Source organism: Streptomyces sp. HmicA12 (assembly GCF_000373565.1).
Classification (GTDB): domain Bacteria; phylum Actinomycetota; class Actinomycetes; order Streptomycetales; family Streptomycetaceae; genus Streptomyces.
Window position 1 is genome coordinate 140,177 of the sequence record NZ_KB891802.1, and the last position, 111,986, is coordinate 252,162.

103 protein-coding genes and 2 pseudogenes (1 of these 105 cut by a window edge) are annotated in these 111,986 nt (G+C 70.6%); 50 read left to right on the forward strand and 55 right to left on the reverse strand.

Translation table 11 applies throughout. From position 1 onward, the window contains the following. Window positions 1-1,580 carry the 5' portion of a family 43 glycosylhydrolase gene (locus B072_RS49765; RefSeq protein ID WP_018530086.1) on the reverse strand. Its footprint begins 1,279 nt before the window's first position, so the window shows 1,580 of its 2,859 coding nt (coding positions 1-1,580); the start codon lies at window positions 1,578-1,580; its stop codon lies beyond the left edge, outside the window. Window positions 1,581-1,916: 336 nt separating this feature from the next. On the opposite strand from B072_RS49765, the gene B072_RS0111480 reads away from it, so the two are divergent. After that, the gene (locus B072_RS0111480; RefSeq protein WP_026245707.1) at window positions 1,917-2,402 is read left to right on the forward strand and encodes a carboxymuconolactone decarboxylase family protein; all 486 of its coding nucleotides are present in this window, start codon (window positions 1,917-1,919) and stop codon (window positions 2,400-2,402) included. A 15-nt stretch (window positions 2,403-2,417) separates the two neighbouring features. Here the strand turns inward: B072_RS0111480 and B072_RS0111485 are convergent, their stop codons facing one another. Next, the gene (locus B072_RS0111485) at window positions 2,418-3,011 is read right to left on the reverse strand and encodes a DUF4291 domain-containing protein (RefSeq protein WP_018530088.1); all 594 of its coding nucleotides are present in this window, start codon (window positions 3,009-3,011) and stop codon (window positions 2,418-2,420) included. Between the two features lie 217 nt (window positions 3,012-3,228). Between B072_RS0111485 and B072_RS0111490 the strand changes: the two genes are divergently transcribed. The 3 genes and pseudogenes from B072_RS0111490 (at window position 3,229) to B072_RS0111500 (ending at window position 6,213) form a co-directional block, all read left to right on the forward strand. Continuing rightward, window positions 3,229-5,289: a restriction endonuclease gene (locus tag B072_RS0111490; RefSeq protein ID WP_026245708.1), complete on the forward strand. Its 2,061-nt coding sequence runs from the start codon at window positions 3,229-3,231 to the stop codon at window positions 5,287-5,289. A gap of 179 nt (window positions 5,290-5,468) precedes the next feature. Continuing rightward, window positions 5,469-6,032 (forward strand): annotated as a pseudogene (locus B072_RS42985) (DUF5753 domain-containing protein); the annotation flags it as partial. Beyond that, window positions 6,004-6,213: a DUF397 domain-containing protein gene (locus tag B072_RS0111500; protein ID WP_026245709.1), complete on the forward strand. Its 210-nt coding sequence runs from the start codon at window positions 6,004-6,006 to the stop codon at window positions 6,211-6,213. The pseudogene B072_RS42985 and the gene B072_RS0111500, both read left to right, overlap by 29 nt. A 39-nt stretch (window positions 6,214-6,252) precedes the next feature. On the opposite strand, the gene B072_RS0111505 is transcribed toward B072_RS0111500, so the two are convergent. Continuing rightward, window positions 6,253-6,681 (reverse strand): DUF4267 domain-containing protein, encoded by a 429-nt coding sequence (locus B072_RS0111505; protein ID WP_018530092.1) that lies wholly within the window; start codon window positions 6,679-6,681, stop codon window positions 6,253-6,255. Window positions 6,682-6,777: 96 nt separating this feature from the next. Continuing rightward, on the reverse strand, window positions 6,778-7,224 hold the full coding sequence (locus tag B072_RS0111510) for a DUF1772 domain-containing protein (RefSeq protein WP_018530093.1): 447 nt from the start codon (window positions 7,222-7,224) through the stop codon (window positions 6,778-6,780). Between the two features lie 91 nt (window positions 7,225-7,315). On the opposite strand from B072_RS0111510, the gene B072_RS0111515 reads away from it, so the two are divergent. Next, a complete protein-coding gene (locus tag B072_RS0111515; protein ID WP_018530094.1) occupies window positions 7,316-7,894 on the forward strand; it encodes a TetR/AcrR family transcriptional regulator in 579 nt (192 codons plus the stop codon). A 92-nt stretch (window positions 7,895-7,986) separates the two neighbouring features. Here B072_RS0111515 and msrA read toward each other — a convergent pair whose 3' ends face one another. Both msrA and B072_RS0111525 read right to left on the reverse strand, forming a co-directional pair. Then, window positions 7,987-8,700 carry a peptide-methionine (S)-S-oxide reductase MsrA gene (gene msrA, locus B072_RS0111520; protein ID WP_018530095.1) on the reverse strand — a complete coding sequence of 238 codons (714 nt, stop codon included), beginning with the start codon at window positions 8,698-8,700 and terminating at the stop codon, window positions 7,987-7,989. Window positions 8,701-8,785: 85 nt separating this feature from the next. Next, window positions 8,786-9,877, reverse strand: coding sequence for a hypothetical protein (locus B072_RS0111525; protein ID WP_026245710.1), 1,092 nt, complete (start codon window positions 9,875-9,877; stop codon window positions 8,786-8,788). A 55-nt stretch (window positions 9,878-9,932) separates the two neighbouring features. On the opposite strand from B072_RS0111525, the gene B072_RS0111530 reads away from it, so the two are divergent. Further along, entirely contained in the window at window positions 9,933-11,102 is a 1,170-nt protein-coding gene (locus B072_RS0111530; protein ID WP_018530097.1) for a cystathionine gamma-synthase, read from the forward strand. Between the two features lie 4 nt (window positions 11,103-11,106). On the opposite strand, the gene B072_RS49090 is transcribed toward B072_RS0111530, so the two are convergent. From B072_RS49090 to B072_RS0111545, 3 genes are all read right to left on the reverse strand, one after another. Beyond that, window positions 11,107-11,361, reverse strand: coding sequence for a hypothetical protein (locus B072_RS49090; protein ID WP_026245711.1), 255 nt, complete (start codon window positions 11,359-11,361; stop codon window positions 11,107-11,109). Next, on the reverse strand, window positions 11,358-11,849 hold the full coding sequence (locus tag B072_RS0111540) for a sigma factor-like helix-turn-helix DNA-binding protein (RefSeq protein ID WP_018530099.1): 492 nt from the start codon (window positions 11,847-11,849) through the stop codon (window positions 11,358-11,360). Before B072_RS0111540 ends, B072_RS49090 begins: the two co-directional genes overlap by 4 nt. A gap of 89 nt (window positions 11,850-11,938) precedes the next feature. After that, on the reverse strand, window positions 11,939-12,427 hold the full coding sequence (locus tag B072_RS0111545; RefSeq protein ID WP_018530100.1) for a MarR family winged helix-turn-helix transcriptional regulator: 489 nt from the start codon (window positions 12,425-12,427) through the stop codon (window positions 11,939-11,941). 209 nt (window positions 12,428-12,636) lie between these two features. Here B072_RS0111545 and ilvA point away from each other — a divergent pair, with 209 nt between their 5' ends. The 3 genes from ilvA to B072_RS0111560 all read left to right on the forward strand — a co-directional run bounded on the left by ilvA (window position 12,637) and on the right by B072_RS0111560 (window position 15,881). Next, window positions 12,637-13,896: a threonine ammonia-lyase gene (ilvA, locus tag B072_RS0111550; protein ID WP_026245712.1), complete on the forward strand. Its 1,260-nt coding sequence runs from the start codon at window positions 12,637-12,639 to the stop codon at window positions 13,894-13,896. Window positions 13,897-14,049: 153 nt separating this feature from the next. Next, entirely contained in the window at window positions 14,050-15,021 is a 972-nt protein-coding gene (locus B072_RS0111555) for a daunorubicin resistance protein DrrA family ABC transporter ATP-binding protein (RefSeq protein WP_018530102.1), read from the forward strand. Beyond that, window positions 15,018-15,881 (forward strand): ABC transporter permease, encoded by an 864-nt coding sequence (locus B072_RS0111560; protein ID WP_018530103.1) that lies wholly within the window; start codon window positions 15,018-15,020, stop codon window positions 15,879-15,881. Before B072_RS0111555 ends, B072_RS0111560 begins: the two co-directional genes overlap by 4 nt. 61 nt (window positions 15,882-15,942) lie before the next feature. Here B072_RS0111560 and greA read toward each other — a convergent pair whose 3' ends face one another. Further along, complete coding sequence (gene greA / locus B072_RS0111565) at window positions 15,943-16,440, reverse strand: transcription elongation factor GreA (RefSeq protein WP_018530104.1); 498 nt, start codon at window positions 16,438-16,440, stop codon at window positions 15,943-15,945. A gap of 157 nt (window positions 16,441-16,597) precedes the next feature. After that, a complete protein-coding gene (locus tag B072_RS0111570) occupies window positions 16,598-17,005 on the reverse strand; it encodes a DUF4307 domain-containing protein (RefSeq protein WP_018530105.1) in 408 nt (135 codons plus the stop codon). Window positions 17,006-17,135: 130 nt separating this feature from the next. Here B072_RS0111570 and mca point away from each other — a divergent pair, with 130 nt between their 5' ends. The 3 genes from mca (at window position 17,136) to B072_RS0111585 (ending at window position 18,939) form a co-directional block, all read left to right on the forward strand. Next, on the forward strand, window positions 17,136-18,017 hold the full coding sequence (gene mca, locus B072_RS0111575; RefSeq protein ID WP_026245713.1) for a mycothiol conjugate amidase Mca: 882 nt from the start codon (window positions 17,136-17,138) through the stop codon (window positions 18,015-18,017). Next, window positions 18,010-18,249 (forward strand): hypothetical protein, encoded by a 240-nt coding sequence (locus B072_RS0111580; RefSeq protein WP_078506390.1) that lies wholly within the window; start codon window positions 18,010-18,012, stop codon window positions 18,247-18,249. Before mca ends, B072_RS0111580 begins: the two co-directional genes overlap by 8 nt. Before the next feature lie 108 nt (window positions 18,250-18,357). After that, window positions 18,358-18,939, forward strand: a complete 582-nt coding sequence (locus B072_RS0111585) for a dihydrofolate reductase family protein (protein ID WP_026245714.1) — start codon at window positions 18,358-18,360, stop codon at window positions 18,937-18,939. Here the strand turns inward: B072_RS0111585 and B072_RS0111590 are convergent, their stop codons facing one another. Beyond that, window positions 18,940-22,152 carry a tetratricopeptide repeat protein gene (locus B072_RS0111590; RefSeq protein ID WP_018530109.1) on the reverse strand — a complete coding sequence of 1,071 codons (3,213 nt, stop codon included), beginning with the start codon at window positions 22,150-22,152 and terminating at the stop codon, window positions 18,940-18,942. Between the two features lie 118 nt (window positions 22,153-22,270). On the opposite strand from B072_RS0111590, the gene B072_RS0111595 reads away from it, so the two are divergent. Beyond that, a complete protein-coding gene (locus tag B072_RS0111595; RefSeq protein WP_018530110.1) occupies window positions 22,271-24,301 on the forward strand; it encodes a thioredoxin domain-containing protein in 2,031 nt (676 codons plus the stop codon). A gap of 92 nt (window positions 24,302-24,393) precedes the next feature. Further along, window positions 24,394-24,705 (forward strand): hypothetical protein, encoded by a 312-nt coding sequence (locus B072_RS0111600; protein ID WP_018530111.1) that lies wholly within the window; start codon window positions 24,394-24,396, stop codon window positions 24,703-24,705. On the opposite strand, the gene B072_RS0111605 is transcribed toward B072_RS0111600, so the two are convergent. The 3 genes from B072_RS0111605 to trhA form a co-directional block, all read right to left on the reverse strand. After that, window positions 24,702-25,313, reverse strand: a complete 612-nt coding sequence (locus B072_RS0111605) for a TetR family transcriptional regulator (protein ID WP_018530112.1) — start codon at window positions 25,311-25,313, stop codon at window positions 24,702-24,704. The two genes, B072_RS0111600 and B072_RS0111605, sit on opposite strands and share 4 nt — an antisense overlap. An 11-nt stretch (window positions 25,314-25,324) precedes the next feature. Beyond that, complete coding sequence (locus B072_RS0111610) at window positions 25,325-26,893, reverse strand: DHA2 family efflux MFS transporter permease subunit (RefSeq protein WP_026245716.1); 1,569 nt, start codon at window positions 26,891-26,893, stop codon at window positions 25,325-25,327. Window positions 26,894-27,006: 113 nt separating this feature from the next. Continuing rightward, on the reverse strand, window positions 27,007-27,696 hold the full coding sequence (trhA, locus tag B072_RS0111615; RefSeq protein WP_018530114.1) for a PAQR family membrane homeostasis protein TrhA: 690 nt from the start codon (window positions 27,694-27,696) through the stop codon (window positions 27,007-27,009). Window positions 27,697-27,996: 300 nt separating this feature from the next. Between trhA and B072_RS0111620 the strand changes: the two genes are divergently transcribed. Further along, the gene (locus B072_RS0111620) at window positions 27,997-29,841 is read left to right on the forward strand and encodes a phosphoenolpyruvate carboxykinase (GTP) (RefSeq protein WP_018530115.1); all 1,845 of its coding nucleotides are present in this window, start codon (window positions 27,997-27,999) and stop codon (window positions 29,839-29,841) included. Between the two features lie 59 nt (window positions 29,842-29,900). On the opposite strand, the gene B072_RS0111625 is transcribed toward B072_RS0111620, so the two are convergent. The 4 genes from B072_RS0111625 to B072_RS0111645 all read right to left on the reverse strand — a co-directional run bounded on the left by B072_RS0111625 (window position 29,901) and on the right by B072_RS0111645 (window position 33,597). Further along, on the reverse strand, window positions 29,901-30,299 hold the full coding sequence (locus B072_RS0111625) for a hypothetical protein (protein WP_026245717.1): 399 nt from the start codon (window positions 30,297-30,299) through the stop codon (window positions 29,901-29,903). Window positions 30,300-30,399: 100 nt separating this feature from the next. Beyond that, the gene (locus B072_RS0111630) at window positions 30,400-31,611 is read right to left on the reverse strand and encodes a pyridoxal phosphate-dependent aminotransferase (RefSeq protein WP_018530117.1); all 1,212 of its coding nucleotides are present in this window, start codon (window positions 31,609-31,611) and stop codon (window positions 30,400-30,402) included. A gap of 232 nt (window positions 31,612-31,843) precedes the next feature. Continuing rightward, window positions 31,844-32,452 carry a GNAT family N-acetyltransferase gene (locus tag B072_RS0111640; protein WP_018530119.1) on the reverse strand — a complete coding sequence of 203 codons (609 nt, stop codon included), beginning with the start codon at window positions 32,450-32,452 and terminating at the stop codon, window positions 31,844-31,846. Further along, window positions 32,449-33,597: a ThiF family adenylyltransferase gene (locus tag B072_RS0111645; protein WP_018530120.1), complete on the reverse strand. Its 1,149-nt coding sequence runs from the start codon at window positions 33,595-33,597 to the stop codon at window positions 32,449-32,451. The genes B072_RS0111640 and B072_RS0111645 overlap by 4 nt, the downstream gene beginning before the upstream one ends. 157 nt (window positions 33,598-33,754) lie before the next feature. Here B072_RS0111645 and B072_RS0111650 point away from each other — a divergent pair, with 157 nt between their 5' ends. Further along, complete coding sequence (locus B072_RS0111650) at window positions 33,755-34,375, forward strand: alpha-ketoglutarate-dependent dioxygenase AlkB (protein WP_018530121.1); 621 nt, start codon at window positions 33,755-33,757, stop codon at window positions 34,373-34,375. A gap of 75 nt (window positions 34,376-34,450) precedes the next feature. Then, window positions 34,451-35,128, forward strand: a complete 678-nt coding sequence (locus B072_RS48100) for a hypothetical protein (RefSeq protein ID WP_018530122.1) — start codon at window positions 34,451-34,453, stop codon at window positions 35,126-35,128. Between the two features lie 203 nt (window positions 35,129-35,331). Here the strand turns inward: B072_RS48100 and B072_RS0111660 are convergent, their stop codons facing one another. Together B072_RS0111660 and B072_RS0111665 are read right to left on the reverse strand one after the other, a co-directional pair. Beyond that, window positions 35,332-36,951: an N-acyl-D-amino-acid deacylase family protein gene (locus B072_RS0111660; RefSeq protein WP_026245718.1), complete on the reverse strand. Its 1,620-nt coding sequence runs from the start codon at window positions 36,949-36,951 to the stop codon at window positions 35,332-35,334. A gap of 207 nt (window positions 36,952-37,158) precedes the next feature. Further along, window positions 37,159-38,436 (reverse strand): amino acid deaminase, encoded by a 1,278-nt coding sequence (locus B072_RS0111665; RefSeq protein WP_018530124.1) that lies wholly within the window; start codon window positions 38,434-38,436, stop codon window positions 37,159-37,161. Between the two features lie 130 nt (window positions 38,437-38,566). On the opposite strand from B072_RS0111665, the gene B072_RS0111670 reads away from it, so the two are divergent. From B072_RS0111670 to B072_RS0111685, 4 genes are all read left to right on the forward strand, one after another. Continuing rightward, window positions 38,567-39,613: a sugar kinase gene (locus B072_RS0111670; protein WP_026245719.1), complete on the forward strand. Its 1,047-nt coding sequence runs from the start codon at window positions 38,567-38,569 to the stop codon at window positions 39,611-39,613. Beyond that, window positions 39,610-40,362: an IclR family transcriptional regulator gene (locus B072_RS0111675; RefSeq protein WP_018530126.1), complete on the forward strand. Its 753-nt coding sequence runs from the start codon at window positions 39,610-39,612 to the stop codon at window positions 40,360-40,362. Before B072_RS0111670 ends, B072_RS0111675 begins: the two co-directional genes overlap by 4 nt. 26 nt (window positions 40,363-40,388) lie before the next feature. After that, complete coding sequence (locus tag B072_RS0111680; RefSeq protein ID WP_018530127.1) at window positions 40,389-40,799, forward strand: RidA family protein; 411 nt, start codon at window positions 40,389-40,391, stop codon at window positions 40,797-40,799. 130 nt (window positions 40,800-40,929) lie between these two features. Beyond that, window positions 40,930-42,414, forward strand: a complete 1,485-nt coding sequence (locus tag B072_RS0111685; protein ID WP_018530128.1) for a GntP family permease — start codon at window positions 40,930-40,932, stop codon at window positions 42,412-42,414. 32 nt (window positions 42,415-42,446) lie between these two features. On the opposite strand, the gene B072_RS0111690 is transcribed toward B072_RS0111685, so the two are convergent. Further along, window positions 42,447-42,767 (reverse strand): hypothetical protein, encoded by a 321-nt coding sequence (locus B072_RS0111690; RefSeq protein ID WP_018530129.1) that lies wholly within the window; start codon window positions 42,765-42,767, stop codon window positions 42,447-42,449. Beyond that, window positions 42,764-42,928: a hypothetical protein gene (locus B072_RS48105; RefSeq protein WP_018530130.1), complete on the reverse strand. Its 165-nt coding sequence runs from the start codon at window positions 42,926-42,928 to the stop codon at window positions 42,764-42,766. Before B072_RS48105 ends, B072_RS0111690 begins: the two co-directional genes overlap by 4 nt. A gap of 177 nt (window positions 42,929-43,105) precedes the next feature. Between B072_RS48105 and B072_RS0111700 the strand changes: the two genes are divergently transcribed. Together B072_RS0111700 and B072_RS0111705 are read left to right on the forward strand one after the other, a co-directional pair. Continuing rightward, complete coding sequence (locus B072_RS0111700) at window positions 43,106-43,705, forward strand: hypothetical protein (RefSeq protein ID WP_026245720.1); 600 nt, start codon at window positions 43,106-43,108, stop codon at window positions 43,703-43,705. Window positions 43,706-43,778: 73 nt separating this feature from the next. Then, the gene (locus B072_RS0111705; protein WP_026245721.1) at window positions 43,779-45,107 is read left to right on the forward strand and encodes an Nramp family divalent metal transporter; all 1,329 of its coding nucleotides are present in this window, start codon (window positions 43,779-43,781) and stop codon (window positions 45,105-45,107) included. 40 nt (window positions 45,108-45,147) lie between these two features. Here B072_RS0111705 and B072_RS45500 read toward each other — a convergent pair whose 3' ends face one another. From B072_RS45500 to B072_RS0111720, 3 genes are all read right to left on the reverse strand, one after another. Next, window positions 45,148-46,290, reverse strand: coding sequence for a hypothetical protein (locus B072_RS45500; protein ID WP_158689183.1), 1,143 nt, complete (start codon window positions 46,288-46,290; stop codon window positions 45,148-45,150). 111 nt (window positions 46,291-46,401) lie between these two features. After that, on the reverse strand, window positions 46,402-46,905 hold the full coding sequence (locus tag B072_RS0111715; protein ID WP_018530134.1) for a hypothetical protein: 504 nt from the start codon (window positions 46,903-46,905) through the stop codon (window positions 46,402-46,404). Between the two features lie 94 nt (window positions 46,906-46,999). Further along, on the reverse strand, window positions 47,000-48,016 hold the full coding sequence (locus B072_RS0111720) for a chitinase (protein ID WP_018530135.1): 1,017 nt from the start codon (window positions 48,014-48,016) through the stop codon (window positions 47,000-47,002). A 287-nt stretch (window positions 48,017-48,303) separates the two neighbouring features. Between B072_RS0111720 and B072_RS42995 the strand changes: the two genes are divergently transcribed. The 11 genes from B072_RS42995 (at window position 48,304) to B072_RS0111775 (ending at window position 57,883) form a co-directional block, all read left to right on the forward strand. Then, on the forward strand, window positions 48,304-49,254 hold the full coding sequence (locus B072_RS42995) for a hypothetical protein (RefSeq protein ID WP_106432857.1): 951 nt from the start codon (window positions 48,304-48,306) through the stop codon (window positions 49,252-49,254). A 77-nt stretch (window positions 49,255-49,331) separates the two neighbouring features. Beyond that, a complete protein-coding gene (gene cpaB / locus B072_RS0111730) occupies window positions 49,332-50,054 on the forward strand; it encodes a Flp pilus assembly protein CpaB (protein WP_018530137.1) in 723 nt (240 codons plus the stop codon). A gap of 220 nt (window positions 50,055-50,274) precedes the next feature. Continuing rightward, window positions 50,275-51,867, forward strand: coding sequence for an AAA family ATPase (locus B072_RS0111735; RefSeq protein ID WP_018530138.1), 1,593 nt, complete (start codon window positions 50,275-50,277; stop codon window positions 51,865-51,867). Window positions 51,868-51,983: 116 nt separating this feature from the next. Beyond that, the gene (locus B072_RS43000) at window positions 51,984-52,313 is read left to right on the forward strand and encodes a TadE/TadG family type IV pilus assembly protein (protein ID WP_018530139.1); all 330 of its coding nucleotides are present in this window, start codon (window positions 51,984-51,986) and stop codon (window positions 52,311-52,313) included. 2 nt (window positions 52,314-52,315) lie between these two features. After that, window positions 52,316-53,674, forward strand: a complete 1,359-nt coding sequence (locus B072_RS0111745) for a CpaF family protein (protein ID WP_018530140.1) — start codon at window positions 52,316-52,318, stop codon at window positions 53,672-53,674. A 28-nt stretch (window positions 53,675-53,702) separates the two neighbouring features. Beyond that, window positions 53,703-54,653, forward strand: a complete 951-nt coding sequence (locus tag B072_RS0111750; protein ID WP_018530141.1) for a type II secretion system F family protein — start codon at window positions 53,703-53,705, stop codon at window positions 54,651-54,653. Between the two features lie 7 nt (window positions 54,654-54,660). Next, window positions 54,661-55,563 carry a DUF5936 domain-containing protein gene (locus tag B072_RS0111755; protein ID WP_018530142.1) on the forward strand — a complete coding sequence of 301 codons (903 nt, stop codon included), beginning with the start codon at window positions 54,661-54,663 and terminating at the stop codon, window positions 55,561-55,563. 286 nt (window positions 55,564-55,849) lie between these two features. Then, window positions 55,850-56,050: a hypothetical protein gene (locus B072_RS0111760; protein WP_051127161.1), complete on the forward strand. Its 201-nt coding sequence runs from the start codon at window positions 55,850-55,852 to the stop codon at window positions 56,048-56,050. A 35-nt stretch (window positions 56,051-56,085) separates the two neighbouring features. Then, window positions 56,086-56,658, forward strand: coding sequence for a pilus assembly protein TadG-related protein (locus B072_RS0111765; protein WP_018530144.1), 573 nt, complete (start codon window positions 56,086-56,088; stop codon window positions 56,656-56,658). 21 nt (window positions 56,659-56,679) lie between these two features. Next, a complete protein-coding gene (locus B072_RS0111770; protein ID WP_018530145.1) occupies window positions 56,680-57,267 on the forward strand; it encodes a hypothetical protein in 588 nt (195 codons plus the stop codon). A gap of 1 nt (window position 57,268) precedes the next feature. After that, window positions 57,269-57,883, forward strand: a complete 615-nt coding sequence (locus B072_RS0111775) for an OmpA family protein (protein ID WP_018530146.1) — start codon at window positions 57,269-57,271, stop codon at window positions 57,881-57,883. A gap of 21 nt (window positions 57,884-57,904) precedes the next feature. Here B072_RS0111775 and B072_RS43005 read toward each other — a convergent pair. The 4 genes and pseudogenes from B072_RS43005 to B072_RS0111795 form a co-directional block, all read right to left on the reverse strand. Continuing rightward, a pseudogene (locus B072_RS43005) lies at window positions 57,905-58,204 on the reverse strand (DUF1707 SHOCT-like domain-containing protein); the annotation flags it as partial. Between the two features lie 3 nt (window positions 58,205-58,207). Further along, entirely contained in the window at window positions 58,208-59,962 is a 1,755-nt protein-coding gene (locus tag B072_RS0111785; RefSeq protein ID WP_018530148.1) for a serine/threonine-protein kinase, read from the reverse strand. Window positions 59,963-60,134: 172 nt separating this feature from the next. After that, complete coding sequence (locus B072_RS0111790; protein WP_026245725.1) at window positions 60,135-61,451, reverse strand: cytochrome P450; 1,317 nt, start codon at window positions 61,449-61,451, stop codon at window positions 60,135-60,137. A gap of 187 nt (window positions 61,452-61,638) precedes the next feature. Beyond that, complete coding sequence (locus tag B072_RS0111795) at window positions 61,639-62,163, reverse strand: DinB family protein (RefSeq protein WP_018530150.1); 525 nt, start codon at window positions 62,161-62,163, stop codon at window positions 61,639-61,641. Window positions 62,164-62,277: 114 nt separating this feature from the next. Between B072_RS0111795 and B072_RS0111800 the strand changes: the two genes are divergently transcribed. After that, a complete protein-coding gene (locus tag B072_RS0111800) occupies window positions 62,278-63,039 on the forward strand; it encodes a class I SAM-dependent methyltransferase (protein WP_018530151.1) in 762 nt (253 codons plus the stop codon). Between the two features lie 614 nt (window positions 63,040-63,653). On the opposite strand, the gene mgrA is transcribed toward B072_RS0111800, so the two are convergent. After that, window positions 63,654-64,691 (reverse strand): L-glyceraldehyde 3-phosphate reductase, encoded by a 1,038-nt coding sequence (gene mgrA, locus B072_RS0111805; RefSeq protein WP_026245727.1) that lies wholly within the window; start codon window positions 64,689-64,691, stop codon window positions 63,654-63,656. A 109-nt stretch (window positions 64,692-64,800) separates the two neighbouring features. On the opposite strand from mgrA, the gene B072_RS0111810 reads away from it, so the two are divergent. The 4 genes from B072_RS0111810 to B072_RS43010 all read left to right on the forward strand — a co-directional run bounded on the left by B072_RS0111810 (window position 64,801) and on the right by B072_RS43010 (window position 69,896). Continuing rightward, the gene (locus B072_RS0111810; RefSeq protein ID WP_018530153.1) at window positions 64,801-65,574 is read left to right on the forward strand and encodes an isoprenyl transferase; all 774 of its coding nucleotides are present in this window, start codon (window positions 64,801-64,803) and stop codon (window positions 65,572-65,574) included. A 346-nt stretch (window positions 65,575-65,920) separates the two neighbouring features. Continuing rightward, window positions 65,921-67,246, forward strand: coding sequence for a PhoH family protein (locus B072_RS0111815; RefSeq protein ID WP_018530154.1), 1,326 nt, complete (start codon window positions 65,921-65,923; stop codon window positions 67,244-67,246). A 401-nt stretch (window positions 67,247-67,647) separates the two neighbouring features. After that, window positions 67,648-68,373 carry a lytic transglycosylase domain-containing protein gene (locus B072_RS0111820; protein ID WP_078506397.1) on the forward strand — a complete coding sequence of 242 codons (726 nt, stop codon included), beginning with the start codon at window positions 67,648-67,650 and terminating at the stop codon, window positions 68,371-68,373. A gap of 149 nt (window positions 68,374-68,522) precedes the next feature. Further along, a complete protein-coding gene (locus B072_RS43010) occupies window positions 68,523-69,896 on the forward strand; it encodes an AI-2E family transporter (protein ID WP_018530156.1) in 1,374 nt (457 codons plus the stop codon). Between the two features lie 104 nt (window positions 69,897-70,000). On the opposite strand, the gene B072_RS0111830 is transcribed toward B072_RS43010, so the two are convergent. Beyond that, window positions 70,001-70,531, reverse strand: a complete 531-nt coding sequence (locus B072_RS0111830) for an alkyl hydroperoxide reductase (protein ID WP_018530157.1) — start codon at window positions 70,529-70,531, stop codon at window positions 70,001-70,003. A 15-nt stretch (window positions 70,532-70,546) separates the two neighbouring features. Next, window positions 70,547-71,101 carry a peroxiredoxin gene (locus tag B072_RS0111835; protein ID WP_018089323.1) on the reverse strand — a complete coding sequence of 185 codons (555 nt, stop codon included), beginning with the start codon at window positions 71,099-71,101 and terminating at the stop codon, window positions 70,547-70,549. Between the two features lie 135 nt (window positions 71,102-71,236). Here B072_RS0111835 and B072_RS0111840 point away from each other — a divergent pair, with 135 nt between their 5' ends. Beyond that, complete coding sequence (locus B072_RS0111840) at window positions 71,237-72,199, forward strand: LysR substrate-binding domain-containing protein (protein WP_018530158.1); 963 nt, start codon at window positions 71,237-71,239, stop codon at window positions 72,197-72,199. Window positions 72,200-72,226: 27 nt separating this feature from the next. Here the strand turns inward: B072_RS0111840 and B072_RS0111845 are convergent, their stop codons facing one another. The 5 genes from B072_RS0111845 to B072_RS0111865 all read right to left on the reverse strand — a co-directional run bounded on the left by B072_RS0111845 (window position 72,227) and on the right by B072_RS0111865 (window position 77,115). After that, window positions 72,227-74,596 carry an FtsX-like permease family protein gene (locus B072_RS0111845; protein WP_018530159.1) on the reverse strand — a complete coding sequence of 790 codons (2,370 nt, stop codon included), beginning with the start codon at window positions 74,594-74,596 and terminating at the stop codon, window positions 72,227-72,229. Then, entirely contained in the window at window positions 74,593-75,288 is a 696-nt protein-coding gene (locus B072_RS0111850; RefSeq protein WP_018530160.1) for an ABC transporter ATP-binding protein, read from the reverse strand. The genes B072_RS0111845 and B072_RS0111850 overlap by 4 nt, the downstream gene beginning before the upstream one ends. Next, window positions 75,285-75,812, reverse strand: a complete 528-nt coding sequence (locus B072_RS0111855; protein WP_018530161.1) for a PadR family transcriptional regulator — start codon at window positions 75,810-75,812, stop codon at window positions 75,285-75,287. Before B072_RS0111855 ends, B072_RS0111850 begins: the two co-directional genes overlap by 4 nt. Before the next feature lie 143 nt (window positions 75,813-75,955). Beyond that, on the reverse strand, window positions 75,956-76,189 hold the full coding sequence (locus tag B072_RS0111860) for a hypothetical protein (RefSeq protein ID WP_018530162.1): 234 nt from the start codon (window positions 76,187-76,189) through the stop codon (window positions 75,956-75,958). Next, on the reverse strand, window positions 76,186-77,115 hold the full coding sequence (locus B072_RS0111865) for an SPFH domain-containing protein (protein WP_018530163.1): 930 nt from the start codon (window positions 77,113-77,115) through the stop codon (window positions 76,186-76,188). Before B072_RS0111865 ends, B072_RS0111860 begins: the two co-directional genes overlap by 4 nt. A gap of 319 nt (window positions 77,116-77,434) precedes the next feature. On the opposite strand from B072_RS0111865, the gene B072_RS43015 reads away from it, so the two are divergent. Next, entirely contained in the window at window positions 77,435-79,765 is a 2,331-nt protein-coding gene (locus B072_RS43015; protein ID WP_018530164.1) for a transglycosylase domain-containing protein, read from the forward strand. Window positions 79,766-79,860: 95 nt separating this feature from the next. Here B072_RS43015 and B072_RS0111875 read toward each other — a convergent pair whose 3' ends face one another. From B072_RS0111875 to B072_RS0111895, 5 genes are all read right to left on the reverse strand, one after another. Next, window positions 79,861-81,861, reverse strand: a complete 2,001-nt coding sequence (locus tag B072_RS0111875; protein ID WP_078506393.1) for a SpoIIE family protein phosphatase — start codon at window positions 81,859-81,861, stop codon at window positions 79,861-79,863. Between the two features lie 50 nt (window positions 81,862-81,911). After that, entirely contained in the window at window positions 81,912-82,118 is a 207-nt protein-coding gene (locus B072_RS0111880; RefSeq protein WP_018530166.1) for a hypothetical protein, read from the reverse strand. Window positions 82,119-82,377: 259 nt separating this feature from the next. Beyond that, window positions 82,378-83,061 carry a DUF402 domain-containing protein gene (locus B072_RS0111885; RefSeq protein ID WP_018530167.1) on the reverse strand — a complete coding sequence of 228 codons (684 nt, stop codon included), beginning with the start codon at window positions 83,059-83,061 and terminating at the stop codon, window positions 82,378-82,380. Window positions 83,062-83,134: 73 nt separating this feature from the next. Next, window positions 83,135-84,520 (reverse strand): class II fumarate hydratase, encoded by a 1,386-nt coding sequence (locus tag B072_RS0111890; protein ID WP_018530168.1) that lies wholly within the window; start codon window positions 84,518-84,520, stop codon window positions 83,135-83,137. A gap of 91 nt (window positions 84,521-84,611) precedes the next feature. Then, window positions 84,612-86,282, reverse strand: coding sequence for a fumarate hydratase (locus tag B072_RS0111895; RefSeq protein ID WP_026245729.1), 1,671 nt, complete (start codon window positions 86,280-86,282; stop codon window positions 84,612-84,614). 155 nt (window positions 86,283-86,437) lie between these two features. Between B072_RS0111895 and B072_RS0111900 the strand changes: the two genes are divergently transcribed. Beyond that, window positions 86,438-87,109 (forward strand): DUF1707 SHOCT-like domain-containing protein, encoded by a 672-nt coding sequence (locus B072_RS0111900; protein WP_018530170.1) that lies wholly within the window; start codon window positions 86,438-86,440, stop codon window positions 87,107-87,109. A gap of 172 nt (window positions 87,110-87,281) precedes the next feature. Beyond that, complete coding sequence (locus tag B072_RS0111905; protein ID WP_018530171.1) at window positions 87,282-87,650, forward strand: WhiB family transcriptional regulator; 369 nt, start codon at window positions 87,282-87,284, stop codon at window positions 87,648-87,650. A 69-nt stretch (window positions 87,651-87,719) separates the two neighbouring features. Here B072_RS0111905 and glpX read toward each other — a convergent pair whose 3' ends face one another. Then, the gene (gene glpX, locus B072_RS0111910; RefSeq protein WP_018530172.1) at window positions 87,720-88,760 is read right to left on the reverse strand and encodes a class II fructose-bisphosphatase; all 1,041 of its coding nucleotides are present in this window, start codon (window positions 88,758-88,760) and stop codon (window positions 87,720-87,722) included. 188 nt (window positions 88,761-88,948) lie between these two features. Between glpX and B072_RS0111915 the strand changes: the two genes are divergently transcribed. Continuing rightward, window positions 88,949-89,494: a DUF4245 domain-containing protein gene (locus tag B072_RS0111915; protein ID WP_051127156.1), complete on the forward strand. Its 546-nt coding sequence runs from the start codon at window positions 88,949-88,951 to the stop codon at window positions 89,492-89,494. An 87-nt stretch (window positions 89,495-89,581) separates the two neighbouring features. Here B072_RS0111915 and B072_RS0111920 read toward each other — a convergent pair whose 3' ends face one another. The 3 genes from B072_RS0111920 to xseA all read right to left on the reverse strand — a co-directional run bounded on the left by B072_RS0111920 (window position 89,582) and on the right by xseA (window position 91,835). Next, window positions 89,582-90,172 carry a malonic semialdehyde reductase gene (locus B072_RS0111920; RefSeq protein WP_018530174.1) on the reverse strand — a complete coding sequence of 197 codons (591 nt, stop codon included), beginning with the start codon at window positions 90,170-90,172 and terminating at the stop codon, window positions 89,582-89,584. 137 nt (window positions 90,173-90,309) lie between these two features. Continuing rightward, window positions 90,310-90,564, reverse strand: a complete 255-nt coding sequence (locus tag B072_RS0111925; protein WP_018530175.1) for an exodeoxyribonuclease VII small subunit — start codon at window positions 90,562-90,564, stop codon at window positions 90,310-90,312. A gap of 11 nt (window positions 90,565-90,575) precedes the next feature. Beyond that, window positions 90,576-91,835, reverse strand: coding sequence for an exodeoxyribonuclease VII large subunit (gene xseA / locus B072_RS43020; protein ID WP_043243820.1), 1,260 nt, complete (start codon window positions 91,833-91,835; stop codon window positions 90,576-90,578). 125 nt (window positions 91,836-91,960) lie between these two features. Here xseA and B072_RS43025 point away from each other — a divergent pair, with 125 nt between their 5' ends. Continuing rightward, the gene (locus tag B072_RS43025) at window positions 91,961-93,433 is read left to right on the forward strand and encodes a choice-of-anchor A family protein (protein ID WP_018530177.1); all 1,473 of its coding nucleotides are present in this window, start codon (window positions 91,961-91,963) and stop codon (window positions 93,431-93,433) included. A gap of 55 nt (window positions 93,434-93,488) precedes the next feature. On the opposite strand, the gene B072_RS0111940 is transcribed toward B072_RS43025, so the two are convergent. Then, window positions 93,489-94,883: an APC family permease gene (locus B072_RS0111940; RefSeq protein WP_078506394.1), complete on the reverse strand. Its 1,395-nt coding sequence runs from the start codon at window positions 94,881-94,883 to the stop codon at window positions 93,489-93,491. Between the two features lie 111 nt (window positions 94,884-94,994). On the opposite strand from B072_RS0111940, the gene B072_RS0111945 reads away from it, so the two are divergent. Next, on the forward strand, window positions 94,995-96,005 hold the full coding sequence (locus B072_RS0111945) for a 4-hydroxy-3-methylbut-2-enyl diphosphate reductase (RefSeq protein ID WP_199791031.1): 1,011 nt from the start codon (window positions 94,995-94,997) through the stop codon (window positions 96,003-96,005). Between the two features lie 30 nt (window positions 96,006-96,035). Continuing rightward, window positions 96,036-96,782, forward strand: coding sequence for a polyphosphate--glucose phosphotransferase (gene ppgK / locus B072_RS0111950; RefSeq protein ID WP_018530180.1), 747 nt, complete (start codon window positions 96,036-96,038; stop codon window positions 96,780-96,782). Window positions 96,783-96,794: 12 nt separating this feature from the next. Here the strand turns inward: ppgK and B072_RS0111955 are convergent, their stop codons facing one another. Beyond that, window positions 96,795-97,424 (reverse strand): DUF6542 domain-containing protein, encoded by a 630-nt coding sequence (locus B072_RS0111955; RefSeq protein WP_018530181.1) that lies wholly within the window; start codon window positions 97,422-97,424, stop codon window positions 96,795-96,797. 167 nt (window positions 97,425-97,591) lie between these two features. Here B072_RS0111955 and ychF point away from each other — a divergent pair, with 167 nt between their 5' ends. From ychF to B072_RS0111970, 3 genes are all read left to right on the forward strand, one after another. After that, window positions 97,592-98,680 carry a redox-regulated ATPase YchF gene (gene ychF, locus B072_RS0111960; RefSeq protein ID WP_018530182.1) on the forward strand — a complete coding sequence of 363 codons (1,089 nt, stop codon included), beginning with the start codon at window positions 97,592-97,594 and terminating at the stop codon, window positions 98,678-98,680. Between the two features lie 281 nt (window positions 98,681-98,961). Next, window positions 98,962-99,246 carry a hypothetical protein gene (locus B072_RS0111965; protein WP_026245732.1) on the forward strand — a complete coding sequence of 95 codons (285 nt, stop codon included), beginning with the start codon at window positions 98,962-98,964 and terminating at the stop codon, window positions 99,244-99,246. Beyond that, window positions 99,228-99,641: a hypothetical protein gene (locus tag B072_RS0111970; RefSeq protein WP_018530184.1), complete on the forward strand. Its 414-nt coding sequence runs from the start codon at window positions 99,228-99,230 to the stop codon at window positions 99,639-99,641. The genes B072_RS0111965 and B072_RS0111970 overlap by 19 nt, the downstream gene beginning before the upstream one ends. Window positions 99,642-99,657: 16 nt before the next feature. On the opposite strand, the gene B072_RS49095 is transcribed toward B072_RS0111970, so the two are convergent. From B072_RS49095 to B072_RS0112005, 6 genes are all read right to left on the reverse strand, one after another. Then, window positions 99,658-101,049, reverse strand: a complete 1,392-nt coding sequence (locus tag B072_RS49095; RefSeq protein WP_234018839.1) for a hypothetical protein — start codon at window positions 101,047-101,049, stop codon at window positions 99,658-99,660. A gap of 139 nt (window positions 101,050-101,188) precedes the next feature. Further along, window positions 101,189-101,449, reverse strand: a complete 261-nt coding sequence (locus B072_RS0111985) for a DUF6119 family protein (protein ID WP_237499896.1) — start codon at window positions 101,447-101,449, stop codon at window positions 101,189-101,191. A gap of 358 nt (window positions 101,450-101,807) precedes the next feature. Beyond that, window positions 101,808-103,982: a DEAD/DEAH box helicase gene (locus tag B072_RS0111990; protein ID WP_018530188.1), complete on the reverse strand. Its 2,175-nt coding sequence runs from the start codon at window positions 103,980-103,982 to the stop codon at window positions 101,808-101,810. Continuing rightward, on the reverse strand, window positions 103,979-105,310 hold the full coding sequence (gene brxD, locus B072_RS0111995) for a BREX system ATP-binding protein BrxD (protein WP_018530189.1): 1,332 nt from the start codon (window positions 105,308-105,310) through the stop codon (window positions 103,979-103,981). Before brxD ends, B072_RS0111990 begins: the two co-directional genes overlap by 4 nt. Further along, window positions 105,307-108,039: a BREX-2 system phosphatase PglZ gene (gene pglZ, locus B072_RS0112000; RefSeq protein ID WP_018530190.1), complete on the reverse strand. Its 2,733-nt coding sequence runs from the start codon at window positions 108,037-108,039 to the stop codon at window positions 105,307-105,309. The genes brxD and pglZ overlap by 4 nt, the downstream gene beginning before the upstream one ends. Next, the gene (locus B072_RS0112005) at window positions 108,036-111,962 is read right to left on the reverse strand and encodes a hypothetical protein (RefSeq protein WP_018530191.1); all 3,927 of its coding nucleotides are present in this window, start codon (window positions 111,960-111,962) and stop codon (window positions 108,036-108,038) included. Before B072_RS0112005 ends, pglZ begins: the two co-directional genes overlap by 4 nt. Window positions 111,963-111,986 lie beyond the last annotated feature (24 nt).

Sequence of the window (111,986 nt, forward strand, 5' to 3'; positions counted from 1 at the left end):
GAGGGCATGAGGCTGATCGCGGTGTTGCGCGCGACGACCCGGCCGTCGAGGTGGAGCAGGGCGGTGCCGCCGTCGACGGTGTACGTGACGTTGACCCAACGCCCCCGTGAGAGGCCGGAGTTGGCCTTCGCCTCCTGCTCCTTGCTCCAGTTGCCGTCGGTGAGCGCGGCGCGGAAGCCGCTCTCGGCGCTGCCTCCGGTCGCGAAGAGATACCCGTTCCCCTTCCCGTCGGAGCCGGTGTTCCCGAACCCGTACAGGAAGTAGGGCGTCCGCTGGTCCTCGTCCACCCACACGTCGGCGGCCACGGTCACCGCGTCCACCCCGGCCAGCATGTTCTCGGGCAGCTTCACGTGCCCGCTCGCCCCGCCGAGCACCAGCGCCCCGTCCGACCAGCTCGTGTCCCCGCTGAGGGTGCCGTGGTAGCCGTGCCCCGAGATGTCCTTCGCGTTCCCGTCCAGCGGCCAGTGCGCGACGAGGCCGTCCTCGTTCGCGAGCACGGGCGCGACGCCCCACTTCGCGGCGATCCGGTCGTACTCGGCACCGGTCACCGGGAGGACGGTGCCGTGGCGCGGCGCAGAGGGCAGCCGGTACTCGGCGGACTTGGTCCACTTCCCGCCCGCCAGGTCGGTGGACTCGAACGGCATGTACCCGGTGGCGGTGTAGTCGTCGATGAACAGGTACCACTTCTCCTCGGTGTTGGACTTGAAGACCAGCGGCCCCTCGCCCTGCGCCATGGAGCCCATGCCGATGCCCTCGGCCACCGTCCGCCACGAAGTGGCGAGCAGGTCGTCCGACCGCTCCTGGAGGATGAACTTCCCGTACGGCGACTGCGACGCGGACCGCTCGTCCTTGGTGAAGCGGTGGTACGTCCCGTCGTGCGCGATGACGGTGGAGTCGATGACGGAGTACCCGGGGTCGTTCCACACCTTGGCCGCGCTGAACGTCACGAAGTCGTCGGTCGTCGCGTACAGCATCCGGTTGTACGTGTTCGCGCTGTGCTCCGTATCGCTCTCCTCGTACAGTTTCGACGCCCAGAAGACGACGTACGAGCCGAGCTCCTCGCTCCAATACGCCTCTGGCGCCCAGGTGTTGCCGGCGGTCTCCGGGGACACCTGCACGGACCGCGGCTCCGACCACTCCACCAGGTCCGTCGACTCCCACACGATGATCGACCGGCTGCCGTGCCGCTGGACGTAGTCCCAGCTCGCCCCGCCGTAGATCCGCAGATCGGTGGCGATGAGAAAGAACCTGTCCCCGTCGGGCGACCGGATGACGAAGGGATCGCGCACGCCCTTGTCGCCGAGGGCGGAGGTGAGCACGGGCTGCCCGCCGTTCAACTCCCGCCAGTGCAAAGGGTCGTTGCCCTTGCTGAGGGCGAGATGAATCTGCTCGCCGTCGGCGGTGCCCTCACCGGTGAAGTAGACGAAGAGGTACCCCTCGTACGCGGCGTCGTCCTTGCTGCGGCCACGGGCGAGCGCGGCCGGCGCGGGGAGGCCGGCTGCCGCGAGGGCGACCGCGCCGGTGACGAGGAGGTGGCGCCGGGAGAGCTGGGAGTGTCGTCCGTTGCGAGTGGGAGGCATGCGTCTCAGTCCTCGGGGGTCACGGGTCACTGGGGTCGCGGGGGCGGCTGCGGTGGCCAGTGAAGAAGTCCGTGACGGGAGTGGTCAAGATCTTTGACGCAGATCGGTACGAGAAATCGAAGGCTGTCCGGCATTCCGAACGGCAATTCCGCAAGAGAAGGAGAAAGCGGGACAGTCGCCGCTGATGCCGACACCGGTGCCCGCCGTTCTGTGACACCCGCGCGCGGTGCCGTTCACCACAGTGCGGAGCCGTCACGGAGGCCGGGCGGCCGGGGTCTTGTGTACGTCAGCGCAACAGCGCACGACACCACCCGGTGCACGAGTGAGGACGACACCATGGAACCCCGTTTCAACCTCTTCGACAGCCCGACCGCCGCCAAGGTCGCCAAGCGCTTCTTCAACGCCTCTCTGGCGCTCGCGGACTCCACCCTCCCCAAGTCCCTTCAGGAACTGGTGCAGTTGAGGGTCGGCCAGCTCAACGGCTGCGGCTTCTGCGTCGACGCGCACACCAAGGAGGCGGCTCTCGCGGGTGAGAGCACGGTCCGCGTCAACCTCGTGTCCGCCTGGCGGCACAGCAGCGTGTACACCGAGGCCGAGCGGGCGGCGCTCGCGCTCGCCGAGGAGGGGACCCTGCTCGGCGACCGGGGCGTGAGCGACGAGACCTGGGCGGCGGTGCGCAAGCACTTCGACGACGACCAGGTCGGCACTCTGGTCTGCCTGGTCTCCCTGATCAACGCGGCGACCCGGATGAACGTGATCGTGCACAACCAGGGCGGCTCGTACGAGCCCGGCCAGTTCACCGCGCTGACCTCGTCGAACTGAGCGAGGCCCTACCGGCTACGCCACGAGGTGCCCAAGCTCCAGCCCTTCGGTGGGATAGGGCCGCTCGGCAGGAACCAGCCGAGCGGCCTTCTCCAACTCCCCCGCGGCGACGGCTCCTTGAACCTCGCGGGCGAGCGGCGTGACGTCCTCGACGGACACCGTCCACTCGTCCGCGTACCGGCGCACCGCCTCCCCGGAGAGCCCGAGCTGCAACGACCGGTGCGGCAGCGCCCGCAGACGCAGATCCCGCTCCGGGTCCCACTGCACACGGGCCGGTGAACGCTTCAACTCCCGCTGCCAGGAAGCCTGGTCGGCGTGCAGCCCGCGCGTGTGACTCGACAGGCACGCGTTCCGCAGCGCCCACTCGAACCCCTCCCGCGCGATCTCCAATCCGAGTACCACCTCCTGCCCCGGCTTCGCGCCCCAGCCGCAGCGGTACATCATCCACAGGAAGGAGGGCTTGATCCACGTCATGCGGTCCCGCTTCCAGGCATCCGGAAAACGCCCGTCACGCGCGGCGGGCAGGCCGAGCTCGGGGGAGTAGGCCTGATAGACGGTGACGGTGGACTCCGTGTACCGGGCTCGGATCTGGTGCTTCGGGGTGGTCATGACGTACAGGGTGGTGCGGCGGCGCGGACTTGGGCCAGCGGTTTTCCGTGGCCGGCAGCTCATTTCGTTCATGCGGAGCCATGGCCCACAGGAGATGCCTCTGGCAAGTTGATATGGGGGAGGCGTCCGGTGGCTGAAGTCGTTCCCTCGCTCCTGGTTGTGGGGACAACCAGAAGCGTTCTGGCGGTGTCGGCGTCACGGGGAGGGCATGCAGCGCATGAGTCGTCGTTCTACTGGCTTTGTCGGCGTCTGGGCCGAAATGCAGCGTCAGCAACAACTCCAGGCGGAGGCTGACGCCAGGCGGCGCAGCCAGGAGGCCCGGCAGGCCGAGGCCTATCGACGACGCGCCGCCCAAGGCCAGCGCGAGTACAGACAGTCGGAGGCGCGGCGACGCACCGAGGCGTTGGACGCACAGGTCGACGCGTTACGGGCGCTGCTGGGCACCGGGTGCCGGGGGCCGGTGTTCCGGGCCGCTTCATTGAGGCGTGCCGAGGAAGTGCAGCCGTTCTCACCAGGGTCACTGGCGCAACCCTTGCCCATGCCGCAGCAGCATCAGTACCAGGCGCACGGAGGCTGGACCTCACACCGACGTGCGCAGGCGCAGGCCGAGGCTCAGGCGCGGTTCGAGCGGGACTGGCGGGACGCGCAGGCCGCCGAGACCCAACGGCAGCAGCAACTCGCCGCGTACCAGCGGGAGTACACGCAGTGGGCCGAGGGGCAGCTGGCGGAAGTGCGCAGGCACAACGCAGGCGTCGCGGCAGCGATCGACGGGGTCCGGAGGCGAGAGCCTGATGCTGTCGTGGAGTACTTCTCCGCCGCGCTCTACGCCTCGAAGGCATGGCCGGACGGCTTTCCCCGTCAGATATCAGCCGCCTATGACTCCGCGGCGCACCAGTTGGTCCTGGACTGGGAACTGCCGCGGTACGACGTCGTCCCTGAGACGAAGTCCGTGCGCTATGTGGCCTCGCTGGACCAGGACAAGGAGACAGCTCGTCCGGTGACCCAACGGCGTGGCCTGTACCGGGAAGTCCTCGCGCAATGCGCGCTGCTCGTGCTGCATGAACTGTTCGCCGCCGATGAGTTCGTCGTGCTCGACTCCGTGGTGCTGAACGGATTCGTGGACGAGCCCGATCCCGCGACGGGGCGGCGTGGTGAGATTTTCCTGACGACGGTGATGGCGTCGCGATCCACCTTCGGCGAGCTGCACTTGGCGCAGGTCGAAGCGGTCAGCTGCCTGACCGACGCGTTACGGGGACAGCTCGCCTCACGGCCGGACCAGCTTGTGGCGGTAAGACCGGTACGGCGACCGCTCGACGTCGGCAATCGCGTCGTATCTCACGGCAGCGACGAGGAGCCGGACCTCTTCGAGATGGATCCGATCCGCTTCGAGTCACTCGTGGCGGAACTCTTCCGCGCCATGGGAATGCAGGCGGTCACCACCCAGCGTTCGAACGACGGCGGGGTGGATGTCGACGCACTGGACCCGACCCCCATCCGCGGCGGCAAGATCGTGGTGCAGGTGAAGCGCTACCGCGGCACCGTCCCACCGACCGCGGTACGTGACCTGTACGGGACCGTTCAGGACGCGGGTGCCAACAAAGGGGTGCTGGTCACCACCTCGGGGTTCGGGCCCGGTTCGCACGCCTTCGCCAACGGCAAGCCGTTGGAGCTGATCTCGGGGCCCGAACTCGTCGACCTGCTGCACCGGAACGGACTCTCCGGACGTCTTGGGGAACGCGGCCGCGCGAGTACCCCGGCGCCACAGCCGTCCGACGACGCATACCGGCTGCCCGACGACTACAACGTGCTGGGCATGTCCTGGGACGGTGATGCCGCGCTCGATGTGTGCGCACTCGTCTGCCGCGGTGACCAGGTCCTGAGCGACGACCACTTCGTCTTCTTCAACAACCACCGCACGCCCGACGACTCGGTGCACATGCTTCCGGCCTCGCCACCGGACAAGGCGGGGCTCCGCGTTTCCTTCGACTCGTTGCCGGATGCCGCGGACCGCTTGGTACTTGTCGCCGCCATCGACCCGGAGCTCAATCCCGATGCCGACCTGTCCGGCTTCACCGGCGCGGAGATCCGCCTGCTCGATCCCACGATGACCGAACTCGGACGCCTCGACGTCTCGGACGGCCGACCGCGTGAGACGGCTCTGGTACTGGGCTCATTCCGGCGCAGGCCGAACGGTGACTGGGATTTCGTTCTCGGCGGCAAGGGGTACGAGGGCGGCCTGGAACAACTGGTCCGGGACTACGGAATCGACGTGGAGTAGTCCCTACTACGGTGTCCGGATGACAGCTATCGAGGTCTTGGCACGCACACGGATCAGCAGTGGGGACCCCGTCGCGCGGTGGGTCTGCCATCCAAGGCTTCCCTTGGTCGCCGGCCTGGACGCGGAGTGTCCGGTGGTCCACGTCTGGGCCTGCGACGCGGGACAGTTGCGCGCGCTCGCGGCATGCGGAGACCATCGAGTTGTGGTCGCCGAGCACTTTCCCAGGTCTGCTCCAACTGGCTCCGTACGCGCGGGTGCTGGTCAGGGCGGCCCATCCCATGGCCGCCGATGACTGGATCGAGGAGAAGGCCACTGCCCGCCTCTCCCGCGCGCGCCTCTTCGGCGACAGCCACGACACCCCGGAGTACTGGGCGATCCTGCCCGAATCGCTGCTGACGGACCCGGTGGTCCCGGCGCCCGAGATGGCCGAACAACTCGACCACATAGCGGAGTTGGCCGACCGCCACCGGATCGTTCCGCAGATCGTGTTGCGGAAGAGTGCGCCGTATCCCCTCATGGCGGCGTCCCTCATGGTCATGGCTTTCCCCGATGCGCCGCCGCTGGTCTACACGGAGGCCTCATACAGCGGCACCACCATCGACGATCCGGCTCTCGTGAAGCAGTACCGCAAGGCATACGATCGGCTCAGGGCCGTCGCGCAGGCGCCGGACGCGTCCCTGGCCATGATCAAGGCAGTCGCAGAGGGATACCGAAATGGCAAGCAGCCGGACCGACTTGAGTGACGCGCTCTGGTTCAAGAGCGGCTACAGCAACGGCGACGGCGGGGAATGCGTCGAGGTCGCCGACAATCTCCCCGGCATCGTCCCGGTCCGCGACTCCAAGAACCCGGGTGGGCCCACGCTGGTCGTCCGTGCCGCCGCGTGGGCCCCGTTCATCGGTTCGCTCAAGGGCGACAAGGGGTAGCCCGGCCGTGTGGCCGGGCCCCCTCGGGGCGCGTAGCCGTCAAGCGGGCCGCACCGCGGGCGTCACGGCGGGGACCTTGCGCGCCTTGCCCGTCTCGCGGAGCGTCAGCACGCCGGTGATCGCTATCAGCGCCGAGGTCAGGCCGTGGATGCCGAACGCGGCGGCGAGCGAGCCGTGGTGGGTCAGGACGTTGATCATGTCGCCGAACGGGGCGACGGCCTCCATCAGCAGGGCCAGGCCCAGGGCGCGGCGGTGGCCGGTGAGCAGCAGGATGGCGATGACCAGGCCCATCGCGAATTCGCGGATGCCCTTCATGACGAGGAAGCCGCCGCCGTCGCCGGCGGGCCAGCTCGGCAGGCCGACGCCCGGCGTGGCCGTCTCGGGGGCCAGGATGAAGGTCAGCCCGAGGTAGAGGACGAACAGGGTGATGGCGGTGGCCAGGATGGTGTTGACGTTCTTCAGCGACATGGTGCTTCTCCTTCGACGTTCGGACCGGGCGGGGCGGGGCTGGGTGGGGCAGGGTGGGGCAGGGGTCGGCGGTCGGCGTGACCGGGGCCCGTGGGCTCAGGCGAGGGCGATGACCAGCAGGGCGAAGGCGGCGATGATGACGGCGACGCGGACGTAGTGGTAGCGGTCCCAGCGCTTCATCTGGTCCTTCCAGTCGGCGGGCCGGTTCTCGGTGGTCCACGTCTTGCCCTGGTTGTTGATCGGGACGAGCAGCAGGATCGACATGACCACGCTGAGGATCAGCAGCGCGCCGGAGGTGATGACGAGTCCGGTGCCGCCGTGGTGCCGTCCGGCGAAGGCCCAGACCACGACGAGGACGAGCGAGCCGATGTACCAGAACGGCATGACACGGCCGAGCATCCGGCCGCCATGGCTTCGGGCGCTCTGGTTGCTGTCGTCGGGAAGGGCGCTGAAGATCGGGTTCATCACGAAGGCGACGGAGAACTCCACTCCCACCATCAGGCCGACGAGCACGGTGGTGACGATCTCAAGTGCGTTGAGCATGACTGACTCCCCCAGGATCTAGCGCTGCTAGCCGATGAGGCAACGCTAGTACTGCTGCCGCTACATTGTCTAGCGGTGCTAGGATCGAATCATGTCGGTACAGGAACGCAAGCAGCGCGAACGGGCGGGCCGAGAGCGCCTCATCGTGGCGACGGCCCGCGAACTAGCCGAGCAGCAGGGATGGGACGCGGTCACCACCCGCAGGCTCGCCGAGCGCATCGAGTACAGCCAGCCGGTTCTCTACAGCCACTTCCGCGGCAAACGGGAGATCATCGGCGCCGTCGCTCTGCAGGGCGCCACGGAGATGGCCGCGGCGGTGCGGGCCGCGACCTCCGCTGCGGACGGCACGCGCGCCCGGGTCACCGCGCTGGCCCGCGCCTATCTCGACTTCGCCGCGCGCCATCCGGCGGTCTACGACGCCTTGTTCCAGCTCGACGGCGGTCTGGCGTACGCGCAGGAGGACACCCCGGAGCCGTTGAAGGACGCCTTCGCCGCGCTGTTGGAGTGCCTTGGTGAGGTGGCCGGGGACGGCGTCGACCCGGGGCTGTTCACCGAGGTGTTCTGGGCGTCCCTGCACGGCGTGGCGACCCTGACCCGGGCGGGACGGCTACCGGTGGAGGAGGGCGTGTCACGGGTCGAGCTGCTGGTGGACCGGCTCGCCGTCATCTGACACGCCGTGATCCGACACGCCGTGATCCGACACGCCGTCCTCGGCGGGGCCGGTGTCACGGCAGTGTCAGACACAGCGAGAGACTCCCGGTGCTACGGGTTCGGCACCTCGGGCGCCGGCGCGATCCCCGTCGGGCAGGACACGCCCCAGTTCGTCTCGAACGGGTCGCCCAGCTTCACGCCCGTGCCGCCGATGCCGCAGTACCCGTCGGGGTTCTTGTCGAGGTACTGCTGGTGGTACGGCTCCGCCGGGTAGAAGGTGCGCCCCTCCGCCGGGAGGATCTCCGTGGTGATCTTGCCGTGCCCGGCCCCCGTGAGGACCTGCTGGTACGCCTCGCGCGACGCCTCCGCGGAGGCCGCCTGCTCGGGGGTGTGCGGGTAGAGCGCCGAGCGGTACTGGGTGCCCACGTCGTTGCCCTGGCGGAAGCCCTGGGTCGGGTTGTGGTTCTCCCAGAAGACCTTCAGGAGCTGCTCGTACGAGACGACGGACGGGTCGAAGACGACGCGCACCGCCTCCGTGTGACCGGTCAGGCCCGAGCAGACCTCCTCGTACGCCGGGTTCTCGGTGAAGCCGCCCTGGTAGCCGACGAGCGTCGTCCACACGCCCGGCGTCTGCCAGAACTTGCGCTCGGCACCCCAGAAACAGCCCAGACCGAAGTCGGCCACGGCCAGGTGCTCGGGGTACGGGCCGACCAGCGGGTTGCCGAGCACCGTGTGGCGCTCCGGCACCGGGAACTCGGGCTCGGAACGGCCGCGCAGGGCCTGGTCGGGGGTGGGCAGAACCGGGGTTCGGCCGAAGAGTGCCATGGGTGGTGCCTCCGGGGCGTCGATGTCAGTACGTCCAACGCCCGGGAGGCCGTTCAGATTCCTCGGGCCGGAGCCGCGGCCGGGGTCAGGCGGACAGCGTCGCCGGACTCCCCCCGTTCGCCTCGTACCCGGCCACCGCGAGCGCCCGGTACACGGCGTACGACGCCGCCGGGTCCGCCTCGGCCGTCCACGGGACGGCGCCCACGTGCCCGTCCACGTGCACCAGCTGCTGCATGGCCTCGGACCAGCGCTCCGCGCGCACCAGGAAGAACACCAGCAGGTGGCGTACGTGGGCGAGCATCGGGTCGTCGGGCCGGGCCGCGGACACCGCGAACAGGGCGCCGTGCAGCGCCTTGCTGACGACCTCGCTCTCGTAGAACCCGCGCACGAAGTTCACGTCGGGCAGGTGCTCGTACAGCGCGAAGAGGGGGAGTGCGGCGAGCAGGGAGCCGCGCGGGGCGCGCGCCGCCGCGGCCTCCGCGAACGCGAACGCCTGCTCGCGCGACCCGTGCCACTTCTCGCACCAGTAGCGCAGGCCCGCGAGGTGCGCGCCCATGTGGCCGGGCGCGGTGTCCAGGATCTTCAGCCAGACCTGCTCGAACTCCGCCTGCGAGTAGCCGAGGCCCCGGGCCACCGCGAGATGCGTGATGTGCGGGACCGGGTCACCGGGCGCGAGCAGCGATGCCTGGTCGCAGGCGCCGCGCGCCTCCTCCAGGATGATCCGCTGCTCGTCCTCGGTGCCGCCGCTGCGCCAGGCCTGCTGCACCAGGAACTCGGCGAAGACCTGCGCCCCGCCCGCGTCCTTGGGCTGCTGGGAGCGCCACGCGTGGAGCCAGCCGGCACCGATGCGCGGCGTCTGCTGGAGTTCGAGGGCGGCGGCACCGGCGATCGCCTGCACCCGCTCCCACCGGGCCTCGGTCTCCTTGCCGGTTCCGGCGAGCAATTGCGAAGCGGCGGTGAAATCCTGATTGCGCTGCACGACCGCCATGACGTCGAGCAGGTCCTGGTCGGGGCCCGGGAGCCGGACGTCCAGCTCCTCCTGCCGAAGGAATCCGTAATCGGCCGGATCCGCGGCGTCCGGCGACCCCGGCGCCACCTGGCGGATGCCGCCACGACGGCGCAGCATCACCACCCAGGCGATCATCAGTACGGCCATGAGCCCCCAGAGAATTCCCATGCTTCAAAGCTAACCGAGCGGAGATGAGGCCCGCGCAAGCTCTACGCTCGGGCCCATGACCGACACGCACGGCAACCAGCACGCCCCCCGAGGCTTCGAGACCACCGCCATCCATGCCGGAAACACGCCCGACCCCGTCACCGGCGCCGTGGTCCCCCCGATCTACCAGGTCTCCACGTACAAGCAGGACGGCGTCGGCGGCCTGCGCGGCGGCTACGAGTACAGCCGCAGCGCCAACCCGACCCGTACCGCGCTGGAGGAGAACCTCGCCGCACTGGAGGGCGGCCGCCGCGGCCTCGCCTTCGCGTCGGGCCTGGCCGCCGAGGACTGCCTGCTGCGCACCCTGCTCGCCCCCGGCGACCACGTGGTCATCCCGAACGACGCGTACGGCGGCACGTTCCGCCTGTTCGCGAAGGTCGTCTCGCGCTGGGGCGTGGAGTGGTCGGTAGCCGATACGAGTGATGTCGACGCCGTACGCGCCGCGCTCACCCCGAAGACGAAGGCGATCTGGGTCGAGACCCCGTCCAACCCGCTGCTCGGCATCACCGACATCGCCGCCGTCGCCCAGGTCGCCCGCGAGGCCGGCGCCAGGCTCGTCGTCGACAACACCTTCGCGAGCCCCTACCTCCAGCAGCCGCTCGCGCTCGGCGCCGACGTCGTCGTGCACTCGATGACGAAGTACATGGGCGGCCACTCGGACGTGGTCGGCGGCGCGCTGATCGTGAACGACGACGCGCTCGGTGACGACCTCGCCTACCACCAGAACGCGATGGGCGCGGTCGCCGGACCCTTCGACGCCTGGCTGGTCCTGCGCGGCATCAAGACGCTCCCGGTCCGCATGGACCGGCACAGCGAGAACGCCACGCGCGTCGCGGAGATGCTCACCCGCCACCCCCGCGTCACCAAGGTCCTCTACCCCGGCCTGCCCGAGCACCCGGGCCACGAGACCGCCGCCAAGCAGATGAAGGCGTTCGGCGGCATGGTGAGCTTCCAGGTCGACGGCGGCGAGGAAGCGGCCGTCGAGGTCTGCAACAGGACGAAGCTGTTCACCCTCGGAGAGTCCCTCGGCGGCGTCGAGTCCCTCATCGAGCACCCGGGCCGCATGACGCACGCCTCGGTGGCGGGCTCGGCGCTGGAGGTCCCCGCCGACCTCGTCCGCCTCTCGGTCGGCATCGAGTCGGTGGACGACCTCCTGGCCGACCTCCAGCAGGCCCTCGGCGCCTGAGAGTTCACCAGCCGGTCAGCGGTGGAGTCGTCTTCGACGGCGGCTCCACCCACGGCCGCGCCATCGTCGCCCACACGACGAACGCCACCACCGTCGCGGCCAGCAGCAGCCAGAGCAGCCGCCGTGCCGCCCGCCGCCTGCGCAGCGCACGGCCGCCCCTGCGCATCGCCTCGGCGCACAGCTCGGCGGGGACCACCGGCGGCGGCGCGGAGTCGAGCACGGCGCGTACCGATGCTTCTTTACGCTCGTCGAGGCTCATGCCGACGCCGTCCCGTGCAGCGGCGGGGCGGGCGCGGGCCCGCGCGGCGGATGCAGGACGAGGCCCATCGCGCGCGCGTGCACGGCACGGACCCGCTCCATGGGAAGGCCGAGCAGCGCCGCGACCTGCTCCTCGCCGACCCCCTCGAAGAGCCGCAGTACGAGGATGAGGCGCTCCTGCGCGGAAAGATGCCGCAGCACACCGCCGTCACGGCGGGGCCGCGGCCAGGACAACCGGCTGCCCCGGGCGAAGCGGACGGCCAGGTCCTTGCGCGCGATGTCGTAGGGATCCTCCCCCCGAAGACGGTCCCAGGAGGCGTACGTCCGGGCGAGGGAGGCCGTGAGGAGCCGCCGCGCGCGGGGATTGTCGTCCGGGGCCTCGGCGGTCAGCAGCGTCGCGGCATGCAGCAGCCGTCCGGCCGCGCCCGCGACGAACGCCTCGAACTCGCGGGTGCGGCGGACATCCTTGGACGCCTGCCGTTCGCGCACCCTTCATATGAGGCCTGCCGCGGCCCCCTGGTCAAGAGGCGGGAGCCGCGGCCGTCCGGACGACGGGGAGCTGTGCCGGGTCGGGCGGGTCAGGAATCCGCGGGCGGCGCGGCCTGGCCCGACTGGCGTGCCGAGAGGGCGGAGTTGAAGCGCGTGAGGAGCGCGCAGAACTGCTCGCGCTCCTGCGGACCCCAGTCCTCCGTCAACTGCGCCATCAACTCCCGCCTCGACGAACGTACTTCGTCGAGGCGGGCGAGACCCCGCGGGGACAGCTGGAGCACCACGGCCCGGCCGTCCTCGGGATGCGAGGTGCGCTTGACGAGACCCGTGTCGACGAGCGGGGCGACCTGGCGGGTCACCGTCGAGGAGTCGATCCCCATGCTCGCCGCAAGCGCTTTCACGCCCATCGGGCCTTCTTTGTCGAGGCGGTTGAGCAGCAGGTACGCGGCTCGGTCCATCGAGTTGCGCACCTGCCCGACCCCGCCGAGCCGGGTCTGTTCGGCGCGACGAGCGAAGACCGCCACCTCGTGTTGCAGCGTGTCGAGGAGGCCGGTGTCGCCGGCGGTCGTCATGTCCATCGTTTCCTGTGGTGTGGGCATGGCCGGGGGCTCACTTCATGCGTGGGTGGTGGATTGCACGGGACTTGCACTGAATGAACTTGCACGGAATTACGAGATTGGCCCACAGGGTACGCGGCGAAAGCGCTGGCCGTACCGGCCGTGCGCAATCCGGTCTCGGAGCGTGAACATCCCGAGTCACGTACGGCGTGAGCTGCGAGACTTCAGTCATGAGCTACAGCCCGTCTGACTCCTTGCCTTTCCCGGCCGCCGTCACTCTGGACGACGTACGCGGTGCCCGGAAGATGCTGTCCGGGGTGGCACGGATGACAACGATGGCGCACAGCCACCACCTGTCCCAGCTCGTCGGATCCCCGGTCCACCTCAAGTGCGAGAACCTTCAGCGCACCGGTTCGTTCAAGCTGCGCGGCGCGTACGTGCGGATCGCCGGGCTGCTGCCGGAGGAGCGGGCCGCCGGGGTCGTCGCCGCGAGCGCGGGCAACCACGCGCAGGGCGTGGCCCTCGCCTCCTCGCTCCTCGGCGTGCGCTCCACGGTGTTCATGCCCGTCGGCGCGCCCCTGCCGAAGGTCGCCGCGACCCGGGACTACGGCGCCGAGGTCCGCCTGCACGGTCAGGTCGTGGACGAGACGCTCGCCGCCGCCCAGGAGCACGCCGAGCGGACCGGCGCCGTCTTCATCCACCCCTTCGACCACCCGGACGTCGTCGCCGGTCAGGGCACGCTCGGCCTGGAGATCCTGGAGCAGTGCCCGGAGGTGCGCACGATCCTCGTCGGCGTCGGCGGCGGTGGTCTGGCCGCCGGGATCGCCGTCGCCGTCAAGGCGGTGCGCCCCGACGTCAAGGTCATCGGCGTCCAGGCGGCGGGCGCGGCCGCGTACCCGCCCTCGCTGGCCGCCGGGCGCCCGGTGGCGATCGACACCCCGGCGACGATGGCCGACGGCATCAAGGTGGGGCGCCCCGGTGACGTCCCGTTCCGGCTGATCGCGGACCTGGTCGACGAGGTCCGCACGGTGACGGAGGACCAGCTCGCCAGTGCCCTGCTGCTCTGCCTGGAGCGCGCCAAGATGGTCGTGGAACCGGCAGGCGCGAGCCCCGTCGCCGCGCTCCTCGGCGACCCCACGGGCTTCGAGGGCCCGATCGTGGCGCTGCTCTCCGGCGGCAACGTCGACCCGCTGCTGATGCAGCGCGTCCTCACCCACGGCATGGCCGCGGCGGGCCGCTATCTGTCGCTGCGGCTGCGCCTCACCGACCGCCCCGGCGCCCTCGCCACGCTCCTCGGGGTGTTGTCGGTGGCCGACGCCAACGTCCTCGACGTGGGCCACGTACGGACCGATCCGCGGCTCGGGCTCACGGAGGCGGAGGTGGAGCTGCACCTGGAGACCAAGGGGCCGGCGCACTGCGCCCAGCTCGGCGCCGCGCTGCGCGACGCGGGCTACACGGTCATCGACCAGAAGGCGTCGGGGGCCGCGTAGGCCAGGAGACGTAAATCCGTTGCAGAGACGCGATGCATCGCGATAGCGTACGGGTCCTTCACCCTTTCGCCGGGCGCGTATGAACCGGCAAATCTAGACTTTCTCCACATGTAGGCCGCTTTAGGTAATTCGCCCAACCAACTGGGGGACCACATGCCAGGCGCCATCTACGCCGAAGGTCTGGTGAAGACCTTCGGCGATGTCAGGGCTCTGGACGGCGTAGATCTCGACGTACCGGAAGGCACCGTCCTGGGCCTGCTCGGGCCGAACGGAGCGGGCAAGACGACGGCGGTGCGCTGCCTGACGACCCTGCTGACGCCGGACAGCGGCAAGGCGGTCGTCGCGGGCATCGACGTACTGAAGCATCCGAACGAGGTACGGCGCTCCATCGGCCTGTCCGGGCAGTTCGCCGCCGTCGACGAGTACCTGACCGGCCGCGAGAACCTGCAGATGGTCGGCCAGCTCTACCAGATGAGGGCCAAGGAGGCGAAGGCCCGCGCGGGCGAGCTCCTCGACCGGTTCCACCTCGCGGACGCCGCCGACCGCCCCTCCAAGACGTACTCCGGGGGCATGCGCCGCCGCCTCGACCTCGCGGCCGCGCTCGTCGTCTCCCCGCCCGTGATGTTCATGGACGAGCCGACCACCGGCCTCGACCCGGTCAACCGGCAGCAGCTGTGGGAGGTCATCCAGGAGCTGGTGGCGGGCGGCACGACGCTGCTCCTCACCACCCAGTACCTGGAGGAGGCCGACCACCTGGCCCACGACATCTGCGTCGTCGACCACGGCCGCGTCATCGCCCGCGGCACCTCCGACCAGCTCAAGGCGCAGACCGGCGGCGAGCGCGTCGAGGTCGTCGTGCACGAGCGCGAGCACATCGAGGCGGCCGCCGAGGTGCTGCGCGGCTACGGCAAGGGCGAGGTCGCCACCGAGCAGCACACCCGCAAGCTGACCGTCCCGGTCACCGGCGGCGCGAAGCTCCTCGCGGAGGTCATCCGCGACCTGGACGCGCGGGGCATCGAGATCGACGACATCGGGCTGCGCCGCCCGACCCTCGACGACGTGTTCATCTCGCTGACGGGACACGTGGCCGAGGAGACCGACGCGACCGAGGAGGCCGCGAAATGAGCATCGTCACCGACGCCCCGAAGCTCGCCCCGCGCCCCGCGGGCGGCGTCGGCCAGTCCGTCCGGGACTCGCTGGTCGTCGCGAAGCGGAACCTGATCCGGATGACGCGGATCCCCGAGATGATCCTCTTCGGGATCATCCAGCCGGTGATGTTCGTGGTGCTGTTCACGTACGTCTTCGGCGGCTCGATCGCCATTCCGGGCGCCGGCGTCAGCGCCAGTGCCTACAAGGAATTCCTGATGGCCGGCATCTTCGCGCAGACGGTCACCTTCGCCACGGCGGGTGCGGGTGCGGGCATCGCGGACGACATGGCGAAAGGGCTGATCGACCGGTTCCGGTCGCTGCCGATGGCGCGCGGCGCGGTGCTGACCGGGCGCACGCTGGCGGACCTCGTGCAGACCGCCGTGACCCTCGCCGTGCTGGCCGTCGTCGCCCTGCTCGTCGGCTGGCGCACGCACACGAACATCGGTGAGGTGCTCGGCGGATTCGGTCTGCTCCTGCTCCTCGGCTACGCGTTCACCTGGATCGGCGCGCTGATCGGCCTGTCGGTGCGCACTCCGGAGGCGGCGACCTCGGGCGGCCTGATCTGGCTGTTCCCGCTGACCTTCATCTCGAACGCGTTCGTGCCGGTCAACGGCATGCCGAAGTTCCTCCAGTACGTGGCCGAGTGGAACCCGTTCAGTGCCACGGTGGCGGCGGCGCGCGAGCTGTTCGGCAACACGATCGACGGCGTCCCGCAGTCGGTGACGGGTGCCTGGCCGATGGAGCACCCGGTCTGGGCGTCCCTGATCTGGTCCGTCCTGATCATCGTCGTCTTCCGCACCCTCGCGGTGCGCAAGTACCGGAAGGCTGCTGTCTGACGACGCGAGAGGGGCCCCGCGACGATCGTCGCGGGGCCCCTCTCGCGTGTTCTGCGTGCGGTCAGCCGTTGTACGGCTCCGCGCGGAGGATCTTGACCGAGGCCATCTTGCCGTTCGGCAGCTCGTACTCGGCGTCCTCGCCGACCTTCTTGCCGTTCACGCCCGAGCCGAGCGGCGACTGCGGCGAGTACGTCTCGATGTCGGAGCTCGCGTACTCGCGGGAGGCGAGCAGGAACTCGAGGGTGTCGTCCTCGTCGCCGTCGAAGGCGATCGTGACGACCATGCCGGGCGCGACGACGCCGGACGCGGCCGGGGCCTCACCGACCTTGGCCTTCTCCAGGAGCTGAGTCAGCTGGCGGATGCGGAGCTCCTGCTTGCCCTGCTCCTCCTTGGCCGCGTGGTACCCGCCGTTCTCGCGCAGGTCGCCCTCCTCGCGCGCCGCAGCGATCTTCTGCGTGACTTCCTCGCGCGCGGGACCAGACAGGTACGCCAGCTCGTCCCTGAGCTTGGTGTACGCCTCCTGCGTCAGCCAGGTGACGTCTTCGCTGGTCTGGGTCACAGGTCGCTCCTCGTAGGTACTGGGAATACAAAGCATCGCCCTACCCAGAAGGATGTTCCCTCTCGGGTGGGCGAAACCACGAGCCTAACAATTCCCGTGCCCCAGGGGGAGGACATAAGGCATCAGTTTTACGTCAACGCAGGTCAGCCACGGCGTATTAGTCGGCGTGGCAGCCGACCAGCTCGGCGGTCGTGCCCTTGCCCCCGGCCGTACGCAGCGTGACGACCTTGTCGATCCGGCCCTGCTGCTGAGCGAAGTGGAAGTCGGCCCGGCCGACCTCGGCGCCCTCCGCGGTCTGCGAGCGGATCGTGCAGTACCCGGTGGCGTCGGTGTCCTTGCGGATCTCCAGGTGGACCCGGACGTGGTCGTCGTACGTCTTGAAGGCGATGACCTCGCCGCTGAAGGTGTTCTCGCCGACGTAGTACCAGCCGAACCAGGCCATCATCGCGGCGAACAGCGTGCCGAGGACGATCGCGGCGACCTTGAGCTTGCGGTCGGCGCGGGCGTCGGCGGAGCGGGACGAGCCGTAGCGTCCCTCGGGCCGCTGCTGCTGCACGGCGCTCATCAGCCAGTTCCTCTCAAAACGCCCGCCAACATGTGGGCACCGGAATTTTCCGCCCCCCGGTTCGGTCACTATAGAAGCCGCCCATCGCACCGAAACACACCGGGCGCCCCATCTCACCGAGGATCTTGTCTTGACTGAGCAGCTGCGACTGATGGCCGTTCACGCACACCCCGACGACGAATCGTCCAAGGGCGCGGCCACCATGGCCAAGTACGTGTCCGAGGGGGTGGACGTGCACGTCGTGACCTGCACGGGAGGCGAGCGCGGCTCGATCCTCAACCCGAAGCTCCAGGGAGACAAGTACATCGAGGAGAACATCCACGAGGTACGTCGCAAGGAGATGGAGGAGGCCCGCGAGATCCTGGGCGTCAAGCAGGACTGGCTGGGATTCGTCGACTCGGGCCTGCCCGAGGGCGACCCGCTGCCGCCGCTGCCCGAGGGCTGCTTCGCCCTCGAGGACGTCGACGTCGCGGCCGGGCGGCTGGTGCAGCAGATCCGCTCGTTCCGTCCGCAGGTCATCACGACGTACGACGAGAACGGCGGCTACCCGCACCCCGACCACATCATGACCCACAAGATCACGATGGTGGCCTTCGACGGAGCGAACGACCCGGTCAAGTACCCCGAGGACGAGTTCGGCCCGGTCTTCCAGCCGTCGAAGCTCTACTACAACCAGGGCTTCAACAAGCCGCGCACCCTCGCCCTGCACCAGGCGATGCTGGACCGCGGCCTGGAGTCGCCGTACGCGGACTGGCTCAAGCGCTGGGACGAGTTCAACCGGGTGGAGCGCACGCTCACCACGCACGTGCCGTGCGCCGAGTTCTATGAGATCCGCGACAAGGCGCTCATCGCGCACGCCACGCAGATCGACCCCGACGGCGGCTGGTTCCGCGTCCCGATGGAGATCCAGAAGGAGGTCTGGCCGACCGAGGAGTACGAGCTCGCGAAGTCGCTCGTCGATACCTCCCTCCCCGAGGACGACCTCTTCGCGGGCGTCCGTCACAATGCCTGATGTGACTGCGAATCTGGCATTGACCCATCTCGTCCCTCTGGCCGCCGAGGTGGACGAGGACAAGGTGACCCCGGGCGTGCTCGGCTTCATCGTCTTCGCCGTGATGGCCCTGGCCGTGTGGGGTCTGATGAAGTCGATGAACAAGCACATGCGGAAGGTCGACTTCAAGGACAAGTCGTCCGATCAGGCGGCCTCCGAGCCGGCCGGCGACGACGCCCGCACCTCGGCCTGACACCTCCGTTTCCGCACGCGGGGACCGGGTCACGGCCGACGGGTCGGCCGGGGCTGAGCACGGCCCCGGCCCGCGATGAGTTCTCGCGGCGCGGGGAGTCGTACAGGTATGAGCCCTGTACTGATGCACGCAGTCGTTTCCGTGGACGGATTCATCGCTGATGCCGACGACCAGGTCGGCGCCCTCTTCGACTGGTACGGCAACGGCGAGGTGCCGCTCGTCGAGGGGGCCGGCTTCCGGGTCTCCAAGGCGTCCGCCGAGTACACCCGGCCGATGTGGGAGAGCCTCGGCGTGACCGTCATGGGGCGCCGCCTCTTCGACCTCACCGACGGCTGGGACGCGAAGCCGCCCGCCGGTGAGCACGTCGTCGTGGTCTCGCACCGGCCGCGGCCCGCGGACTGGCACCCCGAGGCGTCCCACTACCACTTCGTCGGTGACGTGACCGAGGCGATCACCACGGCGAAGGAGCTCGCGGGCGAGCGGTCCGTGGCCGTCACCGCGGGCGACATCGGCGGCCAGGCGTTCGCCCTCGGCCTGATCGACGTGGTGGCGATGGACGTCGCCCCGGTCGTCCTCGGCTCCGGCAAGCGCTTCTTCGGCGCCACCGAGGGCGAGCGGCTCCTGGACGACCCGCATGTGATCGTCCAGGGCGACCGGGTGCTGCACCTGCAGTACCGGGTGCGGCGCTAGCTACCCCTGCTCCGCGCCGACCACCACCCCCATCACGTCCCGTGCGTGCCGGTTCGGGACCATGCCGAGGCGCCAGGCCTGCCAGCCCGACTCCAGGTCCGTGCCGCGCTCCAGGAGCAGCTGGTAGGCCTCCACGTAGTCGTCGAGTTTGCCGTCGCGCGTGGGGTGGCCGGCGCGGGCGAGCTGGGACAGCTCCTCCTGGGCGACGGCCGTGCCGATCTCCGAGCCGCCCGGTGACGCGTAGGGGAGGAGGGTGCAGCGCAGGAAGACCGCCCAGTCCTCGCCGCGCCGGTCGCCGTACGAGGAGAAGAGCGCCGCCGCCTCCTCGCACAGGGACAGCGCCTGCTGGAGGCGGGCGTTGCCCGCGTCGACGACCGCGAGCTCCAGGCACGTCCAGGCCTCGCCGTGCGCGACGCCGATGCGCTGGAAGTCGGCGCGGGCGTCGACGAGGAGCTGGCGGGCGAAGCCGGAGTTGCGCAGCGACCCGGTCTGCAGGGCCCGCTGGTCACGGGTGACGCGCGCCGAGTGGTGGCGGGCGCAGCCCAGCCCGTAGACGTCCCGCATCCGGGAGAACATGGTGCGGGAGCGCTCCAGCTCGCGGACGGCCTGGTCGAGGTTGCCGGTCTCCTCCAGGGCCTGGCCCAGGTAGTAGTACGTCCAGGCCTCGCCGCGCGCGTCCTCGTTGTCCCGGTGCCGGGACGCGGCCTGGTGCAGGCCGTCGACGGCCAGCGAGGCGTCGCCGTCGATCAGGCGGGCGCGGGCCAGCTGGGTCAGCGCCCAGGCCTCGCCGCGGGCGTCGCGCGTACGCCCGTACAGATCGAGCGCCGACCTCAACTCCTCGTCCGCGCGCGGGACATCGCCCATCCGCAGGCGCAGCTGGCCCAGCTGGAAGTGGGCCCAGGCCTCGCCGTGCAGGGACTCGTTCTCGCGGTGCAGGGCGAGGGCGTCGGTGAGGAGGGCGAGGGATTCACGGACGTGGGCGCGGTCGCGTTCGACGGCCGCGAGCGCGTGCAGGGTCCAGCCGCGGTCGCCGTTGGTCTCGGGCGTCGTCTGGAGGGCCAGCGCCTCCCGCAACTTCGCTGTGGCCTCGGTGAGTTGGCCCTGGTGGTGCAGGGTGATGCCCAGCGAACACAGGGCACGGGCCTCGCCCGCCTGGTGGTGTGCCTCGCGGTACAGGTCGACCACGGACGACAGCGTCGTACGCGCCTTGTCGAGCTCGCCGAGCTGGCGGGCCGCGATGCCGGTGCGCCACTGGACCGAGCGCACGAGCAGGCCCTGGTCGATGGCCTGTGTCAACTCGCTGATCTCACCCAAACGGTAGAGGTCGCCGCGCAGCAGGCAGTAGTCGCACAGGGCGCCGAGCAGGCCGAGCACCGCGTCCTGGTTGACCCCCTCCGCGTGCCGCAGCGCCGCCGTGATGAAGCTCGACTCGTCGTCCAGCCAGCGCAGGGCGGCGTCCAGCGACGTGAAGCCGTGCGGGCCCATCTGGCCCGCGCGGGTGGACATGTTGCCGTCGACCAGGCGGATGACGGAGTCGGCGAGTTCGGCGTAGCTCTTGATCAGGCGTTCCTGCGCCGCCGTGCGCTCCCGCGGCTCCTCCTCGTCGGCGAGCCGGGCCTGCGCGAAGGAGCGGACGAGGTCGTGCAGACGGTAACGACTGCCGCGGACGTGGTCGACGAGACCCGCGCGGGCCAGGGCGGTCAGATGCCGGGTGGCCTCCGTGTCGTCGGTGGCCAGCAGGGCGGCCGCCGCGGCCGCGCCGAGCGAGGCCCGGCCCGCGAGCGCGAGACGGCGCAGCAGGCGCCGGGCCGCGTCGGACTGGTCGCTGTAGCGCAGCCACAGGACGCGCTCGACCGGGTCGACGGGCCCGTACGCGCTCAGGTCGGTGGCCAGCTGGCGGGGTGTGCGCGGTCCGATGGCGGACCCCGCGATGCGCAGCGCCAGCGGCAGGCCGCCGCACAACTCCCTTACGGCGTCGGTCGATTCGGCGTCGTAGGGACCGCCGGTGTCCTCGGCCGCCTCGCGCAGCAGCTCCTCCGCGCCCGCCGCGTCGAGCGCCTCGACGGGCAGGTGGTGCACCCAGGCGGGGATGTCCTCGCCGAGCTCCAGCGGCTCCCGCGAGGTCACGATCACGAGGCTGTCGGAGCGCTCGGGGACGAGGGTGCGCACCTGCCGCGCGTCGTCGGCGTCGTCGAGCACGATCGTGACGGGAAGCCCGGTCAGGTGCTGGTGGTACAGCTCGCTGAGCCGTTTGACCTGCTGTTCCTGCGTGGAGCGCTCACGGAAGAGCAGTTGCTCGCGCGGTGCGCCCAGCCGGTTCAGCAGATGCAGCAGCGCGTCCCGCGTCGACAGCGTGGGCGCGTCCGCCCGGTCCCCGCGCAGGTCCACCACGCACGCCCCGCGGAACTGGTCCCGCACCGCGTGCGCCGCCCGTACGGCGAGTGTCGTGCGGCCCGCGCCCGGCGCCCCGTGCAGCACGACGACCGTCGGCTTCGTCTCCGTACTGGCCCGCGCCGCGTGCACCCACTGCGCGATCCGCGCCATGGCGGCCCGCCGCCCCGCGAACGGGCCCTGCGGCTCCGGCAGTTGGCCGAACGACTGCTCCAGGACGCTGCGGCGGCGCGCGGCCGCGCTCTTGTCGGTCCTGCGCATCCCGGGCACGGCCTTCTTCACCCCGGCCGGACCGGTGGACGCGGCGAGTACCCGCTGCTGGTCGAGGAAGGGCCGGATGCCCCGCACCTCCAGCGCGGTCAGCCACTGGAGCCGCAGCTGCTCGGGCCCGCCCGGCTGGTTCCTCGCGCCCGCGCTGCGGCTGGCGGCCGGCACGTGCGCCGCCGTCACCTTGACGACCGTGGCGGCCGCGCCGAGAACCGCGACACTCGCCCCGACACCCACGGCGATCCCGGTCCCGGTGCCGAGGATCAGGTCGGCCACGCAGGCGGTGATGGCGCCGACTCCGGCTATCTGCAGGGGAGTTGACCCGCCCTCCTTGGCGAACCGCTCCTTGAACGTCATCTGCCCGGCCTCGGCCTCGTCCAGGGCCCGGGTGTACGCGGTGTATTCCTCGGCGGCGCTCTGGGCCATGGAGTCCAGAGCGGCCCGTGCCCGGGCGAGCAGCACCCCGCCGTCGGTCCGTCCGCCGGAGCGCCGCACCTCCTCCTCCACGGCCCGGGCCAACAGCCGCTCGGCCTCCGCCCGATGGCTGTCTCGCATCTTCGGTCCCCCTCCGTAGCAGCAGTTCCGGGTCAAGTGTCCTGCGTATGGGGTGTCAGCGCGAGAGTCCCTGCGATCAAAGACCGGACCATGACGGGCATGGGCGAGTATGGGAGGCATGCCGAACCGACTGGCCCATGAGACGTCCCCCTACCTCCTCCAGCACGCCGACAACCCGGTGGACTGGTGGCCCTGGTCGGCCGAGGCCTTCGAGGAGGCGCGGCGGCGGGGGGTGCCGGTGCTGCTCAGCGTCGGGTACGCGAGCTGTCACTGGTGCCACGTCATGGCCCACGAATCCTTCGAGGACGCCGCCACCGCCGCCGTCGTGAACGACCACTTCGTCGCCGTCAAGGTCGACCGCGAGGAGCGCCCCGACGTCGACGCCGTCTACATGGAGGCCGTGCAGGCCGCGACCGGCCAGGGCGGCTGGCCCATGACGGTGTTCCTGACCCCGGACGCCGAGCCGTTCTACTTCGGCACGTACTTCCCGCCGGAGCCGCGTCACGGCATGCCCTCCTTCACCCAGGTCCTGGAGGGCGTACGGGACGCCTGGACCGGGCGGCGCGACGAGGTCGCCGAGGTCGCGGGGAAGATCACCGCCGATCTCGCGGCGCGCGAACTGCCGTACGGCGACACGCAGGCGCCCGGCGAGGAGGAGCTCGGGCAGGCGCTGCTCGGGCTCGTGCGCGAGTACGACGCGACGTACGGCGGATTCGGCGGCGCGCCCAAGTTCCCGCCGTCCATGGTCATCGAGTTCCTGCTGCGCCACCACGCCCGCACCGGCGCGGAGGGCGCGCTGCAGATGGCCGTCGACACGTGCGAGCGGATGGCCCGCGGCGGCCTCTACGACCAGCTCGGCGGCGGCTTCGCCCGGTACTCCGTGGACCGCGAATTCACGGTTCCGCACTTCGAGAAGATGCTTTACGACAACGCGCTGCTGTGCCGCGCGTACGCCCACCTGTGGCGCTCCACCGGCAGCGAGCTCGCCCGGCGCGTCGCCCTGGAGACCGCCGACTTCATGGTCCGCGAACTGCGCACGAACGAGGGCGGGTTCGCCTCGGCCCTGGACGCGGACAGCGAGGACCCGGTGAGCGGGAAGCACGTCGAGGGCGCCTACTACGTGTGGACGCCCGAGCAGCTGACCGCCGTGCTCGGGGAGGAGGACGGCGCGCTCGCCGCGCGTTACTTCGGGGTCACGGGGGAGGGCACCTTCGAGGAGGGCTCCTCCGTGCTCCAACTGCCGCAGAACGACGAGGTGTTCGATGCCGCGCGCATCGAGGGCATCCGCAAGCGCCTCGTCGCGGCCCGCGCCGAGCGGCCCGCGCCCGGCCGGGACGACAAGGTCGTCGCCGCCTGGAACGGGCTCGCGATCGCCGCGCTCGCCGAGACCGGCGCCTACTTCGGACGGCAGGACCTCGTGGACGCCGCCGTGTGCGCGGGCGATCTGCTGGTGCGCCTGCACATGGACCCGCTGGCGCGCGTCTCCCGCACCAGCAAGGACGGTCACGTCGGCGCCAACGCGGGCGTCCTCGAGGACTACGCCGACGTCGCCGAGGGGTTCCTCGCGCTCGCCTCCGTGACCGGCGAGGGCGTCTGGCTGGAGTTCGCCGGGTTCCTGCTCGACCACGTGCTCGACCGGTTCGTGGATCAGGGGAGCGGGGCGCTCTACGACACCGCCGTCGACGCCGAGCAGCTGATCAGGAGGCCGCAGGACCCGACCGACAACGCCGCGCCGTCCGGCTGGACCGCGGCGGCGGGCGCCCTGCTGTCGTACGCCGCGCACACCGGTTCCGAGCCCCACCGGGCAGCGGCGGAGCGGGCGTTGGGCGTGGTGAAGGCGCTCGGCCCGCGCGTGCCGCGGTTCATCGGCAACGGCCTCGCGGTCGCCGAGGCGCTGCTCGACGGGCCCCGTGAGGTCGCCGTCGTCGGCGAGGTGGGCGGGCGGATGCACCACACCGCGCTCACCGGGACCGCGCCCGGCGCCGTCGTCGCGGCCGGACCGCAGGGCGGTGGCGAACTCCCGCTGCTGGCCGACCGGTTGATGGTGGACGGCCGCGAAACCGCGTACGTGTGCCGGCACTTCGTGTGCGACGCACCCGTGACGGACGCCGACCGGCTGAACGGGATCCTGGGCGAGACGCGGGCCTGACGGCGCGGGGGACACGGCCCGGCCGCCACTCGCACGGGGTGATCCGGGTCCCGGGCCGTTTCCTCGACGGCGGTCGCTGAGATACGTAGGACATGATCCGCTACCTCGCGACCGCCGCGCTCGCCTGCGCCCCGCTCCTCGTCAGCAGCTTCCCGGCGGCCGCCGTCGACACGGTGCACCGGGGCCGCACAGGCTGCTTCTCCTGGTCCTGGAAGGACGGCGGCGTCCTCACGACGACCGTCTACTACCGCAACAGCTGCAGCACCGCGCACACCCTGCGCATCCGCTGGTCCTCGGAGGCGTCCGGCACCGAGGACATCAGGGTGAAGGGCGGCGCCAAGGGCTCGGCCTGGAGCTTCTACTCCCTCAAGCCACTGGGGTTCGAGGATCTGGGGCGCGTCTAGAGCCCGTGCTGCACGGTGTCCAGGGCGCGCATCACCAGGTCGCGCAGGTCGTCCTCCTGGTCGTGCTCGGCCCAGTACATCGTGGCCTGCATCATGGCGCTGACCAGGCTCATGGCGTGGACGCGGACCTCCAGACCGTCCGGGTCGCGGCCGGTGCGGTCGGCGATGACCCGGCACATCAACTGGCCGGTGACCGACATCGACTCCATCATCCGGGAGCGCACCGCGGGCGTCTCGACCTGGAGGCGCAGGCGCAACCTGGTGACCTCGGGGGACGTGTCCGCGAAGGCGAGATCCAGGCTGCGTTCGACGACGTGCCGCACGGAGTCGACGATCGGCTCGTCGGCGGGCCGCGCCCGCAGTTCCCGCTCCAGGATCGGGTCGAACTCGTCGGTGAGGACGATGTCCTCCTTGGTCGGGAAGTAGCGGAAGACCGTGGACGGCGACACCTCGGCGGCCTCGGCGATCTGCTCGACCGTGGTCGCGTCGTACCCCTGCTCCATGATCAGGCGGTACGTCGCCTCGCGGATCGCCGTCCTGGTCTTGATCTTCTTGCGCTCGCGGAGCCCGACCTTGGGCTCCGCGGCGCTCTGCGCTGAGGCGGCCATGGTGCTCATTGTCAGGCATCCGCGCTGATCGGGGCCACCTCCGGGTCGAGGACAGGGGCGGCTTTCACCGATCCGGGCATCAGGGCCGCGGCGAGCAGGGCCGCGGCGAGCGCGACGATCCCGATGACGACCAGGGCGACGTCCATGCCGTGCACGTACGCGGAGTTCGCCGACGCCGCGAGCGCCCGGTCGCCCAGCTGCCCGGCCACCACATGGGCGCCGATCACCGAGTCGCGGGCCGCGTCCGCCGCCGGGCCCGGCAGGCCCGCGGTGCTGAGCCGGTCCGTGTACGCGCCGACGACGAGGGCGCCGAGCAGGGCGACCCCGAGCGCGCTGCCCGTCTGGCGCACGGTGCTCAGCAGTCCGGAGCCGCGGCCGGCCTGGTCCTTGGCGAGCGCGCCGAGGGCACCGCCCATCGCGGGGATCATCGCGAACGCGACGCCGATCCCGGCGATCGACAGCCACAGCGCCGTGAACCCGTACCCCGAGTCGACGGTGGTGCGCGCCCCGAGGAACGCGGCGAAGGCGAGCACCACGAGCGCCACGACGATCACCGATCGCGCCCCGAACTTCACGACCAGCGGCTGTGCCAGCTTCGCCGCGACCAGCATGCCGCCCATCATCGGGATCATCCGGACGCCGGTGCCGAGCGGGTCGGTGCCGAGCGGGTCGGTGCCGAGCACGGCCTGCAGGTACTGCGGCAGCAGGAACATCAGGCCCGACAGCACGAACATGCCGAGCGTCGCCGCGAGGGTGTTGCTGAGGAAGGTGCGGTTGCCCAGGAGCGTGAGGTCGAGCATGGGGCGCTCGCCGCGCCGCTCGCGCAGCACGAGCGCGCCGATCAGGGCGACGGCCGCGGCGAATCCGCCGATGACGACGGTGTCGCTCCAGCCCTTCGCGGGGCCCTCGATGATCGCGTAGATGAGGCTGCCGAGGCCGAGCGCGGTGAGCACCGTGGAGACGACGTCGACCTTGGGCGAGGCCGGGTCCCGGCTCTCGGGGAGCAGGAGCAGGCAGGCGACGATGCCGATGGCGACCATCGGCACGTTCAGGACGAAGACCGAGCCCCACCAGAAGTGGTTCAGCAGCCAGCCGCCGATGATCGGGCCGAGCGGCATGCCGAGCGCGGAGGCCGCCGAGATCATGCCGATGGCCTTGGTCTGCTCCTCGCGCGGGAACAGCGAGGGCAGTACGGAGATGGCGAGCGGCATCACGAACGCCCCGCCGACCCCCATCAGGGCGCGGGCGGCGATCACCCGGTTCACGTCGCCGGCGAAGGCGCCCACGACGGACGCGGCGAGGAAGACGCCGAGCCCGGCGATGAGCATCCGGCGCCGTCCGAACCGGTCGCCGAGCAGTCCGGCCGGGAGCATCAGGGCGGCGAACACCACGATGTACGCGTCCGCCATCCACTGCTGCTGACCGGTGGTGGCGCCGAGGTCCTCGGCGATCGTCGGCAGCGCCACGTTGAGGATCGTCATGTCGAAACCGAGCACCAGCATGCTCGCGACCAGGGCCCCGAGGGCCCACCAGCGCCGGGGATCCGGGCGCGACTCCACTTGCCGAGTGACAGTGACCATGAAATGAGAGTAGCTGTCAGTTGCTAGTGCCTGTCAATGGCGAGTGTCTTTCGGGATCGCGAAAAGGCCGCGGCTGGTGAGCCGCGGCCTTGGGGTGGGTGGCGTGTGGCGGGTCAGCCGTGCTGGTACGCCACCAGCGAGATGCCGACGTAGTGCACGACGAACGCCGCGAGCGTGAGCGAGTGGAAGACCTCGTGGAAGCCGAACCAGCGCGGCGACGGGTTCGGGCGCTTGATGCCGTAGATCACGCCGCCCGCGCTGTAGAGCAGCCCGCCCACGACCACCAGGACGAGCACCGCGACGCCGCCGGTCCGCAGGAAGTCGGGCAGGAAGAAGACCGCCGCCCAGCCCATCGCGATGTAGCAGGGGGTGTAGAGCCAGCGCGGGGCGCCGACCCAGAAGACCCGGAAGATGATGCCCGCCGCGGCCGCCGCCCAGATCCCCCACAGCAGCGCGTCACCCTTGGCGCCGGGCATCAGCAGCATCGCCAGCGGCGTGTACGTGCCCGCGATGATCAGGAAGATGTTGGCGTGATCGAGCCGGCGCAGCACGCCGTCCGCGCGCGGCCCCCAGTTGCCCCGGTGGTAGAGCGCGCTCACCCCGAACAGCAGGCAGGCCGTCAGGACGAAGATCCCGCAGGCGACCCGGCCGCGCGTGGAGTCCGCGAGGGCGGTCAGCACCAGGCCGGAGATGAGCACGGCGGGGAACATGCCGGCGTGCAGCCAGCCGCGCAGTCTCGGCTTCAGTGGGGACGAGTCCACGAGTACGGCGGAGGTTTCGGACTGCTCTGCGGCGACGCTCATGCCCGGCATCGTACCTACGGGACCGTAAGTGGCCGATAGGGCCAACCCCCGGATCCGGCCTGGGGGGAACCCGAATTCATCGATCCTTAAGCCTCTGTCGGCCATCCGGTCGGAGTGGTGATGCTCACGTCGCTCACCTGTGAGGCCCCCTGGACAGATGGGCGAAACGGTCGGATGATCAAATGAGTGCGGTCGGCACCGGATGAGCGCTCACTGAGAGACACAGTGGACGGGAGGCGCAGCGTCCGGGTCGCAGCCCCCACGGGGCAACCAACTCAACACCCTCATTTAGGAGCGATCGTGGCGCGCGACATCGCGGCTCCCGCCCTGGGCACCCTCCCGACCAACCACCAGGAACTGATCTCGTGGGTCAACGAGATCGCCGATCTGACGCAGCCGGACAGCGTGGTCTGGTGCGACGGCTCCGAAGCCGAGTACGAGCGGCTCGCGGACGAACTCGTCGCCAAGGGAACGTTCAAGAAGCTCGACCCGATCAAGCGCCCCAACTCCTACTACGCCGCTTCCGACCCGACCGATGTCGCGCGGGTCGAGGACCGGACGTTCATCTGCTCCGAGAAGGAGGCGGACGCGGGCCCGACGAACCACTGGAAGGCCCCCGCCGAGATGCGGGAGATCTTCCAGGGGGAGAAGGGCGTCTTCCGCGGTTCGATGCGCGGTCGCACGATGTACGTCGTCCCGTTCTGCATGGGCCCGCTCGGCTCGCCGCTCTCCGCGATCGGTGTCGAGATCACCGACTCGGCCTACGTCGCCGTCTCCATGCGCACCATGACCCGGATGGGTCAGCCGGTCCTGGACGAACTCGGCGAGGACGGCTTCTTCGTCAAGGCCGTGCACACCCTGGGCGCTCCGCTGGCGCCGGACGAGGCGGACGTGCCGTGGCCGTGCAACTCCACGAAGTACATCTCGCACTTCCCCGAGAGCCGCGAGATCTGGTCCTACGGCTCCGGGTACGGCGGCAACGCCCTGCTGGGCAAGAAGTGCTACGCGCTGCGCATCGCCTCGGTGATGGCGCGGGACGAGGGCTGGCTGGCCGAGCACATGCTCATCCTCAAGCTGACCCCGCCGCAGGGCGAGTCGAAGTACGTCGCCGCGGCCTTCCCCTCCGCGTGCGGCAAGACCAACCTGGCGATGCTGGAGCCCACGATCTCCGGCTGGACCGTCGAGACGATCGGTGACGACATCGCCTGGATGCGGTTCGGCGAGGACGGCCGCCTCTACGCGATCAACCCCGAGGCCGGCTTCTTCGGCGTCGCGCCCGGCACCGGCGAGCACACCAACGCCAACGCGATGAAGACCCTGTGGGGCAACTCGGTCTTCACCAACGTCGCGCTCACCGACGACAACGACATCTGGTGGGAGGGCATGACGGAGGAGACTCCGGCCCACCTGACGGACTGGAAGGGCAACTCCTGGACACCGGAGTCAGGTGTCCCGGCCGCGCACCCCAACGCCCGCTTCACCACCCCCGCCGCGCAGTGCCCGATCATCGCGCCCGAGTGGGAGGACCCGAAGGGCGTGCCGATCTCGGCGATCCTCTTCGGCGGCCGCCGTGCCTCGGCCGTCCCGCTGGTCACCGAGTCGTTCGACTGGAACCACGGCGTCTTCCTCGGCGCGAACGTGGCCTCCGAGAAGACCGCCGCCGCCGAGGGCAAGGTCGGCGAGCTGCGCCGCGACCCGTTCGCGATGCTGCCGTTCTGCGGCTACAACATGGGCGACTACATGGCCCACTGGGTGAAGGTCGGGGAGGTCGCCGCGCGCAAGGAAGGGGGCGCGTCCAAGCTCCCGAAGATCTACTACGTCAACTGGTTCCGCAAGGACGCGAACGGGCGCTTCGTGTGGCCCGGGTTCGGTGAGAACTCCCGCGTCCTGAAGTGGATCGTGGACCGCCTCGACGGCCGGGCGGAAGGTGTCGAGACCCCGATCGGCATTCTTCCGGCCAAGGGCTCCCTGGACACCGACGGCCTCCAACTGGCCGACGCCGACCTGGAGTTCCTGCTCACCGTCGACAAGGAGGTCTGGCGCGAGGAGGCTGCGCTGGTACCCGAGCACCTCAACACCTTCGGCGATCACACGCCGAAGGAGCTGTGGGACGAGTACCGCAAACTGGTGGACCGCCTCGGCTAGCCCGGACCTGATCAAGCCCCCGCACAACGGCGTGCGGGGGCTTGGTCGTGCCCGCGCCCCTAAGCCGCGACGAGCGTATGCGCCTCCATGCGCTGCGCCGCCAGGATCGCGGCGGCGGTGTCCGCGCGGGACGCGGCGACCACCAGGGCGCGGCCGGCGAGGGCGTGTGCCCGCTGGTGCAGGCCGGCGATGTGCGGCTCGTGGATGGCGGCGGCCACCGCGGACCGCACCGGGGGATGACCGCCCCGGAGGCGGGCGACCTGCGTGGCCAGTGCCTCCGCCGCCTCGTCCAGCTCCATGCTCGGCGAGAGCTGCCGCAGCTCGTCGGTCACCGCGAGCAGGGCGGACAGGTGCCCGGCGAGCTGGATGTCCAGCTCCTCCTCGCGGGAGCGGTGCGGGAAGTCGCTGGGGTCGGCCGCCAACGTGTGGACCGACTTGGTGCGGATCGGCTCGTACATGGAGGCCTCCAGGCAGCGGGGGGTGCGTGGCTTGGCCTTCATCGTACCTTGGAAACTGTCTAAGTTAGAACTTGTCCAAAGTAGCGACCCGGTCCGCGTGTCACGGCTGGCTGTAGCCGTCCAGGAAGTTCCCGATGCGGGTCACCGCCTCCGTGAGCTGCTGGGCCGAGGGCAGCGTGACGACGCGGAAGTGGTCGGGCTCGGGCCAGTTGAAACCGGTGCCGTGGACGACCATGATCTTCTCCGCGCGCAGCAGGTCGAGCACCATCTGCCGGTCGTCCTTGACCTTGAAGACCTTGGGGTCCAGGCGCGGGAAGAGGTAGAGCGCACCCTTGGGCTTGACGCACGTGACGCCCGGGATCTGGGTGAGCAGGTCGTACGCCACGTCCCGCTGTTCCTTCAGGCGGCCGCCCGGCAGCACCAGATCCTTGATCGTCTGGCGGCCGCTCAGCGCCGCGACGACGCCGTGCTGGCCCGGCATGTTCGCGCACAGGCGCATGTTCGCGAGGATCGTGAGGCCCTCGATGTACGACTGCGCGTGCGCGCGCGGGCCCGAGATCGCCATCCAGCCGACGCGGTAACCGGCGACGCGGTACGCCTTCGACATGCCGTTGAAGGTGAGCGTCATCAGGTCGGGGGCGATGGCCGCCGTCGGGGTGTGTGTCGCGTCGTCGTAGAGGATCTTGTCGTAGATCTCGTCGGAGCAGACGAGGAGGTTGTGGCGGCGCGCGATGTCGGTGAGGCCGCGCAGCATCTCGTCGCTGTATACGGCCCCGGTGGGGTTGTTGGGGTTGATGATGACGATCGCCTTGGTGCGGTCGGTCACCTTGCGCTCGACGTCGGCCAGGTCCGGCATCCAGTCGGCCTGTTCGTCGCAGCGGTAGTGGACGGCGGTGCCGCCGGAGAGGGAGACCGCCGCGGTCCACAGCGGGTAGTCCGGGGCCGGGACGAGGACCTCGTCGCCGTCGTCGAGGAGCCCCTGCATCGCCATCACGATGAGCTCGGAGACGCCGTTGCCGATGAAGACGTGCTCGACGTCGGTCTCCACGCCGAGGGTCTGGTAGTGCATCATCACCGCGCGCCGGGCGGAGAGCAGGCCCTTGGCGTCGCCGTAGCCGTGGGCGTCGCCGAGGTTGCGGAGCATGTCCTCGAGGATCTCGGGCGGGCAGTCGAAGCCGAACGCCGCCGGGTTGCCGGTGTTGAGCTTGAGGATGCGGTGGCCTGCCGCTTCCAGCCGCATCGCCTCCTCGAGAACCGGGCCCCGGATCTCGTAGCAGACGTTGGAGAGCTTGGTCGACTGGATGAGCTGCATGGTCCGACTTTACGGCGGTGTTTCGCGCGGCCGCGCTTTCTTTACGGCCTCCTGGGCGGCCCGTGACCGGCCCGGTTTCGGATGCGGTGGCACCGGGTGCCGGACGTCTTCGGAATGCGGGGTGGGGCGGTCGGCGGGGCTTTGATGAGGTTGGTCGCGGACGCGGGTGAGATGGGCCACGTGACGGGCCACGTCACCGCCCCCGCACGGGAGATGACGTGGCCCGGGCCTCTCAGGCGTGGGTGAGCGGGGTGGCCGCGCCGTCGAGGATGGCCCGCTCGGCGGGGGTCGCCTGCGCGATCCACTCGGGGGCGAGCGCCGCGTACGTCGTGACGTCGTGCCAGGTCCCCTGGGTGTGGAACAGCTGGCGCAGCGTGGCCTCGGGGCGCAGCCCGGCCGCGAGCATGATGTCCCGCATCCGCGTGTGGTCGGCGCGGTGGCCGGCCCAGATCCGGTGCAGGCCGAGCCGGCCGAAGCCGTGGGCCATGAGCAGCCGGCCCGCCTCGTGGCCGTGGCCGCGCAACGGGGCGTCCGGCAGCAGGACGAGGCTGGTGAGCATGGCGTTGCGGCCGTACTCCTCCAGGAGCAGGCCCATGGTGCCGACCATGGTGTCGTCGCCCGGCGCGCACACGGCCAGGGTGTGCTTGCGGCGGGGATGGGAGTGCGGCTGGGTCAGGGCCTGCACGAAGGCGTCCTGGGCCTGGCGGGGGTCCATGCGGTCGACGCCGAGATAGCGGGTCAGGGCCCGGTGCGTGTGGATGCGTTCGAACGGGCCGAGGTCGGTGGGACGCAGCTCGCGCAGCCAGAGCCGGTGGCCGTGGAGTTCGGGGAGATGGTTCACGGGGTCGCTCCGACGGTCGCGGGGGTCTTGGCGTGGCCGACGAGTTCCTCCAGGTCGACGTAGTAGCGCCCCGACGCCACCGGGTGTCCGAGCAGGACGCGCCGGGCGGTGTCGGTGACCAGGGCGCCGCCGAGCACCACACCACTGGCCAGCTGCGGCCAGCTGGCGAGGGTGGTGCCGATCCGCCGCAGGGCGTCGGTCATGGCGGGGCTCAGGTTCGCCTCGTCGCAGATGTCGAGGAGGTACGCCGTCGTGGCGGCCGGGCCGAGGGCGCGCACCTCGCCCGCGGTGAGGCCGCCGCCGCGGCCGTGGAAGAGCGGGCGGCCGGGTTCCAGGTCGAAGCGCTCGACGTCGAGCATGCCGCGGTCGTTGGCGTCCATGAGGACGGGGACGCGGCGGACGCGGGCGTGCTCGCGCACGGCCGTCTTCACCCAGGGGGTGTCGCACTCCTCCACCACCAGGTCGAGCGCGGCACCGTCCGAGCCGTCTGCGCCGAAGAACGCGTCGAGGGTGTCCTCGGTCAGCCCTTCGGACCAGAGCTCGATGTCGAGATAGGGGTCGGTCTCGTACATCTGACGGGCGCACAGGACGGTCTTGGCGACGCCGAGGTCGTGCACGCCGGCCCGCAGCCGGTTGAGGTTGCTCAGGCCGATGTGGTCGAAGTCGGCGAGCCGGAACGATCCTCCGACGCCTTCCATGGCGCAGGTGAGAGCGGCGCTGTTGCCCACGGACAGGCCGACCACGCCGATCCGGCGGCCGAGCAGGAGCTCCTGCTCGACGCACGTGATCTTGTCGCGGTTGCGGTCGGTGCGCACCCGGCGGAACTCCCGTTCCGGCAGGACGTGGACGAGCCGGCGCGACCACGGGTACCAGACCCAGCTCCCGTACTGCTGGAGCTCGGTCCCGGCCAGCAGGTCGGCGACGGCGGCGGCGTGCGCGGGGCCGTCGGGCGCGGCGCCGGGGTCCAGGCAGCGCACGAGTTCGGCGAGCTGGTCCTCGATGCGGTCGTGGAGCTCCCGTACGGAACCGGAGGCCAGCAGGGAGTCGAAGCGTGCCCGGTCGCGGGGATCGGTGAGGCGCAGCAGGACGGGGCGCCAGGGAGCCGGTGGGGTCGGGCCCGCCGAACCGTGTGCGCGCTCACTCACGGTGACGGAAGAAACGGAATCAATCACAAGGCGTGAAATTAGCAGCGTGAGATGGGTTTCAGGGCCATAAGCGGAATGAAGCGGCACGGGAAAACGTGAGCGAGACACCCCCGACGTGTTTCGTGCACATGTTCGAATCGCGTACTACGGTGGAGCCATGCTTCAGGGATCGCTCTTCGACCAGGCCGAGGAGATCGGGCTCGGCCCGCTCACCGGTGTGCGGCGGACCGTGCTCGGGGACGGCGCCTGGATCGACGTACTGCCGGGCTGGCTGCGCGGCGCCGACGAGCTGTACGAGCGGCTGGCCGGGTCCGTGCCGTGGCAGGCCGAGCGGCGGCAGATGTACGAGCGGGTCGTCGACGTGCCGCGGCTGCTCAAGTTCTACGGGGCCGGGCAGGAGCTGCCGCATCCGGTGCTCGGTGCGGCGCGGGACGCGCTGTCCGCCCACTACTCGGGGGAGCTGGGGGAGCCGTTCACCACCGCGGGGCTCTGCTTCTACCGCGACGGACGGGACAGCGTCGCCTGGCACGGGGACCGGATCGGGCGCGGGGCGCGCGAGGACACGATGGTGGCCATCGTGTCCGTGGGGGCGCCGCGGGATCTGGTGCTGCGGCTGCTGGGCGGGGGCGGCCCGAGCGTGCGGCGGGCGCTCGGGCACGGCGACCTCATCGTGATGGGCGGGTCCTGCCAGCGGACCTGGGAACACGCGATCCCGAAGTCGACGCGGGCGGCCGGGCCCCGGATCAGTGTGCAGTTCCGGCCGCGGGGGGTGCGCTGAGCGGCGGTTGGCTGATTTGTATCGGTATCGCCGTTGGCTGTCGCGCGGGTCCCGCAGTCCTTAGAATGCGCGCCCATGTCCTGGCAGCACCCCCACGAAGGCGACGACCTCGCGGTCCCCGAGGTCGTGTACGACCCGCAGCGGTCCGCCCGCGCGTACGACGGCTATGCCGACCCGGCCGCGGCTCATGGCTGGAACGAAGCGGTCACGCCGGATCCCCGCGCCTACCCCGACGCGTACGACACGGCCCGGCTCGATCCCGTCCCCGCCGATCCCGACCCCGACCCCGCCCCCGGGCCCGGTGACGGTGCCGTGTTCGTCGACGGGTCGGGGCGCAGACTGCGGCTGATGCGGTGGGGCGGGCTCGCGCTCGGCGCGGCCTGCGTCGTCTTCCTCGGTGCCGTCGTCACCGGCCTGTTCGGGTCGAGCCCGTCGGGCGGGTCGCTGCCCGGGAAGGATGAGCGGAGCGGGCACGAGCAGCCGCGCGCCGAGCACTCCGCGGCGCCCTCCGCCGACCCCGGCGCCCGCACCGCGGACCCCGGCGCGAGCCCGGCCGCCGCGGAGCGCGACGAGCCGGCCGACTCGTCCGGCGGGAGCGCGAGCCCGACCGCCTCCGCGCCACGGACCACGACCGCGGCGACGCCGACGGCCACGGCGGCGGGCCGCACCGCGCCCGCCCGGGGCAACTCCGCCGACAAGCCCGGCCGCGGCAACGGCACACCGGGGTCGGGGGCGACCAAGGGGGCGAACTGACGCCACCGCCCCGCCCGAGCGCCTGTCCGGCGGATCTCGTCGCGGGCGCGGTCTGTGGTGCGCGCATCTGCGGCGTTGTCGTCGGTTGCCGACGCTCCGCGTTGACGCCCTCCTCCGCCTTGCAGCCGCACGCACCACAGACCGCTCACCAGCACAGGAATGCGCGGGCCACCCGGAATGCGACCTGATCCGCCGGGCAGGCCCTAGCCGACGGCGCCGGGCGTGCGTCGTACGGACCTGCCCGCCAGGACGTCCGTGCGGCGGCCGTCCTCGATCACGAACTTCCCGTCGATCAGGACGTGCGGGATGCCGACCGGCAGTGTGCGGGGTGACGCGAACGTCGAGCCCGCCGCGACCGTCTCCGGATCGAAGAGGACCAGGTCGGCGCGGTAGCCCTCGCGGACGAGCCCGCGGTCGGGCAGCCGCAGCCGGGCCGCGGGGCGCGAGGTGAGGTGCGCGACCGTCTCCTCCAGGGACATGACGCCCAGGTCACGGGCGTAGTGGCCGAGGTAGTGCGGGAACGTGCCGTACGCGCGCGGGTGCGGCTTCGTGCCCTGGAGGATGCCGTCGCTGCCGCCGGTGTGCACCGGATGCCGCATGATCGCGCGGACGTTCTCCTCGTGGCCGACGTGCTGGAGGATCGTCGTGCCGAGGCTGTCGTCCAGGAGCAGACGGCGGGCGGTGGCCCAGGTGGACTCGGCGCGTTCGGCGGCGGACTCGGCGACCGTCTTGCCGACGTGGTCGGCGAGTTCGGGGTTCACCGTCCCCGAGATCTCGATCCTGTCCCACTCGATCGGTACGCCGTGACAGCCGTCGGAGCCGACCTCCTCGACGTCCTTGCGGATGCGCTCGGACGTCGCGTCGTCGCGCAGCCGCGCGAGGGTGGCGTCCGGGCCGCCCTCGTTGGCCCAGCTCGGCAGCATCGCCACGAGCGTCGTGGCGCCGGGGGTGTAGGGGTACGTGTCCAGGCTGATGTCGGCGCCGGACGCGATCGCCTCGTCGAGGAGGGCGAGCAGGTCCACGCCCTTGCCCTTGTTCACGCCGAAGTTCATGGTGGCGTGGGCCAGGTGGAGGGCGCAGTCCGCGGTGCGCGTCAGCTCCACCATCTCGCGGTACGCGTCGAGCGCGCCGGCCCCGTAACTGCGGTGGTGGGGGCAGTAGTAGCCGTCGTACGCGGCCACGGTGCGGCAGAGTTCGGTGAGTTCGGCGTCCTTGGCGTACATGCCGGGGGTGTAGGTGAGGCCGGACGACATGCCGACGGCGCCCTGCTCCATGCCCTCGGCGACGAGGCGCCGCATGTGGTCGAGCTCGGCGTCGGTCGCGTCGCGGTCGTCCCAGCCGACCGCGTACATGCGGACCGTGCCCTGGGGGATGAGGTAGGCGGCGTTCACGGCGATGCCGCGGTCGAGGCGGTCCAGGTACTCGCCGACGGTGCGCCAGTCGAAGTCCACGGAGGTGTCGTCGGGGCCGCCGCCGTTCCAGCCGGTGATGGTGCGGCGGACCTGGTCCAGGGTGCGGTCGTCGACCGGGGCGTAGGACAGGCCGTCCTGGCCGAGGACCTCCAGGGTGACGCCCTGGGCGGCCTTCGCGCTGTGGTCCGGGTCGCGGAGCAGCGCGAGGTCGCTGTGCGCGTGCATGTCGATGAAGCCGGGGCTCAGGGCGAGGCCGTCGGCGTCCACGGTGCGGGGCCCTGCCGGGCGGGGGCCGGCGTCGTGCTCCCGGTGGATCTCGGCGATCCGGCCCTCGGTGAGCTTCACGTCAGCGCGGTAGGAGGCTCCGCCGGTGCCGTCGATCACTCGGGTGTTCTTGATGACCAGGTCCAGGGCCATGGGGGAGCCTCTCGTCTGCCGGGTTGCTGATGGGTGGGTGGGTGCGGGTCCGGTGGGGGCTGGTCGCGCAGTTCCCCGCGCCCCTCACGCACTCGCGTCTGCCGGGTCGCTGTCGCGTGGGCGGGTGCGGGCCGGTGGTCCTGCTTCGCGCAGTTCCCCGCACCCCTGAAGGGCCGCGGATCCGCGGCCGAACGAACCCGCCTAGAAGAACGTCCGCACGTAGTCCACGACCGTTCCGTCCGCCTCCACCACCGGAATCAGCTGCCACTTGTCGAACGACGTGCACGGGTGGGACAGGCCCATCCCGAGCCAGTCGCCCACCTCGAGACCGGCGCCCGCTTCCAGGCGGAGCCACCCGTGCTGGTCGGAGAGGCCCGTCACCGAGACCCCGGCCGCGTCACGGATCACGCCCGTAGCGGCGTCCCGCACGACCTGGGCCTCCGGAAGGTCCAGGTCGTACGCGGCGTCGCGCTTGCCCGCGTTCGTGAACGCCTGGTCCGGCGCCGGACGCGAGACGACCTGCGCCCACAGCCGGAACGCCGGGTGCAGCGCGCCCTCCTCGGGGACCCGGTTGAAGGGGGTGAGGTGCCGGTAGTGACCGTCGTCGTGCGAGACGTACGCGCCGGAGCGCAGCAACTTCAGGACGGGAAGCGTCAGTTCGGGGACGTCCGCGAACACGTCCGCCACCGCGTCGAACCACGCGCTGCCGCCCGCGCTGACCACGATCTCGTCCAGGCCCGCGAACCGGCCCGCCGTGTCGAAGTCCACCGCGAGCGCCACGAGCCGGCGCAGCCACGCCCGTACCCGCTCGCCGTCCGCCTCGGGCACCTCGCCCTCGTACCCGGCGACACCGACCAGACGCAGCCGGTCCGCCGTCGCCACCGCGTCCGCGACCGCCGCGCACTCCGCTTCCGTGCGGGTGCCGGTCCGCGCGCCCACACCGGCGCCGAGCTCCACGACGACGTCGACCGGGCGGGTCGCCCCCGCCGCCGACAGAGCGGCCTGCATCAGCTCCACGCCGCGTACGGAATCCACGTAGCAGACGAAGCGGAACGAGGGGTCCGAGGAGAGCTCGCCCGCGAGCCAGCGCAGCGCCGCCGCGTCGACGAGTTCGTTCGCCAGGAAGATCCGCTCGATCCCGAACTCCCGTGCCACGCGCACCTGGTGGGGCACGGCGAGGGTGATGCCCCACGCCCCGTGCTCGATCTGCCGCTGGAAGAGCCGCGGCGCCATCGACGTCTTGCCGTGCGGGGCGAAGGCCAGGCCGTGCCGGGTGGCGTACGTCTCCATGAGCGCGAGGTTGTGCTCCAGGCGCTCGGCGGAGAGGGCGAGGACGGGAGTGGTGAAGCCGTCCGTGAAGAGGTTCAGGCGGCGGGCCGCGAGGTCGGCCACTGTCGCGCCCTCGGCCTCGGGCGGCAGGCCCTTGAAGCGGAAGTCCACCCGTTCCTGCGCGAGCTCGTCCAAGCGGTTGGCGGTCATGGAGCCTCCTCCAGGGGGACTGTTGCAATATCTGCAACGGTCATTGCGTATGTCGCTCACTGCTGTCTAACATCCGAGCCGACGCCGGGTCAACGGAGCCGTTGGCCGTCAGCCCCGAGGAGGACGCCCGATGAATGGCACGCCCGAAGGAACACCCGTGGATGTCGTCGCGCTCGGCGAGTCCATGGTCACGTTCCTGCCCGGCGTACCGGGGCGCCTCGCCGACGTGCCCTCCTTCGACCGCGGGATCGGCGGCGCCGAGTCCAACGTGGCGTGCGTGCTGGCCGCCGGCGGACACCGCGCCCGCTGGGTCAGCCGGGTCGGCGCCGACGGCTTCGGCGACCACCTGGTCGAGGCCATCGGCGCGTACGGCGTCGACGTCACGGCCGTACGCCGCGACCCCACCCGCCCCACCGGCATCTACTTCCGCACGGCCGGGGACCGTTCCTCCGACGCGCACGAGGTCGCCTACTACCGCGCCGGGTCCGCGGCCTCCGCGATGTCCGTCGCCACCCTGGACCTCGACGCGCTGCGCGACGGGCGCGTGCTGCACCTGTCCGGGATCACGGCCGCGCTCTCCGCCGACTGCCTCGACCTGCTGCACGCGCTGACCGACGGCTCGACGCCCGGCACCGTCTCCTTCGACGTCAACCACCGGCCGGGCCTGTGGCGCACCCCCGCCGACGCGCGGGTCCTGCTCGACCTCGCCCGCCGCGCCGACCTCGTCTTCGTCGGCGAGGACGAGGCCGAGGACGCCTGGGGCGTCACCGGCGGGCCCGACGCGATCCGCGCCGCGCTGCCCGAGCCTGCCGTCCTCGTCGTCAAGCGCGGCGCCGACGGCGCCGTCGCGTACGACGAGCACGGACGCCACGAAGAACCCGCCCCGCGCGTCGACGTCGTCGCGGCCGTCGGTGCCGGTGACGCCTTCGCCGCCGGCTTCCTCTCCGCCACCCTGCGCGGCCTGCCCGCCGCCGACCGGCTCCGCCACGGGCACCTGTGGGCGGCCGCCGCCCTCACCGTCCCCGGCGACCTCGCCGCACCCCCGAGCCGCGCCCACGCCGACCGCCTGGTCGCCCTGGACGCCGCCGCGTGGGGGAGACTGCACCTCGGCCCCGGCTGGACCGAAGCGACCGGCTCAGCCGTCCATGAGGCCGCCGAGGAGGTACGTACGCCATGAGCCAGACCGTCGACCGCGCGCTCAGCATCCTGCCGCTGCTCGCCGAGGGCCCCGCCGACCTGGGTCAGGTCGCCGAGCGGCTCGGCGTGCACAAGTCCACGGCGCTGCGCCTGCTGCGCACGCTGCACGAGCACGGCCTGGTGTACCGCCAGACCGACCAGCGCTACCGGCTCGGGGCCCGGCTCTTCGCCCTCGCCCAGGAGGCGGTGGAGAACCTCGACGTCCGGGAGATCGCCCACCCCCACCTGACCGCGCTCAACGAGAAGTGCGGGCACACGATCCACCTCGCCGTGTACGAGGAGCACGAGGTCCTCTACATCGACAAGGTCGAGAGCCGCTACCCGGTCCGCATGTACTCGCGCATCGGCAAGCCCGTCGCCATCACGGTCGCCGCCGTCGCGAAACTCCTCCTCGCCGACCTCACCGAACCCGAGCGCCGCGCCGTCGCGGAGAAGCTCGACTACCCCATGTACACGCCCCGTTCCACCCCCAACGCCCCCGCATTCCTGAGGGAGTTGGAGAAGGTGCGCGAACAGGGGTGGGCCACCGACCTCGGTGGCCACGAGGAGTCCATCAACTGCGTCGGGGCGCCCATCCGCGGCGCCGACGGCCGCGTCGTCGCCGCCATGTCGGTCTCCGCGCCGAACGTGGTCGTCACCGCGGAGGAACTCCTCACCCTGCTCCCGCTCGTGCGCCGCACGGCGGAGGCCATCAGCCGGGACTACTCCGGTAACCCCCCAATGAAGTAACCCCCGATGAAGGAAGCCAGTTCACGATGACCGAGAAGATCGCCCTCACCCCGGCCACCCACACCACCCCGCCCGCGAAGTTCTCGCACGGCGTCAAGAAGGGCAACCTCCTTCAGGTCGCCGGCCAGGTCGGCTTCCTCCCGGCAGTCGAGGGCCAGGCCCCGACCCCGGCGGGTCCGACGCTGCGCGAGCAGACCCTCCAGACGTTCGCCAACGTCAAGGCGATCCTCGAAGAGGGCGGCGCCACCTGGGACGACGTCATGATGATGCGCGTCTACCTGACGGACGTCGACCACTTCGCCGAGATGAACAAGATCTACAACGAGTACTTCGAGGAGCAGGGCCTGAAGGCCCCGGCCTCCGCCCGCACGACCGTCTACGTCGGTCTGCCCAAGGGCCTGCTCATCGAGATCGACGCGCTCGCCGTCCTCGGCTGAGTCCGCGCCCCCACCTGAACAACCCGCAAGCCGTACGTCGTCACGGCACGGCCCACCAGCGCCTCCGGCGCGGTGCGCCGTGCCGCGATCCCCCCTGCCCTGAAAGCCCCATGCACTTACGAGGTCAACGATGTCCCCGTTCGCTCCGCTCGCGGCCGCCGCCCCAGCCGAAACGCCTCCCCACACCGGCGGCATCCTCACGATCATCGACGGCACGGCCGGTCTGCTGACCGTCGCCGCCCTCGGCATCGTGCTGCTGCTCTTCCTGATCATCAAGGCCCGCATACAGCCCTTCGTGGCGCTCCTCGCGGTCTCCATAGCCGTCGGCCTCGGCGCGGGACTCTCGGTCACCGAACTCTTCGGCACCGTCCAGAAGTCCGACGCCGTCTCCACCATCGAGTCCGGCATGGGCGGCACGCTCGGCCACGTCGCGATCATCATCGGACTCGGCACCATGCTCGGCGCGGTGCTCGAGGTCTCCGGCGGCGCCGAGGTCCTGGCCTCCCGCCTGCTCAACCTCTTCGGCGAGAAGCGCGCCCCGCTCGCGATGGGCCTGACCGGCCTGATCTTCGGTATCCCGGTCTTCTTCGACGTCGGCATCTTCGTCCTCGCGCCGATCGTCTACGCGGCCGCCAAGCGCGGCGGCAAGTCGATCATCCTCTACTGCATGCCGCTGCTCGCCGGCCTGTCGATGACGCACGCCTTCCTGCCGCCGCACCCGGGCCCCGTCGCCGCCGCCGGACTCCTCAAGGTCGACCTCGGCTGGGTCATCCTCATGGGCATCGTCTGCGGCATCCCGGCCGTGCTCGCCGCCTGGGGCTGGGCCGCCTGGATCGGCAAGCGGATCTTCGTGCCCGTACCGCAGGACATGGTCGAGGCCGCCGAGGAGGCCAAGGCCGCGCTCGCCGAGGAGCAGCGCGCCTCCGGTGTCACCCCGACCGAGAAGCCGGTCTCGCTGGGCGTCGTCTTCACCATCATCGGTACGCCGCTGATCCTGATCCTCCTCGCGACGTTCTCCTCGATCGCCTTCGACCCCTCGACGGGCCGCTCGGTCATCGAGTTCTTCGGTCACCCCTTCGTGGCGCTGACGATCGCCCTGCTCATGGCGTACTACCTGCTCGGCATCCGCCGCGGCTGGTCGCGCAAGTCCCTGGAGACGGTGTCGACGGCGTCCCTGAAGCCGGTCGGCAACATCCTGCTGGTGGTCGGCGCGGGCGGCGTCTTCGGAGCCGTCCTCAAGGCGAGCGGCATCGCGCAGGCCCTCGCCGACACGTTCAACAACGTGGGCCTGCCGATCATCGTCCTCGCCTACCTGATCTCCCTCGTCCTGCGCGTCGCCCAGGGCTCGGCGACGGTCGCGATCGTGACGACGGCGGGCATCGTGGCCCCGCTCCTCTCCGAGGGCCACCACTCCCAGGCCTTCGTGGCGCTGGTCATCATGGCGATCTCGGCGGGCTCCATCTTCGCCTCGCACGTCAACGACGGCGGCTTCTGGATGGTCGCCAAGTACTTCGGCATCTCGGAGCGCGACACCCTGCGCACCTGGACCGTCCTGGAGTCGGTCCTGTCGCTGGCCGGGTTCGCGGTCGCGGCCGTGGTCAGTCTGTTCGTCTGACGGCGGTGAGGGCGGCGGCCGGACCGGCGCCCTCACCCCGAACAGCCCGTACCCCCGGCCGGATCCGGCGCGTACACCCAGTACAGCGCGAGGAGTTGGACGGCGAGCAGCAGAACGCCGCCGCACACGAGCACCACCCGCCCGCCGCTGAGGCGCCGCATGCCGCGCACGGCGACCACCAGCGCGGCCGCACTGCACAGCGGCCCCGCCCACGCGGTGACGTACATCCGCGCCGAGGGGCCCAGGTACGCGCAGTCGCGGAACGTGTCCGCGTCGAAGGAGAACCGGGCGGCCGGCAGCCCGGCCGACACGGCGACCAGGACAGCGGCGGCGGTCGCACGGGACGTCGTCATCGCGACAGACGTCCGCGCGGATAAGGTGCCGCCCCGAAGACGAGCAGCGCGAACGCGGCCAGGCGCCGCAGCCCCGGCTGCTCGGCGAAGCCGCTGCGCCGAAGGGCGTGGACCGCGTACCAGTTGGCGGCGATGCCGGTCGCAGGACCCCCGTCGGTCAAGGAGCTCTCCTCGGGTTCGCCGTGCGGTGGGACGCGTACGCGTCCGTTCATGGTGCCGTGTTCTGCCCGGGGACGGGCGAGTACCGCGGCGTCGGACGGCCTGGGCTGATCCGGCCTCTCCTTTCGATCGGCGCCCGGCCTCCACGGGACACAGCGACGTCCGCCATACTTCGGCCCGTGGAGCAGCGTATGGAGAACGAGAAGGTCACGCCCGTCGCCGGCGCCGGTTTCGATCCGGCGTTCGTCCCCGGCCTGACGTCTCCCGCCAAGGAGACGGTTGTCGAGGACGCCCAGGCCACGGTCACGGAAACAGACGAGACCGCGGGGGAGGTGACGACGCGGGACGAGGCCGGTGCGAAGAAGCCGTCGCTCGACAAGAAGGCGCCCGAGCCGAAGGACGCCGAACCCGAAGCCGACGACGAAGCCGACGACGAAGAGGCGGCCGACTCCAAGGCGCCCAAGGCATCCAAGGCGTCCAAGGCGCCCAAGGGCTCCGACGGCGTCGAGGACGTCACCCTCGAGGCCAAGGACCGGCGCGGCTCGATCACCGTCGACGCGACCGGCGTCCGCTTCACGCTCGACGACCAGGAAGCCGACTTCACCTGGGACGAGATCAGCGCGGTCGAGTTCGGCACGGCCCGCAAGCGCCTCACGGTGACGGTGCACACGCCGAACAGCCGCTGGTACCCGAACGACGTCGAGGCGCCCGACAAGTCGCGCCTCAACGAGTGGACGGAGACCCTCGACAAGGCGCTGGACGCGTACTTCGAGGACTGAGGGGCGGTACGGGCGGCACCAGTTCCTGACGTACCTCTTGCCAGCCGGGCCGCTTTACGCACCCTTGGTGTTCATGGCGGACACCACTGGCACCTCAGGAACCGGTACCCCCACCACCTCCGACTCCCACCCGCGCAAGTCGAGCTGGAAGTACATCGGCCCCGGCATCGTGGTCGCCGCGACGGGCGTCGGCGCGGGCGACCTCGTCGCGACGCTCGTCGCGGGCAGCAACTTCGGCTACACCCTGCTGTGGGCCGCGGTCATCGGCTGCGTCGTCAAGATCAGCCTGGCCGAGGCGGCGGGCCGCTGGCACCTGGCCACCGGCCGCACCCTCTTCGACGGCTGGGCGAGCCTCGGCCGCTGGACGACGTACTTCTTCGTCGTCTACGTGGTGATCTGGGGCTTCGTCTACGGCGCGGCGGCGATGTCGTCGAGCGCGCTGCCGCTCCAGGCGCTCTTCCCCGACGTGTTCCCGGCGGACTGGTCGATCAAGCCGTGGGCGATCATCTGCGGTCTGGTCGGCATGGCCTTCGTCTGGTTCAACCGGTACGACGTCTTCGAGAAGGTCATGACGGTCCTGGTGGGCGTCATGTTCGCCGTCACGGTCTACCTGGCGATCCGGGTCACCCCGAACCTCGGTGACGCCTTCGCGGGCCTGCTCCCGGTGCTGCCCGACGAGAAGGACTCGGTCCTCAACACCCTCGGCCTGATCGGCGGCGTCGGCGGCACGATCACGCTCGCCGCGTACGGCTACTGGGTCAACGCGAAGGGCTGGACGAACACGTCCTGGATGAAGGTGATGCGGCTCGACAACCGGGTCGCGTACATCACGACGGGCGTCTTCGTCGTGGCGATGCTCTTCGTCGGCGCGGAGCTCCTGCACGCCTCGCACACGTCGATCGCCAGCGGCGACAAGGGACTTCTCGACCTCACGAAGATCCTGGAGGCCGAGTACGGCACGGTGACGGCGAAGCTCTTCCTGGTCGGCTTCTTCGCCACGTCGTTCACCTCGCTCATCGGCGTGTGGCACGGCGTCAGCCTGATGTTCGCGGACTTCGTGGAGCGCTACCGCAGCGCGCGCGTCACGGGCGAGGAGGTGGCGCGCGGCGACCGCGAGAAGGGCTGGCCGTTCCGTGCTTACCTGCTGTGGCTGACCTTCCCGCCGATCGTCCTGCTCTTCCAGGGCCAGCCGTTCCGCCTGGTGATCCTCTACGGGGTGCTGGGCGCCGCGTTCATGCCGTTCCTGGCGCTGACCCTGATCTGGCTGCTGAACTCCAGCCGCACACCGGTGAGTTGGCGCAACGGGTGGCTGAGCAACGGCATGCTCGCGATCGCGGGACTGCTGTTCGTGGCGCTGTGCGTGAAGCAGATCTGGGACGTGCCCTGGTCCGATTTCTTCTAGCGCCTTCTTCCGGTGGCGCCTTCCTCCGGTGCCGGGTCGGTCACGGCAGCGCGGGGAGGAGCGCCAGCCACGCCTCGGCCTCCCCGCGCAGCGGATCGCCCCGGTCGAGATGGGTCTCCAGGCCCTTGAGCGGGCCGAGGAGGCTCTTGACGCGGCGCAGGCGCAGCATCTGCGGGCGCGGCAGCGAGCGCCAGTCGGCGGTGCGCGCGCGTACGTCGGGGAGCACGGCGCCGGTCGACGTGAGCGCGGCGCGGAGCACCTCGCGCGGATCGCGGTCGGGGTCCGTCGCGGACGGGCCGAAGACGCGGATCATGGTGGCCCGGGTGCGGGCCAGGTCGGCGGCCTGCTTCAGCGCGTCGTCCGGTGTCGCGGCGGGCCTGGCGCGGATCGCGCCGACGGTCAGGGCCGCCCACCGCAGGCGGGTCTCGTCGTCCAGGTCGGTGCGGTGGACGCGGGTGGCGCAGCGTTCCCGCAGGGTCTCCCAGAAGTGTTCGGCCGCGGCGTCCCCGGCCGAACCGCCGTGGAGCACGCAGCGCAGCTCCTCGTCGCTCAGCGCGGCGGCGCGGCCACCGGCGTCGCCCTCGGCGAGGTCCTCCACGTGGTCCTCGACGTAGTCCTCCAGCAGCACGAAGACCCGGTCGAGGAGGTCGGCGAGCGCGCCCCGGGTCCGTTCGCCCGCGGCCCGCGACGCCCTGCGCGCCGCCCACCAGCCGTGCTCGAACTCCGTCGCGCCGCACCGGCCCTCGGTGAACGCGTCGAGAAGCGCGAGGAGTTGGGCCACCGCGCTGCCCGGCGCGGCCTCGGCGGGGGACGCCCAGGCGTGGTGCGCGGGCGGGTACGCCGCCGCGACCTCCCGCAGATGGGGCCAGCGGCCCTCGACGTGCCGCGCGTACCGGGCGAAACGGCCCCGCGCCGCGTCCACGCCCTCGCTCACCGCGGCGGACAGGAAGGCGGGCGTACCGGTGATCAGGGCGTACCCCGGCGCGGGGAACAGGACGCAGCCCTGCCCGTCGGGGGTGTGCAGCAGCGCCGGGGGCACGGTGCCGCGCACCGTGGACGGGGGCTCCGCGGCGCCGGTCGCGCGCCATCCCGCCTGGATCCGCCCGGCCAGCGCCGCGTCGATGTCCTCGCCCGCCGGTACGGGAACCGTCTGCCGGTCCCCGTTGCCCACATGTCTCAGCATCACCACGCACCCACCCGCCGCCGTTCCCGCCCCGGTTCCGCCTGCTCCGCTCCAGTTGTACGCGCTCGGGGCCCGGACGTCTCAGGTCGTGTCGGCCCGGAAGGTCACAGGTCAGCCGAAGCCGCGTTCGGTGAAGGCGCAACTCCCGCGCTCGGCAGGGGACAGCGCCTGCCGGGACACGAGTCTCGGCGCCCGCCGGACGTACTGGCGGAAGCCGGAGGCACGGAACTTCAGCTCGAAGGCGTGGCCGTCGATGTGCCAGAGCGGCACGTGCGCGAAGTTCTCGCGGGCATCGTCCGGCACCAGTCGGTGAATTCCGTCCAGCTCCAGATCCAGGGCCAGGCCTGTGAAATCGAGGTCGCCCTCAAGGTCGAAGACATCCTCGAAGACGAGTGTCGCGGGGGAGACCCAGAACGAGAAGTGCGTCGCGGGCGGGACCGGGTGGACCCAGCGGACGATGTAGTCGAGGTCGAAGAGGAGGCGCGGCAGGATGTCGTCGGTCGGCTGGACGGACAAGCCATGGACGGTGGCGTCGTGCCAGCCCATCTCCACGAAGTCCGCGTCGCTCCAGACGCTCTTGGAAAGTCCCGACTCCTGGTGGCTGCCGTCTCTCATGCCTGAATCTAACCTGCCCGACGCCCGAACAGCGGGTGCGTGGGCAGCGCCGCCGGGGGAGCGGCGGCGCTGCCCGTCCAGGGGGCCGCCGGTGCTACAGGCCGTGGACGTGCGGGCCGACGGCGTTCGACCAGGCGTTGCCGGACGTCGCGTCCCAGTTGGTGGACCAGGTCATGGCGCCGCGGATGCCGGGGTACGTCTTCGAGGGCTTGAACGAGCCGCAGTTCGTGCCCTTGGCGAGACAGTCGAGGGCGTCGTTGACGACCGACGGCGCCACGTAGCCGCTGCCGGCCGCGCTCGTCGACGCCGGGGTGCCGATGCCGACCTGCGACGGGTCGAGGCCGCCCTCCAGCTGGATGCAGGCGAGCGCGGTGAGGAAGTCCACCGAGCCCTGGCTGTAGACGTTGCCGTCGCAGCCGAGCATCGAACCGCTGTTGTAGTACTGCATGTTGACGACCGTGAGGATGTCCTTCACGGCGAGCGCGGTCTTGAAGTACTCGGTGGACGTGGACTGCATGTCGATGGTCTGCGGCGCCATCGTCAGGACGAACCCGCTGCCCGCCTTCGCCGCGAGGGACTCCAACGCCTGCGACATGTACGTGGAGTCGAGGCCGTTCTCCAGGTCGATGTCGACGCCGTCGAAGCCGTACTCCTGCATGAGGGAGTAGAGGGAGTCCGCGAAGTTCGTTGCGGAGGCCGAGTCGTTGATCGAGACCGTGCCGTTCTGGCCGCCGACCGAGATCACCACCGACTTGCCGGCCGCCTGCTTCGCCTTGATGTCGGCCTTGAACGCGTCCTCGGTGTAGCCGCCCAGGCCCGCCGAGTCGAGCGTGAAGTCGACGGCGCCAGGCGTCGCGGTCGCGTCCGCGAAGGCGACCGCGACGATGTCGTACGCGTCCGGGACGTCGGCGAGTTTCTGCACGCTCGCGCCGTTGTCGAAGTTCTGCCAGTAGCCGGTGACCGCGTGGGCGGGGACCGCGGCGGACGCAGCGGTGGGCGCCGCCTGCGCGCTGTCCGTCGTGGCGAGCAGGCCGGCCGTGGCGAGTGCCGCCGCGGCGAACGCGCCTATGAGGGGGGCGAGTCGGGACCTTCTCTGGTGGGGGTGGTTCATCTCTGCCTCCGGTGGGGGGATCTGTGGGGGATCTATGGGGGAGGTGGGGAAGATGGGGCAGCAGCTGCTGGGCCTCCAAGCTGGTCCAGACCAATACCGATGTCAAGACCCATGACACGGCCGGGAGTTCGTGCGCGTCGAGTGACGGAGGCGATGCTTCCGCGCCAACCCGCACCCATCGGGCCATGAACAGTGCGAAGTGGGGTGTTGCCGGGCGCCCGCGTGGATATGGTGCTCAGGCAGCAGGGTTCAGTGTCAGAGAGCGCAGAGCGACCGGGGGTGCGTGCGTGCCGACCGCGATAGCCGTGACCGACCCCGACCTGGTGCTCGCCTCGCCCGACCGGCACACCCCGACGGCGTCCGTGCTGCCCGTGGGGGAGTCGCAGGACACGTATCCGCTCGACCGCGCGATCATCGACGTACACACACTGATCGAGCAGCACGGATATGTGATCGCACTCTGCCCGCAATCCGCGCCGGACGCGGTCGTGCACCGTCTGCATTCCATCCGGTCCGTGCTCGAGAGCGACCGGATCGCGATCCTGCGGCCCGAACTTCCGCCGCTCGGAATGGCCGTACTGGCCCTGCAACTCCGCCAGTTGTCGATCTGCGACTTCAGTCCGGGCGTCCTCGCCTCCGCCGCGCGCCTGCTCGCCCATTACGTGTACGCGGGCGCCGTCGTCGGTTCCGTCGCCAAGCTCGACCGGGTCCCCGTCACGCTCCGCGCGCACACCAAGTCATGGGCGCCCGGGGCCCAGTTCGCGGTGGTGGCCTCGCCCCAGCCCGAGCTGGTCAAACTCACCGGGACGTCCGGCGAGATACCGGCCGGACCCTCCTTCGGCACCCACCTCTTCTACGCCGCCGGACAGCAGACCACCGACTGGATCACCGGCGCGCTCGCCCCGGCCTGGCGCGTCCACGGGATGACCGAGACGCGGCTGCCCGGGGAATCGGCGCGCTGGTGGGCCACCGGCAGGCCGGGCAGCCCCGGGCGGATCGTGGAGTTCGCCGCGGCCATCCCCGACATCTCCGTGCTCTACCAGCTCGTGTCGTCCGTGCGCCGCGAGGAGTGCCACTGGTGCGGGCTCGAACTCATCGGCGACCGCTGCGGGTTCTGCGCGGCACCGCTCACCGCATCCGAGACGCCGCTCGCGGGGGCCAGGAGCGGGCGTTCGGCGTCGGCGCTCGCCCCTGCCGCCGCGTCGGCCAGGGCCGCGCTCCCGCGCGGCCCTCATTGACCTGTGCGCGTCGCCCGTCCGTCCGCAGTCCACCGTCCGTCGTCCACCGTCCGTCTATCAACGAGGTTGCCCCGTCCATGAATTCACGTCAGCGCCGCGGCGTCATTCTCCTGGTCGTCTCGGCCCTGTGTGCCGTCGGCGCGTTCGCCGGTGTGCTGGCGGTGATCCATGACGTGGACTCCAAGGTGGGGCCGGAGACGGCCGCGTACCGGCTGAAGCAGGACGTGGCCCCGTACAAGGAGTTGACGGCGGACCAGTTCGAGAAGGTCAGCATGCCGAAGCGATGGCTGTCGTCCACGGCCGTCACCCGGCTGAGCGAGATCCGCGGCAAGATCGCGGTCACGCAGCTGAAGAAGGGGTCCCTGCTCCAGGAGGACATGATCGTGGCCCGGCCCCAGCTCAAGTCCGGGCAGCAGGAGATCGCCATCATGATCGACGCGGAGACGGGCGTCGCCGGAAAGATCGATCCCGGGTCGAAGGTCAACATCTACGCCACCTTCAAGGCCGAGAACGACAAGCAGCGCGACCAGTCCAAGGTCATCGTCGAGAACGCCGAGGTCATGGACGTCGGCAAGCTCACGCCGATCGACCAGCAGGGAGCGAACGCCTCCGGCAACTCCACGGTCCGGCGGCAGGGGGAGGCCGTACCGATCACGTTCGCGCTCGACGCGGCGGATGCGCAGCGGGTCGCGTACGCCGAGTCGTTCGCGACCCATGTCCGGCTGGCACTGGTGGCGCCGGGCGCCGACGGCGCGGTCCCTCCGGGGGACCGGTCGTACACGTTGGACGAGGACAAGTAGGGGGTCGGGTCGTGCTGATTACCGGGTTCGCGTCCGCTGTGGCTGCTCGCGAGGTTCCCCGCGCCCCTTACGGGGCCGCTGCGCGGCCCGCCTCGGGCAGTCTGCCGCCTGGGGCGGCACGGGTGGGCAAGGCGGCAGGCGCCGGGGACCCGTTCGAGGGGCGGAAAGCACTGCCCCGTACGTCAATGACAACCCCCCGCACGCTCAGCCGGGAGGAACAGTGACCACCCGCATCCTCCCCGCCGCCGGGGACCCGGACAGCGCCCGCGCGCTCATCACCCTCCTCTCCCAGCTCCCCGACACGGAACCCGCACCCCCGGTCCCCGACTCCACCGCCCTCCTCGACCTCCTGGCCCGCCTCGCCGCCGAGTCCCTCGACGAGCTGCCCGAAGTCGTCCTCGTACACGAACGCATCGGCCCGGTCCCCGCCCTCGACCTCATCCGCGACCTCGTCCTGCGGTTCCCCGCGGTCGGCGTCGTCCTGGTCACCGCCGACACCAGCCCCGCCCTGCTCACCGCCGCGATGGACAGCGGAGCGCGCGGCATCGTCGCCTTCCCGCTCAGCTACGACGCCCTCGCCGAACGCGTCCAGGCCGCCGCCGCCTGGTCCACCGGCATGCGCCGCCACCTCGCGGGCGGCACCGGCAACGAGCTTGTCCCCGCGGGCGGCGGCGGCCGCGTCGTCGCCGTCACCGGCGCCAAGGGCGGCGTCGGCACCACCCTCACCGCCGTCCAGCTCGCCCTCGCCGCCGCCGCGTCCGGCCGCGCCGTCGCGCTGCTCGACCTCGACCTCCAGTCCGGCGACGTGGCGTCCTACCTCGACGTACAGTTCCGCCGCTCCGTCGCCGACCTCGCCGCGATCCACGACATCACCCCGCGCGTCCTCCAGGACGCCGTCTTCACCCACGAGTCCGGCATCGACCTCCTCCTCGCCCCCGCCGACGGCGAACGCGGCGAGGAGATCACCGACCGGGTGGCCCGCCAGGTCGTGCACGCCCTGCGCGCCCGCTACGAGGTCGTGGTCGTCGACTGCGGTACGCAGATGGGGGCCGCCAACGCCGCGGCCGTCGAACTCGCCGACCAGACCGTCCTGTTGGTCACCCCGGACGTCGTCGCCGTACGCGCCGCCAAGCGCATGGTCCGCCTCTGGGACCGCCTCCAGATCCGCAAGGCCGAGGAGACCGTCACCGTCGTCAACCGGTACGCCCGCGCCGCCGAGATCCAGCCGAACCTCGTCGAGCGCGTCACCGGCACGAAGACGGCCCGCACCTCGATCCCCGCCGCGTTCAAGGAACTCCAGGCCGCCGTCGACGCGGGCCGCATGCAGGACCTCGACAACCGGTCCACCGTGAAGCAGGCCCTGTGGACGCTGGCCGCCGAACTGGACCTGGTCGCGGCCCCGCCCCCCGACGCGGGCGGCCGCCGGGGCCGGCGCCGAGGCGACAAGGGCGCGGTCACCCTGGAGTTCGCCGCCATGTTCCCGCTCGTCCTCGTCGTCATGGGCCTGCTGTGGCAGTGCGTGCTGTACGGATACACGTACTCCCTCGCCGGGAACGCGGCGGACGAGGCGGCGCGGGCGGCGACGTCGGCGTACGCCTCCGGCGGGGACGGGCAGGGCGCCTGTGACGCCGCGGGGAGGTCCCACCTGCCGTCGGCCTGGCAGGACGCGACCATCTCCTGCCCACCTTCGTCCGGTCCGGTGACCAGGGCCACGGTCACGGTCGACGTCCCGCTGTTCTTCCCGGGAGTGAACCCCGGGTGGTCCGTCACGGGCGAGGCCGGGGCGGCGACCGAAGAGGACGCGGGGCGGTGAAGCGCCCCGTAGGGGCGCGGGGAACCGCGCGAGCAACCACCCACAGCCCGCACCTGCGAACCGACGACCGACCGGCAACGCCGAGAAGGCGCCTGCGCGGCGACCGAGGCGTCTCCATGCTGGAGTTCGCGGGATTCCTCCCCTTCCTCCTGGTCATCGGCATGGCCGCGATCCAGCTCGGCCTCGTCGGCTACGGCGCCAACCAGGCCGGCAGCGCGGCCCGCGCCGGCGCACGGGCGGGCTCCCTGAACCCCGGATCGGGCCCGGCGGCGGCCGTCGCCTCGGCGAGCGGCTGGCTGAAACCGGCGCCGGACCCCTGCGGCGGCGACGCCACGATCACCTGCACCGTCACCGTCCGCGTACCGGCGATCATCCCGCTCTTCGACGGCTGGGACATCCGCCGCACCGTCACCATGCCCAGCGACCAGACCAACCAGGGGAGTTGACGATGAGCCTGCGCAACCGAGTCGTCGCCACCCGGGACACGACGGGCGTCGAGCCGTCCCGTGACGACGGCCTCGTCGCCGTCTACCGCACCAAGCTCCTCGAAGAGATCGACCTCGCCGAGATGTCGACCCTCGCGGCGGCGGACCGCCGGGTCCGCCTGGAGCGCGTCCTCGGCCACATCATCAGCCGCGAGGGCCCGGTCCTCTCCTCCACCGAGCGCACCCAGCTGATCCGCCGCGTCGTCGACGAGGCCCTCGGCCTCGGCATCCTGGAACCCCTCCTCGCGGACGCCTCCGTCACCGAGATCATGGTGAACGGCCCGGACGCGATCTTCGTGGAACGAGCGGGACGGGTGGAACAGCTCCCCCTCCGCTTCGCCTCGTCCGAGCAGCTGATGCAGACCATCGAACGCATCGTGTCGACCGTGAACCGCCGCGTCGACGAGTCGAACCCCATGGTCGACGCCCGCCTGCCCACCGGCGAACGCGTCAACGTGATCATCCCGCCGCTCGCCCTCACCGGCGCGACCCTCACCATCCGCCGCTTCCCGCGCGCGTACAGCCTCACCGAACTCATCGACCTGGGCTCGCTCGACGAGCACATGCTGATGCTGCTCGCGGCCTGCGTCCGGGCCCGCTTCAACATCATCGTCAGCGGCGGCACCGGCTCCGGCAAGACGACCCTCCTCAACGCCCTCTCCGCCCTGATCCCGCCGCACGAGCGCATCATCACCATCGAGGACTCCGCCGAACTCCAGCTCCAGCAGGACCACGTCATCCGCCTCGAATCGCGGCCCGCGAACGTCGAGGGCAAGGGCCAGGTCACCATCCGCGACCTCGTCCGCAACAGCCTGCGCATGCGCCCCGACCGCATCATCGTCGGCGAGGTCCGCGGCGGCGAGACGCTCGACATGCTCCAGGCCATGTCGACCGGCCACGACGGCTCCCTCGCCACGGTCCACGCCAACACCGCCGAGGACGCCCTGACCCGCCTCCAGACGCTCGGCTCGATGTCCGAGGTCGACGTCCCCTTCGAGGCGCTCCGCGACCAGATCAACTCCGCGGTCGACGTGCTGATCCAGCTCACCCGGCACGCCGACGGCTCCCGCCGCGTCACCGAGATCGCGCTCCTCGTCTCGCACGGCCGCGAACAGTTCACCATCGCGACCGTCTCCCGTTTCGTCGCCCAGCCCCACACCTACGGCGACGCGGGCCCGCGCCGGGTCCACGGCTACTACGAGCACCTGCCGCTGCCGCGCCGCGTCGCCGACCGGCTGTACGTGGCGGGGGAGGCGGTGCCGCCGGCGTTCGGCGTCGTCGAGTCCGTCGACGTACTCAACACGAGGGAGGCCACGGGATGACGTCCACTTGCGCGGCGGATGGTGCGGCATGACGAACCCGGCCCTCATCGCCCTCGGCGCCACCGTCCTGACCTGCGTCGTCGCCATCGCGGGCGTCCATGTCTACGCGTCGGGGCGCGCCCAGCGCCAGGCCCTCGTCGACCGCCTCGACGACTACCCGGCCGGTGGCTACGCGGGCGGCGCGGGAGGCAGGACCCGCCGCTTCACCGCCGTCGACCGCCGCCTGCGCCGCACCCGGCTCGGCCGCGCGCTCCAGCTGCGGATGTCCGCGACCGGCCTCGACCTCACCCCGGGCGAGTTCTTCGTCTACGTGGCCGCGGTCGTCGTCGCCCTGTGGCTGCTGGCGGCGACGACGCTCGCCCCGTTCTTCGGCCCGATCGCGGGCGCGGTGGCCGTCTGGAGCGCGGTCATCTTCCTCAACTGGCAGCGGCAGAAACGTATCGAGGCGTTCATCAACCAACTCCCCGACGTGGCGCGCCTCCTGGCGAACGCGACCGCGGCGGGCCTGGCTCTTCGCACCTCACTCGCCATGGCGGCCGAGGAGCTCGAAGCGCCCGCGGGTGAGGAACTCTCGCGTGTCGCCGACCAGTTGTCGCTCGGCCGCTCCGTCGACGACGCCCTGGACGAACTCGCCGAGCGCCTCCCGTCCCGCGAACTGATCGTCCTCGTCACGACGTTGGTCCTCGCCAACAAGGCGGGCGGCACCGTGGTCTCCTCCCTGCGCAACCTCACGCAGACACTGGAGGACCGCAAGGAGACGCGGCGCGAGATCCGCACCATGCTCTCCGAGGTCAACGCGACGGCCTTCACGGTCCCGCTGCTCGGACTCGGCTCGCTCATCCTCATCAACGCGTCGAACGACGGCGCCCTGGCCCGCGTGACCGGCTCCCCTCTCGGCCAGACCCTGATCCTGATCTCGCTCGGCCTGTACGGGATCGGCTTCTTCGTCATCCGCCGCCTGGGAAAGATCGAGGTCTGAGCAGCTCATGTCCACCACCGTCATCGGCCTTCTCCTCGCCCTCCTCATGGGCGTGGCCGTCCTCGGCGTCTTCATGGGCGTCCGCATGTACCGGGCCGACGCCAAGGTCCCCAGCGACCTCGCGCTGGCCCTGGAGGTGGGCGCCACCCGCGTCTCCGCGCCGTCCTCGGCGATCGACCGCCTCGGCATGCGGTTCGCCCCGCTCGTCCTGCGCCTGATGGGCCCGCGCCGCGTGGACGCGAAGCGCCGCAGGATCGACATGGCGGGCAACCCCGGCGGCCTCACCATCGACCGCTACGCGGCCCGCCGCGCGGTCTACGGCGCCTTCGGCGTGGTGATGGGCCTGGTCTTCGCCAGCAGCTCTCAGCCACTCCTGGCGATCCTGACGTTCGCCTTCGGCGCGTTCGCCGCCGACGCGCTCATCCTCCAGGCCATGCGCGAACGCAAGGACGTCATCGACCGCACCCTGCCCGACTTCCTCGACGTCCTCGCTGTCGTCGTCTCGGCGGGCCTCGGCTTCCGCCAGGCGCTCGACCGGGTGGCGGAGAAGTACGAGGGTCCCTGGGCGGACGAACTCCGCATCACCCTGCGCCAGATGGACATGGGCGTCCCGCGCCGCCAGGCCTTCGACGAGCTGCGCCGCCGCAACGCGTCCGAGCAGGTCGCGCAGTTCGTGTCGGCGCTGCAACAGGGCGAGGAGCTGGGCTCCCCGATCGCGGACACCCTCATCCAACTGGCCACCGACATGCGCCGCACCGACGCCCAGAACTCCCGCCGCCGCGCCGCGAAGACGATCCCCAAGGCCACCATGGTCACCCTGGTCTTCATGCTCCCGGCCACCATGATCCTGATCGGCACGGGCATGTTCCTCGGCTCGGGCTCCGACTTCGGCTCGATCCTGGGCCGATGACACCGCACTCCGTTTGCGTCCGAACATCGCACAGTCGAGCACGTCTCCGTTCGCCAACCACTGACGCTCCGGCGCTCTCTCTGGCTACAGTGTTCCCGACCGCGATGGGCAGTTGCGAAAGCGACGAGGAGGGCGCGGATGCGGTGGACGGTCCGGCATCAACTTCCGGTCAAGCAACGACAGTTAATTGTCGAATCCGAGTACAAGCCGTTGCTGGTCGCGTACGTTGCGTACGGTACGCGCGCTGACGTACGGGGAAGGGGAGATCGTGACCAGGGATCGGCTCATCGGGGTGTGGGTCAAGTGGACGGTTTCGGCGGGGGAGCGACTGCGTGGCGCTCGGCGGGATTCCGGGGCCGGGTTCGTGGAGTATGCGGGGCTGATGATTCTGATCGCGGGGATTTTCGTGGCGATCGATCAGTTGGGGCTGGACGGGAAGATTTCCTCGGCGGTCGGAGACGCCGTTCAGAGGGTCACTGGCGGCTGAGTCGGCTGTGGCCCAGCGGTGACCGTGGATCCACGTTGCCGATCTATATTTGGCTGACCGGGATCCTCCTCTTCGCCGCGTTCGCCTTCTTCGCCTTCGCGCAAGCCGCGTCGGCGCGCAATGGTGCCCAATCGGCAGCGGATGCAGCTGCGTTGGCCGCGACACAGTCGGCGCGCGACGAGTTGGTCGTCGGTTTGGGGCAAGCCATCGGCGACGGCGATGACTGGCTCGACTGGTTGAACGGGCAGCAAGACCTCGCTGGGGGCGACGCACAGGCCGCAGCGAGCCAGCTGGCTGCCGAGAACGACGCAGAGGTCGTGGGACTCGCCAACTCCGAAGACGCCAAGGGCAACCCGGGCTATCAGGTGGAAGTGCGCACGCTCTACACGGTCGGCGACACGATCATCCCTGGTACGGAGAATCGGCACGCGACGGCGCAGGCCACCGCGGTGATTCAGCCTCGTTGCGACTTCCCGGTGGACGCCGACTTCAAGAAGGCCGTCCAGTTCACGTGTGATGGCGCACAGTTCGAGATCGACCCCGAGGACTTCGACCCGGAGGACCTGCCGGACGCGTCGGCGCTGTTCTCCGTCCACCTGGCCGACTGACGAGAAAGGGAAGCCGTAGCGATGAATCTTCGGCGCACTACGACGACCCGCCGGGCGCTGGCCGCGGTGGCGATCACGACTGGGCTTGTCTTCTCCCTGGCCGGTTGTGGGGGCGACGGCGACAAGGAGGACGGAGCCTCCAAGTCCTCGGCGCCGGCGACGCAGAGGGAGAGTGGCGACAAGCCGGAAGCTTCCCAGTCGTCGACGGGGGAGCCGCTCGTGGAGGTCAAGAGCAACGGCATTACGCTCAAGGTCACATCGGCAAAGCGGGACCAGGGTGGGTTTGTCACCCTCAACGGCTCGGTGACGAACGGCACCTCGCACGTCTGGGTCGGGTCGACCTGGAAAAGCGACGAGCGCGAGTTGGCCTCCAACGGTGGTTCCTTGGCTGGAGCCAGCCTCGTCGACCAGGCTGGGAAGAAGAAGTACCTCGTTCTCAGGGACACCCAGGGACGCTGCCTCTGCACCAAATTTGAGGGCGGTATCAGTCAGGGCCAGTCCACAGACTGGTTCGCCCAATTCCCCGCACCCCCCGAGGGCACCACCTCCGTCCAGCTTCAGGTGCCGACCATGCCCCCGGCCCAACTCGACATCACCGAGGGCGAATGACATGCCCCGCCACCACCTGACCGCCGCCGCGCTCACGGTCCTCCTGCTCGCCACCGGCACCGCCGTGGCCCACGCCGACGACGCCCCCTCCACCCCGCCGGGCAGCGGCAGCACCGCCGCGCCCCCGGACGTGGACGCCAACAGTCCGGGCCTCAAGCTCGCCGACGGCGCCACGCTCGCGCCCGCCAAGGTGCTGGACATCAAGTCGGTGGTCGAGGACCTGTCCGGCGACGAGCGGCGCTCCGACACCAGCGAGACCGTGACGTTCGCGCTCCAGGCCGAGGTGCTGTTCCCGAAGGACAGCGCGAAACTCAACCCGGACGCGAGGTCCCGCATCCAGGCGATCGCGGACGAGATCGGCACCCAGAAGGCCAGCACGGTCAGGGTGTTCGGGTTCACCGACAACCTGGGTTCGTACGCGCACGGCCTGACGCTCTCCAAGAAGCGCGCGGAGGCCGTCCACGACGAACTGACGGCGGCGCTCGGCGCGTCGGGCGGGGACGTCACGTTCCAGGTCCGTGGCTACAGCGAGGACTACCCGATCGCGGACAACGGCAGCGAGCAAGGCCGCAAGAAGAACCGCCGGGTGGAGGTGTCCTTCCCGAAGAGCGGCTGAGGTTCAGCGCCAGGCGTGGCGGATCCTCAGCCGGCCGTACGCGGACGCGACCTTGAGGACCCGGGGCACCCGCCACGCCCCGCCCCGCTTGATCCGGCCGCCCGCCGCGGCGATCGTGGACGGGACGACGGGCGGCTCCTGCGGGAGCGAGGCAAGGGCGGGCTCCAAGTCGCCGGACGTCTCGGCGGTGAGGATGCGATGCAGGCGTCCGTCCATCTCCTCGTGCGAGATGTGCCCCTGGGCGTACGCCTCCCGCACACGCCGTACGGCTGCGTCGCGGTCGTCCTGAAGAGTGCTCACCGCTTCACCTTGGATCGGCACGCGCTAAGGCTTCCGCCAGATCGTCATGTCCACCCTCAGGAAAGCGAGTTCGGGCATCGCGGTCGACTTCACGTCGAGGACGAGCGAGGCGATGTCGCCGTCGGCGCTGCGCACACAGAACTGCGTTCCGGCCGCCGCCCCGGACAGATTCCACGTGCGGTACTTCTTCGACCTGGTCATGAGCTCGCACATGTCGCGGTCGGCGTCCGGCTTCCCGTAGATCTGCATGAACGAGGCCGTGTCGCTGGTCAGTTCACAGCTGACCTGCTTGCAGGAGAACCGGATCTCGCCCTTGCGGTCGTCGCGCTGGAACGGATCCTTGAAGCTCAGCGAGCTCTTCGCGTCCAGATTCAGCCCGGCGTGCGCATCGGCCGTCGGCGTCGCGGACACGGCCCCGTCGGAACCAGAACCCGAACCCGACCCCGACCCCGACCCCGTCGTCCCCTTTCCCGCGCCGCGCTCGCCGTCGGCGTCCGCCTTCACCCCCGCCGCGGACGCCGCCGGCGACGGAGACACGGAGGCCGAGGCCGAAGATCCCGAACCAGCCGCCCCCTTGGCCGAGTTCGAGCCGTCATGGCCGCTGCGCAAACCCCCCGCCGCGTCCATCACCGTCCACGCCAGGACCGACAGCACCAGGACGCCCGCGGCCACGGCCGCGCCCACGGCGAGTCTCGCCCCGCGACTGCGCGCGGGCGGGCCGCTCGGCTCGGTCGGCGGCGCCCACGGGTCCCGGGGCCGCACCTGCGTCCGCGCCTGCGGATCCGTCGTGACCAGCGGCATCGGGTGCACCGTGTGCACGGCGGTCGGCGCGGGCGTGGACGCGGGTACCGGCGCCGGGGCCGGGACCTCGGGCCCCGTCACCTCCTGCCAGACCGTGGGCCCCGCACCCGTGTCGGCGCCGCTGCCGAGCTGCTCCCGGCACCAGCTCATGATCTCCGGGAGCGTGGCCCGTTCGGCCGGGTCGGTGGCCAGGCAGCGGGCCATCAGCGGCCGCAGCGGCTCGGGGAGCGGGGACAGGTCGGGCTCGGAGTGGACGATCCGGTAGAGGACGCTGACCGCCGGCCCTTCCCCGTACAGGGGCGTGCCGAGCGCGGCGAACGCCGCCGTCTGACCGAGCGAGAACACATCGGTCGCCGCCGTGACCGCCGCGCCGGACGCCTGCTCGGGCGCCATGAACTGCGGCGTGCCGACGGCCATGCCCGCACCCGTCGCGGTGAACGAACTGGCGTCGGAGGCAAGGGAGATGCCGAAGTCGATGACGCGCGGGCCGTCGGAGGCGAGGAGCACGTTCGACGGCTTGAGGTCGCGGTGCACGACCCCCGCCGCGTGGATGGCCTGCAGCGCCTCGGCCACGCCCGCCATCAGCCACAGCACCGCGGGCACCGGCAGCGGACCTCGCCGGTGGACCGCCTGCGCGAGCGAGGGCCCGGGCACGTACAGCGTGGCCAGCCACGGCGGGTTGCCGTCCGCGTCGCCGTCGATCAGCTCGGCGGTGTACGCGCCCCGCACCCGCCGTGCCGACTCCATCTCCCGGCGGAAGCGCCGCCGGAAGGTCGGGTCGTCGGCGAGTTCGGGACGTACGACTTTGATCGCCACCGGGCGGCCGCCCTGCGTGTGCGAGAGATAGACCCGGCCCATGCCGCCCGCGCCGATCCGTGCCGCCAGCCGGTAGCCGGCCACCACGGCCGGGTCCTCCGGCTGCAGCGGTGTGAAACCGGCCCCCGGATCAGCCTGCCGGCCGCCCCCCGAGAGATCCATGATCCCTACGCCCCTCTTCCCCTGGTCCCCTGAACCCCCGGTCAACCAATGGTTGACCCTCGAACATCCGGCAGCAGCCTATGCCGAGTGGGGCGGGACCGCTCGGGTGGTGCGGGCGAGAAGAGGGAGAGGGGCCGGGAGAGGGGGCCGGGAGAGGGGAAGGAGCAGGTGCCTAGAGCTTCACCGGCAGCGAGTCCACCCCGTACACGATCGACAGCTTCCTGAACTCCAGATCGGCGGGCTCGACCGCGAGCTGCAACTCGGGGAAACGGCGCACCAGTTGAGGAAAGGCGGCGCGCAGCTCCATCTTGCCGAGCTCGGCGCCGATGCAGCGGTGGATGCCGTAGCCGAAGGCCAGGTGCGAGGAGGTGGGCGGGCGCGCGGGCAGGAACGCGTCCATGTCGTCGTCGGGCCCCCCGAGCCGCGGGTCCCGGTCGGCGGCGCTGAGCGAGACGATCACGATGTCGCCGCCGGATATCGGTATGCCGCCGATCTCGACGTCCTCGCGGGCGAAGCGCGGGAAGGCGGTCTGCACGACCGTCAGGTGACGCAGCAGCTCGTCGACGAAGGGAGCCGCGACCGCCGCCGGGTCCTCCGCGTCGCGCAGAGCCGTGAAGTGCTCACGGTCCCGCAGCATGATCATGGTGCCCAGGGCGAGCATGCTCGCCGTCGTCTCCAGGCCGCCGGTGAGCACCCCGTCCGCGAGGCCCGTCAGCTCCTCGTCGGTGATGTTGTCGCCGTGCTCGCGCACCAGCATGCCGAGCAGGCCCTCGCCCGGGTTGCGCCGCTGCTCGGCGACGACGCCGCGCAGATAGTCGAGCGACTGGGACACGGCCCCGAAGGACGCGCCCGCGCCGCCCAGCACGTCGAAGCGGGCGACGGAGAACTGCTGGAACGCCTCCCGCTCCTCGTACGGCACCCCGAGCAGCTCGCAGATCACCAGCGCGGGCACCGGCATCCCGAAGTGCTCGACGAAGTCGGCGGTGCCGTCCGGCGACTCGCGCGCAGCCTTCTCCAGCTGCGCCAGCTGCTCCTCGACGATCGCGTGGATGCGCGGCGTCAGACGGGACAGGCGCCGCATCGTGAACTCGGGCGTGAGCAGCCTGCGCAGCCGCGTGTGGTCCGGCGGGTCGCAGAAGCCGAGCCCGCCCGGGTTCTGGTCGGCGCCGGCACCCCCCACGCCGACCAGGTGCCGGAAGTCGTTGCTGAACGCCTTGGCGTTGCCGAGGACCTCCTTCGCCTCGTCGTAGCCCGAGACCAGCCAGACCGTCATGGCCGGGATCGGGAGTCTGCTGACCGGCTCGCGGTCGCGCAGCGCGCCGATCTCGGGCACCGGGTCGACGCCCTCACGGCGCAGTGGCAGCAGGGCGCCGTCGGGCAGCTTCGACAAAATCGAGAGGTCCAGGCCCGTCCCCTTCCTCCGCAACCGGGAGAAGTAGAGACGGGTCAGCCAGCTCGCTATCGCGGAACGTGCGGAACGTACGTACATGTGCTCGCATCTCTGCGGTGAGGTGGTGGGACGGACGGACCCGGCGTGGGGACACGGGCCATGGTTCTGGTGAGGCGGGGGTGCGCCAAGGGTATGTGCGACACCCGGGGTCCGGGGAAGAGGGCCAGCCCCTGGGAAGACCCTGTGGACAACCCCCGAGCCGCTCTCGGGGCGACCCCCGCGGTGCTCACGCCTCCGGGTCGGCCGGCGGCAGGAACCCGGTCGTGCCGTCGATCAGCTCCCGCAGGATGTCCATGTGGCCGAGGTGCCGGGTGGTCTCCTCCAGCATGTGCACGAGGACCCAGCGCATCGACACCGTCCGCCCGTCCCAGGCCGTGCCCGTCGTCTCCAGCGGGATCTCGGCGATCGCCCGGTCGGCGGCGGCGCGCGCCCGCGCGTAGAAGGCGAGCAGGCTCTGCACCGTCTCGTCCTCGGCCGGGACGATGTCCTCGCCCTCGTACGGGTCGAACCACAACTGCTCGGTCTCGCGCCCGAACGTCTCGCAGAACCAGCCGTACTCGACCGTCGCCAGATGCTTCACGAGGCCCAGCAGGCTGGTCCCCGACGGCGTCATCGGCCGTCGCGCCCGCTCCTCGTCCAGCCCCTCCAGCTTCCACACGACGCCGTCCCGGTGCCGGTCGAGCGCCACATGCAGGCTTTCCTTCTCCCCGCCCTCGTACGGGACGTGCCTCATCGTCGCCTTGCCTGTCATGCCTGTGCCTCCCCGTGCGCATGATCCGGAGCAGAGGTCCGGTGGGCAGAAAGTAGCAGTGCCCGCCGACAAAAGAAGATGAGAGCGCTTACGCCTCTTGGGACCATGAATGACATGGAACACCGGAGTTACGAGGAACTTGTCGCCGAAGCCGTCGCCGCGCCCACCGAGGGATGGGACTTCTCCTGGTTCGAGGGCCGCGCCACCGAGGAGCGCCCTTCCTGGGGATACGCGGGCCTGATGGGCGAGCGGCTGGCCGCCGTCGACTCGGCCCTCGACCTGCACACCGGCGGCGGCGAGGTGCTGAACCTGGCGCCGAAGCTGCCGCCCCTGATGGCCGCGACCGAGGGCTGGCCGCCGAACGTGACGAAGGCCTCCCGGCTGCTCGCCCCGCGCGGCGTGGTCGTGGTCGCGTCCCCCGACGACGCCCCGCTGCCCTTCGCCGACGCCACCTTCGACCTGGTCACCGCCCGCCACCCGGTGAAGGCGCACTTCACCGAGATCGCCCGCGTACTGCGCCCCGGCGGTACCTACTTCGCCCAACACGTGGGCCCCAGCAGCGTGTTCGAGGTCGTCGAGTACTTCCTCGGCCCGCAGCCGGAGGAGGTCCGCGGGGGCCGCGACCCGCAGGGCGAGGTCGCCGAGGCGCGGGCGGCCGGCCTGGACCTCGTCGACCTGCGCGCCGAGCGGCTGCGCATCGAGTTCTACGACATCGGGGCGGTCGTCCACTTCCTGCGCAAGGTCGTCTGGATGGTCCCCGGCTTCACAGCCGAGGCGTACGAGCCCCGACTCCGCGCGCTGCACGCCCGGATCGAGCGGGAGGGCCCGTTCGTGGCCCACAGCACCCGACACCTGATCGAGGCCCGCAAACCGTAGGGGCGCGGCAGGGCAACCGCCGTGGATCGGCCGAAATCGGGCGCCCGGAGCGACCGATTCCGCATCGTTATCGAGACGCACTCGATCCCCACGTAAACCTCACGTAAGTTCAGACCAACGGCAATTCGCGTGAGCAAAGCTGCGCGGCGGTACCGCGCTGCGGAGGGGGCTGCGCGGTACCGCATGCCTCCCGCGCCGCGCGCACCCCACCTTTCCCGGCCCTTCGCCGCCCTTCGCGTCCTCGCCCGTCCGCGCGACCCGAATGCGCCATATCCGTGACGGCTCTCCGGTCGGCCCCGGGCGCGTCAACGCGGTGCATGACACGGGAGAGGGATGCCGATTCTCCGGCGGCGCCCCTGTGAACACGGGGCCCAGGGGGCCTGTGAGCCAGCTGTGGAGCGGCCGGAAAGCTACCTCCGGGAGTCGCCGGGCGGTTGCGGAGAGTAGTTGTGGCACGCCGATGCACGCATCCGCACTTACAAAGGGTTATGGTGGAAACCCCCCCTCGGGCCGGTCCGTCTCCCCCCCACGGACCGGCCCGTTTTTTGTCCGTACAACTGGACGTGACAAGCCCCGCTCAGGGGCCCGTCCCGCCCGTGGCCGGTCCGCTCGGATCAGCTCCGCCCGGCCCAGATGTTCGTGCCGGGCGTGGAGACCGCGAACGAGTCGATTTCGGTCAGCTCCTCGTCCGTCAGCTTCGGACCCGCCAGCGCCGCCACGTTCTCCTCCAGCTGCTTCACGCTGGACGCGCCGATCAGCGCCGACGTCATCCGCTCGTCCCGCAGCACCCAGTTCAGCGCGAGCTGCGCGAGGGACTGGCCGCGGCGCCGCGCGATGTCGTTCAGGCCGTTCAGCCGGCGCAGGACCTCGTCGCTCAGCAGGTCAGGGTCGAGGGACTTGCCCTGCGTGGCGCGCGAACCCTCCGGGATGCCCTTCAGGTACTTGCCCGTCAGCAGGCCCTGCGCGAGCGGCACGAAGGAGATGCAGCCCATGCCCGCCGCCTCCAGGGTGTCGAGCAGACCGTCGTCCTCCGTCCAGCGGTTGATCATCGAGTACGACGGCTGGTGGATGAGGGCCGGAACACCCATCTCCTTCAGCAGGCGCGCGGCCTCGGCCGTCTGCTCGCTGTTGTACGACGAGACGCCCACGTACAGCGCCTTGCCCTGCCGCACCGCCGATGCGAGCGCTCCCATCGTCTCCTCGAGCGGAGTCTCCGGGTCGAAACGGTGCGAGTAGAAGATGTCGACGTAGTCCACGCCCATCCGCTTCAGCGACGCGTCGAGCGACGACAGCAGGTACTTGCGGCTGCCCCACTCCCCGTACGGACCGGGGTGCATCAGGTAGCCCGCCTTGGTCGAGATGACCAGCTCGTCACGGTACGGGGCGAAGTCCTGCGCGAAGATCTTGCCGAAGTTGAGCTCGGCCGAACCGGCCGGCGGGCCGTAGTTGTTCGCCAGGTCGAGGTGCGTGACGCCCAGGTCGAAGGCGCGGCGCAGGATCGCGCGCTGGGAGTCGAGGGTGCGGTCGTCCCCGAAGTTGTGCCACAGGCCGAGCGAGATCGCGGGCAGCTTCAGACCGCTGCGGCCCGTCCGCCGGTATTCCATCGAGTCGTAGCGGTCGGCCGATGCCACATAGGGAGAGGTGTCGTTCATGGGTACGAAGCTACGTCAGTGCTCTGACACCCCATAGCTCCCACCCAGTTTTCCGGGGGTACGCTTTCGCCTTCGGGGACTGCCGTCTGCACGGAGGGGCGAAAAGACCGTGAACCTGCGCGACAGGCTGCGCGGCCTGCTGGTCAGGCTGTACGCACGCCGGGTCGAAGGCCACCTGGACCACGATCAGGCGCCCAAGCACATCGGCGTCATCATGGATGGCAACAGACGCTGGGCGAAGGCCGCCGGATCCACCACCGCCCAGGGGCACCAGGCGGGTGCCGACAAGATCGAGGAGTTCCTCGGCTGGTGCAGCGAGACGGACGTCGAGGTCGTCACGCTGTGGCTGCTGTCGACGGACAACTTCGACCGGCCCCAGGACGAACTGGTCCCGCTGCTCGGCATCATCGAGGACACCGTCCGCTCGCTCGCGGCCGACGGCCGCTGGCGCGTCCACCACGTGGGCGCCACCGACATCCTCCCCGCCGGCATGCAGACCGTGCTCAAGGAGGCCGAGGAGGCCACCGCCCACCGCGACGGAATACTCGTCAACGTCGCGATCGGCTACGGCGGCCGCCAGGAGATCGCCGACGCCGTCCGCTCGATGGTCGTCGAGGCGGGGGAGAAGAAGCAGTCGCTCGAGGAGCTGGCCGAGGCCGTCTCCGTCGACCTGATCGGCAAGCACCTCTACACCAGTGCCCAGCCCGACCCGGACCTCGTCATCCGCACCAGCGGCGAGCAGCGGCTTTCCGGCTTCATGCTGTGGCAGACGGCGCATTCCGAGTACTACTTCTGTGAAGTCTTCTGGCCCGCCTTCCGCAAGGTCGACTTCCTGCGCGCGATGCGCGACTACGCCGCGCGGCACCGGAGGTTCGGCGGCTGACCTGCCGTCAGTACGAGGCAGGACGAGGCGGGGAAGTACAGGGGTCATCAGGAGTTAACGCACGCGCCGTCATATGCCCTGGCATGGCTGCGCGTGTTCGAGGGAATAACCCCCCCAGGTCGGTGTCCGCACCAAGGACACCGCATCTCAGCGGGCGGCACGGGGCCGCCCGCCCGGGAGGCCCTTTGCACCAGGACGACCGCACGAGAGCACGTGCGGATGACGACTTGGAGGGCCGGTTCTCGGCCCGCGCAGCGCGGCCGACGACCGGCACCCTTCGCCGGTACCCCCGGCCCGGTAACTCCTCCGTCGCTCCCCGACCTCATCCGAGGGGGTACGTCCTTCCGTGGTGACCAGTAACAAGCGCCTTCCCAAGCCCGACCGGCGCACTTATGTTCTCGACACCAGCGTCCTGCTGGCCGATCCGAACGCCATGACCCGGTTCGACGAGCACGAAGTCGTGCTTCCTGTCGTCGTGGTCACGGAGTTGGAGGCCAAACGGCACCATCCGGAGCTGGGGTACTTCGCCCGGCAGGCCCTGCGCCTGCTCGACGACTACCGCATCCGCTTCGGACGCCTGGACGCCCCGATCCCCACCGGGGAACTGGGCGGCACGCTGCGCGTCGAGCTCAACCACTCAGACCCCAGCGTCCTTCCCTCGGGATACCGCCTGGGTGACAACGATTCCCGGATTCTGGCCGTGGCCCGCAACCTGCAGGCCGAGGGGTTCGACGTCACGGTCGTCTCGAAGGATCTGCCACTCAGGATCAAGGCGTCGTCGGTCGGTCTCCTCGCCGAGGAGTACCGCGCCGAACTCGCCATCACGGACTCCGGCTGGACCGGAATGTCCGAACTGACCCTGGCCGGTGAGCAGGTGGACCTGCTCTTCGAGGAGGAGACGCTCTACGTCCCCGAGGCCGCCGATCTCCCCGTGCACACGGGCCTGACGATCCACTCCGAGCGTGGCAAGGCCCTCGGCCGCGTCACGCCGGAGGGCAACGTCCGGCTGGTGCGCGGCGACCGGGAGGCCTTCGGGCTCAAGGGGCGGAGCGCGGAGCAACGGATCGCGCTCGATCTGCTCCTCGACCCGGACGTCGGCATCATCTCGATGGGCGGCCGGGCCGGCACCGGCAAGTCCGCGCTCGCGCTCTGCGCGGGCCTGGAGGCCGTGTTGGAGCGGCGCCAGCACCAGAAGGTGATGGTCTTCCGGCCGCTGTACGCGGTGGGCGGGCAGGAGCTCGGCTATCTGCCGGGCAGCGAGGCCGAGAAGATGGGGCCCTGGGCCCAGGCCGTCTTCGACACGCTCTCCTCCGTGACGAGCCGCGAGGTGATCGAGGAGATCACGGCCCGCGGGATGCTGGAGGTCCTGCCGCTCACGCACATCCGGGGCCGCTCGCTGCACGACGCGTTCGTGATCGTGGACGAGGCCCAATCCCTGGAACGGAACGTCCTGTTGACCGTTCTGTCCCGTATTGGAGCGAACTCGCGTGTCGTCCTGACCCATGACGTCGCCCAGCGCGACAACCTCAGGGTCGGGCGGTACGACGGGGTCGTCGCCGTCGTCGAGAAGCTGAAGGGGCACCCGCTGTTCGCGCACGTCACGCTGACGCGCTCGGAGAGGTCGCAGATCGCGGCCCTGGTGACCGAAATGCTCGAAGACGGCCAAATCTGAGGGAGTAGGCACCAGTTCGCACCACTTGGCGCCGTCCGGTGAAGGCCAGAGAGCCTAGCCGGGCGGCGCCTTGGCGCGCGCCCGTTTCCTGAAATCCCAAGGGGCAAACGGGGTGTGACGTTTCCCACGCAACGCAGAATTGCCTAGCGGTGTCCGGATACGGCAGAGTCACGGTCCTGTCAGGCCCCGCATACGGCACTTGCGTACCCCCAGCGGTACAGCACCACCGCAGCATCAGCTGCACCTTGAACTCCATACCGGCCGTCGTATGCCGCCCGCGCACCACGCGGCGCTCCTCGCAAGGGAGTTGCCCACCGGGCCCGTGCCTCCCGTGACCCCGCAGTAGGGAGGCCAGCGCCAGGGGCACGATTGCGTCCGCGATGGTCACACTCAAGTGGGCGATGCTGGAAGGAAACCGTGTGAGCCGGATTTCGGTCCGGGGATTCGCAGTGGCTTCGGCCACCGCGGTCACCACTGTCGGCGCCGTCGTGGGTGTTGCCTCGGGCAGCACCGCTCAGCCTGCTGAGGCTGAGGCAACGGCGAGCGACGCGACCCTCCTCGCCGATATACCCGCGGGCCAGCAGGCCCAGGTTCAGACCTCGTCCCTTGAGCAGCAGGCTCAGACGCAGGCCATCGCCGCGGACAACGCTGCGCAGAAGACGGCGGAGGAGTCGGCCCGTAAGAAGGCCGCCGAGGACGCCATCGCCAAGCAGCAGGACGCGCAAGCGGCTAAGGAGAAGGCTGAGAAGGAGGCGAAGGAGCGCGAGGAGGCCAAGAAGGCCGCCAGCCGTTCCGAGACCCGCGACGCCTCCAGCTTCACCACTCAGTCGTCGTACTCCGTCGCCCAGATCCAGGCGATGGCACGGCAGATGGTGCCGTCCGGTCAGTTCCAGTGCTTCAGCAACATCGTGGACCACGAGTCCAGCTGGAACTACCGGGCCACCAACGCCTCCTCCGGCGCCTACGGTCTCTTCCAGGCACTGCCCGCCTCCAAGTACTCCACGGCGGGCGCCGACTGGCAGACGAACCCGGCCACCCAGATCAAGTGGGGCCTCAACTACATGGACAGCCGTTACGGCAGCCCGTGCGAGGCCTGGTCGTTCTGGCAGGCCAACCACTGGTACTAGAGCGCACCGCGTTCAACCTTTCGGAGCCCTTCACCGTCCTACGGTGAGGGGCTCCGGTGGTATAGCCATGTACGGTCGTGGCAAAGGCGCTCCGGGGGGAGTGGACGGTGCGCACGGGGACCCCTGCGGGGGAAATCAGAGGACGGATCATGTCGCGAGTTCCAGGCTGGCTCGGCCGAGTCGGTGCCGGGATCAGCAAGGTCGGCGAGCGCCTGGACGAGCGCAGGGCCGAGGCGGAGCGGGACCGGGACGGCGACCTGCCGCACTCGCACGCGCCCGCACGGCCCGCGCCATCCGCCGGGCAGGCGAAGGAGTCTGAGCCCGCGTCGGACGGTGCGCCGCAGGACCAGGTACCGCCGCCGCCGGCGTACGCACCGGCCATAGCGCCCCGGCCCGAGCCGGTCGTCGCCGTGCCGTGGGGCCTTCGGGTCGCCGCCGAGGCGGGCTGGCGGCTGTTGGTGCTGGCGGGCGCGCTCTGGGTCCTGATGAAGGTCATCAGCTCCGTACAGCTGGTGGTGTTCGCGTTCGTCGCGGCGCTCCTCATCACGGCGCTGCTGCAGCCGACGGTGGCGCGGCTGCGCCGGCACGGGGTGCCGCGGGGCCTTGCCACCGCCCTCACGGCGATCCTCGGCTTCGTCATCATGGGGCTCGTCGGCTGGTTCGTGGTCTGGCAGGTCCAGGAGAACATCGACACGCTCTCCGACCAGGTCCAGGACGGCATCGACGAGCTCAGGAAGTGGCTGCTCAACAGCCCGTTCCATGTCACCGAGGACCAGATCAACGACATCGCGAAGCAGTTGCGCGACGCCATCGGGGCCAACACGAACGCGATCACCACGGCGGGCCTGGAAGGCGTCACCGTCATCGTCGAGGCGATGACCGGCATCCTTCTCACGATGTTCTCGACGCTGTTCCTGCTCTACGACGGCCGGCGCATCTGGGACTGGACGCTCAAGCTCGTCCCGGCGCAGGCCCGTCCGGGCATCGCGGGTGCGGGTCCCCGGGCCTGGCGCACGCTCACGGCCTACGTCCGCGGCACGGTGATAGTCGCTCTGATCGACGCCATCTTCATCGGCCTCGGCATCTACTTCCTCGGGGTCCCGATGGCCGTGCCGCTGGCGGTCTTCATCTTCCTGTTCGCGTTCATCCCGCTCGTGGGCGCCGTGGTCTCCGGAGCGCTCGCCGTGGTCGTGGCGCTCGTGACGCAGGGCGTGTTCACGGCCGTGATGGTGCTGGCGGTCGTCCTCGCGGTGCAGCAGATCGAGGGGCACATCCTGCAGCCGTTCATCCTCGGCCGGGCCGTACGGGTGCACCCGCTGGCCGTGGTCCTCGCCGTCGCGACCGGGAGCATGGTGTCCGGGATCGGCGGCGCGGTGGTGGCCGTACCGCTCGTGGCCGTCACGAACACGGTCGTCGGCTACCTGCGGAGCTGGTCCCAGGAGGCGGCACTGCGCCAGTCCCCGGTACCGCACGGAGCGACGGCGGTCTCGGTCGCGCCGGTTGATCCGTCGACCGACGATTAGTGGGGGCTGCGCGAGAAGCCCCACCGGCCGCCAGCCGACCATGAGACGCAAAAGAGCCGGGCCCCGACACCACAAGGTGTCGGGGCCCGGCCCCATTCAGCCCGCTACGACAGGATGTCCTCCGCGTCGAGCGTGACCGCCACCGCCTGAATGACGGACGCGATCTTGAAGGCCTCCTGGACGACCTCGCGGTCGACGCCGGCCTTGCGCAGCACCTGCTCGTGCGAGTCGAGGCACATGCCGCAGCCGTTGATCGCGGAGACCGCGAACGACCACAGCTCGAAGTCGACCTTGTCGACGCCCGGGTTGCCGATGACGTTCATCCGCAGACCGGCGCGCATCGTCCCGTACTCGTTGTCCGAGAGCAGGTGACGCGTGCGGTAGAAGACGTTGTTCATCGACATGACGGCGGCAGCCGACTTCGCGGCCTTGAACGCCTCGGGCGACAGGTTCGCCTCGGCCTCGGGCGCCAGCTCGCGCAGGACGCGCGGCGAGCGCGCGGCGATGGCGGTCGCGAGGACCGTGCCCCACAGCTGCTGCGCCGGCAGGTCCGAGTTGCCGATGACCGAGCCCAGGTTGAGCTTCAGGTCCTTGGCGTAGTCCGGTATGGCGGACTTCAGTTCGTCGAGAGCCATGTCAGATACTCCCGTTCACTCGCCCGAGAGCAGCGCGACCGGGTCCAGGGTCTCGTCGCCCTTGCTCCAGTTGCACGGGCACAGCTCGTCCGTCTGGAGCGCGTCGAGGACCCGGAGGACCTCCTTGGGGTTACGGCCGACGGAACCGGCGGTCACCATCGTGAACTGGATCTCGTTGTTCTGGTCGACGATGAAGACGGCGCGCTGCGCGAAGCCGTCCTCGCCCTCGATACCGAGGTCACGCATGAGCTCGTGCTTCGAGTCGGCCAGCATCGGGAAGGGCAGGTCCGTCAGGTCCGGGTGGTCCTTGCGCCAGGCGTGGTGCACGAACTCGGAGTCGCCGGAGAAGCCGAGGACCTGGGCGTCACGGTCGGCGAACTCGTCGTTCAGCTTGCCGAAAGCGGCGATCTCGGTCGGGCACACGAAGGTGAAGTCCTTGGGCCACGCGAAGACGATCTTCCACTTGCCCTCGTAGGTCTTGTGGTTGATCTGCTCGAACTCCTGCCCCTTCTCCAGCGAGACACAGGCAGTCAGGTCGAACTCGGGGAACTTGTCACCGACAGTGAGCACGCGCTCTCCTTGCAGCTTGGAATCGTCCCTTTTTGGGGGACCTTTCCGTGGGTTGGACTGTGCAAGATCGTGGCACAGAGTGCATTGATTACGGAAATAGCTAGACTCGGTCGTGTTGATCGGAGGTGGCTATCAATGGCCGTAGTCAAGGGGAAACCCGCAGGTGCGCGGCGCCGTCAGCCCAGCCTGGCGCAGCTGCGGGCGTTCGCCGCGGTCGCGGAGCATCTGCACTTCCGGGACGCGGCGGCCGCGATCGGGATGAGCCAGCCCGCGCTGTCGGGGGCCGTGTCGGCCCTGGAGGAGACGCTGGGGGTGACCCTTGTCGAGCGTACGACGAGAAAAGTGCTGCTCTCGCCCGCCGGGGAGCGGATCGCGGTGCGGGCGCGCGCCGTGCTCGACGAGGTCGGGGCGCTCATGGAGGACGCGGAGTCGGTGCGCGCGCCGTTCACGGGGGCGCTGCGGCTCGGCGTGATCCCGACGGTCGCGCCGTACCTGCTGCCGACCGTGCTGCGGCTGGTGCACGACACGTACCCGGACCTGGATCTCCAGGTGCACGAGGAGCAGACGGCGTCGCTGGTCGAGGGGCTCGGCGCCGGGCGGCTCGATCTGCTGCTGCTCGCCGTGCCGCTCGGGGTGCCCGGCATCACCGAACTCCCCCTGTTCGACGAGGACTTCGTGCTCGTCACGCCGCTCGACCACTGGCTGGGCGGCCGGGAGGGGATTCCGCGCGAGGCGCTGCGCGAGCTGAATCTGCTGCTCCTCGACGAGGGGCACTGCCTGCGGGACCAGGCCCTGGACATCTGCCGGGAGGCGGGCCGCGACGACGCTCCCGTCACCACGACGGCCGCCGGGCTCTCCACGCTGGTCCAACTCGTCGCCGGCGGGCTCGGGGTGACGCTTCTTCCGCGGACCGCCGTGGCCGTCGAGACCAGTCGCAGCAGTCAGCTGCTGACGGGGTACTTCGCCGAGCCGGCGCCCACGCGCAGGGTGGCTCTCGCCATGCGCGCGGGCGCGGCTCGCTCCGCGGAGTACCGGGAGTTGGCGGCTGCCCTGCGAAGTGCCCTGCGGGGGTTGCCGGTTCGGATTCCGGGGGAGTGAGGCTCGGTTCCGTTGCCGACTGCCGCGCTACTCGGTCCTGAGCCCTTCCGGACGCATCAGGCGGTACAGCGGCGGCAGGCTCAAGAGCGTCACCACCGCGATCGCCGCGGCGCCCACCCCGGCCAGCGGCAGGAACACCAGCCAGTCCGTGACCGGCCGGGCCACCATGTGGAGCATCAGGCAGCCGAGGGCCAGGCCGCCCGCGATGGCCACCGTCAGGCCGAGCACCACCGGGATCGCCGTCTGCCACAGCACCGACCAGGCGAGCGTCGAGCGCCGGGTTCCATAGGCGACGAGGACCGACAACAGGCGCCTGCGGTCACGGAGTTGCTCGATCTGGGAGACCAGGAGCGCCGCCGCGATCAGCGTCATCGTCAGGGCCGCCGCGGTGAACAGGCCGCGGCGGATGCTCGCGTACTGGTCGTCGCGCTGGACCGCCTCGTACGCGTACATGCGCAGGCCCGGATCGATCGCGTAGCCGATGTTGCGCACGTGGTCGAGGGCGTCCGGCACCCGCTGGTCGACCTGGATCTGCGCGGTCGTCGTGGCGGTGTCCAGCCGGCGCACGTCGACGGCGGACGGGGTGGCGAGGATGCCGCCGAAGCGGCGGCCGCCCGGGTCGCGCCGGGACGCGACCGTGCGGGTGTCCTTCGGCAGGGTCCAGCGCTCCTTCCCGCCGGGGCCGCTGAGGTCGAGCCGGGCGCCGGGGCGTGCGTCCTTGTCCAACTGGGCGTCCGATTCGGGGGATTCGGCCCCGGTGACGCGGAAGACGTCGCCGTCCTCGCACGAGGGCAGCTTCGCCAGTTCGCGCAGCGTGGAGCAGGTGCCGACGGAGAGCGAGACGCTGCTCTGGGCGCCGTCCGCGTCCGGCTGGGAGCCGACCGGGGTCACCCAGCTCTCCACGGTGCCGATCACCTTCGTGACGCCCTTGGCGGCGGCGAACTCCTTCACCATCCGCTCGGCCAGTGCCCCGCTGGCGGCGTCGGCGCTCACGCTCATGCTCGCCCGCGCCGGGTCCTGGCCCGTCTGCTCGGTGAAGTCGCCGTCGATGCCGCCCATGAACATCTGCAGGGCGATGCCGCCCGCCACCGCGATGGTGATCCCGGCGACCGCGCGGCTCGCGCCATCGCTGCTCAACTGTAGGCGGCGCACGGCCAGTTGCCACGGCACCGGGCCGCCGCGCAGTCGCCGCACGACCGATTCGACCAGCCAGGGCAGTACCAGGACCAGGCCGATCAGGACGAACCCGATGCCGGCCGAGATCTGGACGACGCCCAGTCGGTCGAGAGCGTCGGTGGAACCCGCCGTGAGCAGCAGCAGCGCGCCGATGACCGGCAGCGCCAGGCGCCACCACAGGCGACGGCCCCGGGCGCGGCCGCCGCGTACGACGCCCAGCGGCTCGATCGTCACCGAGCGCAGCGCGAACATCGTGACGCCGATCGCCGCGAGCGGTACGGCCAGCAGCACGAGCGCGGCGAGTCCGGGCACCGGCCTGACGTCGGCCGGGAACGCCGAGAGGCGGTAGATCTCCACCACGCCGAGCAACTGCCGCGCGGCGAGGAAGAAGAGGACGCCGAGCGCGAGCCCGACCAGGGTGCCGAACAGGGCCTCGCCCGCCGCCGTCCGCCGTGTCATCCGGGCGTCCGCGCCGACCAGGCGCAGTGCGGCGAGCCGCCGGTCGCGGCGCTCGCCGCCGAACCGTACGGCCGTCGCGATGAAGATGGCGACCGGTACGAGCAGGACGACGCAGGCCAGCACGATGAGCACGATGAGGATCGGGTCGAGTTCGTCCGTGCCGTAGTCGAATCCGAAGTGGTCGAGGCGGGCGGTGCTGCGCCCGTCGGTGAGGGTGTCGCTGCCCGCGTAGAGGAAGAGCTCGAAGGGGTTGTCGAGGCCCGCGTCGCCGATGGTGCCGATGACGCGGTAGTCGTAGCGCTCCTTGAGGAGCTTGCCCTCGGGAGAGTCGAGCAGCTTCTCCAGGGCGGGTGAGACCACCATCTCGCCGGGGCCCGGCAGCCGGCCGACGCCCGGCGGCACCGGCGGGTGCGCGCCCTCGGGGCGCAGCAGGTAGCCGGTGACCGAGTCGTCGCGGTACTCGGTGGAGATGCTGAGCGCGAGCATCGTCTTGTCGCCGCGCTTGAGCTGGTCGGTGGTGCCGACGCCCAGCTGGCGTGCGTCGCCGCGCGCGTCGCGCTCGTGGAGGAAGGTCGGCACGGAGGCCGCGCCGAGCAGCAGGGCCACACCGAGGCCGACGCCGACGGCCGTGAGCAGCGTACGGATCCAGCCCTCGCGGCCGCCGGAGACGGCGAACCGCATGCCGAGGGCGAGATCGCGCAGCCAGTTCGAGGAACTGCGCGGCGGCGCCTGGCGCGGGGGAGCGTCGAGCAGGGTCGTCATCGGGCGTACTCCATGTCCCGCGACTTCCCGTCCCGTACGACGATCTCGCGGTCGGAGTAGGCCGCGACCCGCGCCTCGTGCGTGACCAGGACGACGGCGGCGTTCGCGCCGCGCGCGGCCTCGGTGAGCAGCTCCATGACGCGCTCGCCGTTGAGGGAGTCGAGGGCGCCGGTCGGCTCGTCGGCGAAGAGCACGCGCGGGTTCGTGACCAGGGAACGGGCCACGGCGACGCGCTGGCCCTGGCCGCCGGATATCTCACCGGGGCGCTTGCCCGACAGGTCCTCGACCTCCAGCTTGGCGAGCCACACGGCGGCCTGCCGCTCGGCCTCCCTGCGCTTGACGCCGTTCAGCCGCAGCGGCAGCGCGACGTTCTCCAGGCAGGTCAGCTCCGGTACCAGCTGGCCGAACTGGAAGACGAAGCCGAAGTCGGTGCGGCGCAGGGCACTGCGCCGGGCGTCCGGCATCGCGGCCAGGTCCTGGCCGTCGTACGAGATCGAGCCGGAGTCGGGCGTGACGATCCCGGCGAGGCAGTGCAGCAGCGTCGACTTGCCCGAGCCCGAGGGGCCCATGACGGCGACGATCTCGCCGGGGTGGACGGAGAAGGAGGCGCCGTCGAGCGCGGGCGTCGGGCCGTACGCCTTGCGCAGATCGACGGCGGTGAGCAGGGAACCGGCGGGCGTCAGGGGGCTCATGAAGGGCGTACCTCCGCGGCGAGTCTGTCGAGGCGCGCGGCGGTCAGCTCCAGCCAGCGCAGATCGGCTTCCAGGTGGAACAGGGCGTGGTCGCAGATGAGCTGGTCGGCGAGGTCACCGCCCCGCTTGCGGTCGGTGAGGATGCGCATCATCCGCAGGTGCTCGGAGCGCTGGGTGTCGAGGATGTCGCCCGCGTCGCGTTCGGTCAGCAGCGCGAGGACGACCTTGGTGTAGAGCGTCGACTGGAGGTACGGCTCCGGCTTCTCCGGGGTCGCCAGCCACTGCCGCACGTCGGTGATGCCGGCGTCGGTGATCGCGTACCGCTTGCGCTCGGGGCCGCCGCCGGCCTCGATCCCGTCGACCTCGACGAGGCCGTTCTTCAGGAGGCGGGACATGGTCGAGTAGACCTGCCCGTAGTGCAGCGGCTTGTCGTGACCGAAGGTCGCGTCGAAGCTCCGCTTGAGGTCGTAGCCGTGACGGGGGCCGGATTCGAGGAGCCCGAGAAGGGTGTGGCCGATGGACATGGCCGTGACTGTACACCGTGTGTATACCCGGGGTGTATAGCGGGTCTTTCGGCTGACGGCCGGTGGGGGCCGGCCGCGCAGTTCCCCGCGCCCCTGAAGCGAGCTTCGCTCGCCCAGGGGGGAACTGCGCGACCGGCCCCCACTCAGCTGTCGGCCGCCGAACTGCCGTCGCCCTCCGGGCTCTTGGGCGGACGGCCCCGCCGGGGTATCGGTCCGGCCCCGCCGGGAAGCCGCCCCGACTCCCCGAGCGCGCGCCGCAGCAGAAACTCGATCTGCGCGTTCGTCGAGCGGAGCTCGTCCCCGGCCCAGCGGGCGAGCGCGTCGTACACGGCCGGGTCGAGCCGCAGCAGGACCTGTTTACGCGGGCGCGGGGTCACTGGTAGAGCGTCCCGGTGTTCAGCACGGGCTGCGCCGCACGGTCACCGCAGAGCACCACGAGCAGGTTCGAGACCATCGCGGCCTTGCGCTCCTCGTCCAGCTCGACGATGTCCTGCTCGGAGATCCGGGCGAGCGCGGCCTCGACCATGCCGACCGCGCCGTCCACGATCTGCCGCCGCGCGGCGACCACGGCGCCGGCCTGCTGGCGCTGCAGCATCGCCGAGGCGATCTCGGGCGCGTACGCGAGGTGCGTGAAGCGGGACTCGATGATCTGGACGCCGGCCGCCTCCACGCGCGCGTGCAGCTCCACGGCCAGCTTCTCGGTGATCTCCTCGGCGTTGCCCCGCAGCGACAGGCCCTCCTCCTCGTGCGCGTCGTAGGGGTACTCGATGGCGATGTGCCGCACGGCCGCCTCGGTCTGCGTCGAGACGAACTCCAGGAAGTCGTCGACCTCGAACGTCGCCTGGGCGGTGTCCTCGACCTTCCACACCACGACCGCGGCCAGCTCGATCGGGTTGCCGTAGGCGTCGTTGACCTTGAGGACGGCGGTCTCGTGGTTGCGTACGCGCGTCGAGACCTTCGTCCGCGAGGTGAGCGGGTTGACCCAGCGCAGGCCGTCCGTGCGGATCGTGCCCCGGTAGCGGCCGAAGAGCTGGACGACGCGGGCCTCGCCCGGCGCCACCATGTTCAGGCCGCACATGGCGAAGAACGCGGCGATCGCGAGCACGATGCCGACGGTGATCAGCGCGGCCTTGGCGCCGGCCGAGTCGAGCCCGGCGCCGACGGCGACCAGGCCCGCGCCGACGAGCAGGCCGAGGAGGCCGAGCAGCAGGGCGAGGCCGCCGCCGATGCTCTGGGCCGTGAATTCGCGCACCCCCGTCTTGGGCATCTGGGGCACGTCGGGTGTGGCGTCCGTCTCGGGCATGGCAGTCCCCGTTTCTGTGAAGCGTTGCTGAGCTGCTGGTTCGTGCCGGAGGTGGCGCGAACCCCTTCTAGCAAAGTGATATCACTTTATCGCGAGTGGCAACCTTCTGCACCTGTTGCTCGTCGGATCTCTTGGGGTGCGTGCTGATTGTCACGTCCCGAAAAGCCCGGACAGTCCGGATTGAGCCGGTAGGCGCGGTGTTAGCTTCTTGCACTGATTGGGCCTGCTGGGGGTGGATGGGCCGGGTTCACAGGCCGGTACGGCATGATCCGCGCACCGGAGCATGCCGAGAACGACGAGATGCGGAGCGGTAGACGTCATGGGCCGAGCGGAAGAGCGGCGAGCACGGCAGCGCGGTGGCTCACGCCGTGCTGCGCCCGCCCCGGCGACGGGTCACCGTGCCGACAGCGGGCGCACGGACCGTCGCAGGAGCAAGGGCGGCAAGGACGACAGGGGCTTCATACGCCGCCTGTTCACCTGGAAGAAGCTGCTGGGCGCGTTCTTCGGGGTCGTTCTCGTCTGCATGGGCGTCTTCGTGGTGCTCTACATGATGATCGACATACCCAAGGGCAACAACGAGGCGAAGCTGCAGAGCAACGTCTTCAAGTACAGCAACGGCGACACGATGGCCCGCACCGGCGAACGCAACCGCGAGATCGTCGACCTGTCGGAGATCCCGGGGCCGGTCCAGAAGACCTTCGTCGCCGCCGAGAACAAGTCGTTCTACACGGACAAGGGCGTCGACCTGAAGGGCACCGCCCGCGGCCTGTTCAACACGGTCTCCGGCAAGGGCAAGCAGGGTGGTTCGACGATCACCCAGCAGTACGTGAAGAACTACTACCTCACCCAGGACCAGACCGTCACGCGCAAGCTGAAGGAACTGGTCATCTCGCTGAAGCTGGAGCGGCGGGAGTCCAAGGACACGATCCTCGCGGGCTACATCAACACCAGCTACTACGGCCGCGGAGCCTGGGGCATCCAGGCCGCCGCCCAGGCGTACTACCAGAAGGACGCCTCGGACCTGTCGGTGGCGCAGGGCGCGTACCTCGCCGCGCTGCTCCAGGCCCCGAGCCAGTACGACCTGTCGAGCGCCACCGAGACCGGCAGGAAGCTCGTCACGGCACGCTGGAACTACGTGCTCGACAACATGGTCGAGATGCACTGGCTCGGCGCGAGCGACCGGCAGAAGCTGACGAAGCTCCCGGAGCCGAAGCAGCCGCAGGCCGCCACCGGGCTCACCGGCCAGGAGGGCTACCTCTACCGGGCCTCGCGGGCCGAGGTCATCAAGGACCTCAACATCAGCGAGGAGCAGTTCGACGCCGGCGGCTACACGGTCACCCTCAACATCGACCCGAAGAAGCAGAAGCAGCTGGAGAAGTCGGTCAAGCAGCAGCTGACCGACAACCTCGAACCGAAGAGCAAGAAGGCGGACGCCCGGGTACAGGCCGGCGCCGTCTCGGTCGACCCCAAGACCGGCAAGATCCTGGCGATGTACGGCGGCGCGGACTACCTCCAGCACTACGTCAACAACGCCACCCGCACCGACTACCAGCCGGCCTCCACCTTCAAGCCGCTGATCCTCGCCGCCGCTCTGGAGAACCAGTCCGAGACCCAGACCGGCCAGCAGATCAAGGCCGGCACGATCTACGACGGCACGAGCAGGCGCCCGGCCGTGGAGGACGGCAAGAAGGTCGGCTTCGCCCCGCCCAACGAGGACAACCACAGCTACGGCCCGGTCACCGTGCAGACGGCCATGAACAAGTCCATCAACTCCGTCTTCGCCCAGATGGGCATCGACGTCGGCATGGACAAGGTCATGGACACGGCGAAGAAGCTCGGCATGGACTCCGACGACCTCAAGCCGTACGCGGCCCAGACCCTCGGCACCATGGGCGCGAGCCCGCTGGAGATGGCCGGGGTCTACGCGACCCTCGACAACCACGGCAAGCAGGTCACCCCGAAGATCGTGAAGGCGGCGACCTACCAGGGCAACAAGGCCGACCTGAAGGAAGCGATCGGCAGCCAGGTCATCGACCGCGGCGTCGCCGACTCGGTCACCTCCGTGCTGACCGGTGTGGTCGACGACGGTACGGCGAAGGCGTCGGTCCGGGACAACCCGGACCGCGACGGCCAGCAGGTCGCGGGCAAGACCGGTACCTCCGACGACAACAAGTCGGCCTGGTTCACCGGCTACACGCCGGACCTGGTCACGTCGGTGGGCCTGTTCGGTGAGGGCGCGCTGAAGACGGCGGAGGAGGGCAGCCACGTCTCCATGAAGGGAGCCGGCGGCCTGCCGCGCGTCGACGGCGGCAGCTTCCCGGCCCGCATCTGGGCGCAGTACATGTTCAACTCGACCAGCGCGAACGGCAAGTTCGACCTGGACACCGACATGGGCGCGGGCGTCGAGCCCACGACCACGGCCCCGATCACGCCGAGCCAGACGCCGACCAGCGAACCGCCGAGCCAGACGCCGACCACCGAGCCGCCCACGCAGGACCCGACGACGCCGAGCGAGACGCCGACGACCGAGCCGCCGACGCAGGAGCCGACGACCGAGGAGCCGACGGACCCGGGCGACATCGGTGGCGGCGGCGGTACGCCGACGATCGGGATCCCGGAGAACCCGGCCGACGGCAGGCAGGACGAGTAGCGGATCAGAGAAGCAGAGAAGGGGCGCCGGAATTCATCCGGCGCCCCTTCTCCGTACGCGCTCGCTGTGCCTCGTACGCGTTCCGCGCGCGGCCGCTACGACGCCCCGCCCGGCCGCGCCAGCTCGAACCAGACCACCTTGCCGGTGGACAGCCGGGTCGCGCCCCACCGCCTGGCGAGACGGTTCACCAGGAACAGCCCGCGGCCGCCCTCGTCGGTGGCGCGGGCCTTCCGCTGCCGCGGCAACTGAGGTACGTCGTCGCCGACTTCGCAGCGCAGGACGTCCGTGCGGAGCAGACGCAGGGTCACCGGACGGGAGGCGTAGCGCACCGCGTTGGTGACGACCTCGCTGACCAGCAGCTCCACCGAGTCGGTCATGTCCTCCAGGTCCCAGCGGGCCAGGGCGCTGCGGGCCAGCCTGCGCGCCCGCGACGGCGCCGCGTCCTCCGGCTCCAGGAACCAGTACGCGACGTCGCTCGGCGCGATCCCGTCGAAGCGGGCGGCGAGCAGCGCGATGTCGTCGTCCCGGTCGCCCGGGCCGAGCATGTCGAGCACGTCGTCGCAGAGCGCCTCCAGCGGCGGCGGATGGTCGGGCCCGGTCAACTGCGCGGTGGCCGCCAGCCGTTCACGCAACTGCTCTATGCCCGTCCACACGTCACGCAGCCGGGACTCGACGAGCCCGTCCGTGTACAGGAGCAGCGTGGCGCCCGCCGGGGCGTCCAGCTCCACGGCCTCGAAGTCGACGCCGCCGACCCCGATCGGCGCGCCCGGCGGCACGCGCAGCACCTCCGCGCGGCCGCCCAGATGGAGCAGGACGGGCGGCGGATGCCCGGCGTTGGCGATGGTGATGCGGTGCGAGACCGGGTCGTAGACCGCGTACAGGCAGGTCGCCATGCGGTCCGTGCCGAGCCGCTGCGCCTGCTCGTCCAGGTGGTGCAGCACCTCCTGCGGAGGCAGATCGAGGCCCGCGAGGGTCTGGGCCGTCGTGCGCAGCTGGCCCATGATGGCCGCCGAGGTCATCGAGTGGCCCATGACGTCACCGACGACCAGCGCGACCCGGCTGCCCGGCAGCGGGATCGCGTCGTACCAGTCGCCGCCGACCCGCGCGGTCTCCGCCGCCGGGAGATAGCGGGAGGCCAGGCGTACGCCCGTCGGGCGCGGCAGGGTCTCCGGGAGCATGGTGCGCTGCAACTCGTCGGCGATGTACGCCTCGCGCCCGTACAGGACCGCCTTGTCGATGCCGAGCGCGCTGTGCGTCGCCAGCTGCCCGGCCACCAGCAGGTCGTCCGCGTCGAAGGCGTGCCGGTCCTGGCGGCGCAGGAACACCGCGGCGCCGATCACCCGGCGCCGCCCCCGCAGCGGTGCCAGGATGACGCGCTGCCCGGTCGGCAACGGCCGCTCGCCGCCCAGCAGTTCGGGCAGCGCGGCGTGCGCCGCGGGCGAGTCCGTGAAGACGGGACGCACCCCGCGCAGCACCTCGGCGAGCGCGCCGCCCGAGCGGACCTCGCACAACTCGGCGCTGCCCGCCGTCAGTTCGGCCTGCGGGACGGCCACGACGGGCAGGCTGTTGCCGTCGGACTCCGTGTCGTCAGCGGCGTCGGGGATCCGGTCCGTGCGGCGCAGGCGCAGCACCATCGGGCCCGTCGGACGCTCGTCGCCGACCGGCAGGGGCTCGCGCAGATAGACCAGGATCGCGTCCGAGAACGTCGGCACGGTGGCCCGGCACAGGCCCATCACGATCTCGTCGAGGTCGATGCCGCGCGCGATGCGGCGGGTCGCGGCGCCCACGAACCGCAGCCGGTCCCCGTCCCTGCGCATGGCCGGCGGCTGACCCGCGGGGCGCGGCTGCCCGGAGCGCCGCTCGGTACCGTCCGGCGGGACGCCCGGGCCGCCCGGGCCGCCCGGACTGCCCGGCCGCACCGGCTCGGGCGAGGGGCCCCGCGGCTGCGAGTGCTCGGCGTCGGCGGCGGAGGGCACCGGATCCGCGGCGGAGGGCACGGCGGACCTGCGCGGCTGTTCCGGTAAGCCACCGGCGCCCTGCGAGGACTGCGGGGTGTGCCGCAGCGCCCCGCGAGGGTCCGCGGGGTGGGCCGCCATGCTCTGCCGGCGGCCATCGTGGGAGCCCGGGAAAGAGGCTGAGTGCTCCGTCACGCGTGTCGCATCCGTCCGTCGAACAGCTGGTGCTCGGGTGGGGCGTCGGTGCCAGTGAGGGCGTACGCGTACGACTCCTGCCCGCCGGTCTCGCGGCCCGCGGTGTGTACGACCTGGTGCAGTTCGGCCCGCAGGAGTCCCGATACCCGGAACGCGTGCCCAGGGAACGGAGTCCCGGCGCCGACCGGTTCAGCCCCGGCCACGGGCGACGTCAACCGGCCATCCGGAAGGGGGTTCCGGCGGGCCGTGCCGCCCATCTCGCGTCCGCCGCCCCTGAGTTGACGGTCCGCCCTGCCCGATCCAGCCACATTCACGGTCCCGCCGCCCCTCGATGACCTCGTTGACATCGTGTCAGACCCGCTGCGCACGCGAAGAGTTGCTGCCCGAACTCCTCTTTCTGTCGCCGGTGCACACTTGCGGAGGACGATCCTACGTTTCCTCCCCGGGGGCGCATCAAGGGTCTCATGACGACACATGCGCGGGCGTACGGTCCCAGTCGGCCGGCAGCGCCGGGACCGGCCACGCGGGGTCGGGCCGCCAGTGCTGCCAGCCGTCCGAGAACGGGTGGCCCCAGCGCTCGATCACCCCGACGGCGCGGGCCCCCGCCTCCCGTACGGACCGGGCCTGACCTGCGCTCATCAGGCCCACGGCCTGCGCCTGCGCGAACTCGTCCTCGTCGTGCCAGCGCCAGCTGCCGTCCTCGTACACGGACAGATCGAGGAAGTGGTCCTCGGAGTCCACGCCGCCGGACCACCGGGTCCGCGGCTCCTCGAGGTTCACGTACCAGTTGCGGAAACTCCAGCCCGGCTCCCAGAACAGCCACACCGACCACGGCTCACCGGGCCGCGCCAGCTTCAGCACGCCCGCGCCGAACCAGCGGTCGTGGACCACGACGCGCGGCTTCGTGTAGCGGGTGGCCAGCGGCTCGCGGTGCAGCGGCGTGCCGTCGGCGAGGACCGGCTTGACGCACTCGGTGCCGGGCGCCATCCAGGCGGCGAACAGCTCGTCCGAGTCCTGGACGACGGTGACCGGACGGCAGATGTGGAACGCACCGCTGCCGGGACCGCCCCCGTTGGCGCGATAGCGCCACAGGATCTGCTCCCCGGGCGCCCAGCGCCCCTCGCCCGTCCGGTCGTTGTCTGTCATGGCCAGATATTAGGTGCCGCTGGCATACGACGCAGCGACGAGCGTCACGAATACGTCAGCGCGTCATGAGCCGTTACGGACGGGTCATCCGCAGGACATCCAGCGCCTCGTCGAGCTGCTCCACGGTGAGGTCGCCGCGCTCCACGTACCCGCCGTCGAGCACGACCTCGCGGATCGTCCTGCGCTCTGCCAGGGACTTCTTCGCCACCTTGGCCGCTTCCTCGTAGCCGATGTACTTGTTCAGCGGCGTCACCACGGACGGGGAGGACTCGGCGTACTCGCGGGCCCGCTCACGGTTCGCGGTGATGCCGTCGACGGTGCGGTCGGCGAGCAGGCGCGAGACGTTGGCGAGCAGGCGGATCGATTCCAGGACGTTCTTGGCGATGACGGGCAGCATGACATTCAGCTCGAAATTGCCTGCCGCGCCCGCCGTGGCCACGGTCGCGTCGTTCCCGATCACCTGCGCGGCGACCATCAGCGTCGCCTCGGGAATGACCGGATTCACCTTGCCCGGCATGATGGACGAACCGGGCTGCAGGTCCGGCAGGTTGATCTCCGCGAGCCCGGTGCGCGGGCCCGACGCCGCCCACCGCAGATCGTTGGCGATCTTCGTCAGGCCGACCGCGATCGTGCGCAGCTGCCCGCTGGTCTCCACGATGCCGTCGCGCGCGCCCTGCGCCTCGAAGTGGTCGCGGGCCTCGGTCAGCGGCAGGCCCGTGGCCCCGGCGATCTCGGCGATGACGGCCGCAGCGAATCCGGGCGGCGTGTTGATCCCCGTACCCACCGCCGTGCCGCCCAGGGGGAGTTCGGCGAGCCGGGGGAGCGAGGCGCGCAGCCGCTCGACGCCGTAGCGGACCTGCGCCGCGTACCCGCCGAACTCCTGGCCCAGCGTCACCGGCGTCGCGTCCATCAGATGCGTACGGCCCGACTTCACGACGTCGTCGAACTCCTCGGCCTTGCGCTCGAACGACGCGGCGAGGTGGTCGAGAGCCGGGATCAGGTCATGGGTGACGGCGGCGGTGGCCGCGATGTGGATCGAGGAGGGGAAGACGTCGTTCGACGACTGCGAGGCGTTGACGTGGTCGTTGGGGTGCACGTCCCTGCCGAGCCGCTCGGTGGCGAGCGTGGCCAGGACCTCGTTGGTGTTCATGTTGGACGAGGTGCCGGAGCCCGTCTGGAACACGTCCACCGGGAACTGGTCGTCCCAGCGCCCCTGCGCGACCTCGGCGGCGGCGTTCTCGATGGCACCCGCGACGTCCTTGTCCAGGACGCCGAGCTCGGCGTTGACCTTGGCGGCCGCGGCCTTGATCCGGGCGAGCGCCTCGATGTGGGCGCGCTCGATGCGCTGCCCCGAGACGGGGAAGTTCTCCACGGCGCGCTGGGTCTGCGCCCGCCACTTGGCGTCCGCGGGGACCCGGACCTCGCCCATGGAATCGTGCTCGATGCGGTAGTCGCTCATACCCCGTACAGCACGCGCACGGGCTCCGGTGTTCCCGGCGCAACGCCGGACGGGCCCGGTCCACGGCCCGTCCGGCGGATACGCGCGGGGGTCAGACCAGGCCGGGGCCGCGCACCGGGATGTGCGTGAACGTCGGCTCGGGCGCCGGGTTCTGGAAGAAGTCGTTTCCCTTGTCGTCGACAACGATGAACGCGGGGAAGTCCTCGACCTCGATCTTCCAGACCGCCTCCATGCCGAGCTCCTCGTACTCGACGACCTCGACCTTCTTGATGCAGTCCTGGGCGAGACGGGCCGCCGGGCCGCCGATGGAGCCGAGGTAGAAGCCGCCGTGCGCGTCGCACGCGTCGGTGACCTGCTTGCTGCGGTTGCCCTTGGCGAGCATCACCTTGGAGCCGCCGGCGGCCTGGAACTGCTCGACGTAGGAGTCCATGCGGCCGGCCGTCGTCGGGCCGAAGGAGCCGGACGCGTAGCCCTCGGGAGTCTTCGCGGGGCCCGCGTAGTACACCGGGTGGTCCTTCAGGTACTGCGGCATCTCCTCGCCCGCGTCGAGCCGCTCCTTGATCTTGGCGTGCGCGATGTCGCGGGCCACGACGAGCGGTCCGGTGAGCGAGAGGCGGGTCTTGACCGGGTACTTGGTGAGCTCGGCGAGGATCGCGTCCATCGGCTGGTTCAGGTCGACCTTCACGACGTCGCCCTCGGTCTCGAGGTGCTCGTCGGTGGTCTCCGGCAGGAAGCGCGCCGGGTCCGTCTCCAGCTGCTCCAGGAAGACGCCCTCCGCGGTGATCTTCGCGACGGCCTGGCGGTCGGCCGAGCAGGACACGGCGATGGCGACCGGGCAGGACGCGCCGTGCCGCGGCAGGCGCACCACGCGCACGTCGTGGCAGAAGTACTTGCCGCCGAACTGCGCGCCGATGCCGATCTTCTGGGTGAGCTCGAAGACCTTCTCCTCCAGCTCCTTGTCACGGAACCCGTGGCCGAGCTCGGAACCCTCGGAGGGGACGTTGTCCAGGTAGTGCGCGGAGGCGTACTTGGCGGTCTTCAGCGCGTACTCGGCGGACGTGCCGCCGACGACGATGGCGAGGTGGTACGGCGGGCAGGCGGCCGTGCCCAGTGAGCGGATCTTCTCCTCCAGGAACTTCATCATGGAGGCCTCGTTCAGGACGGCCTTCGTCTCCTGGTAGAGGAACGACTTGTTGGCCGAGCCGCCGCCCTTGGCCATGAAGAGGAACTTGTAGGCGCCGCCGTCGGTCGCGTACAGCTCGATCTGCGCGGGCAGGTTCGAGCCGGTGTTCTTCTCGTCCCACATGTTCAGCGGGGCCATCTGCGAGTACCGCAGGTTCAGGTTCTTGTACGCGTCGTAGATGCCCTTGGACAGCGACTTCTCGTCCTCACCTTCGGTGAGGACGTTCTGTCCGCGCTTGCCCATGACGATCGCGGTGCCGGTGTCCTGGCACATGGGGAGCACGCCCGCGGCCGCGATGTTCGCGTTCTTCAGCAGGTCCAGGGCGACGAACTTGTCGTTGTTGGACGCCTCGGGGTCGTCGATGATGCGGCGCAGCTGCGCGAGGTGCGCCGGGCGCAGGTAGTGCTGGATGTCGTGGATCGCCTCTTCGGCGAGCTTGCGCAGCGCCTCCGGCTCGACCTTCAGGAACGTACGGCCGTCCGGCCCCTCGACGGTGGAGACACCCTCCGAGGTCACCAGGCGGTACGGGGTGGTGTCCTCGCCCTGGGGCAGCAGATCGGTGTACGCGAACTCAGGCATCTCGCCCATTCCTCTTTCGGCCGGGTCGTGGCTGGCATCCATTGGCAGCGCCAACCAGCGTAGAACCTGGTGGCCCGGCCGCTCCTGTGAGGTAAGGCTCAGTTCACGCCGCGACCCCCTAGTCGCGATCTATCGCGTTTGGGTACGCTGCTGTCGTGGACCTTCAAAAGCGCCCCCAGCAGCCCGCTCCCGCGACCCCGCCGGCCGATCTGCGCGCGTCCGACGCGGACCGCGACCGGATCGCGGACATCCTGCGCGAGGCGCTCGCGGAGGGCCGGCTCGACGCGGACGAGCACGCCGAGCGGATCGACCGGGTCTACCGCGCCAAGACGGTGGGTGAGCTGGAGCCGCTGGTGAAGGACCTGCCCGGCGCGCACACCGCCCGCCCGACGGTGGCGTCCCCGGCGCCGAACCAGCCGGCGCCCGGCACCGTCCCGTCGCTCCCGGGGGAGAACCTGGTGGCGGTGTTCAGCGCCTCCACCCGCAGGGGCCGCTGGCGCGTGGGCCGCCGCACGCACGCGTACGCCGTGTTCGGCAGCGTCGAGATCGACCTCAGCGAGGCGATCTTCGAGTACCCGCAGGTCTACATCAAGGCGGTGTCCGTCTTCGGCAGCGTCGAGATCAAGGTCCCCGAGAACATCTCGCTGCGCGGCAGCGGCGGGGGCGTCCTCGGCAGCTTCGAGGTGGACGCGATGGACGCGGCCGAGCCCGAGGCGCCGGTCGTCTACGTGGACGGGGTGGCGGTCCTCGGCAGCATCGAGGCCCGACCCAAGCGCGGCAGGATCGTCCGGAACCTGGAGAAGCACCTGCGCAAGCACTTCGGCTGACGCCCTGACGGCGCCCGGATCCCGGCGAGGCGAACTCCCGTATGCGCTCGGGAACTTCCGTGCTTCGGAACTCAGTGCATAGGCGCCGACACAGCGGGTAGAGCTTGCTGCATCGTCTCCCGATCGCCTCTCGCTCGCGAAAGCCGTCGTCAGCCGTCGTCAGGAGTAGACCGTGCTGCATCCGCCGCATCAGTCCCTGCAGGTCGCCACCGTTCCGCAACAGCGGGGACCAGCCTCGGGCAGGGATCAGGACGCGCCCTGGCACACGGAGGCCGTGTGCAGGCGCGACGAGGCGGGACTCTTCTTCGCGCCGTCCAAGGAACCCACCGCCGCGCGCCTCGCGCGCGAGGAGGCGGCCAAGCGGGTCTGCGCCCGCTGTCCGGTCATGGTGGAGTGCCGCGAGCACGCCCTGCTCCAGCCGGAGCCGTACGGCGTCTGGGGCGGCCTGACGGCGGCGGAGCGCAGGGTGGCGCTCGCCAGGCGCAGGCGCCGCGACGTGGAACTCAAGCAGGCGGCCCGGACGGTCGCCGCCGCCGGGTGACCCGCCGACGGCGGGCAGGCGCGAAGGGCGCCCCGCTCGACGGGGCGCCCTGAGCCGCTGCTCGGCCCGCTACTTGGCCCGGTCGAAGTCGATCGCGGAGTAGGCCCGCAGCTTGCTCAGGCGGTGCTGCGAGTCGATCTGCCGGATGGTCCCGGACTTGGACCGCATCACGAGGGACGACGTGGTCGCGGTCTCGGGCCGGTACTGGACGCCGCGCAGCAGTTCCCCGTCCGTGATGCCGGTGGCCACGAAGAACACGTTCTCCCCGGAGACCAGGTCGTCCGTGGACAGGACGCGGTCCAGGTCGTGCCCGGCGTCGAGCGCCCGCTGCCGCTCCTCGTCGTCCTTGGGCCACAGCTTGCCCTGGATCACACCGCCCAGGCACTTCATGGCGCAGGCCGAGATGATGCCCTCGGGGGTGCCGCCGATGCCGAGCATCAGGTCGACGCCGGAGCCCTCGCGCACGGCGAGGATCGATCCGGCGACGTCGCCGTCGGAGATCAGCTTGATCCGTGCGCCGGTCTCCCGGATCTCCTTGATGACGCCCTCGTGCCGCGGCCGGTCGAGGATGACGACGGTGACGTCCTCGGGGGAAGCCTTCTTCGCCTTCGCGACGCGGCGGATGTTCACCGACACCGGGGCGTTGATGTCCACGTAGTCGGCGGCCTCGGGGCCGGTGACCAGCTTGTCCATGTAGAAGACGGCGGACGGGTCGAACATCGTGCCGCGGTCGGCGGCGGCGAGCACGGCGATCGCGTTCGGCATGCCCTTGGAGCAGAGCGTCGTGCCGTCGATCGGGTCGACGGCGATGTCGCACTCGGCGCCGGTCCCGTCCCCGACGCGCTCGCCGTTGAACAGCATCGGCGCCTCGTCCTTCTCGCCCTCGCCGATGACGACGACGCCGTTCATCGAGACGGTGGAGACGAGGGTGCGCATGGCGCGCACGGCCGCGCCGTCCGCTCCGTTCTTGTCGCCGCGGCCCACCCAGCGGCCGGCGGCCATGGCCGCGGCTTCGGTGACCCGGACGAGCTCCAGGGCGAGGTTGCGGTCGGGGGCCTCGGAAGGAACCTCGAGTTCGGACGGCAGCTGGTGATGCTGATGCTCGGTCATCGAGACGCACCTTTCTGTTCCGGCTTTTCTGCCGGGATACGACGACGGCCGGATGAGGGTTGATGTGCCCCGACTCTATCGCTCGTACGACAATCTGAGCAGGGCGCCCCACGGATGAGCGGGCCCGTTCATGACAGGTGGGCGCAAAACGCCACCTCGCGGCGGAGATCAACAGGCCACCTGCGACGATGGGGCGCGTGGCAGGAAGAAATGGCAAGAAGACGATGGGCAGCCTGGTGCTGTCCCTGGGCGTCTGCGTCGTGGCGGCGGGCGTGATCTACGTGTTCGTTCCGCACGACGACTCCGAGAAGACGCCGGTCCAGCGCGTGGACTACCGGGTCGAGCTGCTGTCGGCCCGTCGCGCGGCCTCGTACCCGGTGGCGGCACCCGAGGGCCTGTCCAAGTCCTGGAAGCCGACGTCCGTGCGCTACAAGGGTGAGGCGAACGAGGCATGGCACCTCGGCTTCCTCGACCCCGAGGGCCAGTACGTCGCCGTCGAGCAGTCGACCGACAAGCCGGCCCGGTTCATCGACGACGCCAGCCAGGGCGCCGAGTCGACGAGCCGGAAGCAGACCATCAACGGCGAGCGGTGGCAGCGCTACCAGGGCGAGAAGTACGACGCCCTGGTGCTGAAGCAGAAGGGCGCCACGACCGTGGTGACCGGCACGGCCGACTTCGCCCAGCTGACGAAGATGGCCGAGGCGCTGAGGATGGAGCGCGCCGAGTCCGCGTGAATCCGTTGGAACGCGTACGAGAAAGGGCCCCCGGCGCAGTCGCCGGGGGCCCTTTCTGATGTCTGCGGAACGCTACCGCGGTGCGGCTCAGACGGTCGTGATGACCTGGTCGAGCTCAAGGCGCGGGGAGCGCGGGAACCAGGCGTCGTCGCCCGGCTTGCCGATGTTGATGACCATCAGCGGGGTGTGGTCGGCGTCCAGGAACTCCTTCTGGACACCGGCGAAGTCGAAGCCGGTCATCGGGCCCGCGGCCAGGCCGGCGGCGCGCACGCCCATGATGAAGTAGCCGGCCTGCAGCGTGGCGTTGACCAGCGCGGCCTGCTCGCGGACCGGGCGCTCCGAGAAGAAGGCGTCCTTCGCGGCGGGGAAGTGCGGGAAGAGCTGCGGGAGCTCCTCGTGGAACTCGTTGTCCGCGGAGAGGATCGCGACCAGCGGGGCCTTGGCGGTCTTCGGCTGGTTGCCCTCGGCCATGAGGTTCACGAGGCGCTCGCGGGCCTCGGGGGAGCGGACCAGGGTGATGCGCAGCGGCGACTGGTTGAAGGCGGTCGGGCCGTACTTGACCAGGTCGTAGATCGCCTGGACCTGCTCGTCGGTCACCGGCTCGTCGGTGAAGGTGTTCGCGGTGCGGGCCTCGCGGAAGAGCAGGTCCTGGGCGGCGGGGTCAAGAACGAGGGACATCGATCAACCTTCTCGTACGGGTCAACTGGTGCTTCCGACAGTACGCCGGTGAGGTTCAATCTTCAACAAACACCTTCGTGACCCTGTTCACAAGCGGCCCGCCGCACCCCGCTGTCTCCCGGTATTTCCCAGCGGGCTCACTCCTCGTCCGCGCCCGCCTCCGCCTCGTCGCCCTCTTCGGCCAGCGCCGCGTCGAGGCGGGCCCGCGCCCCGTCCAGCCAGCGGCGGCACACCTTCGCCAGCTCCTCGCCGCGCTCCCACAGGGCGAGGGACTCCTCCAGGGACGTGCCGCCGGCCTCCAACCGCCGTACGACATCGATCAGTTCGTCCCGCGCCTGCTCGTAGCCGAGCGCCTCGTCGGCCGGCTGCGCCTGCGTCTCAGTCTTCGCCATCGATCCGTTCCTCACGCTTCTTCTTCTGCTGCTGCGGCTTGTGCGTCATCTGCGACTCGTGCGTCCTCCGTGACGCGTACGGTGAACTCGCCCTCGGCGACCCGGGCCCGCAGCGGCTCGTCCGGAGCCACCTCGCCGGGGTCGCGCACCACATGGCCGTCCGGCTTCTGCAGGACCGCGTAGCCGCGCTTCAGGGTCGCCGCCGGAGAGAGGGCGACCACGCGCGCGTGCGTGTGCGTCAGCTCGGACTCGGCGCGGTCCAGGAGGTGGCCGAGGGTGCGGCGGGCGCGGTCGGTGAGCGCCGAGACCTGCTCCTCGCGCTCGTCGACCATGCGGTGCGGATCCTCTATCGAGGGGCGGGCGAGCGCCGCGGCCAGGCCCCGCTCCTCGCGCTCGATGAACGCCTCGACGCTGCGCCGGGCCCGGTCCCGCAGGAACCGCACCCGCTCGTACTCCTCGCCGACGTCCGGCACGACCTTCTTCGCGGCGTCGGTCGGCGTGGAGGCCCGCAGGTCCGCGACGTAGTCGAGCAGCGGGGTGTCCGGCTCGTGGCCGATGGCGGAGACGACGGGGGTGCGGCAGGACGCCACCGCCCGCACCAACTGCTCGTCGGAGAACGGGAGCAGGTCCTCCACGCTGCCGCCGCCGCGTGCCACGACGATCACGTCGACGCCGTCCAGCGCGTCCAACTCCTTGACCGCCTGCACCACTTGGGTCACGGCGTGCACACCCTGCACCGGGACGTTGCGCACCTCGAAGCGGACGGCGGGCCAGCGGTGCCGCGCGTTCTCCAGCACGTCGCGCTCGGCGGCCGAGGCGCGGCCGCAGACGAGCCCGATGAGCTGCGGCAGGAACGGCAGCGGTTTCTTGCGGTCGGCGGCGAACAGCCCCTCCGCCGCGAGCGACTTCTTCAACTGCTCCAGACGGGCGAGCAGTTCGCCCATGCCGACCAGGCGGATCTCGGCGGCCCGCAGCGACAGCTGGCCGCGCGGCGCGTACCACTCCGGCTTCGCGTGCACCACGATCCGGGAGCCCTCGCGCACGGAGTCCGCCACCGCGTCGAACACCTGGCGGTAGCAGGTGACCGAGACCGAGATGTCGTGCGAGGGGTCGCGCAGCGTCAGGAACACGACACCGGCGCCCGGCCGCCGGGACAGCTGGGTGATCTGCCCCTCGACCCAGACGGCGCCGAGCCGGTCGATCCATCCGCCGATCAGCCGGGACACCTCGCCGACGGGGATCGGGGTGTCCGGGGACGTGTTCACAGCCATGCCGCGAGCGTAGCCGCAGGCACCGACAGCGATGTGGGGCACACGGGTTGTCCTGGCCGTGCCCCGGCGTGACCTCCCGGGCTCCCACGCGCACCGCCCTAGCGTCGGCCGGTATGACAAAAGCGATGAGAACGGCGGTCCCGGCCGCGGCGGCGGCCACCTGCGCCGTGTGCGCGGGCGGGCTGCTGCTGGCCGCGGGCCCGGTGAGCTCCGCACCGGCCGCCGCCCTGCGCGACACCGTGACCGTCGGCAACCCCGTCGCCGGGAACAACGGCTTCGGGGTCGTCACCGAAGAGGACGCCTACCTCGGCAGCACCGAGTCGGAGGGACCCGTCGCCGTCGGCGGCGACCTGCGCTTCGGCGCCGGCTACAACGTCTCCCTGAACACCGCGGGCTCCTTCACCGCCCCCGGCGACACCCGGCCCACGGCGCTGCTGGTCGGCGGCCGGGTCCGCTACGACCAGAGCGACCCGGCGGGAGTCCTGAAGGTCCTCCAGAACGGTTACGTGAAGGTCGGCGACATGACCGGCGGGCAGGCGCTGAACACCGACGGCAACGGGGCCGCGGTCAACACGCACCTCACCGCCACAGGCGCCGCCTACGACTCCACACCCCGCATCGAGCTGACCACGCGACAGCCGGCCGCGTCCGTGGGGCCCGCGAACCTGATGGACTTCCCCGGCCTGTTCACCACGTACCGGGACCGCGCGCAGGAGATGGCGACCTGCGCGAACAACGTCGTCCTGCGCGACGGCAACGGCGACCCGCTCGCCGACCAGACGACGATCGCGCCCGGCTCCCAGATCAAGCTCTCCCTCGACACCGGCCGCACCAACGTGCTGCACCTGACGGGCGAGATGCTGAACAACATCTCCACGCTGACCCTGCTGAACCAGCCGACGGCCGCCGCGCCCCTGGTGATCGTCGTCGACACCAGCGCGGAGGGCGGCGACTTCACCTGGCACGCGCCGACGATGGCCGGGGTCGGCTCCTCCCAGACCCACATCCTGTGGGACTTCCCGGACGCGACGAGGATCACCAACCCGGACGGAGACCAGATCGAGGGCACGGTCTACGCGCCGAGCGCCGAGTTCATCGACCTGGACTCCTCGAACATCGAGGGCGACGTCATCGTGAAGTCGCTGATCCAGGGCTCGACCGCGGCCGTCGGGGGCAACGCGGTGAACGCGGGGGAGATCCACTACCGCCCGTTCGACGGAAACGTGCGGTGCGAGGACGACTCCACGCCCACTCCTGCACCGACCGGGGAGACGCCGACTCCGACGAACTCACCGGACGGCGCGACAGAGACACCCACCCCCACCCCGACGCCCACCCCCACGGGCGACACGTCGCCCACCGCGTCGCCGACGCCCACCGGGAGCACCTCGACGCCGACCCCGACCGGGAGCACCTCGACGCCCACCCCGACCTCCTCCGCGCCCATCAGCCCCTCGCCCACCGGCCCCGCGCTCGCCCACACCGGCTCGGACGGGCGGACCTCCGCCATCCTCGGCGGCATCGCGGTCGCCCTGGTGGCCACGGGCGCCGGAGCGGTCGCCCTGGGCCGACTGCGCAGGAACGGACGCCACCGCTGATCCCCTGACCCCCTGACCCGCCCCGGGCGGGCGGCGGCAAGGCCCGGGGCACGCCCTAGACCGGGTCCGCCGCCCGCCCCCGCTGCACCACGAGCACCACAACTCCCACCGCCAGCCAGATCGCGCCCACCACCTGGGCCGACGCGGACGCCTCCACGATCACCGCGACCGTGATCACTGCGCCGAGCACCGGCACCAGCAGATGCCGCCACCAGCTCCACCCGCCGCCGCCCCGCCGCACCACGAAGTACCCGACCACGCTCGCGTGCAGCAGCGTGAAGGCGCTCAGCGCGCCGATGTCGACGACCGACGTCAGCTGGTCGAGGCCGTCGTCGCGGCGGGCCGCCCAGACCGCCGCGACCAGAGTGATCACCGCGGCGACGAGCAGCGCGGCCCGCGGCACGCCCGAATCCGTCCGGGCCAGCGCCTTCGGCAGCCGCCGGTCACGGGCCATGGCGAAGAGCAGCCGCCCCGCCGCGGCCTGCCCGGCCAGGGCCGCGAACGCCGCGCCGATCGCCTTGCTCACCGCCACCAGATCGTGCAGCCAGCCGCCGACCGACGCGTCCACGGTGTCGTAGAACGCGGATCCCTGCGCGGCCGGATCGGCGGCCATCTGCGCCGACGTCATCGGTTCCAGCAGCGCCGCCAGATACGTCTGCGCCACGAACAGCACACCGGTGAAGACCAGGCAGAACAGCACCGCCCGCGCCACCTTCGCCGAGCCGCCCGTGACCTCCTCGGCGAACGTCGCGATGGCGTCGAAGCCCAGGTACGACAGCACGGCCACCGACACCGCGCCGAGCACCGCCGACAGCGCGAAGGCGCCCTGCGTGCCGTCCCCGGTCAGCGGCGACAGCCAGTCGCGCTGCGCCCCGTCCGTGGCGAGCACCACGATCGCCGAGACCACGAAGATCAACAGCACCACGATCTCCAGTGCCAGGACCGCGAAGCCGACCCGGGCCGCCGCGCGTACGCCCCACAGGTTGAGCAGCGTCGTGATCACCACCGCGAGCGCCGTCCACACCCACCGCGACACGTCCGGCACCAGCGAGTTCATCGCGATCCCGGAGAACAGGTACGCCACGGCCGGGATCAGCAGATAGTCCAGCATCGCCATCCAGCCGGCGATGAACCCGAACCCCTTGCCGAGGCCCACGCGCGCGTAGGCGTACACGGACCCCGCCCGGGGAGCCACCCGCACCATCTGCGCGTAGCTGAATGCGGTGAACGCCATCGCGATCGTCGCGACCACGTAGACGAGCGCGACCGCGCCGTGCGACTTCGCGTCCAGGGTGCCGAAGACGCCGACGGGCGCCATGGGGGCGATGAAGAGGAGCCCGTAGACCACAAGGTCGCGAAAACCCAGGTCACGCCTGAGTGTCGCCTCTTCAGGGGTCGTCCCGGGGGACGGCTCGGGGGTCGCCCCTCCAGGGGTGGTGCCGGCGGACATCGCGCCTCCGTATGTCGCCCTTTTTCCGTGCACGGATCTTCAGTCTCTGTAAGGCCGCCGTTTCCGGCCTGTCGAAAGGGGGATCTTTGGCCCGCCCGGTACCCCCTTACGATGGGGAACATGACTGCTACCACTGGCTCCCGCCGCGTCCTGCTCGCCGCCCCCCGTGGCTACTGCGCCGGTGTGGACCGTGCCGTGATCGCCGTCGAGAAGGCCCTGGAGCAGTACGGGGCCCCGGTCTACGTCCGCCACGAGATCGTGCACAACAAGTACGTCGTGCAGACCTTGGAGCGGAAGGGCGCCATCTTCGTCGAGCAGACGGAGGAGGTCCCCGAGGGCTCGATCGTGATGTTCTCCGCGCACGGCGTCGCACCGACCGTCCACGCGGAGGCCGAGCGCGGCAAGCTCGCCACCATCGACGCCACCTGTCCGCTCGTCACCAAGGTCCACAAGGAAGCGATCCGCTACGCCAACGACGACTTCGACATCCTCCTGATCGGCCACGAGGGCCACGAGGAGGTCATCGGCACGTCCGGTGAGGCGCCCGACCACATCACGCTCGTGGACGGCCCCGAGGACGTCGCCAAGGTCGAGGTCCGCGACCCGGACAAGGTCGTCTGGCTCTCCCAGACCACGCTCTCCGTCGACGAGACGATGGAGACCGTCGACGCCCTGAAGACCAAGTTCCCCGGGCTCGTCTCGCCGCCCAGCGACGACATCTGCTACGCCACGCAGAACCGTCAGCTCGCCGTGAAGCAGATGGGCGCCGAGTCCGACCTCGTCATCGTCGTCGGCTCGCGCAACTCCTCGAACTCCGTCCGTCTCGTCGAGGTCGCCAAGCTGGCCGGCGCGAAGGACGCGTACCTGGTGGACTTCGCGAGCGAGATCGACGAGGCCTGGCTGGAGGGCGTCACCACGGTCGGTGTCACCTCCGGTGCCTCCGTCCCGGACGTCCTCGTCGAGGAGGTCCTGGAGTACCTCTCGCAGCGCGGCTACGCGGACGTGGAGATCGTGAAGGCGGCCGAGGAGTCGATCACCTTCTCGCTGCCCAAGGAGCTCCGCCGCGACCTGCGCGCCGAGGCCGCGGCCCTGGTGCAGCGGGATTCCGTCTCCGAGAAGTGACCGTGCTGCTCCCGTCGTAACGTGGAGCACATGGAGATCTTCGGTGTGGACATCGGCGGATCAGGGATCAAGGGCGCTCCGGTCGACCTGGAGCGCGGCGATCTCTCCCAGGAGCGGTACAAGGTGCTGACCCCGCAACCGGCCACCCCCGACGCGGTGGCCGAGGGCGTCAAAGAGGTCGTCGGGCACTTCGACGTACGGCCGGAGCGGGTCGGCATCACGTTCCCCGGCGTCGTCACCGGCGGCGCCACCATCCGGACCGCCGCGAACGTGGACAAGAGCTGGATCGACGTCGACGCCCGCGCCCTGCTGACCGAGAAGCTCGACGGCCTCCCGGTGACGATCATGAACGACGCCGACGCCGCCGGGGTCGCCGAGATGGCCTTCGGCGCCGGCCGCGGCCGCAAGGGCACGGTCCTGCTGCTCACCTTCGGCACCGGCATCGGCAGCGCCCTGTTCGCCGACGGGATCCTGGTGCCCAACACCGAGCTGGGGCACCTGGAGCTCGGCGGGCACGACGCCGAGAAGCGGGCCTCCACCAAGGCGCGCGAGGACGAGGACCTCAGCTGGGAGCACTGGGCCAAGCGCGTCAGCAAGTACCTGGCCCACGTGGAGATGCTGTTCTCGCCCGAGCTGTTCGTCATCGGCGGCGGCGTCAGCCGCAAGGCGGACAAGTTCCTGCCGCTGATCAAGGGCGTCAAGGCCGAGATCGTCCCGGCCGAGCTGCAGAACAACGCGGGGATCGTGGGCGCGGCGATGTCCGCGTCCCGCACCTGACCGTCCCGGGGTCTACGCCCGCCGCGGGCGCGGTGCCTTCCGCGTCTCGTCCCGCGGCCCGGGCTGCGTCGCCCGCCGCGCCGCCGCCTTGCGCGCCATCAGCCGCACCTTGCGTACGGTCACGATGACACCGGCGACGAGCGTGCCCCCGTACAGCCAGCCGGCGCCCGTCGCGAGCGTGGTCATCAGGCCCGCCATCGTCCCGGTGAACCCCTCGCCGCCGTCGGCGATGAACAGCGCGCCGAGGGCGAACGCGATCGGCACCGACACCGGTGCCGTCACCAGGTCGGCCTTCCGGACCCAGCCCGCCGCGAGCCCGCTGACCAGCAGGAACAGCACGCCGTAGACGGCGACGGCGCCGCCGAGGAGGACCCGGTCGAGGAACCCGAGGACGACCATCGCGACGAGACAGAACAGCCCGCTGCCCAGGCCCGTCAGCCGCGGGTTCGGGAACCGGCGCAGAGCGCGCACCAGCGGCGGCACCGGCCGGCCCGCGCCGCCCGCCCGGTAGACGGTCGCGGACTCGGCGGGCAGGGCGGCGGCGTCCCGCTCGTCACCGCGGCCGCCCTGGGCCTGCGGGGGAAGCGCGGCCGGGCCGCGACGGGGGCGGGATTGCGGGGGACGCGTCCTGTGTTGCTCCACAGGCCCAACATAGGTGGGCTTATGTGCCCAATACGCCATGGGACACGCGGTTGGGCCAAGCTTGACTGTGGTTGGCTCGGGTGTTCGATACGTCGCCGGGGCGGGTGCGGCAAGGCCGTAGACTGGTGGACTGCCCACACCTCTCCTCTTGTACGGGAAGTCGCAACGTGTCGCTCACGATCGGAATCGTCGGTCTGCCGAATGTCGGCAAGTCGACCCTGTTCAACGCCCTGACCAAGAACGACGTGCTCGCGGCCAACTACCCGTTCGCCACGATCGAGCCCAACGTCGGCGTGGTCGGCGTCCCGGACGCCCGCCTCACGAAGCTCGCGGAGATCTTCTCCTCCCAGAAGGTCCTCCCGGCCACGGTCGACTTCGTCGACATCGCGGGCATCGTGCGCGGCGCCTCCGAGGGTGAGGGTCTGGGCAACAAGTTCCTCGCGAACATCCGTGAGTCGGACGCGATCTGCCAGGTCATCCGCGCCTTCAAGGACGAGAACGTCGTGCACGTCGACGGCAAGGTCTCGCCCAAGGACGACATCGAGACGATCAACACCGAGCTGATCCTCGCCGACCTCCAGACCATCGAGAAGGTCCTGCCGCGCCTCCAGAAGGAGTCGCGCATCAAGAAGGACGTGGCTCCGAAGGTGGCGGCCGTCGAGGCGGCGAAGGAGATCCTGGAGAAGGGCGACACGCTGTTCTCCCAGGGCATCGTCCAGGGCAGCGGCAACGAGGAACTCCTGCACGACCTGCACCTCCTCACGACGAAGCCCTTCCTCTACGTCTTCAACGTCGACGAGGACGAGCTGACCGACGACGCCTTCAAGGCCGCGCAGAGCGCCCTGGTCGCCCCCGCCGAGGCGATCTTCCTCAACGCCAAGCTGGAGGCGGACCTCGCCGAGCTCGACGAGGAGGACGCCATGGAGCTCCTGGAGTCGGTCGGCGCCGAGGAGCCCGGCCTGGCCACCCTCGCCCGCGTCGGCTTCAACACCCTGGGCCTCCAGACCTACCTGACGGCAGGCCCCAAGGAGTCCCGCGCCTGGACCATCAAGAAGGGCGCCACGGCCCCCGAGGCGGCCGGTGTCATCCACACCGACTTCCAGAAGGGCTTCATCAAGGCCGAGGTCATCTCCTTCGACGACCTGGTCGAGACGGGCTCGGTCGCCGAGGCGCGCTCCGCGGGCAAGGCGCGCATGGAGGGCAAGGAGTATGTGATGCAGGACGGGGACGTGGTGGAGTTCCGGTTCAACGTGTAGCGGCTGACCTGTCACCACGTCACTGATCTGGCAAACATGCAGGTCGGATTGGGTCCGGCTCTTCGGAGTCGGACCCTTAGTTTTTTCCCGTGCTGGGATGGTGCTGGGATAGCTGACCCCTCGTCATCTGTCGTCATCCCTGGTCATCCGTGCCGTGCTGGGATCGTGCTGGGATGGGATGTGGGCGCCCGTGCTGGGATTTGTGCGAGCAGGGCGTTGGCCGAGCTGTGAAGGTAGTGCGGACGTGGCACTTTTCCTACTCGTTTGACACAATCGGGGGCATGGCTGAGTCGACGTACAGCATTGGGGAAGGCCCGGCGACGCGGGTGAGCCTGTCGCTGCCGGAGGGGACCGCGGAGGCGATCCGGGCGCGGGTGGGCAAGCGGGAGTTCTCCGCGTTCATCGCCGAGGCGGTCGAGCGTGAGCTGCGCGGCCAGGTCCTGGACGAGTACCTGGCGGACTACGAGAGCCGCAAGGGGCCGGTCTCCGAGCCGGCCCGGCAGCGGGCGCGTCAGGTCTTCGATGAGGTGTTCGCCGAGGAGGCCGAGTGGCCCGCCGCAGGCTGAGTCACGAGGGGACGCTGGTCCTCGACAGCGAGGGATTCTCGAAGCTGCTCGCCGACGACGAGCAGGTGGTGGCTCTGATCGCTGAGGCGCGCTCGCGGGGCATGGAGGTCGTGATCAGTGCGCTCACCATTATCGAGGCCGTCCACGCCCGTACGAACAAGTCACGCCTGAACTGGGTGCTTTCCGGGCTGCGGGTCGTCTCGGTCGGTGACGAGGAGGCGAGGGCGGCCTCGAAGTTGCTGATGAACGCCGGTTTGCATGGGCACAAGTACGCGATCGATGCGGCGGTCGCCGAGGCCGCGCTGCGACAGCACCGCCCCGTGGTCATGCTGACTTCCGATATTGACGACATGGCCAAGCTGTGCGGCGAGCGGGTCCGGCTCGTTGCGGTGTGATTTCCCTTGGTCCGGCTCAGTAGGAGCGGGGTCCGTAGGGGCTCCAGTGACCGAGGAATGGCTTGAGGTCGTCGCCGCTGGGTTTCGGCGGCGTGGGCAGTTTCGGCGCTGAGGCCGATTCGGTGAGGTTTTGGAGGTGCGCATCCGCGAACGCGAGCCACGCCTCGACCTCGGTCCGCTCCTGCCCGGGCGGAAGTGATGCGGCATGGACGCCTACTGCTGCGACGTATTCAGTCAGGCGACTGGCCTGATACCAGGCATCTGCCTGTTCTCCGAGGTGTTTGACCCGGTAGGCGTGGGCGTAGGCGGCGTGGGCTTCCTGCATGGCGGCTTCCCAGCGCTTTTGCTGTACCTCTCTGGCTTGCTGGTCTGCAAGGCGTTTGCGTTCTGTGGCCTCGCCGCGGAGTCCGACCTCCTGCACGATCTCGGCGAGTTGTCCTTCCAGAGGCCGCTCGGGGAGATCTGCCCATTCGCTTGCACGGTGCGGGCTGCCGCCGCGGAGTATGAAGCGTAGGCGGCTGGAGGGGGTGTAGTCGAAGCGGGGGATACGCATCCATGAGTACTTCTTGGCGTCGGCGAGTTCCTTGTCTGTGGGGACGTGTTCGCTGCGGTCCTGTTCTTGGAGGACGAGGAATCCGACACTTTCGCCTTGGGCGGTGATGGAGAAGTGCGGTGGTGCCTTGCGGCGCCGATGGGGCGGGGGCGCGCCTTGTGTGGTTCCGAGCGATGCCTTGTGGCCTTGGGCTGTGGTGGCGGCGATGAGGGTTTGGATGATGCGCAGGGCTCGGCCCTGGAGAGGTTTGGTCAGGCCCATGGGCTGCGGCTGCTTTTGGAGGGCGGCCACGACGGCATGGGGTTTGATGAGTCTGGCGGGCACAGGGAGCGGGGTGAGTTCCGCGAGGCGCCAGGCAGGGATGTCGACCAGCTTGATCTCGTAGCCGCGGTGGGTGCGGTATCCGTGGAGTTCCTGCGTGTGGGGGATCTTGCCGGACTTGCGGGCGGCGTTGACCCGTGACGCCCAATTCACCGCGTGCGGGCCGGATTCGATGGGCTTGATGAGACAGCCGTCGTTCGCAACGGCCAGTTCATCGAGTAGCTGGTCCGCGTAGTTCGCAAGGGCCTTCGGCACGGCTCGGGGGCGCGGCGGTGCCGGTTCTCGGGCGGGGCGCTCCGGCGGCCGGGTGCTCTGCTCCACGGGGCGGATGCCGCGTTCGATGAGATGCTGCCGCCCCTTCTCGGTGAGGTGGGCGCTCCAATGCCCGCGGCGTTTGGTGACCTTGATGAGCCCTCGGTTCTGCAGGGCTTGTCCGCTGGTCTTGTACGTGCTGTCTGGCCAGACTCCGTCGGGACACCCCTGGCCCACCCAGCCGAGCACGGCCTGCTGCCGCTTGTTGAGGTTCTGTTCCATGTAGCCTCCCGCCGTTCCCTGGGTGCCCTGACCCCGGAGACGATGCCCGCTGCCCTTGCGGGAATTCTGGGCTGTTGAAAGGACTCCTCGTTCGGATGAGAGATATAGAGGGCGTGTTTACGGCGAGAGTCCCGGGCGGCTACGCAGCCTCGTCGCGCATGGCGGACTGGGCCGACTCGCTTTCGATGCCGATGACTTCGATGGTCACGCCGCGAGCGGCGAGGGCCTTCGCGGTCTGGGCCAGGGTGATGGCGGAGAACGGGAAGAGGGAGTCCGGCGTGAGCTTGGCTCCGTCCTTCAGAAGGATCGCGAAGACGACGCGGCGCGGGGTGAAGTCCTCGGGGATGCTGCGGGCCGGATCGCTGTTCACGTGTACGGACCGGGCGAACTGATCTGGCAAACATGCAGTTCAGGCAGGGTTCGACTCTTCGGGGTCGGGCCCTTGTTTTTTCCCGTGCTGGGATGGTGCTGGGATAGCTGACCCCTCGTCACCTGTCGTCATCCCTGGTCATCCGTACCGTGCTGGGATGAGGGCGCGCCCGCGTGAGTGGGAAAGCGGGACGTTGCCCGAGTCATCGCCGCGGCAGTCGAGCGCGAGCTGTGCGGGCAGGTCTTTGACGGGTACCTGGCGGACGAGGGGGACCGCAGAGGACTTGCCTCCGAGCCGGTTCGTCAGCGGGCGCGGCAGGGTCTGTGAGGGGGGATCGCCGAGGAGGCTGAGTCATGAAGGAACGCAGGGTTCCCGCCTCGGCCCTCGTTCAACTTCCGGATTGCAGAGTCAGAAACCGGACCGGTGCATTTAGTGTCAGATGGGCCCCTGGCTCGTCGACGGTGCGCGCAGCAAGTGTTGCTTCGGCCAGCCTGGCGGGGAGGGCGTCGGCGAACTTCAGTCCGCGTACCGCTTGACTGTCAACATCGGGCAAACACAGTCCTTCGCGTGCCTGGGTGATAGCAGCAGCCCAGGCTTTGGGTGTGATGTCGTCCCGCAGCCTGATCCAGTGGGCGTGGGCTCTCCGATGGGGCGATACTGCGGGCGCCAGGGTTGCGGCGAGAGTCGCGTTGGCGCGCTGCCCGGCCCAGGTCCACCAGCGGATGTCTCCACCGGGGCGGCGGGCAATGACGCTGCCCCCTGGGTGCACCGTGTCGAGATGTGCCTCACGGGCTTCACCGAGGCGGGCCGTGGCCCGTGAGGTGAGGCGCACGGGTGGGTCCTCGCCGAGGAGGATGTCACGCGCGGCTCGCGCCAGCTCGTACGACAGGATGCGCTCGGCGCCGAAGCCGCTCCACCGGGCGCGTCCGCCGTCGTCGACCGGAGTGACGAAGCAGCGGCGGCGGCTGAAATCGATGTGGGTGACCTGCCAGCTGCGTCCCGCCAGTAGGAGCCTGCGCGGCCCTTGGACCTCCTCGGTGAGCAGGTCGGGGTCGGTTCTGCCGATCTCGGTGCGGCCGTTGAGCACGGTGAACTCGGGCGGGGCGGTGAAGACCGCTGTCAGGTTCATGAAATGACGGTGGCCGTAGCGATGTTCGGCCTCGGGGCCAATGAACAGCATGCCTGAGTCCTGGTCGAGGTAGCCCTGTTCGACCAGGTGCCGCACGACAGGTGCGGCGCTGGGACCGAAGGGTCCGATGCCGCCCCACCATTGCTGCCACAGGTTTTCGCCGACTCGGTGCTCCTGAAGGCACAGGGCGAGCAGTTGCTGGGCAACGAGGTGGCGGGGTTCGGGAGGAGGCGTGACCGGTTCCACCCAGCCGCGCGCCCATTGCAGCAGGAGCGCTGCGGATGCGAGGAGTCCTTCGTCGTCCAGAGCGAGGAAGAGACAGTTGCGGCTGGTGCCGGTGCGTCGTCCGGTGCGGCCGATCCGTTGGAGGAAGGCGGCGACGGTTCGGGGCGCGTCGAGCTGGATGACGCGGTCGAGGTCACCCACGTCAATGCCGAGCTCCAAGGTGCTGGTGGACACGATCACACAGTCGCGGGCCTCTGCGAACGCCGCCTCGGCCCGGCGGCGCTCGTCCACCGAGAGCGAGGCGTGGGAGAGGAAAGTGGTGACTCCTCGCAGGCGAAGCTGCTCGCCCAACTCTTCTACGGCACGGCGGCTTTCGCAGAAGACAAGCCGCTTCTCGCCTCGGTGGAGGGACGAAATGACGAGCGCTGCGTTGGCGACGGAGCCTACGTAGTCGAGTTCGATGTCGCCGGCGGGAGGGATCGCGGTCGTCGAGGGAGCCGGCAGCTGGGCCTGGGGCGCGATGACCTGACCGACGCGCGTGCCGTGTCCTGAACCTTGTAGCCAGTCGAGAAGTTCAGCGGGGTTTCCGACGGTCGCGGACAGGCCGACCCGTTGGAGTGGGCGGCCTGCGATGCGCTGCAGGCGTTCCAGGACAGCCAGCAGGTGCCAACCCCGGTCGTCACCAGCGAAGGCATGTACCTCGTCGATGATGATCGAGTGCAGACCGCTGAAGAAGGAGCGGTGATCGACGTGACTGCTGACCAGCATCGACTCAAGGGATTCGGGTGTGGTCAGCAGGATATCGGGGCGTTGGATCAGAAGTCGGCGGCGGCGTGTGGTGGTGATGTCTCCGTGCCACAGACCGGTGCTACGGCCCAGCCAACCCGCGTACGCCTCCAGCCTGGGATGGAGGTTGTTGAGAAGCGCCTTCAGAGGGCACACGTACAGGACGCTCGTGCCCTTCCAGCCGCTGAGGTTCATGCGGCTCAGCAAAGGGAAGACGGAGGCTTCGGTCTTGCCGCCCGCGGTGGGGGCGAGCAAGACGGCATCCTGACCCGCGAGGAGTGGCGCGACGGCCTCTTCCTGAAGCGGGCGCAGGGCAGGCCAGCCAAGGCTGTTGACGATGTGATGCTGGAGTACGGGGTCCAGTAGGTCGAACGAGTCAGGGGCGTCCCATGCTCCTGCGCCTTCGGACGGACGGTGCGTCACGGTAGGTCCAGCGGGATGTCCGCTGCACTGGTCGCCGCGTTGCGTTCCACTGCGCTGAGCTCGGCCGTCTGCAATGTGAGAGCGTAGTGCTGTCGCGGGTCGAAGTCGTCGAATTCGTCGATGCGGTCCAGGACATCGGCGACAAGCTTGCGCAGGTACAGACGCGGGGCGATGCCGACCTTGCCGCCGAGCGCGCCCGTGACAGCGCGAGCCAGCTCGTCCAGGTAAGCGTCGTCCGCTCGCTGAGCGACCCGTTCGGGATGACGGGCGTCCGCGACATAGATGTCAAGCACCTTGCGCCCCAGGCTGCCGAGAGAGGCGAGGTCGAAGCCGGGCAGGCGTAGTTGGACGGCGCGTGGCGAGTCGAAACGCGGGTCGGTCGTGAAGTCTGTGGTCAGGCGTTGGGCGAGGGGCGCAAGACGCTGTACACCCTGCTGCCCGTCGTAGAAGGCGGGAGTGCCGGTGATGACGAGGAAGAGACCGGGGAAACGGCCCGTGTCGATCTCGTCGAGGAGCTGGCGCAGCGCGTTGAGGGACTTCTCGCGGACGTCGCCGCGCACCCGCTGCAAGGTCTCGACTTCGTCGAGGACGAGCAGGAGCCCGGGATGCCCGCAGTCTCGGAGAACGGTGAGTAGTCCCTGAAGGAAGCCGAGGGCGGCGAAGTGGTCGAGGTCGCCGCGGATGCCTGCGGCCCGCTTCGCTGCGGCGGCCACCGACTTCTGTCCGCCCAGCCAGGCGATGAGAGCTTCGGCGAGGGCGCCGTCACCGGCTGCCACGGCCCGTCGGTAGCCGCGGAGCGCGGCGGAGAAGGCGGGCGTGGTCCGGGCCACAGCAGCCAGCCGCTGTTCCAGGAGTACATCGACGGCGGCTGCCAGCGCTTCCTCGTCTTCGTCCGCTACTTCGCCTCCGGCCAGAGCCTCCTCCTCCAGCGCGTAGAACCAGGAGTCGATGACGGCACGCAGCGCGGACGGTTGGTGGGTGGCGGTGGCCAGTCGTTCGGTGAGCCGACGGTAGACGGTCTCCAGGCGGTGCAACGGCGTCTCGGTCTCGGAGATCTGCACCTCACTGACGGCGAGCCCGCGTCGCTTGGCCCGTTCCGCCAGCCAGCGGGCGAAGAAGGTCTTGCCGGATCCGTACTCGCCGCGCAGAGCGTGGAATGCGGCCCCGCCGCGGGCGACGGTGGTCAGATCGTCGTCGAGCGCAGCCTCGAAGCGGTCCAGGCCGACGGCGAACAGCCCGAGTCCCGCTTGCGGGACGGTTCCGCGGCGCAGGGCGTCGACCACGTCGCGGCGGCGCGCGGCGCTGATGTCGAGGGCCGGGCGGGTCATGTGGTGCCTTTCGAGGACGGGAACTGCTGCTCCAGCAGGGCGCGGTCGAGTTGCACGGTGCGCCCTGATTCGACGAGGCGGAGCACCGGATAGCCGTCGATGTTGAGCAGGCGTTCCAGCATCGTGGCGAACCGAGCGGGATTGCGCTGCGATTTGCCAGTGGCGGCCTGGGCGGCCGCGGCGACCGCGCCTGGGGAGAGTTTCCCGCCCGCTGCGTCCAGGGCGTCCAGTGCGGCAGCGACCGCCTTCCTTTCGGGCGCGCCACGGACGAACTCGAGCTGCGACTTGTACGGGGCGCTGCCTACGGTGCGCCATCCGAGGGTGAGGGCGTCGGGCGTGGCCCTGCCCTCGGCCGCCTTCTGCCGTTCTTGCGCTGCTGCGGGGGCGGCAGCGGCGGGAGAGGTCTCGGCGGTCTCGGACACGGTCCACCACGAGGGCACGATGGACTCGGGCGGTAGCAGCACCCATCCGGACGGCACTGCTCCGCCGGACGGCACCAGGGTGATCACGGGGACGGTGACCTCGGCGAGCGAGGCACCGCCGTGATACCCGGCCTGCCGAGCGGTGTAGCGCAAGTCGTCGCGCCACGCCGCAGTGATGCGTTTGCCGTCCGTCAGGACGCGCGGACCTGCCAGGACGACCTCGCCGTCCTTCGGCGCCCCGGTACGCCAGCGGGCCCCCCGCACTCCTGTGACCTCCGTGGGCGGGTGGCCGCGTTCGGTGCGGTCGACGATGTGGCCGTGGTCGGAGATCAGGACCACCGGGCGTCCGTAGTCGCGGGCGGCGTTCAGCAGGTCGGGCAGTTTGCCGAGGCCAGCTAGGTCCCAGCGGCCACGGGTCGACTCCCGTCCGTCGGCCAGGGCATCGTCGATGGTGTTGAGGACGACCGCGACGATGTCGTCCGAGGCGAGCGCCTGGACGAGTTCGGGGGCGAGCCGGTGCCCGGGCGGGCCTTCGTAGCCACCCTTGTGGAAGAGGTGCGCGCCGCGGTGTCGACGGCGCCAGAAAGAGGTGAACCCCGTCCGCTCGGCGGCCTGTCCGCCCTCGGAGGCACGGCCGGACAGCAGCGAAGCCCTGCTGACGCGAGTGATGGACGGCAATATCGACACGGCCGCTCGGCGCCGCGGCCCGGGGCCCCCCGCGGCAGCGGGCACGATCTCGGTCCACACCCGCCGGTCCAGGTCCGAGGCGAGGCTGACGGCGACGTCCGCGCTCATTCCGTCCAGTACGAGGATCAGTGGACGGCCACCGTTCTGGGCGAGTGGGGCCGCTGCTTTGGCGAGGGCGTCCTCGATGAGCAGGGCGCCGCCATCGGCCTGCTGACAGGCGTTCTCGGACCAGGCGGCCAGCAACTTGGCGAAATGGGCGTCATCGGCGGTGCGACGGACGCGGGCGGCTCCTATCAGCCTTCGGTAGGCCTCTCCGATGGCTGTGTCGCGGTAGGCGTCTCCTTCCGCGAGGACGCCGATGGCCAGGTCGGTCCAGCCGGACGAGGACATGTGCTGCTGCACGGCCTGGCTGACGGTGGCGGGCGCCGCGGGCTCGGTGGCGAGCCAGCGCATCAGGCGGACGGCGGTGCGTGCGGTCTCGGTGGAATCGGCATGCACGGAGGCGAGCTGGTGGGATTCCAGATCGCGCAGCGCGGATTCGGCCAGGGCGACGGCGCCTTCGCCGCGGCTGCCCAGGCAGGCGGACAAGGTGCGCAGCCGCCCCAGGTAGCCGGAGGGCAGCAGCCGGTCGCCGCGTACGAGGTCGGTGAGGCGGGCGTCGGCGGCGAGCCGGTCGGCGCGTTCGAGGACGGTGATGACCCGGTCGCGGGTGCCGCCGGAGGACGTGGAGCCCTCTGCCCGGGCGATCCAGCGGGTGAGGACGCCGGTGGCGGCGTCGGCGAAGGGCCGCAGCGTTTCGAAGGAGGCGAGCGCCGGACCGAACAGCGTGCCGAGGGCGAATCCGGCGGCTTCGGGAGCCTGGGAGGCCAGCGCGGCGGATGCCAGCGCGCCCAGTGGCAGCGCGTCACCGCCGCGGCCCTCGGCGGCGAGCGTGAGCAGGGTGGCAGCGGCCGGGCCGACGGTTCGGGTCAGCCAGGTCTGCAGGCCGCGCCGTTCGCTGTCGGCCAGGGCGGCGTAGCGGGCGGGCCCGGCCGGGCTGCGGGTCCAGGCGAAGAGGGCGTCGGCGTCCAGGTCGAGGGTGTCGGAAGCGACGTTGCCCAGGCCGAGGCGTGCGTCGAGCAGGGCTCGTACGGCCCGGTCACGGGTGAGGACGGCGCCGGTGCGGGGCCAGCCGTCGAGGGGCTCGGCCTGCAGCAGCCCGTCGAGGAGCCAGTGCTCACCGAGCATCCGCGGGTCCAGATCGGTGGCGCCGAAGAGCTGGGTGACGATTTCGGCGCGGTCGACGGGCAACGGCTGACGGTGCACAGCGTGGGCGCGCAGGTCCAGGCTGAGCTGCTCTGCGGGCACGGTGCCGGTGACGACGAGCACGCTGTCGTCCTGGGGCCCGCTGCCCGCCACATGACGGTGCCAGGCGTCCGTGACGCCGAGCGGGGAGTCCTGGTCGGTGACGACGACGCGGCGGTGCCCTTCGCCGACCGGGACGGTGAACTCGGTGTCCTTCTCCGTGGCGTCCCAGACGGCATCGACGAGGACCAGCCGACGGCCCGGCGCCTCCTTGAGCTCGCTGTGCAGGAGCACCTCGATGGCCCGCCGGCCGGCGACCGGCCGAGTGGCTGTCACGGCGTCTCACCGTCCTGCCGCGCCTGCCGCGCCTGCCAGGAGATTTCCACCGGAGTGTTCGGGTGCAGGGCGCGGAACGCCTCGATGTCCTCACGTACGGCGTCGAGGTCGGCGTGGAGTGCCGCCGGGCCCGGAGCGATGACGCGCCGTCCGGCGCGGCGGGGGGTGCCGGGTCCGGGCGCGGGCTCGGGATCCCAGGACAGCGGGTCCTGCTGCCCCTGCACGGGGCCCTTCGGACCCGAGGGTACGGGCGGAGTGCCGTGCTCGGAGAGGGGGATCCGGTCGGCGTCGATCTCGGAGGTCGGCCCGGCGGGCTCGTCGGCGGGAGCGGACCGTTCCAGGCGCAGCGCGGCGTCGAGCAGAGCGAGCCCGCTCTCGCGGACCTCGCGGAGCAGGGGGATCAGGGACCGCTCACGTTCCGGCGCGCGCGCGGCGTCGCCGATGCGGTCCATGAGCTGCTGCGCGCGGTCGCCGATGCTGTCGTCGCGCCCGGTGAGGGCACGCACGCTGGACAGCAGCCGCCAGTCGGCGGTGTTCAGGGCCGTCAGCACGTCCGCCGCGCTGTCCATAGCATGGGACAGGTCACGGGCAGGGGTCTCGTACGAGACGGAGGCCAGCTCGCTCACCAGGCCGGTGGCGTCTTCGGCGTGGCGTACGAGGCGGGCCAGGAGGGCTTCGGCCTCGCGCAGCAGCGCGCCTCGAGGAGTGGCGGTGACGCCGTCGGGGCCGTCGAGTCCGAGGAGCGCGGCGTGCCGGTTCAGCACGGTGCGCACTCCGCCGACGTTCTCCTCGTACGCCTTCGCCCGGGCGAGGACGTCGGAGGCGAGCCCATTGACATTCCGTGCGAAAAGGCCCGGCTTGGCGGGCACTCCGAACAGTCGCCCGGCGCGGTCCCGGGCGGTGGCGTACTCCTCCTCGGTCGGCAGCTGCTGTGCGCGCAGTTTCCAGCCCAGGCTGATGTCGGCGAGCGGCGGAGGCGTGGTCTCGGTGCCGGAGTACAGCACCCACGAGCGGTCGTCGAGGAGGGCGTAGGCGGCGATGAGGAGACTGGAGACCAGCTTGTCGAGGCCGCCCAGACCGAGGTCGTCCCTGATCCAGTTTCGGATGTCCTCGACGGGCAGCTCGCCGTCCTCGTCGCGGGCTGCGGCGGCCCGGTTGATGCGCGTACGCAGCTGGTCGCCGTTGATCACGAGCGGGCCGTCGTGGACAGTGCCGAGACCCAGGGGCTCCACGATGCGCTTGACGGTGCGCAGGTCCTTCACGTCGACCGGGATGCGGCCGCCCTCGTCCATGGCCTTGGTGATCCAGTCCAGGGCCGTGGCGAGCTCGGACGGGGTGACGGCCTTCGGGATGCTGCCCGGTCCGGGGCCGAAGTCGGGGTGCTTGGGGTACAGGGCGGAGAGCAGCCCGTCGGCGAGCTGCGCCACGGCCTGTACGAACGGCTTGCTGCCTTCGGGCTGCGGGCGCGGGTACTCGGGCTGCAACGAGAGCACGTGCTGCCCGTCGTACACCTCGGCGCCACGGGTGCCCTCGGTGGCCTCGGCGAGCCCGTACACCTCGCGCAATGATTCGACCAGGGTGCGGGTGAGGTTCTCGCGGGCGTGCTCGAGCTGGCGGCGGGCCTTGGCGCGGTCGTCCGGCGAGTAGTTGCGGATGTACTCGGAGAGCCGGTCGCGCTCGAGGAGGAAGTTGATCCTCATGAGGCGCCCGAGCTGGGCCTTGCGCTGCTCGGAGAAGTGGTCGCACAGCCAGACCAGGACGGGGGCGCCGGACGAATTTGCCTTCCGCAGGCTGGTGACCCGCCGATAGGCGTCGTCGGGGGAGTGGCCCGGCTTCTCGTCGAAGGGGCTGTCGAGGATGATCCTGAGGTTTCCGGCGGTGGCGGGTTCGAATGCTTCGTCGGCGATGCTGCGCGGGCCGGAGCGCACCGTGCCGAACACGAACTCCACGGTGCGCTCCGAACCGCGCCAGACGATCTTCTTGTCGTCGAAGAGCTGGCCCTGCCGCCCGGTGAGACCCAGCTCTTCCCACAGCCGCTCACGCAGCCAGGCACGCCGAGCCCCCCACTTGTCCTCGCCGGCAACATCGTCAAGGATCGGCTCGATGTCCAGATCGGACAGGTGCAGCGAGTAGACGGGGTCGTCGCTGCCCTCGGAGCGCAGCTCGGAGGGGAACTCGCCCTGCAGCGCCCGGATGCGCTGCACGACCTTGTCCCGTACGGGCACGGCCCGCGACCGTACGGAGCCGTGGTTGAGGGCGGCGAGCCTGCTGGCGGTGAGGCGGCGCAGCGCAGGCACGTCGGGCGCGAGGGCGGCGAGCAGCAGCGTCTTGACGAAGCGCTCGTCGGCGATGAAGTCGGGATGGTCGGCCCGCCCGTACTTGCCGAGCAGGAAGCGCCGGGCCCGCGCGTGGAAGCGGCGGGCGGTCTCCGACTCCTGCTGCAGCCTGCTGGTGAAGGCAGTGCTCTGGTTGTCGACGAGGACGTCCCACAGGTCGCCGAGCGGGACAAGGCGTCCGATCTCGGCATCCGCGTTCTTCTCCAGCAGCTGCTGGACGAGCTTGAGTCCTGTGCGCTCGCGCTGGAGCGTCCCGGCCAGGGCGACCAGCACGTTCAGCAGGGCCGGTGAGAGCGGGTACACGGCCCGGAAGTCGTCCCAGCCGGCGCCGGTGGCACCCTCGCCGTCGAGCAGTACGTCCTTGACGAGCTGGCCCGCTTTGTCGACCCCGGCGAACGCGGCGTCGAGCGCCTGCTCCTGCCCCGCGCGCGGCTTGAGCACCCGCTCCTTGATGATGTCCGGGAGGTTGCTGTCCTCCAGGTCGATGACGGTGACGCGCTCCTTGAGGTACTCCAGGGCGTGCTGGAGGTTCTCCACGTCCGAGCCGAGGATGTCGGAGCCGACGAGCTGGGACAGGTCACGCTGACGAGAGATGAACGAGATGATTGGTACCGGCCGGTCGGGGTTGCTCGACTCGATCAGCTTGACCAGCTTCTGGATCTCGTCGTTGATGAACGTCCGGTCGGACATCCTGGCCTGCAGCCACAGCACCAGCTCGTCCAGGAACAGCACCACACCGTCGTAGTTGAGCCGCTGGGCGTGCTTGCTCATCTCGCTGAGCCCGTCGTCCAGCGACACGTATGCGGTTGCGTCGCCACTGACGGTTTCCGCGTATGACTTGTTGGGCCCCTTGAACAGGGCAGTGAGGAGCTGATCGCGCTGCAGGTCACCCGCGGGGGCCTTGAAGGCAGCGTCCAGAGCATCCTTGGTCCAGCCGAGGACGGGGGCGGGGCCAATGGGCTGCAGCTCGTCGTCCTCGTTGCTGTCAGTGGCGTCGTCGTCCGTGGTGTTCTCGTGGGGGGCTACGGGCGCGGGCAGCAGCTTGATGAACGCCTCGTCACCGATGCTCTCGCGCAGCGCTCGCGCATCCGCGAGCAGCGAGTCGGCCCGGAACACCAGCGGTGTCGCTTCGTCCGGGTGTAGCCGTCGCACCGTCTTCACGTAGCCGCCCAGCAGCGCCGCCTCCAGGCTGGCCGCGCCCACCAGGTGGTAGGGCACCATCAGGAATCGCTTCCCCGGCAGCCAGCCCTGGTTCTCGGAGACCACCTCGCGCAGCCGCGGCTTGTCCTGGACGGCCTGGTCCCCGTTGAGCACAGCATGCAGGACGGAGAGGAAGTGGCTCTTACCGGATCCGAAGGAGCCGTGCAGGTACGCGGCCTCCGAACCGTTCTTGCGCAGAGCGCTGCCGATGAGCTTCAGAGCCTTGCGGAACTCCCCCTGAAGCTGCGACGTGACGACATAGTCCTTGACCGACCCGGCGGCCTTACCGACGAATCCCTCGGTCAGGGCGACCTTGAAGTCCCCGGAGTGAAGGTCCTCCCTGATGTCGAGAACGTCCCTCAGCACCGTCCCGCTGCCTCGCGCCATCAGCCGCTTCCGCTCCCCACGTCT

Excerpts from the sequence above, each read along its gene's own strand:
- B072_RS0111480 (WP_026245707.1), top strand. The coding sequence starts at position 1,917 with ATGGAACCCCGTTTCAACCTCTTCGACAGCCCGACCGCCGCCAAGGTC.
- B072_RS0111485 (WP_018530088.1), bottom strand. The coding sequence starts at position 3,011 with ATGACCACCCCGAAGCACCAGATCCGAGCCCGGTACACGGAGTCCACC.
- B072_RS0111490 (WP_026245708.1), top strand. The coding sequence starts at position 3,229 with ATGAGTCGTCGTTCTACTGGCTTTGTCGGCGTCTGGGCCGAAATGCAG.
- B072_RS0111500 (WP_026245709.1), top strand. The coding sequence starts at position 6,004 with ATGGCAAGCAGCCGGACCGACTTGAGTGACGCGCTCTGGTTCAAGAGC.
- B072_RS0111505 (WP_018530092.1), bottom strand. The coding sequence starts at position 6,681 with ATGTCGCTGAAGAACGTCAACACCATCCTGGCCACCGCCATCACCCTG.
- B072_RS0111510 (WP_018530093.1), bottom strand. The coding sequence starts at position 7,224 with ATGCTCAACGCACTTGAGATCGTCACCACCGTGCTCGTCGGCCTGATG.
- B072_RS0111515 (WP_018530094.1), top strand. The coding sequence starts at position 7,316 with ATGTCGGTACAGGAACGCAAGCAGCGCGAACGGGCGGGCCGAGAGCGC.
- msrA (WP_018530095.1), bottom strand. The coding sequence starts at position 8,700 with ATGGCACTCTTCGGCCGAACCCCGGTTCTGCCCACCCCCGACCAGGCC.
- B072_RS0111525 (WP_026245710.1), bottom strand. The coding sequence starts at position 9,877 with ATGGGAATTCTCTGGGGGCTCATGGCCGTACTGATGATCGCCTGGGTG.
- B072_RS0111530 (WP_018530097.1), top strand. The coding sequence starts at position 9,933 with ATGACCGACACGCACGGCAACCAGCACGCCCCCCGAGGCTTCGAGACC.
- B072_RS49090 (WP_026245711.1), bottom strand. The coding sequence starts at position 11,361 with ATGAGCCTCGACGAGCGTAAAGAAGCATCGGTACGCGCCGTGCTCGAC.
- B072_RS0111545 (WP_018530100.1), bottom strand. The coding sequence starts at position 12,427 with ATGGACATGACGACCGCCGGCGACACCGGCCTCCTCGACACGCTGCAA.
- ilvA (WP_026245712.1), top strand. The coding sequence starts at position 12,637 with ATGAGCTACAGCCCGTCTGACTCCTTGCCTTTCCCGGCCGCCGTCACT.
- B072_RS0111555 (WP_018530102.1), top strand. The coding sequence starts at position 14,050 with ATGCCAGGCGCCATCTACGCCGAAGGTCTGGTGAAGACCTTCGGCGAT.
- B072_RS0111560 (WP_018530103.1), top strand. The coding sequence starts at position 15,018 with ATGAGCATCGTCACCGACGCCCCGAAGCTCGCCCCGCGCCCCGCGGGC.
- B072_RS0111570 (WP_018530105.1), bottom strand. The coding sequence starts at position 17,005 with ATGAGCGCCGTGCAGCAGCAGCGGCCCGAGGGACGCTACGGCTCGTCC.
- B072_RS0111580 (WP_078506390.1), top strand. The coding sequence starts at position 18,010 with ATGCCTGATGTGACTGCGAATCTGGCATTGACCCATCTCGTCCCTCTG.
- B072_RS0111585 (WP_026245714.1), top strand. The coding sequence starts at position 18,358 with ATGAGCCCTGTACTGATGCACGCAGTCGTTTCCGTGGACGGATTCATC.
- B072_RS0111590 (WP_018530109.1), bottom strand. The coding sequence starts at position 22,152 with ATGCGAGACAGCCATCGGGCGGAGGCCGAGCGGCTGTTGGCCCGGGCC.
- B072_RS0111595 (WP_018530110.1), top strand. The coding sequence starts at position 22,271 with ATGCCGAACCGACTGGCCCATGAGACGTCCCCCTACCTCCTCCAGCAC.
- B072_RS0111600 (WP_018530111.1), top strand. The coding sequence starts at position 24,394 with ATGATCCGCTACCTCGCGACCGCCGCGCTCGCCTGCGCCCCGCTCCTC.
- B072_RS0111605 (WP_018530112.1), bottom strand. The coding sequence starts at position 25,313 with ATGGCCGCCTCAGCGCAGAGCGCCGCGGAGCCCAAGGTCGGGCTCCGC.
- B072_RS0111610 (WP_026245716.1), bottom strand. The coding sequence starts at position 26,893 with ATGGTCACTGTCACTCGGCAAGTGGAGTCGCGCCCGGATCCCCGGCGC.
- trhA (WP_018530114.1), bottom strand. The coding sequence starts at position 27,696 with ATGAGCGTCGCCGCAGAGCAGTCCGAAACCTCCGCCGTACTCGTGGAC.
- B072_RS0111625 (WP_026245717.1), bottom strand. The coding sequence starts at position 30,299 with ATGTACGAGCCGATCCGCACCAAGTCGGTCCACACGTTGGCGGCCGAC.
- B072_RS0111630 (WP_018530117.1), bottom strand. The coding sequence starts at position 31,611 with ATGCAGCTCATCCAGTCGACCAAGCTCTCCAACGTCTGCTACGAGATC.
- B072_RS0111650 (WP_018530121.1), top strand. The coding sequence starts at position 33,755 with ATGCTTCAGGGATCGCTCTTCGACCAGGCCGAGGAGATCGGGCTCGGC.
- B072_RS48100 (WP_018530122.1), top strand. The coding sequence starts at position 34,451 with ATGTCCTGGCAGCACCCCCACGAAGGCGACGACCTCGCGGTCCCCGAG.
- B072_RS0111665 (WP_018530124.1), bottom strand. The coding sequence starts at position 38,436 with ATGACCGCCAACCGCTTGGACGAGCTCGCGCAGGAACGGGTGGACTTC.
- B072_RS0111670 (WP_026245719.1), top strand. The coding sequence starts at position 38,567 with ATGAATGGCACGCCCGAAGGAACACCCGTGGATGTCGTCGCGCTCGGC.
- B072_RS0111675 (WP_018530126.1), top strand. The coding sequence starts at position 39,610 with ATGAGCCAGACCGTCGACCGCGCGCTCAGCATCCTGCCGCTGCTCGCC.
- B072_RS0111680 (WP_018530127.1), top strand. The coding sequence starts at position 40,389 with ATGACCGAGAAGATCGCCCTCACCCCGGCCACCCACACCACCCCGCCC.
- B072_RS0111685 (WP_018530128.1), top strand. The coding sequence starts at position 40,930 with ATGTCCCCGTTCGCTCCGCTCGCGGCCGCCGCCCCAGCCGAAACGCCT.
- B072_RS0111690 (WP_018530129.1), bottom strand. The coding sequence starts at position 42,767 with ATGACGACGTCCCGTGCGACCGCCGCCGCTGTCCTGGTCGCCGTGTCG.
- B072_RS0111705 (WP_026245721.1), top strand. The coding sequence starts at position 43,779 with ATGGCGGACACCACTGGCACCTCAGGAACCGGTACCCCCACCACCTCC.
- B072_RS45500 (WP_158689183.1), bottom strand. The coding sequence starts at position 46,290 with ATGCTGAGACATGTGGGCAACGGGGACCGGCAGACGGTTCCCGTACCG.
- B072_RS0111715 (WP_018530134.1), bottom strand. The coding sequence starts at position 46,905 with ATGAGAGACGGCAGCCACCAGGAGTCGGGACTTTCCAAGAGCGTCTGG.
- B072_RS0111720 (WP_018530135.1), bottom strand. The coding sequence starts at position 48,016 with ATGAACCACCCCCACCAGAGAAGGTCCCGACTCGCCCCCCTCATAGGC.
- cpaB (WP_018530137.1), top strand. The coding sequence starts at position 49,332 with ATGAATTCACGTCAGCGCCGCGGCGTCATTCTCCTGGTCGTCTCGGCC.
- B072_RS43000 (WP_018530139.1), top strand. The coding sequence starts at position 51,984 with ATGCTGGAGTTCGCGGGATTCCTCCCCTTCCTCCTGGTCATCGGCATG.
- B072_RS0111745 (WP_018530140.1), top strand. The coding sequence starts at position 52,316 with ATGAGCCTGCGCAACCGAGTCGTCGCCACCCGGGACACGACGGGCGTC.
- B072_RS0111750 (WP_018530141.1), top strand. The coding sequence starts at position 53,703 with ATGACGAACCCGGCCCTCATCGCCCTCGGCGCCACCGTCCTGACCTGC.
- B072_RS0111755 (WP_018530142.1), top strand. The coding sequence starts at position 54,661 with ATGTCCACCACCGTCATCGGCCTTCTCCTCGCCCTCCTCATGGGCGTG.
- B072_RS0111770 (WP_018530145.1), top strand. The coding sequence starts at position 56,680 with ATGAATCTTCGGCGCACTACGACGACCCGCCGGGCGCTGGCCGCGGTG.
- B072_RS0111775 (WP_018530146.1), top strand. The coding sequence starts at position 57,269 with ATGCCCCGCCACCACCTGACCGCCGCCGCGCTCACGGTCCTCCTGCTC.
- B072_RS0111785 (WP_018530148.1), bottom strand. The coding sequence starts at position 59,962 with ATGGATCTCTCGGGGGGCGGCCGGCAGGCTGATCCGGGGGCCGGTTTC.
- B072_RS0111790 (WP_026245725.1), bottom strand. The coding sequence starts at position 61,451 with ATGTACGTACGTTCCGCACGTTCCGCGATAGCGAGCTGGCTGACCCGT.
- B072_RS0111795 (WP_018530150.1), bottom strand. The coding sequence starts at position 62,163 with ATGACAGGCAAGGCGACGATGAGGCACGTCCCGTACGAGGGCGGGGAG.
- B072_RS0111800 (WP_018530151.1), top strand. The coding sequence starts at position 62,278 with ATGGAACACCGGAGTTACGAGGAACTTGTCGCCGAAGCCGTCGCCGCG.
- mgrA (WP_026245727.1), bottom strand. The coding sequence starts at position 64,691 with ATGAACGACACCTCTCCCTATGTGGCATCGGCCGACCGCTACGACTCG.
- B072_RS0111820 (WP_078506397.1), top strand. The coding sequence starts at position 67,648 with ATGCTGGAAGGAAACCGTGTGAGCCGGATTTCGGTCCGGGGATTCGCA.
- B072_RS43010 (WP_018530156.1), top strand. The coding sequence starts at position 68,523 with ATGTCGCGAGTTCCAGGCTGGCTCGGCCGAGTCGGTGCCGGGATCAGC.
- B072_RS0111830 (WP_018530157.1), bottom strand. The coding sequence starts at position 70,531 with ATGGCTCTCGACGAACTGAAGTCCGCCATACCGGACTACGCCAAGGAC.
- B072_RS0111840 (WP_018530158.1), top strand. The coding sequence starts at position 71,237 with ATGGCCGTAGTCAAGGGGAAACCCGCAGGTGCGCGGCGCCGTCAGCCC.
- B072_RS0111845 (WP_018530159.1), bottom strand. The coding sequence starts at position 74,596 with ATGACGACCCTGCTCGACGCTCCCCCGCGCCAGGCGCCGCCGCGCAGT.
- B072_RS0111850 (WP_018530160.1), bottom strand. The coding sequence starts at position 75,288 with ATGAGCCCCCTGACGCCCGCCGGTTCCCTGCTCACCGCCGTCGATCTG.
- B072_RS0111855 (WP_018530161.1), bottom strand. The coding sequence starts at position 75,812 with ATGTCCATCGGCCACACCCTTCTCGGGCTCCTCGAATCCGGCCCCCGT.
- B072_RS0111865 (WP_018530163.1), bottom strand. The coding sequence starts at position 77,115 with ATGCCCGAGACGGACGCCACACCCGACGTGCCCCAGATGCCCAAGACG.
- B072_RS43015 (WP_018530164.1), top strand. The coding sequence starts at position 77,435 with ATGGGCCGAGCGGAAGAGCGGCGAGCACGGCAGCGCGGTGGCTCACGC.
- B072_RS0111875 (WP_078506393.1), bottom strand. The coding sequence starts at position 81,861 with ATGGCGGCCCACCCCGCGGACCCTCGCGGGGCGCTGCGGCACACCCCG.
- B072_RS0111885 (WP_018530167.1), bottom strand. The coding sequence starts at position 83,061 with ATGACAGACAACGACCGGACGGGCGAGGGGCGCTGGGCGCCCGGGGAG.
- B072_RS0111890 (WP_018530168.1), bottom strand. The coding sequence starts at position 84,520 with ATGAGCGACTACCGCATCGAGCACGATTCCATGGGCGAGGTCCGGGTC.
- B072_RS0111895 (WP_026245729.1), bottom strand. The coding sequence starts at position 86,282 with ATGCCTGAGTTCGCGTACACCGATCTGCTGCCCCAGGGCGAGGACACC.
- glpX (WP_018530172.1), bottom strand. The coding sequence starts at position 88,760 with ATGACCGAGCATCAGCATCACCAGCTGCCGTCCGAACTCGAGGTTCCT.
- B072_RS0111915 (WP_051127156.1), top strand. The coding sequence starts at position 88,949 with ATGGGGCGCGTGGCAGGAAGAAATGGCAAGAAGACGATGGGCAGCCTG.
- B072_RS0111920 (WP_018530174.1), bottom strand. The coding sequence starts at position 90,172 with ATGTCCCTCGTTCTTGACCCCGCCGCCCAGGACCTGCTCTTCCGCGAG.
- B072_RS0111925 (WP_018530175.1), bottom strand. The coding sequence starts at position 90,564 with ATGGCGAAGACTGAGACGCAGGCGCAGCCGGCCGACGAGGCGCTCGGC.
- xseA (WP_043243820.1), bottom strand. The coding sequence starts at position 91,835 with ATGGCTGTGAACACGTCCCCGGACACCCCGATCCCCGTCGGCGAGGTG.
- B072_RS43025 (WP_018530177.1), top strand. The coding sequence starts at position 91,961 with ATGAGAACGGCGGTCCCGGCCGCGGCGGCGGCCACCTGCGCCGTGTGC.
- B072_RS0111940 (WP_078506394.1), bottom strand. The coding sequence starts at position 94,883 with ATGTCCGCCGGCACCACCCCTGGAGGGGCGACCCCCGAGCCGTCCCCC.
- B072_RS0111945 (WP_199791031.1), top strand. The coding sequence starts at position 94,995 with ATGGGGAACATGACTGCTACCACTGGCTCCCGCCGCGTCCTGCTCGCC.
- ppgK (WP_018530180.1), top strand. The coding sequence starts at position 96,036 with ATGGAGATCTTCGGTGTGGACATCGGCGGATCAGGGATCAAGGGCGCT.
- B072_RS0111965 (WP_026245732.1), top strand. The coding sequence starts at position 98,962 with ATGGCTGAGTCGACGTACAGCATTGGGGAAGGCCCGGCGACGCGGGTG.
- B072_RS49095 (WP_234018839.1), bottom strand. The coding sequence starts at position 101,049 with ATGGAACAGAACCTCAACAAGCGGCAGCAGGCCGTGCTCGGCTGGGTG.
- brxD (WP_018530189.1), bottom strand. The coding sequence starts at position 105,310 with ATGACCCGCCCGGCCCTCGACATCAGCGCCGCGCGCCGCCGCGACGTG.
- B072_RS0112005 (WP_018530191.1), bottom strand. The coding sequence starts at position 111,962 with ATGGCGCGAGGCAGCGGGACGGTGCTGAGGGACGTTCTCGACATCAGG.